Origin of the sequence: Flavobacterium sp., assembly GCF_031409475.1 — a bacterium.
Taxonomy (GTDB): domain Bacteria; phylum Bacteroidota; class Bacteroidia; order Flavobacteriales; family Flavobacteriaceae; genus Flavobacterium.
Genome location: NZ_JANNXH010000014.1, coordinates 1 through 112,618, shown reverse-complemented (window position 1 = coordinate 112,618; position 112,618 = coordinate 1). Strand labels below are relative to the sequence as shown.

92 protein-coding genes and 4 tRNA genes are annotated in these 112,618 nt (G+C 32.8%); 88 read left to right on the top strand and 8 right to left on the bottom strand.

Annotation, left to right across the window (positions count from 1 at the left end):
• The first annotated feature begins 421 nt into the window (after positions 1 to 421).
• Genes RMO53_RS02975 through hemL form a run of 3 tightly spaced genes read left to right on the top strand, consistent with a single transcriptional unit; the run spans position 422 to position 3,517 of the window.
• Entirely contained in the window at positions 422 to 1,327 is a 906-nt protein-coding gene (locus tag RMO53_RS02975) for a pyridoxal-phosphate dependent enzyme (RefSeq protein WP_310377906.1), read from the top strand.
• Positions 1,320 to 2,177 carry a glucosaminidase domain-containing protein gene (locus tag RMO53_RS02970; protein WP_310377903.1) on the top strand — a complete coding sequence of 286 codons (858 nt, stop codon included), beginning with the start codon at positions 1,320 to 1,322 and terminating at the stop codon, positions 2,175 to 2,177. Before RMO53_RS02975 ends, RMO53_RS02970 begins: the two co-directional genes overlap by 8 nt.
• A gap of 53 nt (positions 2,178 to 2,230) precedes the next feature.
• Positions 2,231 to 3,517, top strand: coding sequence for a glutamate-1-semialdehyde 2,1-aminomutase (gene hemL, locus RMO53_RS02965; protein WP_310377901.1), 1,287 nt, complete (start codon positions 2,231 to 2,233; stop codon positions 3,515 to 3,517).
• Between the two features lie 65 nt (positions 3,518 to 3,582).
• Here hemL and RMO53_RS02960 read toward each other — a convergent pair whose 3' ends face one another.
• The gene (locus RMO53_RS02960; RefSeq protein WP_310377899.1) at positions 3,583 to 3,993 is read right to left on the bottom strand and encodes a hypothetical protein; all 411 of its coding nucleotides are present in this window, start codon (positions 3,991 to 3,993) and stop codon (positions 3,583 to 3,585) included.
• A 132-nt stretch (positions 3,994 to 4,125) separates the two neighbouring features.
• Positions 4,126 to 5,832, bottom strand: coding sequence for a lysine--tRNA ligase (gene lysS, locus RMO53_RS02955; RefSeq protein WP_310377897.1), 1,707 nt, complete (start codon positions 5,830 to 5,832; stop codon positions 4,126 to 4,128).
• Between the two features lie 315 nt (positions 5,833 to 6,147).
• Here lysS and RMO53_RS02950 point away from each other — a divergent pair, with 315 nt between their 5' ends.
• Entirely contained in the window at positions 6,148 to 6,873 is a 726-nt protein-coding gene (locus RMO53_RS02950) for a hypothetical protein (RefSeq protein WP_310377896.1), read from the top strand.
• 69 nt (positions 6,874 to 6,942) lie between these two features.
• Complete coding sequence (gene lipB, locus RMO53_RS02945; protein ID WP_310377894.1) at positions 6,943 to 7,698, top strand: lipoyl(octanoyl) transferase LipB; 756 nt, start codon at positions 6,943 to 6,945, stop codon at positions 7,696 to 7,698.
• A gap of 310 nt (positions 7,699 to 8,008) precedes the next feature.
• On the opposite strand, the gene RMO53_RS02940 is transcribed toward lipB, so the two are convergent.
• Together RMO53_RS02940 and RMO53_RS02935 are read right to left on the bottom strand one after the other, a co-directional pair.
• On the bottom strand, positions 8,009 to 9,655 hold the full coding sequence (locus tag RMO53_RS02940) for a S8 family serine peptidase (protein ID WP_310377892.1): 1,647 nt from the start codon (positions 9,653 to 9,655) through the stop codon (positions 8,009 to 8,011).
• 165 nt (positions 9,656 to 9,820) lie between these two features.
• Entirely contained in the window at positions 9,821 to 10,480 is a 660-nt protein-coding gene (locus RMO53_RS02935) for a ribonuclease HII (protein ID WP_310377889.1), read from the bottom strand.
• Positions 10,481 to 10,650: 170 nt separating this feature from the next.
• Between RMO53_RS02935 and RMO53_RS02930 the strand changes: the two genes are divergently transcribed.
• The 9 genes from RMO53_RS02930 (at position 10,651) to RMO53_RS02890 (ending at position 25,268) form a co-directional block, all read left to right on the top strand.
• Positions 10,651 to 13,755 (top strand): SusC/RagA family TonB-linked outer membrane protein, encoded by a 3,105-nt coding sequence (locus tag RMO53_RS02930; RefSeq protein WP_310377887.1) that lies wholly within the window; start codon positions 10,651 to 10,653, stop codon positions 13,753 to 13,755.
• Between the two features lie 10 nt (positions 13,756 to 13,765).
• Positions 13,766 to 15,391 carry a RagB/SusD family nutrient uptake outer membrane protein gene (locus tag RMO53_RS02925; protein ID WP_310377885.1) on the top strand — a complete coding sequence of 542 codons (1,626 nt, stop codon included), beginning with the start codon at positions 13,766 to 13,768 and terminating at the stop codon, positions 15,389 to 15,391.
• A 218-nt stretch (positions 15,392 to 15,609) separates the two neighbouring features.
• Entirely contained in the window at positions 15,610 to 18,543 is a 2,934-nt protein-coding gene (locus tag RMO53_RS02920) for a M4 family metallopeptidase (protein WP_310377883.1), read from the top strand.
• 127 nt (positions 18,544 to 18,670) lie between these two features.
• Complete coding sequence (locus tag RMO53_RS02915) at positions 18,671 to 20,629, top strand: putative porin (RefSeq protein WP_310377881.1); 1,959 nt, start codon at positions 18,671 to 18,673, stop codon at positions 20,627 to 20,629.
• Between the two features lie 157 nt (positions 20,630 to 20,786).
• Positions 20,787 to 22,148: a pyridoxal-phosphate dependent enzyme gene (locus RMO53_RS02910; RefSeq protein ID WP_310377880.1), complete on the top strand. Its 1,362-nt coding sequence runs from the start codon at positions 20,787 to 20,789 to the stop codon at positions 22,146 to 22,148.
• 108 nt (positions 22,149 to 22,256) lie between these two features.
• Positions 22,257 to 23,027, top strand: a complete 771-nt coding sequence (locus tag RMO53_RS02905; protein ID WP_310377878.1) for a Fic family protein — start codon at positions 22,257 to 22,259, stop codon at positions 23,025 to 23,027.
• A gap of 83 nt (positions 23,028 to 23,110) precedes the next feature.
• Complete coding sequence (locus RMO53_RS02900; protein ID WP_310377877.1) at positions 23,111 to 23,593, top strand: 3'-5' exonuclease; 483 nt, start codon at positions 23,111 to 23,113, stop codon at positions 23,591 to 23,593.
• 140 nt (positions 23,594 to 23,733) lie between these two features.
• Positions 23,734 to 25,005 (top strand): DUF2851 family protein, encoded by a 1,272-nt coding sequence (locus tag RMO53_RS02895; RefSeq protein WP_310377875.1) that lies wholly within the window; start codon positions 23,734 to 23,736, stop codon positions 25,003 to 25,005.
• 44 nt (positions 25,006 to 25,049) lie between these two features.
• Complete coding sequence (locus RMO53_RS02890; RefSeq protein WP_310377874.1) at positions 25,050 to 25,268, top strand: PspC domain-containing protein; 219 nt, start codon at positions 25,050 to 25,052, stop codon at positions 25,266 to 25,268.
• Positions 25,269 to 25,352: 84 nt separating this feature from the next.
• On the opposite strand, the gene RMO53_RS02885 is transcribed toward RMO53_RS02890, so the two are convergent.
• Positions 25,353 to 26,816 carry an amino acid permease gene (locus RMO53_RS02885; protein WP_310377873.1) on the bottom strand — a complete coding sequence of 488 codons (1,464 nt, stop codon included), beginning with the start codon at positions 26,814 to 26,816 and terminating at the stop codon, positions 25,353 to 25,355.
• 108 nt (positions 26,817 to 26,924) lie between these two features.
• Here RMO53_RS02885 and RMO53_RS02880 point away from each other — a divergent pair, with 108 nt between their 5' ends.
• The 20 genes from RMO53_RS02880 to RMO53_RS02785 all read left to right on the top strand — a co-directional run bounded on the left by RMO53_RS02880 (position 26,925) and on the right by RMO53_RS02785 (position 45,240).
• Positions 26,925 to 27,809 carry a helix-hairpin-helix domain-containing protein gene (locus RMO53_RS02880; protein WP_310377872.1) on the top strand — a complete coding sequence of 295 codons (885 nt, stop codon included), beginning with the start codon at positions 26,925 to 26,927 and terminating at the stop codon, positions 27,807 to 27,809.
• Between the two features lie 17 nt (positions 27,810 to 27,826).
• A complete protein-coding gene (locus tag RMO53_RS02875; protein ID WP_310377871.1) occupies positions 27,827 to 28,969 on the top strand; it encodes an acyl-CoA dehydrogenase family protein in 1,143 nt (380 codons plus the stop codon).
• 202 nt (positions 28,970 to 29,171) lie between these two features.
• Positions 29,172 to 29,369, top strand: coding sequence for a 30S ribosomal protein S21 (gene rpsU / locus RMO53_RS02870; protein WP_073370216.1), 198 nt, complete (start codon positions 29,172 to 29,174; stop codon positions 29,367 to 29,369).
• Between the two features lie 69 nt (positions 29,370 to 29,438).
• Positions 29,439 to 30,332: a tyrosine-type recombinase/integrase gene (locus RMO53_RS02865; RefSeq protein ID WP_310377868.1), complete on the top strand. Its 894-nt coding sequence runs from the start codon at positions 29,439 to 29,441 to the stop codon at positions 30,330 to 30,332.
• A 37-nt stretch (positions 30,333 to 30,369) separates the two neighbouring features.
• Positions 30,370 to 30,672 carry a ribosome hibernation-promoting factor, HPF/YfiA family gene (hpf, locus tag RMO53_RS02860; RefSeq protein WP_310377866.1) on the top strand — a complete coding sequence of 101 codons (303 nt, stop codon included), beginning with the start codon at positions 30,370 to 30,372 and terminating at the stop codon, positions 30,670 to 30,672.
• A gap of 91 nt (positions 30,673 to 30,763) precedes the next feature.
• Positions 30,764 to 30,837 (top strand) — tRNA-Thr (locus RMO53_RS02855).
• Positions 30,838 to 30,885: 48 nt separating this feature from the next.
• Positions 30,886 to 30,966: transfer RNA gene (locus RMO53_RS02850), tRNA-Tyr, on the top strand.
• Positions 30,967 to 31,059: 93 nt separating this feature from the next.
• A tRNA-Thr gene (locus RMO53_RS02845) sits at positions 31,060 to 31,131 on the top strand.
• 54 nt (positions 31,132 to 31,185) lie between these two features.
• A complete protein-coding gene (tuf, locus tag RMO53_RS02840) occupies positions 31,186 to 32,373 on the top strand; it encodes an elongation factor Tu (protein ID WP_310377864.1) in 1,188 nt (395 codons plus the stop codon).
• A 60-nt stretch (positions 32,374 to 32,433) separates the two neighbouring features.
• Positions 32,434 to 32,507 (top strand) — tRNA-Trp (locus tag RMO53_RS02835).
• 15 nt (positions 32,508 to 32,522) lie between these two features.
• Positions 32,523 to 32,720: a preprotein translocase subunit SecE gene (secE, locus tag RMO53_RS02830; RefSeq protein ID WP_310377863.1), complete on the top strand. Its 198-nt coding sequence runs from the start codon at positions 32,523 to 32,525 to the stop codon at positions 32,718 to 32,720.
• A 10-nt stretch (positions 32,721 to 32,730) separates the two neighbouring features.
• Positions 32,731 to 33,282 (top strand): transcription termination/antitermination protein NusG, encoded by a 552-nt coding sequence (gene nusG, locus RMO53_RS02825; RefSeq protein ID WP_310377861.1) that lies wholly within the window; start codon positions 32,731 to 32,733, stop codon positions 33,280 to 33,282.
• A gap of 66 nt (positions 33,283 to 33,348) precedes the next feature.
• Positions 33,349 to 33,795 carry a 50S ribosomal protein L11 gene (gene rplK, locus RMO53_RS02820; protein WP_310377859.1) on the top strand — a complete coding sequence of 149 codons (447 nt, stop codon included), beginning with the start codon at positions 33,349 to 33,351 and terminating at the stop codon, positions 33,793 to 33,795.
• Between the two features lie 3 nt (positions 33,796 to 33,798).
• Complete coding sequence (rplA, locus tag RMO53_RS02815) at positions 33,799 to 34,488, top strand: 50S ribosomal protein L1 (RefSeq protein WP_310377857.1); 690 nt, start codon at positions 33,799 to 33,801, stop codon at positions 34,486 to 34,488.
• A gap of 22 nt (positions 34,489 to 34,510) precedes the next feature.
• Entirely contained in the window at positions 34,511 to 35,008 is a 498-nt protein-coding gene (rplJ, locus tag RMO53_RS02810; RefSeq protein WP_310377855.1) for a 50S ribosomal protein L10, read from the top strand.
• Positions 35,009 to 35,098: 90 nt separating this feature from the next.
• The gene (rplL, locus tag RMO53_RS02805; protein ID WP_310377853.1) at positions 35,099 to 35,467 is read left to right on the top strand and encodes a 50S ribosomal protein L7/L12; all 369 of its coding nucleotides are present in this window, start codon (positions 35,099 to 35,101) and stop codon (positions 35,465 to 35,467) included.
• A 276-nt stretch (positions 35,468 to 35,743) separates the two neighbouring features.
• Entirely contained in the window at positions 35,744 to 39,556 is a 3,813-nt protein-coding gene (rpoB, locus tag RMO53_RS02800; RefSeq protein WP_310377851.1) for a DNA-directed RNA polymerase subunit beta, read from the top strand.
• A gap of 271 nt (positions 39,557 to 39,827) precedes the next feature.
• Complete coding sequence (gene rpoC / locus RMO53_RS02795; protein WP_310377849.1) at positions 39,828 to 44,144, top strand: DNA-directed RNA polymerase subunit beta'; 4,317 nt, start codon at positions 39,828 to 39,830, stop codon at positions 44,142 to 44,144.
• 13 nt (positions 44,145 to 44,157) lie between these two features.
• Positions 44,158 to 44,463, top strand: coding sequence for a DUF3467 domain-containing protein (locus RMO53_RS02790; RefSeq protein WP_310377847.1), 306 nt, complete (start codon positions 44,158 to 44,160; stop codon positions 44,461 to 44,463).
• Between the two features lie 393 nt (positions 44,464 to 44,856).
• On the top strand, positions 44,857 to 45,240 hold the full coding sequence (locus RMO53_RS02785; RefSeq protein WP_310377845.1) for a hypothetical protein: 384 nt from the start codon (positions 44,857 to 44,859) through the stop codon (positions 45,238 to 45,240).
• Between the two features lie 87 nt (positions 45,241 to 45,327).
• Here RMO53_RS02785 and RMO53_RS02780 read toward each other — a convergent pair whose 3' ends face one another.
• Entirely contained in the window at positions 45,328 to 46,917 is a 1,590-nt protein-coding gene (locus tag RMO53_RS02780) for a peptide chain release factor 3 (RefSeq protein WP_310377844.1), read from the bottom strand.
• A 289-nt stretch (positions 46,918 to 47,206) separates the two neighbouring features.
• Here RMO53_RS02780 and eno point away from each other — a divergent pair, with 289 nt between their 5' ends.
• The 4 genes from eno (at position 47,207) to ctlX (ending at position 51,925) form a co-directional block, all read left to right on the top strand.
• The gene (eno, locus tag RMO53_RS02775; RefSeq protein ID WP_310377842.1) at positions 47,207 to 48,499 is read left to right on the top strand and encodes a phosphopyruvate hydratase; all 1,293 of its coding nucleotides are present in this window, start codon (positions 47,207 to 47,209) and stop codon (positions 48,497 to 48,499) included.
• A gap of 156 nt (positions 48,500 to 48,655) precedes the next feature.
• On the top strand, positions 48,656 to 49,939 hold the full coding sequence (locus tag RMO53_RS02770) for a citrate synthase (RefSeq protein WP_310377840.1): 1,284 nt from the start codon (positions 48,656 to 48,658) through the stop codon (positions 49,937 to 49,939).
• Between the two features lie 63 nt (positions 49,940 to 50,002).
• Positions 50,003 to 50,917, top strand: coding sequence for an arginine deiminase family protein (locus RMO53_RS02765; RefSeq protein WP_310377838.1), 915 nt, complete (start codon positions 50,003 to 50,005; stop codon positions 50,915 to 50,917).
• Between the two features lie 66 nt (positions 50,918 to 50,983).
• Positions 50,984 to 51,925: a citrulline utilization hydrolase CtlX gene (gene ctlX, locus RMO53_RS02760; RefSeq protein ID WP_310377835.1), complete on the top strand. Its 942-nt coding sequence runs from the start codon at positions 50,984 to 50,986 to the stop codon at positions 51,923 to 51,925.
• On the opposite strand, the gene RMO53_RS02755 is transcribed toward ctlX, so the two are convergent.
• The gene (locus RMO53_RS02755) at positions 51,926 to 52,549 is read right to left on the bottom strand and encodes a MarC family NAAT transporter (protein ID WP_310377833.1); all 624 of its coding nucleotides are present in this window, start codon (positions 52,547 to 52,549) and stop codon (positions 51,926 to 51,928) included.
• Between the two features lie 109 nt (positions 52,550 to 52,658).
• On the opposite strand from RMO53_RS02755, the gene RMO53_RS02750 reads away from it, so the two are divergent.
• From RMO53_RS02750 to RMO53_RS02530, 45 genes are all read left to right on the top strand, one after another.
• Positions 52,659 to 53,024, top strand: coding sequence for a CoA-binding protein (locus RMO53_RS02750; protein WP_310377831.1), 366 nt, complete (start codon positions 52,659 to 52,661; stop codon positions 53,022 to 53,024).
• Positions 53,025 to 53,065: 41 nt separating this feature from the next.
• Positions 53,066 to 53,686, top strand: a complete 621-nt coding sequence (gene recR, locus RMO53_RS02745) for a recombination mediator RecR (protein ID WP_310377830.1) — start codon at positions 53,066 to 53,068, stop codon at positions 53,684 to 53,686.
• Positions 53,687 to 53,756: 70 nt separating this feature from the next.
• Positions 53,757 to 54,545 carry a polysaccharide biosynthesis/export family protein gene (locus tag RMO53_RS02740; protein ID WP_310377828.1) on the top strand — a complete coding sequence of 263 codons (789 nt, stop codon included), beginning with the start codon at positions 53,757 to 53,759 and terminating at the stop codon, positions 54,543 to 54,545.
• Between the two features lie 13 nt (positions 54,546 to 54,558).
• Complete coding sequence (locus tag RMO53_RS02735) at positions 54,559 to 57,030, top strand: polysaccharide biosynthesis tyrosine autokinase (protein WP_310377827.1); 2,472 nt, start codon at positions 54,559 to 54,561, stop codon at positions 57,028 to 57,030.
• Between the two features lie 19 nt (positions 57,031 to 57,049).
• Positions 57,050 to 58,030: an SDR family oxidoreductase gene (locus RMO53_RS02730; RefSeq protein ID WP_310377826.1), complete on the top strand. Its 981-nt coding sequence runs from the start codon at positions 57,050 to 57,052 to the stop codon at positions 58,028 to 58,030.
• A gap of 205 nt (positions 58,031 to 58,235) precedes the next feature.
• Positions 58,236 to 59,627, top strand: a complete 1,392-nt coding sequence (locus tag RMO53_RS02725; RefSeq protein WP_310377825.1) for a UDP-glucose 6-dehydrogenase — start codon at positions 58,236 to 58,238, stop codon at positions 59,625 to 59,627.
• A gap of 39 nt (positions 59,628 to 59,666) precedes the next feature.
• The gene (locus RMO53_RS02720) at positions 59,667 to 60,944 is read left to right on the top strand and encodes a nucleotide sugar dehydrogenase (protein ID WP_310377823.1); all 1,278 of its coding nucleotides are present in this window, start codon (positions 59,667 to 59,669) and stop codon (positions 60,942 to 60,944) included.
• A 4-nt stretch (positions 60,945 to 60,948) separates the two neighbouring features.
• The gene (gene rfbB, locus RMO53_RS02715) at positions 60,949 to 61,995 is read left to right on the top strand and encodes a dTDP-glucose 4,6-dehydratase (RefSeq protein ID WP_310377822.1); all 1,047 of its coding nucleotides are present in this window, start codon (positions 60,949 to 60,951) and stop codon (positions 61,993 to 61,995) included.
• A 5-nt stretch (positions 61,996 to 62,000) separates the two neighbouring features.
• Positions 62,001 to 63,122 (top strand): dTDP-4-amino-4,6-dideoxygalactose transaminase, encoded by a 1,122-nt coding sequence (rffA, locus tag RMO53_RS02710; RefSeq protein WP_310377820.1) that lies wholly within the window; start codon positions 62,001 to 62,003, stop codon positions 63,120 to 63,122.
• Between the two features lie 30 nt (positions 63,123 to 63,152).
• Positions 63,153 to 64,190: a glycosyltransferase gene (locus tag RMO53_RS02705; protein ID WP_310377818.1), complete on the top strand. Its 1,038-nt coding sequence runs from the start codon at positions 63,153 to 63,155 to the stop codon at positions 64,188 to 64,190.
• Positions 64,191 to 64,200: 10 nt separating this feature from the next.
• The gene (locus tag RMO53_RS02700; RefSeq protein ID WP_310377816.1) at positions 64,201 to 65,364 is read left to right on the top strand and encodes a polysaccharide pyruvyl transferase family protein; all 1,164 of its coding nucleotides are present in this window, start codon (positions 64,201 to 64,203) and stop codon (positions 65,362 to 65,364) included.
• A gap of 42 nt (positions 65,365 to 65,406) precedes the next feature.
• Complete coding sequence (locus tag RMO53_RS02695) at positions 65,407 to 66,603, top strand: glycosyltransferase (protein WP_310377814.1); 1,197 nt, start codon at positions 65,407 to 65,409, stop codon at positions 66,601 to 66,603.
• A complete protein-coding gene (locus tag RMO53_RS02690) occupies positions 66,590 to 68,971 on the top strand; it encodes a glycosyltransferase (RefSeq protein ID WP_310377813.1) in 2,382 nt (793 codons plus the stop codon). The genes RMO53_RS02695 and RMO53_RS02690 overlap by 14 nt, the downstream gene beginning before the upstream one ends.
• Entirely contained in the window at positions 68,943 to 70,184 is a 1,242-nt protein-coding gene (locus RMO53_RS02685; protein ID WP_310377812.1) for a glycoside hydrolase family 88 protein, read from the top strand. The genes RMO53_RS02690 and RMO53_RS02685 overlap by 29 nt, the downstream gene beginning before the upstream one ends.
• Positions 70,185 to 70,234: 50 nt before the next feature.
• Complete coding sequence (locus RMO53_RS02680; RefSeq protein ID WP_310377811.1) at positions 70,235 to 70,879, top strand: class I SAM-dependent methyltransferase; 645 nt, start codon at positions 70,235 to 70,237, stop codon at positions 70,877 to 70,879.
• Between the two features lie 175 nt (positions 70,880 to 71,054).
• On the top strand, positions 71,055 to 72,611 hold the full coding sequence (locus RMO53_RS02675; protein WP_310377809.1) for an oligosaccharide flippase family protein: 1,557 nt from the start codon (positions 71,055 to 71,057) through the stop codon (positions 72,609 to 72,611).
• Positions 72,612 to 72,614: 3 nt separating this feature from the next.
• A complete protein-coding gene (locus RMO53_RS02670) occupies positions 72,615 to 73,391 on the top strand; it encodes a glycosyltransferase (protein WP_310377807.1) in 777 nt (258 codons plus the stop codon).
• The gene (locus RMO53_RS02665; protein WP_310377805.1) at positions 73,391 to 74,509 is read left to right on the top strand and encodes a glycosyltransferase; all 1,119 of its coding nucleotides are present in this window, start codon (positions 73,391 to 73,393) and stop codon (positions 74,507 to 74,509) included. Before RMO53_RS02670 ends, RMO53_RS02665 begins: the two co-directional genes overlap by 1 nt.
• Positions 74,510 to 74,511: 2 nt before the next feature.
• Positions 74,512 to 75,942, top strand: a complete 1,431-nt coding sequence (locus tag RMO53_RS02660) for an MBOAT family O-acyltransferase (RefSeq protein WP_310377804.1) — start codon at positions 74,512 to 74,514, stop codon at positions 75,940 to 75,942.
• Complete coding sequence (locus tag RMO53_RS02655) at positions 75,943 to 76,869, top strand: hypothetical protein (protein ID WP_310377803.1); 927 nt, start codon at positions 75,943 to 75,945, stop codon at positions 76,867 to 76,869.
• Between the two features lie 25 nt (positions 76,870 to 76,894).
• On the top strand, positions 76,895 to 77,989 hold the full coding sequence (locus tag RMO53_RS02650; protein WP_310377802.1) for an EpsG family protein: 1,095 nt from the start codon (positions 76,895 to 76,897) through the stop codon (positions 77,987 to 77,989).
• Positions 77,989 to 78,876, top strand: coding sequence for a glycosyltransferase family 2 protein (locus tag RMO53_RS02645; RefSeq protein ID WP_310377801.1), 888 nt, complete (start codon positions 77,989 to 77,991; stop codon positions 78,874 to 78,876). Before RMO53_RS02650 ends, RMO53_RS02645 begins: the two co-directional genes overlap by 1 nt.
• Positions 78,873 to 79,958 (top strand): glycosyltransferase, encoded by a 1,086-nt coding sequence (locus tag RMO53_RS02640; protein WP_310377800.1) that lies wholly within the window; start codon positions 78,873 to 78,875, stop codon positions 79,956 to 79,958. Before RMO53_RS02645 ends, RMO53_RS02640 begins: the two co-directional genes overlap by 4 nt.
• Positions 79,945 to 81,120: a glycosyltransferase family 4 protein gene (locus RMO53_RS02635; protein WP_310377799.1), complete on the top strand. Its 1,176-nt coding sequence runs from the start codon at positions 79,945 to 79,947 to the stop codon at positions 81,118 to 81,120. The genes RMO53_RS02640 and RMO53_RS02635 overlap by 14 nt, the downstream gene beginning before the upstream one ends.
• Before the next feature lie 120 nt (positions 81,121 to 81,240).
• Positions 81,241 to 81,843: a sugar transferase gene (locus tag RMO53_RS02630; RefSeq protein WP_310377798.1), complete on the top strand. Its 603-nt coding sequence runs from the start codon at positions 81,241 to 81,243 to the stop codon at positions 81,841 to 81,843.
• Positions 81,833 to 82,447: an acetyltransferase gene (locus tag RMO53_RS02625; RefSeq protein WP_310377797.1), complete on the top strand. Its 615-nt coding sequence runs from the start codon at positions 81,833 to 81,835 to the stop codon at positions 82,445 to 82,447. The genes RMO53_RS02630 and RMO53_RS02625 overlap by 11 nt, the downstream gene beginning before the upstream one ends.
• Positions 82,448 to 82,692: 245 nt before the next feature.
• Positions 82,693 to 85,092 carry an SLBB domain-containing protein gene (locus RMO53_RS02620; RefSeq protein ID WP_310377796.1) on the top strand — a complete coding sequence of 800 codons (2,400 nt, stop codon included), beginning with the start codon at positions 82,693 to 82,695 and terminating at the stop codon, positions 85,090 to 85,092.
• A 14-nt stretch (positions 85,093 to 85,106) separates the two neighbouring features.
• The gene (locus RMO53_RS02615; protein ID WP_310377795.1) at positions 85,107 to 86,174 is read left to right on the top strand and encodes a Wzz/FepE/Etk N-terminal domain-containing protein; all 1,068 of its coding nucleotides are present in this window, start codon (positions 85,107 to 85,109) and stop codon (positions 86,172 to 86,174) included.
• 26 nt (positions 86,175 to 86,200) lie between these two features.
• Complete coding sequence (locus tag RMO53_RS02610) at positions 86,201 to 87,526, top strand: hypothetical protein (RefSeq protein WP_310377794.1); 1,326 nt, start codon at positions 86,201 to 86,203, stop codon at positions 87,524 to 87,526.
• Entirely contained in the window at positions 87,507 to 88,790 is a 1,284-nt protein-coding gene (locus RMO53_RS02605; RefSeq protein WP_310377793.1) for an oligosaccharide flippase family protein, read from the top strand. The genes RMO53_RS02610 and RMO53_RS02605 overlap by 20 nt, the downstream gene beginning before the upstream one ends.
• Positions 88,791 to 88,856: 66 nt before the next feature.
• Positions 88,857 to 89,999, top strand: coding sequence for a glycosyltransferase (locus RMO53_RS02600; RefSeq protein WP_310377792.1), 1,143 nt, complete (start codon positions 88,857 to 88,859; stop codon positions 89,997 to 89,999).
• A 1,136-nt stretch (positions 90,000 to 91,135) separates the two neighbouring features.
• Positions 91,136 to 92,650, top strand: a complete 1,515-nt coding sequence (locus RMO53_RS02595; RefSeq protein WP_310377791.1) for an amino acid adenylation domain-containing protein — start codon at positions 91,136 to 91,138, stop codon at positions 92,648 to 92,650.
• Between the two features lie 59 nt (positions 92,651 to 92,709).
• Complete coding sequence (locus RMO53_RS02590) at positions 92,710 to 93,666, top strand: acyl carrier protein (RefSeq protein ID WP_310377790.1); 957 nt, start codon at positions 92,710 to 92,712, stop codon at positions 93,664 to 93,666.
• Positions 93,656 to 94,720 carry a ketoacyl-ACP synthase III gene (locus RMO53_RS02585; RefSeq protein ID WP_310377789.1) on the top strand — a complete coding sequence of 355 codons (1,065 nt, stop codon included), beginning with the start codon at positions 93,656 to 93,658 and terminating at the stop codon, positions 94,718 to 94,720. Before RMO53_RS02590 ends, RMO53_RS02585 begins: the two co-directional genes overlap by 11 nt.
• An 88-nt stretch (positions 94,721 to 94,808) precedes the next feature.
• Complete coding sequence (locus tag RMO53_RS02580; protein WP_310377788.1) at positions 94,809 to 95,465, top strand: serine acetyltransferase; 657 nt, start codon at positions 94,809 to 94,811, stop codon at positions 95,463 to 95,465.
• An 11-nt stretch (positions 95,466 to 95,476) separates the two neighbouring features.
• Positions 95,477 to 95,698 (top strand): acyl carrier protein, encoded by a 222-nt coding sequence (locus RMO53_RS02575; RefSeq protein ID WP_310377787.1) that lies wholly within the window; start codon positions 95,477 to 95,479, stop codon positions 95,696 to 95,698.
• A gap of 2 nt (positions 95,699 to 95,700) precedes the next feature.
• Entirely contained in the window at positions 95,701 to 96,759 is a 1,059-nt protein-coding gene (locus tag RMO53_RS02570) for a ketoacyl-ACP synthase III (protein WP_310377786.1), read from the top strand.
• Positions 96,749 to 97,504: an SDR family oxidoreductase gene (locus tag RMO53_RS02565; RefSeq protein WP_310377785.1), complete on the top strand. Its 756-nt coding sequence runs from the start codon at positions 96,749 to 96,751 to the stop codon at positions 97,502 to 97,504. The genes RMO53_RS02570 and RMO53_RS02565 overlap by 11 nt, the downstream gene beginning before the upstream one ends.
• Before the next feature lie 198 nt (positions 97,505 to 97,702).
• Entirely contained in the window at positions 97,703 to 98,308 is a 606-nt protein-coding gene (locus tag RMO53_RS02560) for an MBL fold metallo-hydrolase (RefSeq protein WP_310377784.1), read from the top strand.
• Positions 98,308 to 98,718, top strand: a complete 411-nt coding sequence (locus tag RMO53_RS02555) for a hypothetical protein (protein ID WP_310377783.1) — start codon at positions 98,308 to 98,310, stop codon at positions 98,716 to 98,718. The genes RMO53_RS02560 and RMO53_RS02555 overlap by 1 nt, the downstream gene beginning before the upstream one ends.
• Positions 98,719 to 98,855: 137 nt before the next feature.
• Positions 98,856 to 100,031 (top strand): DegT/DnrJ/EryC1/StrS family aminotransferase, encoded by a 1,176-nt coding sequence (locus RMO53_RS02550; protein ID WP_409024822.1) that lies wholly within the window; start codon positions 98,856 to 98,858, stop codon positions 100,029 to 100,031.
• Positions 100,032 to 100,044: 13 nt separating this feature from the next.
• On the top strand, positions 100,045 to 100,914 hold the full coding sequence (gene rfbA / locus RMO53_RS02545) for a glucose-1-phosphate thymidylyltransferase RfbA (RefSeq protein WP_310377782.1): 870 nt from the start codon (positions 100,045 to 100,047) through the stop codon (positions 100,912 to 100,914).
• Positions 100,915 to 101,072: 158 nt separating this feature from the next.
• Entirely contained in the window at positions 101,073 to 103,037 is a 1,965-nt protein-coding gene (locus RMO53_RS02540; protein WP_409024821.1) for a polysaccharide biosynthesis protein, read from the top strand.
• A 138-nt stretch (positions 103,038 to 103,175) separates the two neighbouring features.
• Positions 103,176 to 103,949: a polysaccharide biosynthesis/export family protein gene (locus RMO53_RS02535; RefSeq protein WP_310377781.1), complete on the top strand. Its 774-nt coding sequence runs from the start codon at positions 103,176 to 103,178 to the stop codon at positions 103,947 to 103,949.
• Positions 103,950 to 103,957: 8 nt separating this feature from the next.
• Positions 103,958 to 106,315 carry a polysaccharide biosynthesis tyrosine autokinase gene (locus RMO53_RS02530; protein ID WP_310377780.1) on the top strand — a complete coding sequence of 786 codons (2,358 nt, stop codon included), beginning with the start codon at positions 103,958 to 103,960 and terminating at the stop codon, positions 106,313 to 106,315.
• Positions 106,316 to 106,389: 74 nt separating this feature from the next.
• Here RMO53_RS02530 and RMO53_RS02525 read toward each other — a convergent pair whose 3' ends face one another.
• A complete protein-coding gene (locus RMO53_RS02525) occupies positions 106,390 to 107,130 on the bottom strand; it encodes a CpsB/CapC family capsule biosynthesis tyrosine phosphatase (RefSeq protein WP_310377779.1) in 741 nt (246 codons plus the stop codon).
• Between the two features lie 156 nt (positions 107,131 to 107,286).
• Here RMO53_RS02525 and gmd point away from each other — a divergent pair, with 156 nt between their 5' ends.
• From gmd to RMO53_RS02500, 5 genes are all read left to right on the top strand, one after another.
• Positions 107,287 to 108,375 carry a GDP-mannose 4,6-dehydratase gene (gene gmd, locus RMO53_RS02520; RefSeq protein ID WP_310377778.1) on the top strand — a complete coding sequence of 363 codons (1,089 nt, stop codon included), beginning with the start codon at positions 107,287 to 107,289 and terminating at the stop codon, positions 108,373 to 108,375.
• Positions 108,376 to 109,299 carry a GDP-L-fucose synthase gene (locus RMO53_RS02515; RefSeq protein WP_310377777.1) on the top strand — a complete coding sequence of 308 codons (924 nt, stop codon included), beginning with the start codon at positions 108,376 to 108,378 and terminating at the stop codon, positions 109,297 to 109,299.
• Positions 109,300 to 109,377: 78 nt separating this feature from the next.
• Positions 109,378 to 110,247: an ABC transporter permease gene (locus tag RMO53_RS02510; RefSeq protein ID WP_310377776.1), complete on the top strand. Its 870-nt coding sequence runs from the start codon at positions 109,378 to 109,380 to the stop codon at positions 110,245 to 110,247.
• A gap of 79 nt (positions 110,248 to 110,326) precedes the next feature.
• Entirely contained in the window at positions 110,327 to 111,280 is a 954-nt protein-coding gene (locus RMO53_RS02505) for an NAD-dependent epimerase/dehydratase family protein (protein WP_310377775.1), read from the top strand.
• Between the two features lie 72 nt (positions 111,281 to 111,352).
• The gene (locus RMO53_RS02500) at positions 111,353 to 112,237 is read left to right on the top strand and encodes an FkbM family methyltransferase (protein ID WP_310377774.1); all 885 of its coding nucleotides are present in this window, start codon (positions 111,353 to 111,355) and stop codon (positions 112,235 to 112,237) included.
• Positions 112,238 to 112,618 lie beyond the last annotated feature (381 nt).

Sequence of the window (112,618 nt, the reverse complement as noted above, 5' to 3'; positions counted from 1 at the left end):
GGTATGTTTTGGAGTATTTCGTTAAGTTGATGCGCTATAAAAATAGAAATTTGGCTTACAGAAACATCAGTTTTGAACGCGAAGCTTACGCCAATGAGCAAAACCTCGATTATCTAAAACATAAATCGTTGTGGAGATTTTTGGAGTATGTTTAAGGAAAAGTTGTTTCATTCATAAGGGTATTTTTTAATACTAACTAGCCGACTATTTGTCATTCTGACGTAGGAAGAATCTCAACAAACGGGGGAGTAATATATGAGATTCTTCCTGCGTCAGAATGACAAATAACTAGCTGGTTTTTGTTGCAATTTTTCTTGCGTCAGAATTGACAAAGTCCTAAAATTTTTTTAAATAAATTCAAAGTATAAACAGTTTACCACAACCCTTTTGTGTTGTATATTTGCAGCAAATTCTACTTGTTTTGAAGGAAATACTCACTCAAAAAATAAAATTGCAATCAGCCAGCATCTCTTTACATATAAGGCGTGAAGACTTGTTGCATCCCTTTGTATCGGGGAACAAGATTCGAAAGTTAAAATACAATTTGCTTCAAGTCAAGTTAGAAAACCAAGATACAATACTCACTTTTGGTGGAGCTTTCTCCAACCATATTGCAGCTGTAGCTTTTTCAGGAAAAGAGCAAGGATTCAAAACTATTGGAATTATTCGAGGAGATGAATTGAGTGATAAAATTTTGGAGAATCCAACTTTACAGTTTGCTCAAAACTGCGGCATGCAATTCGAATTTGTTTCTAGAGAAATTTATCGAATAAAAAGCGAAATTGCTTTTTTAGAAAGTTTAAAACAAAAATTTGGCTCATTTTATCTTATTCCCGAAGGAGGAACAAACGAGTTAGCCATAAAAGGTTGTCAAGAAATCCTCACTCAAACTGATGCTGAGTTTGATTATATTTGTTGCTCCGTTGGAACTGGCGGAACCATTTCGGGAATTATAAACAGCAGTTTGCCTCATCAAAAAATTTTAGGATTTCCAGCATTGAAAGGTGACTTTTTACAAAATGAAATTTGTAATTTTGCCCAAAATAACAATTGGGAATTAATAACCGACTATCATTTTGGCGGTTACGCAAAAGTAAATCAAGAATTAATCGCTTTTGTAAACCAGTTTTATAAAGAAAATGAAATTCCGTTAGACCCAATTTATACCGGTAAGATGGTTTTTGGCGTTATGGATTTAATAAACAAGAATTATTTTCCAGAGAATTCGAAAATTTTGCTCATTCACACCGGAGGAATACAAGGCATTCAGGGAATGAATAACAAACTAAAAAGCAGACAATTACCAACAATAGAGTTCCATGTTTAAAAAAATAGTTTTACTTTTTATAATCACAATTTTAGTGAGTTGTACAGCTTCAAAATCAGTTATCGTAACTAAAAAAAGCACAACAATCACACCGAATAAAACTGTGGTTACAACACCTAGAAAAACAAATACAACCAAACCAATAGTCAAAAAAACAACTACCGAAACAATTGAATCCACATCAAAAACTGTTGTCACCAGTGATTTTATTAACGGTTATATTTTTCATTATAAGGATATTGCCATGAGTAATATGAAAAATTATGGCATTCCAGCGAGTATTATTTTGGCACAAGGAATTCTGGAATCTGGTGCAGGAAATGGTGATTTGGCTTTGAGTGCCAACAATCATTTTGGAATAAAATGCTACAAAGACTGGACGGGAGAAACCGCATATCACGACGACGATGCCACTCAAGAATGCTTTAGAAAATATAATAATCCAGAAGAGTCTTTCCAAGATCATGCTAGAATATTAACCCAAAGACAAAGATATTCCAGTTTATTTTCCCTTCCAAAAGGCGACTATGTGGCTTGGGCAAATGGTTTAAAAGCAGCTGGTTATGCAACAGACCCGAAATATCCTGACAAATTAATATCCTATATTGAGCGCTACAATTTGGACCAATATGATGCGCAAGTTTTGGGAACAAAATATACGTCAATCGTAAAACAAAAATCGAATGGTGCGGTTTTTATTAACCCAAACCTATCCTTATATGAAGTACAAAAAAGTGATACTTTTTATTCTATTTCAAAAAAATTCAACCTCACAGTGGAGGAATTAAAGCTAAAAAATAATCTTATTGACAATACACTTTCTATAGGTCAAAAATTGATTATAAAATAAATGTACAGTGATTATCAAAATCCTAAATCAAATATCGTAAATCGTATATCAAAATGTTATATCAACGCAGTAGTCAGCTTTTTGCTGAAGCAGAAAAAGTAATTCCAGGTGGCGTAAATTCGCCAGTTCGTGCCTTCAAAGCAGTGGGCGGAACACCCATTTTTGTCAAAAGTGCCAGAGGTGCTTATTTGTATGACGAAGACGGAAATCGCTTAATAGATTATATCAATTCATGGGGACCAATGATTTTGGGACACGCATATCAGCCAGTTGTTGCTGCAGTTATCGAAAAAGCAAAACTAGGAACTTCGTTTGGAATGCCAACCGAATTAGAAACTCAAATAGCATCTTTGGCCGTTTCGATGGTGCCAAATATTGATAAAATACGATTTGTAAATTCAGGCACCGAAGCCTGTATGAGCGCCGTGAGACTCGCTCGTGGATTTACCAAAAAAGATAAAATCATCAAATTCGCAGGTTGTTATCACGGACATTCGGATTCGTTTTTGATACAAGCCGGTAGCGGTGCAATTACTTTTGGAACACCAAATAGTCCAGGCGTAACTGTAGGAACTGCCAAAGATACTTTGCTGGCTAAATACAATGATTTAGATAACGTTTCTGCTTTAATTGAAGCCAACAAAAACGAAATCGCAGCCATAATTGTAGAACCAGTTGCAGGAAATATGGGTTGCATTCCGCCCAATAAAGGATTTCTTGAAGGCTTGCGCCAAATGTGTTCGGACAACGGAATTTTGTTAATTTTTGATGAGGTGATGACGGGTTTTCGACTCGCTCTTGGTGGCGTTCAGGAATTGTTTAACATCAATGCAGACATTGTATGTTTTGGGAAAGTAATAGGTGGCGGTTTACCTGTTGGTGCTTTTGCAGCTCGTGCCGAAATCATGAATTACCTTGCACCACTTGGTCCTGTGTATCAAGCAGGAACATTATCAGGAAATCCATTAGCGATGGCAGCAGGTTTGGCGATGTTGCAAGCATTGGATTCTGACCGAGAAATTTTTAAAAGATTAGAAGATAAAACGGCTTATTTGGGAGCAGGAATAGAAAGGGTTTTAAATGCAAATAAGGTTGCTTTTACCATTAACAGAATTGGTTCTATGATTTCGGTACATTTTGATGAAAATCCTGTGTTTGATTTTCAAAGTGCTGCGAAAGGCGACAATGAAACGTTCAAAAAATTCTTTCATGGCTTGTTGCAAGAAGGAATTTATATTGCACCATCGGCTTATGAAACCTGGTTTATTACGGATGCTTTGACTTATGAGGATTTAGATTTTACCATAAATGCGATTGATAAAGTTTCAAAGACTTTTTAGAAAATAAAAATTTTAGCTTAAAAAAAACTTCCAGTCTTTTCATGGCTGGAAGCTTTTTATTAGAATTAACCTCTTTTATCGTGCATTTTCTCTTTGATTTTTGACCTCCTTTTTTCGTTGTTTGAACTCCATTTTTCAAATTGTTCTGGAGTTAAAATGGTTTTCATTTTTGCATCAGTAGCCGTTCTTTCCGCTTCCATTTTTGTTTTCATTGCCTCGTGTTCGGCTTTTTTTCCTGCTCTAAAAGCATCTCTTTTTGCGCCTTGTTCTGCAATGATTTTCCCAACTTGTTCTTGTTGTTTTTCATTCAAGTTCAAATCTGATGTCATTTTTTTTAAATGTTTTTCGGAGCGTTGTTCTGGAGTTAGTTTTTCTCTGGAAGTTTCGGAGTTGTCTCTGATTGGTCTTTCTTTTCTTTCTTGTGCGACAGTTGATAATCCAACAACTAATAATGCAGCAATAAATAATTTTTTCATCTCTAAAGTTTTTATGTTACAGCAATAAGATGAGGTAAACTAAAAAAGGTTTAAGCATTAACAAATAATTATAAAAAAAAGATTCGCTTTTGGCGAATCCTTTTTTATGATTTATAATTAGGGGTAAATTATTTACCCAACCAATTCTACAATTTTACTTTCGCCTTCAACCGCTACTTTTACCAATCCGTGTTTTGACAAGCCTTTCATGGCGGCATCCCATTTCTTGCCACTCAAATCTGATTTTACTTTTAATAAACCCAAATCCATTTTGTTCTCATTGGTTTTCAATAAATCTATAATTAGTTTTTCTTCGTCTAATAATTCCACTTGAACCTTTGATTTCTCTGGTCGCATTTGCGGAAAAAACAACACTTCTTGTATCGAAGAATTATTGGTCATTAACATCGCTAGTCTATCAATTCCGATTCCGATTCCTGATGTTGGTGGCATACCATATTCTAACGCACGTATAAAATCTTGGTCAATAAACATGGCTTCGTCATCTCCTTTTTCAGACAAACGCATTTGCTCTTCAAAGCGTTCGCGCTGGTCAATTGGGTCGTTTAATTCAGAATAAGCGTTGGCTAATTCTTTTCCGTTGACCATCAATTCAAAACGCTCTGTCAAATCGGGATTGTCGCGATGCTGTTTGCACAATGGAGACATTTCTTTGGGGTAATCAGTAATAAAAGTAGGTTGCACATACAAATGTTCGCATTTTTCACCAAAAATCTCGTCGATTAATTTCCCAACGCCCATTGTAGCGTCAACGTCGAGGTGCAATTTTTTAGCCACTTCCAGCAATTGCTCTTGGTTCATTCCAGCAACATCAAAACCGGTATGCTCTTTTATAGCTTGCAAAATGGGAACTCTAGGATAAGGCGCTTTGAAATCTATTTTTTTATCTCCCACAGTAACTTGTGAAACACCGTGAACATTGACTGCGATTTTTTCGAGCAATGCTTCGGTCGTGTTCATCATCCAATGGTAATCTTTATACGCCACATAAAATTCCAAAACGGTAAATTCTGGATTGTGCGTTCGATCCATTCCTTCATTTCTGAAATCTTTGGCAAACTCATAAACCCCATCAAAACCACCGACAATGAGCCGCTTTAGATACAATTCGTTTGCAATTCTCAAATACAAAGGAATATTCAACGCATTGTGATGGGAAACAAATGGTTTTGCCGAAGCACCACCGGGAATAGGTTGTAAAATGGGAGTTTCGACCTCTAAATAACCTTTTTCGTTCAAGAAAGTCCGAATCGTATTGGTGATTTTCGTTCTTTTTACAAAGGTATCTTTTACGTGATCGTTTACAATTAAATCCACATAACGGCGGCGGTATCTTTGTTCTGGATCCGAAAAGGCATCGTGTGTTTTTCCGTCAGCATCAGTTTTTACTACGGGAAGTGGTTTTAAGGCTTTCGCCAAAACCGTTAATCCATATACATGAACCGAAATTTCGCCCACTTGGGTTTTGAAAACCGTACCACGAATACCAATAAAATCGCCAATATCTAATAGTTTTTTGAAAACCACATTATACATTGTTTTTTCTTCATCTATAGAAATATCATCTCTAGAAACATAGATTTGAATGCGTCCTTCGGCATCTTTCAACTCGGCAAACGAGGCTTTCCCCATAATTCTTTTCCCCATCAAACGACCGGCAAGAACAACTTCTTTTCCTTCGTATTTCTCGAAATCGGATAGAATTTCGCTAGAATATGCGGTTGTGATAAATTCGGCTGCAGGATAAGGCTCAATGCCTAAATTGCGTAATTCGGTGAGTGCTTCTCTACGAAGGATTTCTTGTTCTGATAATGCCATTGTATGCTGATTTTAAGAGTGCAAAGATAACAAATAGATTGCAGATTTCAGTCCCGAAATTTAGGGAGCAGATTTTAGATCTTTTAGGAGCATAAATATTGGGTTCTTCATCACGACTCGTCCCGCTATTCGCTATATCTTGTTTACAGGCTTCCAGTTCGCCGCGGCAAACTGGAAGCCTGTAAACAAGGATGCCACTGCTATCGGGGCTAAGCGACACCTTTCGTTTTTCATAAAACCTTTCTCCAAAAAGCAATATAAATTCCGCACAAATTAATGTAACTTCGTTTTTAGAAACCTCAGCGTATTTAAAAAATGAAAAGAATCCTCCTCCTGTTATTAATTCTCCTAAATACAAGTTGTCAAGTATCAGAAACACTTCGTATCAATCCTGATGGAACCGGAACTATTGAAGTGAACGAAGTAAGAGAAGAAAATAGTTATATGCAACTAGCAAAAGATGAATATGCAAAGGAAGATAGCTACAGAGACACTACTTATGTGTTTTCAGATTATTTTAATAAATACGGGGAGACATTTGCAAGAACCTCAAAGGAAGATCAAAATGTGTATTTGAGATATTCAGACGTAAAAGTTCATATCAAGAAAAGCTCAATCGAAAAAGAATTCCGAACCCTAATTTCGCAACAATTCAAGAATGTGACTGATATTGTTGACCTTTATAAAGCGGAGAATTATGCCGATAACATTAAAAATAACTATGCATTGTCGGCCGAAGAGCATTATTACAAAGTGAGTTACACTTATGTTCGCAACCGTTTCAACAGAACCGTAAAAATCACCGACTCAATATTTCTAAAAAGAGAATTTGACCGATTAGAAAAATATAAAACCTATTACAAAGGGCTTAAGCTTGTTCAGAGTTATGTTTTAGACTATCATTTTTCTCAAAAAATCCAATCGGTGTCAAATCTGCAGGCCAAAATTAGCGTTGATCGTAAATCGCTAATTTTAGAGTTTCTTTTAACGGATTGTTTACAAAATCCCGAAATCACTAATCTCGAAGTGATTTTGGAGTAAACCTTTGTCAAAGTTCTAAACTTTGACAAAGGTTTACTTTGTACCTTTGCATTTTAGAACCCATTTTAAATGAACAAAATCATCCAACTTCAAGATCTAGGACTCAAAGATTATAAAGCCACTTGGGAATTACAAGAAGAATTATTCAAGGCAGTTGTTGATTTAAAAATCAAAAACCGAAATTCCAACTGTCATCCTGAGCTTGACGAAGGACAACTTCCAACTCCCAACTTCCTGCTTTTCGTAGTACATCCTCACGTTTACACTTTGGGAAAAAGCGGAGATTTAAAAAACTTGCTTTTATCCGAAAAACAACTTGAAGCCAAAGGTGCGACTTTCTACAAAATCAATCGCGGTGGTGACATTACCTATCACGGACCAGGCCAAATTGTGGGTTATCCAATTTTAGACTTGGAAAATTTCTTTACCGACATTCATAAATACCTGCGTTTTCTAGAAGAATCCATCATCTTGACTTTACAGGAATACGGACTTTCTTGCAGTCGAAGCGAAGGCGAAACGGGTGTTTGGCTCGGAGCTGGAACTCCGTTTGCGAGAAAAATTTGTGCGCTTGGCGTTCGTGCTTCTCGTTGGGTAACGATGCACGGTTTTGCATTGAACGTCAATGTTGATTTGGGTTATTTTGACAATATTATTCCGTGTGGCATTCGCGGTAAAGCAGTTACTTCTTTAAACGTGGAATTGGGAGTTGAAAAAGTAGATGAAGCAGAAGTGAAAGCAAAAATTCTAAAACATTTTGTGCAATTGTTTGAAGCGGAGTTTGTTGCCTTTAAATTAGCCACAGACCGGTGTGCCGACAGGTAGGTGAAACGCCCTTCGTCAAGCTCATGATGACAAAAACAGATTTTCACTAATTTTATCTTGTGAACTTTGTGCCTTCTTTGTGAACTTTGTGTTTAAACTTTAAATCTCCAGTTTTAACTGTTCCGGCAACAACCGAAACATCATTCAGTGTTATTTTGCGATTACGAGCAATCGAGTTATAACGCCTCGGCTACCAGTCGTTGCATGGTTTAGCACTTAACTTTGCAAGTACGTACCAAACTTAAAATTCTTGCGAATTTTAACAAGTAGGAGAGAACAAGCAATTACTTATATCCATTGTTGTAAACAGTTACTTTTTAAGTATTTTTTTTGAAATAATTATTTGTTTATTTTCATTTAAAATAGAAATCATATATAATCCGATTTCAAAATTAGAAAAGTCAAGGGTTAAAAAATTTAAATTTTCTATATTTTCTTTTTTATAAATTTCAGCTCCCAAAAGATTATGAATTATGATTGATTTAAAAGGGATCTTACTATTGATATTGATATCATTTGTAAAAGGATTCGGAAAAATATATAGATTCAAATTATCTGAATTAAGTAAATTAGTTGATAAAGAGCTTTGAAGGAGAGCTTGACGTGCATTTATTCTTCCATAGCCACTATAAATATCAAAGCCCACAATATCTTCCGAAGCTTTACCTACTTGATCTTGTGCGGTATTTTGAACGATATTCCGAATTTGATCAGGTGTTCTATTTGAATTTTGAGCTAATAATAATGAGCATAATCCTGTAACTGCTGGTGCAGCTTGTGAAGTTCCTGACCAATAAGAATTAAAATTTGTGTTTGAAAGATGGTATAATCCAAAAATGTAATTTCCGGGTGCTACTACATCTATATGGCTTCCGTAGTTACTTCCGCTTGTGGCACTCCAAGGAAATGGTGAAGATCGTTCATCGTTTGGATTAGTTGCCCCAACTGCAATCGTGTTTTGATAGCCTGCTGGATAATATGTTACGTTATTGTTAGTATTCATCATACAAGCAACAACAGTCACACCTTTATTGTATGCATAGTTTATTGCATTTTGCATAGTAGTTGAAAAACCTGAACCACCAACAGACATATTAATCACTTTTGCTCCATTATCAACAGCATAATAAATAGCTTCAGTCCAATTAGAGTATAACCCTGAATTGTTAGCGTCTAAAATTTTGCCAATCATTAGTTTGCAATTCCAATCAATTCCTGAATAGCCAATACCGTTATTTGCATTTGCCCCAACAATTCCTGCAATATTGGTTCCGTGACCGTGGTCATCGGTTGGATTATTCTCTTTGTTTACAAAATCCCACCCATTGATATCGTCAATGTAACCATTATTGTCATCGTCAATGTTATTTAAAGTCTCTTTAGAATTATTCCATATTCGCCCACTAAATTCAGGATGATCCATTTTTGCTCCTGAATCTAAAATAGCTACAATAACAGAGGAGTCGCCTTGTTCAATATCCCAGCCAAGTTCCATATCAATATCGGCATCATCTTTTGCTAGAGAATATGAAAATGTACCGTTATTAACTAGTCCATATTGTCTTGAAAAATAAGTGTCAATGGGTATAGTTTGTAATTTCACTAGATCTCCTCCTCCAGTGCCAATAAAATCGGATTCTACATATTCAAAAAGATTCGTGTTTTCGTAGGCTTTGATTAAATTAGTAATGTCTTGTTCAGATTCGAAAGTAAGTATATAGGTGTCTTTATTTTTTTTATTTCCTGATAGCTCAATAGATTGAACTTTGTTTTTTTTATTTAATTTATCTAATTCATTGTGCTTAAATTTTTGATCAATTGTAACTTTATTTAAATCAATATTTGATTTAGGTTTTAATTTTACTATTAAACGATTTTTAGAGCTATTTTCGGAAATTTGAGAAAATGTAATATTTGATATAAGTATAAATGTCATTAACAAAAGTAATTTGTTCATTTTATTGTTTTTAATTGTTTACAACTAGTTTATAGTGATAACAAAATCCTATAAAGCCAACCGATTTAAGGTAGATTAGGATTACAAACGTCTCACTTTATTTGTTTCTCAAATATATAAATAATTCTTTACAAATTATCAAAAGGACTTTTATTAAAAAACAATCTAAATCTCTAATTTCAACTGTTCCGGCAACAATCGAAACGTCAGTCGGTGGTATTTTGTAACACCATATTTTCGGATGGCTTCGCGGTGTTCTTTGGTAGGATATCCTTTGTTTTGTTTCCAATTGTACATTGGGAATTCCTCGTGAATCAGGTTCATATATTCATCACGATACGTTTTTGCTAATACCGAAGCTGCGGCAATACTCATAAATTTAGCATCGCCTTTTACAATACTTTGATTGGGAATCGATTTTAATAATTCGATTTCAGTTTTAGAAAATTGTTTACCAAAAGCACTTTTTAATCCCAGTTTTGCATTCAATTGTCGGTTACCATCTACAATAATAAATTCGGGTTTTGGGTTTAATTTCAAAATACATTCTTGCATGGCTTTCATCGAGGCATTTAGAATATTGATTTCATCAATTTCTTGAGGATGCAAATGCGTTACCGCAAACGAAATGGCTTGTTGCTCAATAATGGATTTTAATTTTTCTCTTGTTTTTTCTGACAATTTCTTGCTGTCATTGAGAATTTCATTTTCAAAATCAAAAGTCAGCAGCACCGCAGCAGCAGTTACAGGTCCGGCAAGACAGCCACGACCTGCTTCATCAGTTCCTGCTTCTTGGTTAAGAGTAAAATAATAATTTTTTAACAAGAAATATCTTTTTTTATAAAAGTAAAAATAATATTTTGGTTTTGATTTTAAAATAATTTAGCCTTTAAACAAATGTTAATGTAAAAAATAAATAAAAAATAAACCTCATAAGAGTTGCATTGTTAAGTTATTATTAACATTTTTGCAGTAACTAATTCAAAATAATTAATATGAAATCAAAATTCAAATGGATTTTCACGCTATTATTAGCGTTATCATTGCAGTTTTCTTTTGCTCAAGAGAAAACCGTAACCGGTGTTGTTTCGGATGCTACAGGACCTTTACCTGGAGCGAATGTTGTAGTTAAAGGAACTACAAGAGGAACACAAACCGATCTTGATGGAAAATATTCTATCAAAGCAAGTGTTGGTGAAGTTTTACTATTTTCTTATTTAGGTATGGAAAATATTTCAAAATCTGTAACTGCTTCAAATACATTAAGTGTTAAATTGCAGGACAGTGGAGTAAAATTGTCTGAAGTAGTAATTGAAGGTTATGGTAAAACATCTACAAAAGCCAAATCAATTGGAGCTACTCAAACCATTTCTTCAAAATCGATTGAAGGAAGACCAAATGTAAATGTTTTGCAATCTTTACAAGGTCAATTGGCAGGTGCTAATATAGCATTGTCATCAGGTCAGCCCGGGACAAATAAAATTGATGTTATTATTAGAGGTGCAAGTTCTTTGAGTGCGAGTTTAGATCCGTTATATGTTATCGACGGAGTGCCATTGACCCAAGCATTTTTTAGAAACTTAAACCAAAATGACATTGAAACTATTTCGGTATTGAAAGATGCTTCGGCTACTTCAGTTTATGGAAATAGAGGTTCTAATGGTGTAATCGTGATTACAACTAAAAAAGGGGATTATAAATCAGATTTAGCAGTAAGCTATTCTTCTGCTTATGGTATTTCTGAATTTAGAGGGGATGACTATGATTTAGTAAATGCAAAAGAACTTTTGAATATTCAAAAAGAATATCAAGATGGTCCAGGTTTTACTGGTTCAGCTCCGGGTATCGTTGTTGATCCAAATAACATCGATGCTTATGCAATTGATACAGATTGGAAAAAAGTATTTTTTAGAACGGGAACTACTTCTAGTCAGGATGTAAGCTTTACTATTGGTGGAGAGAATACAAAAAACTTTACTTCATTAAGTTATTTCCAACAAGATGGTATTGTACCTACTACAGACTTTAAGAGATTTACAATTAGATCTAACTTTTCTGGAAGATCAGCGAATACTAAATTCACTTATGGTGCTAATATAACTGCTGCTTTTTCTAAAAGGAGACAATTAGAGCAAGAAACCAGAGCAGGAATTAATACCAACGTATTGCAAAATCCTTTAACGGGTTATTTGGCTTCTGCACCGTATTTGAATCCTGATACGTATGTGAGTGGTGGTCAATTGTTTACTCAATTTGGTTCCCCTGCATTGGAAATCACTCCGTTTATGCTTCTAGATTTATTCAACGGGAATAATGCTCCTAGTTTTTTTGAAGAGTATAAAACGATCGTTTCTGGAAATCTAGGGTATAAATTAACTAAAGATTTAACATTTAGAACTACTGCGGGTGCTGATTATGCCGAAGACAAAAGAACTTTTGCAATTGGACCATTAGCCTATTTATCTGTAGCCAGAGCTGTTGGTGCAGGTCAACCTTTTCATGGTTTAGAAACACAAAGAAGTACAAGAGAGTTTACTTTTAATATTACCAATCAACTGAATTACAAAAAAGAATTTGGTGCGAAACATACCCTTGACGCTTCTATTTTTACAGAATATTTAAAAGCGCATAGAAGAGTATTCAATTACCAACAAATTGGTTTGAATCCATTGACTTGGTATCCCGGTGCAGGAACAGGTTATATAACCTATAGTACAGCATTACCTGCTACTTATGCGCCAACAGTTGGTGCAGCTAGAATTGATGCTGGATTGTTCTCCTATTTTGGGACTGCAGATTATGATTATGATTCAAAATACGGATTTGCTGCCTCTGTAAGACGTGATGCAAGTTATCGATTTATCAAGGACAACAAATGGGGTACTTTCTGGTCTGTTGCTGGTAGATGGAATATTTCTAAAGAAAGTTTCATGGGTAGTGGCGATTTCTTAAAAGAATTAAAATTAAGAGTGTCTTATGGTACAACCGGAAATCAAAACGTACTTGCAAGAGGTGAGGACAGTGATCAATCTACAATTTTTAACGCATCGCAAGCAGTAAGAGATTTAAACAGCGTACAACAAGGGTATGCCAATGTAGCTTCTTTTGGTGTAGCAAGTTTTGCAAACGAAAACTTAAAATGGGAAACCACTGCACAAGCTAATATTGGTTTAGATTTTAATATTAAAAGTAGATTGTCAGGTTCACTTGATTTTTACAGAAAAATAACAACTGAATTGTACATTAACATCCCAGTTTCATCATCAAACGGATTTACTGCTATATCTGGTAACAATGGTGCTTTGTTAAACGAAGGGATTGAACTTTCGCTTAAATACGATGTGTTGAAAAACACTGAATTTAAATTATCAGTTTATGCTAATGGAGCTTACAATCGTAATGAAATTGATGATTTAGGTTCATTAGAGAACGGTACAGGATTTCAAAGAATAGGTACTGATTATGCCAACAGAGTAGGTCATCCATTTTTTGAATATTATTTAGTTCCTTACGTAGGAGTAAATCCAGTAAATGGTAATTTATTATTCCTAGACAAAGATGGTGTTGAAACGGAAACTCCGGTAGATGCTGACAGAAGATTTTCGGATAAAAATTATCTGCCAGTTATTCAAGGTGGTTTTGGATTTAACGCAACTTACAAAGGTTTCTTTTTAGATGCAGCTTTTGCTTATACTGCTGATTTCTATAGAATAGATACGGATTTAATAGGATTGCTAGATGTAAGACAAGCCTATACTTTTCCAGTTTCTAGAGACCTTTTAGATGCTTGGACTCCAACAAACACAACAAGTAATGTTCCATCATGGGATGCTACAAATTTAGATGCTGGAGATATATCTGATCGATTTTTAAGAGATGCTTCCTATATACGTTTGAGAAATTTAAGTTTTGGATATGATGTTCCTGCTAAATTTTTAACTAAAACGTTTATGAAAAGTGTTCGTTTCAGATTACAAGGTGAAAATATTTTAACGTTCACTAAATGGAGAGGATTAGATCCTGAAAGTTTCAAACAAACTGCAACAGGTTTCTTCCCTACTCCAAAATTATACACTTTTGGACTTGATGTTAATTTTTAAAAATATAAAAATGAAAAAAAGAATAGTATTTTTTAGTCTTATCGCCATGTTGTTTTCATGCAACGACGCATTAGAAATAACTCAAAAAGGAGAGTTGAATGACGCTACCTTGTTTACCTCTGTAGGTAATATGCAATTATTTCTAAACGAAGTATACGATAGAGCGAATACTGAAAATCAAATTACAGTATCGTCTCTATTATCTGATGAGGTTGCTATGGGAGGTTCACAAGCTGTGAGTGATACTCAGAGATTTTTTGTAACAACTACAAACGGTTTTGCAGCTAATATCTGGAATAATCAGTATAATTTAATTAATTATTGTAATAGATTAATTCGTGGTGCGGCTTTGTTCACACCACCAGCAGCTGATTTACCTGCATACAACTCTATGTTGGCTCAAGCAAGAGCTTTAAGAGCTTTTGCTCACTTTGAATTATTGACTTATTTCTCAACTGATATGAGTAATGATGCAGCTCCAGGAGTTATGCTTGTTGATTTTGTTCCTACTATAGACCAAGATATTCCAAGATCTACTACTGGACAAGTATTCACTTTTATCGAAAGTGATTTGGCTTATGCAACTGCAAATTTAATTGCGCCAACTGGAACTAGTGCTTATAAAAGTGTAAATATGAATTTTATTAAAGCTTTTAAAGCTAGAATGTATTTGTATAGAAAAAATTATCCTCAAGCATTAGTTTTTGCTAACGATGTACTAGCTACATCTGGATTAACACTTTCTTCATGTACGCTTACAGTTTCTAACTTCCCTGCAACCTCTGCAGATGTTGTTCCTCAAGGAGCAGGAACAGGTAGTACAACTATAAATGTAGATCCAGGCGCAACTTTACCAATTCAAAGAGCTTTATATCAAGTGGATCAATGGGTATCAGCTGTAAGCCCAGTTTATAGAAAAATGTGGGTAGATGCTGCTCAAGGAGAAATTCTTTTTGGACTTGACCGAAACATTACTAGGATTAATTTTAGTAGCAGGTATAATACTAACGGTTCTTATCTTACTGGTGGTCCATTATTTGATATGGGTAGAAATCTTTTTGATTTGTACAGAACTAGTTTAGGTGGTGGCGCAGAAGATTATAGAAGATGGTGTTTTGTTGATCGTTCTTCTTCAATATCTACAACTCCAGCAACTGCTTCACGTACAGGAGAACAAATTGTTATTGATAAATATCCAGGTAAAAACGGTGGTCATACTGCAAATGATATGAAAGTATACCGTTTATCGGAAATTTATTTTATAAAAGCAGAATGTTTAGTAAGAGCCAATAACTTAACTGGTGCAGCTTTATTAATTCAACAAGTACGTCAAGCTAGAAGTTATACAGGTGGAGTTGTTCCATTACCAGTTTATGCTACCGCTATTGCTGCTTATGCCGATATACTATTAGAAAGAAGAAAAGAACTTGCTTTTGAAGGTCATAGATATATTGATTTAAAAAGATTAGGTGCTGATGCTGGTTTAACAGGAACAGATAGAACTGCTCAAGATGCAGTAAATTCATCTGCTACTAGTCCTGCGAATATATTATTTGGTGATTATAGATTTACTCTACCAATCCCACAGGCAGAAAGAAATGTTAATGATTTGCCACAAAATCCAGGGTATAATTAATATACAAAATTAATTTCTTACAAAAGAGCTGCATTTTGCAGCTCTTTTTTTATAAAATATACAAAGATTACTTTAATCATGTGTTTTTATCTAGTATATTTTAATGAACCTATCTCTATTTTTTTAACAAATTTTTATTGAATATTAATGGCGATATTTCATTTTATTTTCTTTCTTTACTAAATCCATTCAACAATTATAAATAATAATTTTTAAACATGAATAAACTTTTTAATTACTTAATCTTATTTATGACAATTACTTTGTCTGGGCAAAACAATATAGCAGTTAAAGGGAAAACCCAAAAAAAAATGACTTTTGACTCTCCTTTGTCAAAATCTAAAGCAATAGAAAGTTTTTCAAAAAATAATCAATTAGACAGTAATATTTCGTTTGTTTCAAAAGGATTGAAAACAGAGTATGAGGGATTGTTTCATGAAAGACATCAACAATTTTATAAAGGATTAAAAGTAGAGTTTGGAACATTAATTTCTCATAGTATAAATGACAAAGTAGAGTCAATAAATGCCGAAGTATATACTATTAAAAATTTTGATATTAATCCAAAATTAGATGCTAAATATTGTTTGGAACTCGCTTTAAAAAAGATTAATGCTGTTAAATATTTGTGGGAAGATGCTTCGCAATCTAAAATTGTTAAATATCAGAAGCCTAAAGGTGACCTTGTCCTATTCCCAATAGTAAAAACAGGAGAAATAACTTTAGCTTACAAATTTGATGTGTATGCTATTGAACCTGTTTCTAGGCAAGAAATTTATGTAGACGCTAATACGGGGAAAATTCTTTATTCTAATCCAATCATTAAACATATTAATCAGTTTAATTCTCAAAACGAAATAGAAAAGAATTTTAAAAAAGCAGAAAACCTATTAACCGGAAATGCTTCAACTAAATATAGCGGACTAAGAAATATAGAAACCGATTTTAATGCTACGGAAAACTTTATTTTAAATGACTTTACTCGTGGTAATGGAATCATCACTTACAATTGCGAGAGACTTCCAAACGGAGCTTATCAGGATGTAAACTTCAAGGATAATGATAATAATTGGACATCAGCGGAGCATGCAAATTCTTTTCAAGATGATGCTGCTTTAGACGCACATTGGGGAGCAGAAATGACCTATGATTTTTGGAAAAATGTTTTTGGCAGAAAAAGTTTTGATGACCAAGATGGGTTAGTGTTTAGTTACGTTCATTATAGAAAAACTATTACAGATTATGCAAATGCTTTCTGGAATGGAACATTTATGACTTACGGAGATGGAAGCGGGCAAACACCAAAAGCCTTTACCTCGATAGATATTTGTGGTCATGAAATAGGTCATGCTATATGTACTTATACAGCAAATTTAGCCTATCAAAATCAATCGGGTGCTTTAAATGAAGGTTTTTCTGATATTTGGGGTGCATGTATTGAGCATTATGGAAGAACGGGATCTATTTCTGGAACTATCGATGAAAATGTTTGGGTGATTGGTGAAGATATTCGAACTGGCGGTTTACGATCAATGAGTAATCCAATTTTAAATAATGATCCAGATACTTATTTAGGTATAAATTGGAAAGTAACTGGAGATGAAGGAACTTGTGTACCTAAAGGCGATACTTCTGGAAATGATTATTGTGGAGTACACAGTAATAGTGGTGTATTGAATCATTGGTTTTATATTTTAACCGCAGGAAAATCTGGAACAAATAATGCACCAGTACCAAGCGTTTATAATGTTTCAGGGATAGGAATGTTGAAATCGTCAAAAATCGCCTACCTTACAGAAAGGGATTATTTAACTCCTAATGCTACCTTCGACGATATGCGTGAGGCCAGTATTACAGTTGCAAAAAATTTATATTGTGCCAATAGTACAGAAACAATAGCGGTAACAAATGCTTGGGCTGCTGTAAATGTGGGTAGTCAGTACATTACAATTGCTAATGATGTTGCTCTAAACGCTATACCAAACAACCAATCGTTATCTTGTGCATCAACTAGTTTTAATCCAATTCTTACTTTTAAAAATGATGGAATTAATCCCATTACTACAGTAGCAATTACCTACTCTATTGACAATGGAGCATTACAAAGTTTTAATTGGTCTGGAAATTTAGCACCATGTGATGTTGGGAGCTTTCAATTGTTTATTAATACTCAAAATTTAAATTCAGAGATTCACTCATTAACAATTAATACTACAATTGCTAATGATGGCAATATTTTGAATAATTCAAAAAGCATTCCATTGTATAGCAATAAATTTAGTTCTAATAATACTGTGAATACTTTTGAGAGTAATTTAAACTCCTTCATTTCCTATAATAAACCACCATCTACGGCTACTGTTTGGGAACGCGGTTTTTCAAATAAGACGACTTTGACTAATGCTGTTGCGGGTAATTCAAATGTTTATGCTACAAATTTAGTTGGAACTTATCCTGCAAATACGGAGTCGTATCTTATTACCTCGTGTTATGATCTTTCAAATATTTCAAATCCTATACTTAAATTCGATATGGCATTTGATTTAGAAATAGATTTTGACGTAATTTACATGCAATATTCGGTGGATAATGGGCTTACTTGGAATGTTTTAGGCTCAAATTTAGATCCAAATTGGTATAACAGCGATAATAGCAGTTGTGCAAATTGTGTGGGCGCACAATGGACCGGAGAAGCAGAAAAAACTGATCCAAATGGAGGTGTCTTTGGAACTAAAAAACAATACAGGCAAAATTTATCACAATTTGGATCGGCTTCATTAACCCCACAAACAAATATTATTTTTAGATATGTATTTCGTTCTGATGAGTTCCTTAATGAGGATGGTGCAATTATTGATAATTTTGTAATTGAAGGAACCCTATCTAATAAAGAAAATACTTTTAACAAAATTACTGTTTATCCAAATCCTGTTGAAAACTTAATTAATGTTTCTTTAATTTCTGAATCGAACGATGTAATTATAATTTCACTTTTTGATTCACTTGGGCGATTAATTAAAAGAAAAGAATTTGAAACTACTGTTGCAGAGAGTACCAAAAATTTAGACGTTTCAATTATTCCAGCAGGAGTTTATTTTTTAAAAATTGAGCAAGGTTCTTTAATTTATAATTCTAAAATTATTAAAAAATAATATTTATACAAACGATAGTTTATAAAACATCCAGTTCGTATTGGATGTTTTTCATTTATACAATTATATCATTTATCTTTGCTTCAGTAAAATGGTATAATTCATTACCTAACTTTAGCTATATCAAATGAGGATTCTTTTTTTTCTATGTTTTATTGCTTTACCTACACTGTTGTTTTCTCAAAAGAAAATCAGCAAAAACTTTGAAAACATAAAATCCAACAACACTTACAAGCAACAATCGGATTCTACAAAAAATACAGACAATCAAAAAGTGGCAACTATTGACCAGTATCGGTTTATTTCTATTGAACAAGACACTACTTATATTGACACTTCGCTAACGATTCAAAAAGAATACAGTCACAATTATTTGCGAAAAGACACTTTCGGACTCTTGCCTTTTGCAAACGAAGGGCAAACCTACAATACCTTACAGTACAGCTTAAACACGTTTTCGCCCCATCCAGAATTTGGATTTAAGGCAAAGCATTTTAACTTTCTAGAAGCAAACCAAATTAGATATTCCTCTGTAGCTACTCCGGTTACAGAGCTGTATTTCAAATCTGTCATGGGGAAAGGGCAATCTGTAGATGCTTTTTTAACTTTAAACACTTCGCCAAGATTGAATTTTTCTATTTCATATAAAGGATTACGTTCGACCGGAAAATATATAAATCAACTTACCAGTACCGGGAATTTTAGATTTACGGTAAGTTATAATACTAAAAACCTGCGTTATTTTGCTAACGCTCATTTTACTTCTCAAGATATTTTGAATGAAGAAAATGGAGGAATCACAACCTTAGATGATTTTGAAAGTGAAAATCCAGATTTCAATAACCGACAAAGATTAGAGGTTTTCTTAACAGATGCAAAATCATTTTTGAAAGGAAAGAGAGTTTTCTTAGACCACATTTTTAGACTTAATAATATTAAAGGAAATAATAATTTATACTTTAGGCATGAATTCAATTATGAGAATAAATTTTTCGAATACAATCAAGCAACTTTAGAGTCTAATTTAGGGAATCAAACGGTTATACGGTTTGGTGATGCATACAAAACTAGTGCAATAAATGACCAAACACATTTCAATAAAATGTACAATAAATTAGCGGTTGTATACGAAAACACAACACTTGGTAAATTTCAATTTTTCGTGGATGATTTCAGGTCAAATTATTATTATAATCAAATATTAGTTTTAGACAGTGGTACTATTCCAAGTGCATTAAGTCAAAAAATAAACAGTGCAGGAGGACAATATGATTACCAAAAAAAGAACTTGAAAGGAAATTTTTTATACTCAAGATCCATCACAAATCAATCTCTTTCAAATCTTGAAGCTAAATTGCACTATGATTTAAATGACGAAATACAATTTTATTTTCAGTACCAAAACATAAATAAATTGCCCAACAATAATTATGAATTGTTTCAAAGTAGTTTTGTAAAGTACAATTGGTCAAATGATTTTAAGAACGAAAAAATTAATTCACTTTCAGCAAACGCAACAACTCCATGGGTAAATGCATCGCTACAGTTAACCACGCTTAACGATCATTTGTATTTTGACACGGATACTTCGGATGAAAACGTGCAATTAGTCACACCAAAACAATACAACGGAACAATTAATTACATTTCGGTTAAAGTGAGTAAAGAAATCACTTTTGGTAAATTTGCATTAGATAATACACTCTTATTTCAACAAGTTGATCAAGATGATAATGTTTTAAATGTTCCTCAAATCGTTACAAGAAATACGCTTTATTATTCGGGTAATTTTTTTAAAAAGGCTTTGTATTTACAAACAGGTGTCACTTTTAATTATTTCTCAAAGTATTATGCAAATGATTACAATCCATTAATTGGTGAATTTTTTGTTCAAGAAAAAAAAGAAATAGGTAATTTTCCAAATCTTGATTTTTTTATAAATGCCCGAATTCAGCGCACAAGAATTTACATAAAAGCGGAACATTTTAACTCCTCGCTTACGGGAAATAATTTCTATTCTTCCCCAAATAACCCTTATCGTGATTTTATGATTCGTTTTGGGTTAGTTTGGAACTTCTTCAACTAAAATTTGGATTTTTATTTTCATATTCATATTTGTTTTATCTAAAAACTAATATAATTGTCCAATGATAAGAGGTAAATTAACAACAAGATTACCATAGCCAGATTAATTAATTCCTATATTTGTAATTCAAAATCAGGAAAATAAATACTCCATTTAGATGAACTATTCAAAAGACATATTAGGCACAATAGGCAATACTCCATTAGTTAAATTAAACAAAATAACTAGCGAAGTTAAAGCTTTAGTACTTGCCAAAGTAGAAACTTTTAACCCAGGAAATTCTGTAAAAGACAGAATGGCCGTAAAAATGATAGAAGATGCCGAAGCCGACGGACGTTTAAAACCTGGAGGAACTATTGTCGAGGGAACATCAGGAAATACAGGAATGGGATTAGCCCTAGTTGCAATTATAAAAGGGTATAAATTAATTTGTGTCATTTCTGACAAACAATCCAAAGAAAAAATGGACATTCTTCGCGCAGTAGGCGCAAAAGTTGTGGTTTGTCCTACTGATGTTGAGCCCACAGATCCACGCTCTTATTATTCTGTTTCTAAACGATTAGCCTCAGAGACACCAAATTCTTGGTACGTGAATCAATATGATAATTTGTCCAATTCATTAGCGCATTATGAACAAACTGGACCCGAAATTTGGAATCAAACCGAAGGTAAAATTACGCATTTCGTTTCTGGGGTTGGAACTGGAGGCACAATTTCTGGAGTGGGGAAATATTTGAAAGAACAAAATCCAAATATTAAAATTTGGGGTATTGATACTTATGGTTCGGTTTTCAAAAAGTATCATGAAACTGGTATTTTTGACGAAAACGAAATCTATTCCTATATCACCGAAGGAATTGGAGAGGATATTTTACCTAAAAATGTTGATTTTTCTCTAATAGATGGTTTTACAAAAGTAACCGATAAAGATGCAGCCGTTTACACACGCAAAATCGCACTCGAAGAAGGTATTTTTGTGGGTAATTCAGCCGGTGCAGCTATAAAAGGATTGTTGCAACTCAAAGAGCATTTTAAACCAGATGATGTAGTTGTCGTTTTATTTCACGATTCAGGAAGTCGATATGTAGGCAAAATGTTCAATGACGATTGGATGCGTGAACGTGGATTTCTGGATGAAAAAATCACTAAAGCCGAAGATATTATCAAAGACAATCTCAACAAAACATTAATTGTCGTTCGTACCGAAGAACTAGTTTCGCATGCCATTGAGCGAATGCGTAAATATAAAATATCACAAATTCCGGTAATAGATACGACGGGTTTTGTTGGGTCGGTAGATGAAACAAATTTGTTCGAAAGTTATGTAAACGATAAAAATTCAGCCGAAAAACCCATTCGAGAAATCATGGGAAACCCATATCCAATTGTAAAATTAGGAACTACAATCGAAGAAGTTTCAAGGTTGTTTACAAAAGAAAACCAAGCAGTATTAGTCGATTTAGATAACGGACAACATCATATCATTACCAAGTCGGATATTATTGGATCGATAAAATGAGTCAATATTGTATTCCCGAGCGCAGCCGAATGATTTTAAAATACACCTGCACCGTTTTTTTAACCTCGTAGGTTTTTGTTTTATATTTGTAAAGTAACTCATTAATCAATGAAAATTATCCCCGAAATACTTTTAAGCGACTATAAAAAAAACTTCCCACAAGGGTTAGAAAAAAAATTTGAAGCATTGTGTGATGCCGATATTTCTAATGATTCTTTTAGTTTTTATACTTCGGTTGCGTCAGTGTTTTCAAGCAAAATTGAAGGGGAAGAAATAGAATTGGATTCCTATATTAAACATAAAAAATATGGAATTGCGTTTCTTCCAGATTACACCAAGAAAATTGACGATTTGTATGATGCCTATTGTTTTGCAAAGAAGAATACGTTAAATCAAAACAACATTTCCGAATCACACAAACTTTTAGGAAAGCATATAGTAGCGAAAAATCAGCAAGGAAAACATCGCGTCCAAAATATGTTTATTACAAATGATGAAGGGCGAATTGAATATGTAGCTGCTTTGCCACATCAATTAGAAAACCAAATGACCCAATTTTATGACGATATTGAATGGTTGTTGAAACAAAATTTAACTTTCGATGAAGTTTTTTATTTTGCCAGCATGATACATTTGGTTTTTGTAAAATTACATCCTTGGAATGACGGTAACGGTCGTACAGGAAGATTATTGGAAAAATGGTTTTTATTCGAAATATTGGGTGAAAAAGCTTGGTTTGTACAAAGTGAAAAAAACTATTATCAAAATCATCAATTGTATTACGATAATTTAAGAAGGTTGGGTTTTGAATACGAATCCTTAGATTATTCCAAAGCAACGCCTTTTCTTGAGATGTTGCCAAAATCGTTACTGTTATAATTTAAATCACTTAATTCTAACTTCTAACTTCTAACTTCCAACTTCCAACTTCCAACTTCCAACTTCCAACTTCTAACTTCACTATGACCTTCACCGCTATAGATTTTGAAACTGCTACAGCTTTCCATCCCTGTTCTGTGGGCATTGTTACTGTTGAGAACGGTGTAATTGTTGACGAATATGTGACTTTAATTAAGCCACCTAATAACGAATATTCGCCTTTTACAATACGAGTACACGGAATTTATCCGCGAGACACAATGAATTCAAAAACCTTTGCACAAGTGTATCCTGAAATTAAAAAAAGGCTTCAAAATCGTGTGGTTGTAGCTCATAACGAAAGCTTTGACCGGAATGTTCTAGCTAAATCAATGACGCTTTATGGATTCAATTATGAGGAGTTAAATATTGGATCAAGATGGGAATGCACCGTAAAAATCTACAAAGCAAAGGGTTTTAAACCTGCCAAATTGAGTGATTGTTGTCGTGAAATGAAAATTGCATTGAACCACCACGAAGCTTTATCTGATGCTCGAGCTTGCGCTAAATTGTATTTGTTACGCTAGTTATTGCGTGGGACGAAGCAATCTCATTTCGTGAACATTAATTAGATTTTACCTTTTTTTAAATGTAAAGTTATTTCTTTTTTAACTACTTTAGTATTTTAGGACGAGTCTTTGCTCTATTATCTATAATCTCAAAAAAAATGAAAGAAGACTTTCTCCATTACCTCTGGAAATTCAAAAAATTTAACACTTTGAACTTGAAAACTTTCAACGGAGAAGAAATCACGATTATGAATGTTGGACAATATCTTCAACTCGCTGGACCAGATTTTTTTAATGCCCAGATTGTTATAGGCATTCAAAAATGGGCAGGAAATGTAGAGATTCACTTAAAATCTTCGGATTGGTATGTACATCATCACGAACGAGATGCAGCTTATGAGAACGTAATTCTTCACGTAGTTTGGGAACACGATATCGAAATTTTTAGAAGCAATAACACTGAAATTCCTGTATTAGAACTTAAGAATTATGTTGATACAGCAGTAATTGCTAATTATCAAGCATTAGTAGCGCCAAAATCTTGGATTTTTTGTGAAAAACAATTAAAGGATATTGATGCGTTTATTGTTAAAAACTGGCAAGAACGCTTGTTTTTTGAGCGATTGGAGCGAAAGTCAAAACCAATAGTTGAGTTATTAGAAACTACAAGTAATGATTGGGAAGCCGTTTTATTTATGCTTCTAGCAAAAAATTTTGGACTGAATACCAATGGCGAAATTTTCATGAAAATTGCCAAATCCATACCTTTTTCGACTATTAGAAAGGAAAGTTTTGAAGTCGAAAATCTAGAAGCTTTAATTTTTGGAGCCGCTGGATTATTAGATTCCGAGAAAGAAGATAGCTATTTCAATGATTTGAAATTCAGGTATTATTATTTGTTACACAAATATCAAATCGAGAAAACAATTATTGAACCCGTTCAGTTTTTCAAACATCGCCCTGATAATTTTCCTACGATTCGGTTATCGCAATTGGCTAATTTATACCATAGTCAACTGAATTTATTTTCAAAAATCAGCAATCCAAATTCTGTTAAAAGCATTTATGAAACTTTCGAAATCTCGGCATCATCATATTGGTTAAACCATTATCAATTTGATAAGGAAAGCCCGAAAAAAAAGAAAAAATTATCTAAATCATTTATCGATTTGATAATAATAAATACAATTATACCACTTCAATTTGCTTATGCCAAAAGTCAAGGAAAAGAAATCTCGGAAGATTTAATACTTTTGTTAAATGAAGTTTCGGTCGAGAAAAATGCAATTTTAGATAAGTTTAGTAGCTTTGGTATAAAAGCTAAAAACGCTTTCGAAACACAATCTTTATTGCAACTCAAAAACGAGTATTGCAATAAAAGCCGTTGTTTAGAATGTGCAGTTGGAATGGAATTATTGAAAACAAATTAATATTAGAATCAGGAATTTCATAAATTTGTAAAAACGAACAAAAAATGAATAGACTTAAATTTTTTTTCGAAAAACATGGGTTCCATGTATCTTCTCGTTTAGCAGATAAGCTTGGAATGCGTGCCAGTAACGTTCGACTGTTTTTTATCTACTTATCTTTTGTAACCGCTGGTTTGTGGTTTGCCGTCTATTTAACATTGGCTTTTTGGATTAGATTAAAAGATTTAATTCGTGCAAAACGAACTTCGGTGTTTGATTTGTAACCACATTTTTTCGAAATTGTTAGCCAAAATAAAAAAGCCTCAAATTTTTTTTTGAGGCTTTTATTAATTGTATTTGTGAATTTTTTATTCTTCAGGATTATTAAGTTTAGATCTTTTTTTACTGTAAAGAAAATAAATTACTACACCAATAAGCAACCAACCAAGTGACAATGATTGTGCATCAGTACTTAAATTTATCATTAAATACGTGTTTATTGAAATCCCACAAATTGCTATTACAGGTAATGCAGGAACTTTGAAGGTTCGTGTTAAATTGGGTTGTTTTACTCTTAAGATCCAAACCGCTATACATACCATCGTAAAAGCAAATAAAGTTCCAAAACTGGTCATGTCTGCTAATTTGTTGATAGGAGTAAATGCAGCAACTGTTGCTATTATCCCACCAAGAATCAAAAGGTTTGTTTTAGGAGTTCCAGAAATTGGGTTTACATTAGAAAATACTTTAGGGATTAAACCGTCTTTAGACATACCCAAGAAGATTCTAGATTGTCCCATAATCATTACCATTAATACAGAAATCAAACCTACGGTTGCTGCAATAGTAATAATTAAACCAGCCCATCCTTGACCCGCAATATCAAATGCATAAGCTACAGGAGCTTTTATCGCATCAGGATATTTACCCAGTGGGTTAAAGTCTTGGTAATTCATCATTCCGGTTAATACAAGTGATACTAAAATATATAACGTTGTACATATTAATAAGGAAGCAATGATAGCAAAAGGCACATCTTTTTTAGGATTTATGGCTTCACCTGCTTGAGTTGATACAGCATCAAAACCTACATAAGCAAAGAAAATAGCTGCTGCTCCAGAGATAATACCCGAAAATCCATACGCATTATGAGTGGTGTCTTTTTCGATGATTTGAGTAGCTTCTGGAATAAACGGCGACCAGTTATCAGTATTAATAAAGAAAGCACCAGCGATTATCACAAAGATAATTGCAGAAACTTTCATGATTACAATCATATTATTTGCTTTAGCAGCACTTTTTGTTCCTTTTACTAAAATTGAAATTACAAATAATACAATTAAGAAAGCAGGAAGATTCATTGAAAACCCTTCGCCAGTATAACTAGCGGGATCGCTAGTCAGGTAATCTGGAAGTTCTATATGAAAAATTTTGAGTAATTTGTTAAAATATCCAGACCATGAAACAGCCACAGTCATGGAACCCATCGCATACTCCAGAATTAATCCCCAACCTATAATCCAAGCGAAAATCTCACCTATTGTTCCGTAGGCATAGGCATAAGCAGATCCTTCTACAGGTAATATTGAAGCAAATTCCGAATAACAAAGCGCAGCAAACACACACGCAATTCCAGCAACAATAAATGAAAGTGCCAATGCAGGACCAGCATGGTAATAAGCTCCAGTGCCCGTAAGAACGAAGATGCCACCGCCTATAATGGCTCCAACGCCAATAGCAGTTAAACTCCATTTACCTAAAACTTTTTTTAATGTACTTTTTTTCATATCAGCCTCAAATGCTGAAACAGGTTTAACTCTCCAAATTGACATATTTTTATGTTTTTTGTTATTATTAAGTTTCAAATATATTGTTTTTTTAAAAGAAAGCACAGTTTCATTAAATATTTTATATTTTTAGAGTTCAAATAAATATTTTTAATGAATTTCAAAAGTATAAAAAGTCTGTTTAATTTTTCAATTGCGCAGCGAACGGGCATTTTTTTATTGTTTACAATTATAATTGCATTACAAAGTTTTTATTATTTTATTGATTTTAGTCAGCCTCATGTAACTTCTTCAGAAAAAGAAAAATGGAGGTCTATTCAATATGAAATAGATGCTGCAAAAAAAGAAAAAGCCCATTATATTCCAAAAATTTATCCTTTCAATCCCAATTTTATTACAGATTATAAAGGGTACAAACTCGGAATGTCAGTTGCTGAAATCGACAGATTACTTGCTTTTAGAAAACAAAATAAATACGTGAATTCACCCAAAGAATTTCAAGCCGTTACAAAAGTTTCGGATTCCTTGTTGAATGCGATATCGCCTTATTTTAAATTTCCGGATTGGGTTAATAACAAAAAGGAATTTGTATCCTTTAAAAAATATCCCTATTCGGCTTTCGCCAAAAAAGAAAAAATTGTCGTGATTGATATTAATAAAGCTTCTCAAGAAGATTTAATCAAGATTTATGGAATAGGAGAAGCCATTTCACTACGAATTTTAAAATTCAAAGAAAGTCTGGGCGGTTTTGTTTCTATGGAACAAATGAATGATGTTTGGGGACTTTCTCCAGAAGTTATTGAAAATTTGAAGACTCATTTCAAAGTATTGGCACTTCCAAATCTTAAAAAAATTGACATTAATAATGCTTCTATGAAAGAACTTTCGTTGTTTCCGTATTTCAAATACCCGCTTTCGAAAAATATAGTTACCTATCGAAGTATGAATGGAGATATCAAAAATAGTGAAGATTTAACAAAAATTAAAGGATTGTCTACTGATAAAGCAAATATTATAGCCTTATATTTGAACTTTTAAAATAATACACTATTAAAATGAACTTCGATTACAGCGAAACGCAATCAATGATTGCACAATCAATCAAAGATTTTGCCGAAAAAAATATAAGACCTTACATAATGGAGTGGGATGAAGCTCAAATTTTTCCGATTCCTTTATTCAAAAAATTGGGTGAAATGGGTTTTATGGGCGTTTTAGTTCCCGAAGAACTCGGAGGATCAGGGTTAGGATATCATGAATATATTACAGTAATCGAAGAAATATCTAAAGTGGATCCATCGATAGGTTTATCAGTTGCTGCACATAATTCGTTATGTACCAATCATATTTTGACTTTTGGTAATGAAGAACAAAAGAAAAAATGGATTCCAAAACTAGCCACAGGCGAACACATCGGTGCTTGGGGATTGACAGAACATGGAACGGGTTCTGATGCTGGCGGAATGAATACTACTGCAGTAAAAGACGGAGATTTTTGGATTGTAAACGGGTCTAAAAATTTTATTACACATGGAATTTCAGGAGATATTGCTGTTGTTATAGTGCGTACCGGCGAAAAAGGTGATTCTAGAGGAATGACCGCTTTTGTTTTCGAAAATGGAATGCAAGGCTTTACATCAGGAAAAAAAGCAAATAAATTAGGAATGCGAGCTAGCGAAACTGCTGAATTATTTTTTGATGATTGTCGAATTCCAGATGCTAATAGACTAGGCGAAGTAGGTGAGGGATTTATACAATCTATGAAAATTTTAGATGGTGGTAGAATTTCCATTGGCGCTTTATCATTGGGGATTGCAAAAGGTGCTTATGAAGCGTCTTTAAAATATTCGAAAGAAAGATATCAGTTTGGCAAATCAATAAGCGAATTCCAAGCAATAGCTTTTAAATTAGCTGATATGGCTACTGAAATCGAGGCCTCGGAATTGTTATTGCACAAAGCGGCGTTCTTGAAAAATAATAATCGAAAGATGACCACGCTTGGTGCAATGAGCAAGATGTATTCCTCCGAAGTTTGTGTGAAAGTTTCGACTGATGCTATTCAAATTCACGGTGGTTATGGGTATACCAAAGATTACCCTGTGGAAAAATTCTTTAGAGACTCAAAGTTATGTACTATAGGCGAAGGAACTACCGAAATTCAAAAAGTGGTGATTTCAAGGAATATTTTGAAAGGATAAGAGAATATAGAAAATAGATTATAGAAAACAGAGCCAAGAAGCAAGAGATTGTAACTTGGCTTTTTCAATCCAATCTATCCTCTTTCTACTTTATTCTTTTTTCTTTATTCTTTTTTCTTCTTTAAAATAATTCACAATTTATAATTCATAATTGAAAAGTTTGATTACTTTTGCACCCTTAACGAGAGGAGGTGTCTATATTATGTTAATTATACCAATTAAAGACGGAGAAAATATCGATAGAGCATTAAAGCGCTACAAAAGAAAATTTGACAAAACAGGAACTGTTCGTCAACTAAGAGCACGTACTGCTTTTATAAAACCATCAGTTACCAATAGGGCAAAAATTCAAAAAGCGGCTTATATCCAGAATATGAGAGACAACATTGAGAATAGTTAATTATTTTCTGTTAGAATAAAGTACCGTTAGTCATTAAAGTTTAATACCTTTGATACTAACGGTTTTTTTATGGCTAACAACTTGCAATCATTTAGAGATTATCTGCAATTGGAGAAAAAATATTCTCCACATACCGTAAATGCGTATTTAAATGATATCAGTTTCTTCGAGTCATTCAATAAAAATCAATTCAACGAGGACAATATTGAGCAAGTAAATTACAGCCAAATCCGAAGTTGGATTGTTTCACTTGTAGATGATAATATATCAAATGTTTCTGTCAATAGAAAAATAGCATCATTAAAAGCATTTTATAAATTTCTATTAAAAACAAAACAAATAGAAGTCAGTCCGCTATTAAAACACAAAGCGTTGAAAACTCCAAAAACACTTCAAATTCCGTTTTCGGAGAAGGAAGTTACAGCCGTTTTGAGCCAAATACAAAACCCAGTAGGCTTTGAAGAAACAAGAAACAAACTCATAATCGATTTGTTTTACACCACAGGAATCAGAAGAACGGAGTTAATTCATTTAAAAATCAATAATTTCAATTTATTAAATTCAACCATAAAAGTTCTTGGCAAACGAAATAAAGAAAGAATTCTTCCAGTATTGCCAATTGTTTCCCAACAATTAATCTTGTATTTAAAGGAAAGAGCGCATTTAGATAATGTTAGAGATAATGATTTTTTTTTTCTCACAAAAAAAGGGTTAAAATTAAATGATTCTTTTGTGTATCGATTAATAAATAACTACTTTAGTACTGTCTCCGAAAAAGTAAAGAAAAGTCCACACATATTAAGACATACATTTGCGACCCATATATTGAATAACGGAGCCGATTTAAATTCAGTTAAAGAATTATTAGGACATTCTAGCTTGGCATCTACTCAAATTTATACAAACAGTAGTTTGACAGAATTAAAAAAAGTATACAAAGATGCACATCCCAGAAATCAATAATAATTTTCAAATAATTAACCCCTAAAAAAAATTGATTATGAAGGTAAATGTTCACGCAGTTAACTTTGCGGTTGACAAAAAGTTAGTAGAATTTGTTCAAGTTCGAATGGCTAAATTGGAAAAGTATTACGATAAAGTAATTTCATCAGACATTTTTTTGAAAGTAGAAAAGACAAGTGACAAAGAAAATAAAATTGTAGAACTGAAAATTATTGTTCCAGGAGATGATTTTTTAGTAAAAAAACAATGTAAAACTTTTGAAGAAGCAGTGGAGCTTTCAGCAGAATCCATAGAGCGTTTGTTAATAAAAAGAAAAGAAAAAATCAAAACACATATTTAGTGTAAATTTTCATTAAAAATATTTTGATTAAAAAACAAAAAGATATACATTTGCAGTCCGTTAGAAATAGCGGACTTTTTTTATTGATATTGCCAGCGTAGCTCAGTTGGCTAGAGCAGCTGATTTGTAATCAGCAGGTCGTGGGTTCGAGTCCCTCCGCCGGCTCTTATTTCCAATTTAATTTGGATAGTTCATATGGTATATTGATAAAAAGGGGAGATACTCAAGCGGCCAACGAGGGCAGACTGTAAATCTGCTGTGTGAACTTCGCAGGTTCGAATCCTGCTCTCCCCACTAGAAAGAATTTTAGAGTTTAGATTTTGGATTTCAGATTAACGACAGTTTGAAATCTAAATTCTAAAATCATAAATCTAAAATAAACTCTCTGCCGACTTAGCTCAGAGGTAGAGTGCTTCCTTGGTAAGGAAGAGGTCACGGGTTCAATTCCCGTAGTTGGCTCAAAAAATAATAAATTCGAACACTAATAAATAACTAAGATTAAAATTAAGTAAAATGGCAAAAGAAAATTTTAACCGGAACAAACCCCACTTAAACATAGGAACAATTGGGCACGTGGATCACGGAAAAACTACATTAACTGCTGCAATTACAAAAGTATTGTCAGATGCAGGTTATTGTCAAGCAAAATCGTTTGATCAAATCGATAACGCTCCAGAAGAAAAAGAAAGAGGTATTACAATTAATACATCACACGTTGAGTATGAGACTGCTAACCGTCATTACGCACACGTTGACTGTCCTGGTCACGCGGATTACGTAAAAAACATGGTTACTGGTGCTGCTCAAATGGATGGTGCAATTCTTGTTGTAGCTGCAACTGATGGGCCAATGCCACAAACACGTGAGCACATTCTTTTAGGTCGTCAAGTAGGTATTCCTAGAATGGTAGTATTCATGAACAAAGTGGATATGGTTGATGATGAGGAATTATTGGAACTTGTTGAAATGGAAATTAGAGACTTATTATCTTTCTACGAATATGATGGAGATAATGGTCCTGTAGTTCAAGGTTCAGCTTTGGGCGGATTGAATAACGATCCAGCTTGGGTACCAAAAATCATCGAATTGATGGCTGCTGTTGATTCTTGGATTGAAGAGCCAGTTAGAGACGTTGCAAAACCTTTCTTGATGCCTGTTGAAGATGTATTCTCAATCACTGGTCGTGGAACTGTAGCCACAGGTCGTATCGAAACTGGTGTTGCTAATACAGGAGATGCAGTTGAAATCATTGGTATGGGAGCTGAAAAATTAACTTCTACGATTACTGGAGTTGAGATGTTCCGTAAAATCCTTGATAGAGGTGAAGCTGGAGATAACGTAGGTATCCTTTTGAGAGGTATTCAAAAAGAAGACATCAAAAGAGGTATGGTTATCTGTAAGCCAGGTTCAGTAAAACCACACGCTACATTTAAAGCTGAGGTTTATATCTTGAAAAAAGAAGAAGGTGGTCGTCATACACCATTTCATAATAACTACCGTCCACAGTTTTACGTTCGTACAACTGATGTAACAGGTATCATTACTTTACCAACAGGTGTAGAAATGGTTATGCCTGGGGATAACTTAACTATTGATGTTGTATTGCTTAGTGCAATTGCATTAAGTGTTGGTTTACGTTTTGCTATCCGTGAAGGTGGCAGAACTGTAGGTGCTGGTCAGGTAACTGAGATAGTAGCATAATCCTAGTAAATAATTTATAAAGCCAGTATCGTCCAAAAACGATACTGGCTTTTAATACGAACGGGCGTAGTTCAAGGGTAGAATAGCGGTCTCCAAAACCGTTGATGGGGGTTCGAATCCCTCCGCCCGTGCCAATAAAAAATATCATAATGTCAAAAGTTGTTAATTACATATCAGAAGCATTTGAAGAATTAAAATCAAATGTAACTTGGCCAATCTGGGCTGAAGTACAACGTCTAACGATAGTTGTTGCTGTTTTCTCTGTATTATTTGCCTTGGCAACATGGGGAGTAGATGAAGTTTTTGCTAAAACATTGGCTAGTTTTTTTAATTGGATAAAAGCATAATTTTTTAGTTATGGCAGATATTAATTTGAAAAAGTGGTACGTTGTTCGTGCAGTAAGTGGGCAAGAAAATAAAGTGAAAGCCTATATCGAAACCGAAATCAATAGATTAGGGATGGGTGATTATGTTTCACAAGTTCTGGTTCCTACTGAGAAAATAGTTACCGTAAAAGAAGGAAAAAAAATAATCAAGGATAAAGTTTATTTTCCAGGTTATGTAATGATAGAAGCAAATCTCATAGGTGAAATACCTCATATTATCAAGTCAATTACAAGTGTTATTGGGTTTTTAGGTGAAATTAAAGGAGGCGAGCCAGTACCGTTAAGACTTTCTGAAGTAAACAGAATGTTAGGTAAAGTAGATGAGTTGGCTGTTAATACTGATACACGTTCCATTCCATTTAATTTGGGCGAAACAATAAAAGTAATAGACGGTCCTTTCAATGGTTTCAACGGAACAGTTGAGAAAATTAATGAAGATAAGCGTAAACTTGAAGTAATGGTGAAAATTTTCGGAAGAAAAACACCTTTAGAATTAGGGTTTATGCAAGTTGAAAAAGTATAATTTTTGTTACATATATAATAAGTCACATTTTCGCTTCCAAAGTTGATGTGTTAAATTTTAAAAAAAATGGCTAAAGAGATTAGTAAAGTAGTTAAACTACAAGTTAAGGGAGGTGCTGCGAATCCATCGCCACCGGTTGGACCTGCTTTAGGTGCTGCTGGTGTTAATATCATGGAATTCTGTAAGCAGTTTAATGCTAGAACCCAAGATAAATCAGGTAAAGTTTGCCCAGTGCAAATTACAGTGTATAAAGACAAATCTTTCGATTTTGTTGTAAAAACACCACCTGCTGCGGTTCAATTAATGGATGCGGCAAAGCTTAAATCTGGTTCAGGAGAACCAAATCGTAAGAAAGTAGCCAGCGTTACTTGGGATGTTATCAAAACAATCGCGGAAGACAAGATGGTGGATTTAAATGCATTCACAATCGAGTCTGCTATGAGTATGATCGCAGGAACGGCTAGATCTATGGGAATAACTGTAACTGGAGATTCTCCTCTAAAACAAGCGTAAGACATGGCAAAATTGACAAAAAAGCAAAAAGAGGCTGCTTCAAAAATTGAAAAGAACAAATTATACTCTTTAAAAGATGCTGCGGCATTGATAAAAGTAGTTGCTTCTGCAAAATTTGATGAGTCGGTTGATATCGCTGTACGTTTGGGTGTAGATCCAAGAAAAGCGAATCAAATGGTTAGAGGTGTAGTAACATTGCCTCACGGAACAGGTAAAGATGTTAAAGTATTGGCATTGGTTACTCCAGACAAAGAAGCGGAAGCTTTGGCAGCAGGAGCAGATTATGTAGGTCTTGACGATTATTTGCAAAAAATCAAAGACGGTTGGACAGATGTTGATGTAATTATTACAATGCCAGCAGTTATGGGTAAATTAGGTCCATTAGGTCGTATTTTAGGACCTAGAGGTTTAATGCCAAACCCCAAAACAGGTACAGTAACTATGGATGTTGCAAAAGCTGTTGCGGAGGTAAAAGCAGGTAAAATCGACTTTAAAGTTGATAAAACGGGTATCATACATGCAGGAATTGGAAGAATCTCTTTCGATTCAGATAAAATTGTAGATAACGCTCACGAAATTATTCAAACATTAATCAAACTTAAACCAACTGCGGCTAAAGGAACATACATCAAAAGTATTTTCCTAACTAGCACAATGAGTCCTGCGATTGCATTGGACCCAAAAGCAGTATAATTGTTAGTTAAAAATTTTTAGTATGACTAGAGAAGAAAAATCAATCGCGATTGAAGATTTAACTGCACAGTTAGCTGGTACAAATATTATTTATGTATCGGATATTTCTGGACTAAACGCAGAAACAACTTCAAACTTGAGAAGAGCTTGCTTTAAAGCAGGCATAAAATTAGAGGTTGTAAAAAACACCTTGCTTGCTAAAGCAATGGAAGCATCAGCTAATGACTATGGTGATTTACCGTCTGTATTGACTGGTAATAGCGCTATATTTATTTCAGATATTGCAAATGCACCTGGAAAAATAATTAAAGATTTCCGTAAAAAGAATGCAAAGCCCGTTTTAAAAGGAGCTTACATTAATGCAGAAATTTATATTGGAGATGATCAACTTGATGCTTTGGCAACTATCAAATCTAAGGAAGAACTTATCGGCGAACTTATTGGATTACTTCAATCACCAGCCCAAAGAGTTATTTCTGCTCTTCAAAATCAATTCGCCAAAATCGAAGAGGTTGCTTAATAATTGATAATTATTAATTATCAATTATTAATTTAAATTGCGCACAATAAACAATAATATTTTACAAATCATTTTAAAACGATAGAAAAAATGGCAGATTTGAAACAATTCGCAGAACAATTAGTTGGCTTAACAGTAAAAGAAGTTAACGAATTAGCAACAATATTAAAAGACGAGTATGGTATCGAACCAGCAGCTGCAGCAGTAGTTGTTTCAGGTGGTGGAGATGCTGTAGCTGAAGAAGTTCAAACTGAATTTACAGTTATTTTAAAAGCAGCAGGTGCTTCTAAATTAGCAGTTGTAAAATTAGTAAAAGAACTTACAGGTTTAGGTCTTAAAGAAGCTAAAGATGTAGTTGATAGCGCACCAAGTGCTGTTAAAGAAGGTGTCTCTAAAGAAGAAGCTGAAGGGCTTAAAAAATCTTTAGAAGAAGCCGGAGCAGAGGTTGAACTTAAATAGTTAAACTCGGTTTTGAGAACTCGGTTTAGGTCTTGGATATGCATTCAAAGACCTAAACCATTTTTCGTATAATAAAATTATTATAAGTTTTATTATAAAATAGTTTAAAATACCAAATGGTTTTTAAATCAATACGATGAAAAAAAATCTACGAAAAGAGTCCACTCTTGAGTTATTTTTAAAGAGGTATTGATTAAAAATTAAGTATTGATTGTTTTATATGATTCAGTGTTTTACACTAAAATTACTTTTTTTTAATCAAAATTTTGTCAATTGATGATATCAAATCAAACTGAAAGATTGAATTTTGCCTCTACCAAAAACATTCCTCAATATCCAGATTTTCTAGATGTTCAGGTTAAATCGTTTAAAGATTTCTTCCAATTGGAAACCAAATCTGACGAAAGAGGCGACGAAGGTTTATACAATACCTTCATGGAAAATTTTCCAATTACTGATACAAGAAATAACTTTGTATTGGAATTCCTAGATTACTTTGTAGATCCACCACGTTACACAATTCAAGAATGTATTGAAAGAGGGCTTACCTATAGTGTGCCTTTAAAAGCGAGGCTAAAACTATATTGTACAGATCCAGAGCACGAAGATTTTGAAACTATTGTTCAGGATGTATATCTTGGTACAATTCCTTATATGACTCCTTCTGGTACTTTTGTAATCAATGGCGCCGAGCGTGTTGTTGTTTCTCAATTGCACCGTTCTCCAGGTGTTTTCTTCGGACAATCATTCCATGCAAATGGAACAAAATTATATTCTGCCAGAGTAATTCCTTTCAAAGGTTCTTGGATAGAATTTTCAACCGATATCAACAGCGTAATGTATGCTTATATCGATAGAAAGAAAAAATTACCTGTAACCACTTTATTCCGTGCCATAGGTTTCGAAAGAGACAAGGATATCCTTGAGATTTTCGACCTAGCCGAAGAAATTAAAGTGTCTAAAACAGGTCTTAAAAAATATATAGGTAGAAAATTAGCGGCTCGTGTTTTGAACACCTGGCATGAAGATTTCGTGGATGAAGATACCGGCGAAGTTGTTTCTATCGAACGTAACGAAATAATCCTTGATAGAGATACCATTATCGACAAAGATAATGTAGAGGAGATCATCGATTCAAACGTTAAATCTATTTTGTTGCACAAAGAAGATAATAATGCAGTTGATTATTCTATCATTCATAACACGCTTCAAAAGGATCCAACCAATTCTGAAAAAGAAGCCGTTGAGCACATCTACAGACAATTGCGTAACGCTGAACCGCCTGATGAAGAAACTGCTCGTGGTATTATAGATAAATTATTCTTCTCTGACCAACGTTATAACTTAGGTGAAGTAGGTCGTTATAGAATAAACAAAAAACTAGGTCTTGATACTCCGATGGAAAAGCAAGTGCTTACCAAAGAGGATATCATTACCATAGTAAAATATTTGATTGAATTAATCAATGCGAAAGCAGATATTGATGATATCGATCACTTGTCAAACCGTCGTGTTAGAACTGTTGGAGAACAATTGTCACAACAATTTGGTGTAGGTTTGGCTCGTATGGCTAGAACCATTCGGGAGAGAATGAACGTTAGAGATAACGAGGTGTTTACACCTATCGATTTGATTAATGCCAAAACATTATCGTCTGTTATCAACTCTTTCTTTGGGACAAACCAGTTGTCTCAATTTATGGATCAAACGAATCCATTAGCTGAGATTACGCACAAAAGAAGATTATCTGCACTTGGACCAGGTGGACTTTCGAGAGAGAGAGCTGGATTTGAGGTTCGAGATGTTCACTATACGCATTACGGACGTTTATGTCCAATTGAAACTCCTGAGGGACCAAACATTGGTTTGATATCTTCTCTAGGTGTTTATGCTAAAGTAAACGGAATGGGTTTCATCGAAACACCATATCGTAAAGTAACTAAAGGAGTGGTAGATTTAGTTTCTACTCCAGTTTATTTGAGCGCAGAAGAAGAAGAAGGAATGATGATTTCTCAGGCAAACATTCAAATGGATGCTACAGGAAAAATCCTTGCTGATAACGTTATTGCACGTCAAGAAGGAGATTTTCCTGTAATTGATCCTTCAAAAGTCGATTATGCGGACGTTGCTCCAAACCAAATTGCTTCTATTTCAGCTTCATTAATTCCATTCTTGGAGCACGATGATGCGAATAGAGCCTTGATGGGATCTAACATGATGCGTCAAGCAGTACCATTGTTACGCCCTGAAGCTCCAATTGTTGGAACAGGTTTAGAGCGTCAAGTAGCTTCAGATTCTAGAGTATTAATTAATGCTGAAGGTCCTGGAGTTGTAGAATATGTTGATGCCAATATCATCACCATCAAATATGACCGTTCTGAAGAAGAAAGAATGGTAAGTTTTGAAGAAGATGAGAAAACATACAACCTAATTAAATTTAGAAAAACAAATCAAAGTACGAGTATCAACTTGAAACCTATCGTAAGAAAAGGGGACAGAGTTATTACAGGTCAAGTATTGTCAGAGGGATACGCTACTCAAAATGGTGAGTTAGCATTAGGTCGTAACTTGAAAGTGGCATTTATGCCATGGAAAGGATACAACTTCGAGGATGCGATTGTGATTTCTGAAAAAGTAGTTCGTGACGATATTTTTACCTCTATTCACGTTGATGATTATTCATTAGAAGTGAGAGATACTAAATTGGGTAACGAAGAATTAACGAATGATATTCCAAACGTTTCTGAAGAAGCTACTAAAGATTTAGATGAAAATGGTATGATTAGAATTGGTGCCGAGGTTAAACCTGGCGACATTCTTATCGGAAAAATTACGCCAAAAGGAGAGTCAGATCCTACTCCTGAAGAGAAATTGCTTCGTGCAATCTTCGGGGATAAAGCAGGTGATGTAAAAGATGCTTCATTGAAAGCGTCTCCATCTTTACACGGTGTTGTTTTGGATAAAAAATTGTTCGCAAGAGCGGTTAAAGATAAACGCAAACGTACCCAAGACAAAGATGCTTTAGGCGCTTTGGAAATGGAATTTGAAGTGAAATTTGTCGAATTAAAAGACAAATTAATTGAGAAATTGTTCTTAATTGTAAACGGTAAAACATCTCAAGGTGTAATGAATGACTTGGGTGAAGAAGTTTTACCAAAAGGTAAAAAATACACTCAAAAAATGTTGTATGCAGTTGAAGATTTTGCCCACTTAAGCAAAGGGCAATGGGTTGCAGATGATGCTACAAATACTATGGTTAATGATTTAATTCATAACTATAAAATTAAGTTGAACGATTTACAAGGTGCATTGCGTAGAGAGAAATTTACGATTACTGTTGGAGATGAATTGCCAGCAGGAATTTTGAAATTAGCTAAAGTATATGTTGCCAAAAAACGAAAATTAAAAGTGGGTGATAAAATGGCGGGACGTCACGGTAACAAAGGTATTGTTGCTCGTATTGTTCGTCATGAAGACATGCCTTTTCTTGAAGATGGAACACCTGTTGATATCGTGTTGAACCCACTTGGTGTACCTTCACGTATGAATATTGGTCAAATTTACGAAACAGTTTTAGGTTGGGCTGGGCAGAATTTGGGTAGAAAATTTGCTACACCAATTTTTGATGGTGCTACTTTAGACCAAATCAATGAATTGACTGACGAGGCTGGAGTACCACGTTTTGGGCACACTTACCTTTATGATGGTGGAACCGGAGAACGGTTCCATCAAGCAGCAACAGTTGGAGTTATCTACATGTTGAAATTGGGTCACATGGTTGACGACAAAATGCACGCACGTTCAATAGGACCATACTCATTAATTACGCAACAGCCTTTAGGTGGAAAAGCGCAATTTGGAGGGCAGCGTTTTGGAGAGATGGAGGTTTGGGCACTTGAAGCTTATGGAGCATCAAGTACACTTCGTGAAATATTGACAGTGAAATCTGATGATGTTATTGGTAGAGCCAAAACTTACGAAGCAATCGTTAAGGGAGAGTCTATGCCAGAGCCAGGATTGCCAGAATCATTCAATGTGTTAATGCATGAATTGAAAGGTCTTGGTCTTGACATTCGTTTAGAAGAATAAATATTTTTTTGTAGAGACGTTGCATTGCAACGTCTTTACAAAAAACCCATATTTATATGAGTTTTAGGATTTATACCCGTTACCCGTTCCGATTTTTTATATAACTATATAATTAGCACTTCAAAAATTTTGTTTGAAGTTTAGAGAAGTAATTCGAGGTGTTTTGTAGAGACGTTGCAGTGCAACATCGGTATCTTGTAGACGTTGCACTGCAACGTCTCTACAAAAATAAAATCAATTTTTAATTGCAAATAAATCAATAGTAAAGACTATGATGAATACTAGAAATAATAACAACAATAAAGATAAGAATCCTGTAAAAAGGTTCAACAAAATTTCGATAGGACTAGCTTCTCCTGAATCTATCTTGAAAGAATCAAGAGGTGAAGTTTTGAAACCAGAAACTATCAATTATAGAACACACAAACCAGAACGTGATGGTCTTTTCTGCGAAAGAATTTTCGGACCTGTAAAAGATTTCGAATGTGCTTGTGGTAAATATAAAAGAATTCGCTACAAAGGAATCATTTGTGACCGTTGTGGTGTTGAAGTTACTGAGAAAAAAGTACGTAGAGACAGAGTAGGACACATCAATCTTGTTGTGCCAATTGCCCACATCTGGTATTTCCGTTCTCTTCCAAATAAAATTGGTTACATATTAGGACTTCCGTCTAAGAAATTAGATATGATTATCTACTACGAAAGATATGTAGTAATCCAAGCTGGTATTGCTCATACTCCAGAAGGAGAACCAGTACAAAGATTAGATTTCTTGACAGAAGAAGAGTATTTGAACATTTTGGATACACTTCCTGCTGATAATCAATATTTAGATGATTTTGATCCAAATAAATTTGTTGCCAAAATGGGCGCAGAATGTATTATGGACTTGTTGGCTCGTATCGACTTAGATGCACTTTCTTATGAATTGCGTCACTCTGCGAACAACGAAACGTCTAAACAACGTAAAACAGAAGCCTTAAAAAGATTGCAAGTTGTAGAATCTTTCCGTGAGTCTAACTTGAACCGTGAGAATCGTCCGGAATGGATGATTATGAAAGTAGTTCCTGTAATCCCACCAGAATTGCGTCCGCTTGTGCCTCTTGATGGTGGTCGTTTTGCTACTTCAGATTTAAATGATTTGTACCGTCGTGTAATTATACGTAACAATCGTTTGAAAAGATTGATGGAGATTAAAGCTCCAGAAGTGATCTTAAGAAACGAAAAACGTATGTTGCAAGAATCAGTAGATTCACTTTTTGATAATACACGTAAAGCATCTGCAGTAAAAACAGAATCAAACCGTCCGTTGAAATCACTTTCGGATTCGCTTAAAGGAAAACAAGGTCGTTTCCGTCAAAATTTACTTGGAAAACGTGTGGATTATTCTGCTCGTTCAGTAATTGTTGTTGGGCCTGAATTGAAATTGTTCGAATGTGGTATCCCTAAAGATATGGCATCTGAATTATACAAACCTTTTGTTATCCGTAAATTGATAGAAAGAGGTATAGTAAAAACGGTTAAATCAGCTAAAAAAATAATTGACAAAAAAGAGCCAGTAGTTTGGGATATCCTTGAGAATGTTATCAAAGGTCACCCAATATTACTGAATCGTGCTCCTACTTTGCACAGACTAGGTATTCAAGCTTTCCAACCAAAATTAATTGAAGGAAAAGCAATCCAATTGCACCCTTTAGTGTGTACTGCATTTAATGCGGATTTTGATGGGGATCAAATGGCAGTTCACTTGCCACTTGGACCAGAAGCTATTCTTGAAGCACAATTGTTAATGTTGGCTTCTCACAATATTTTGAATCCAGCAAATGGCGCTCCAATTACGGTACCTTCTCAAGACATGGTATTGGGTCTATATTATATGACCAAAGAGCGTTTGTCTACTCCAGAAATGAAAATTTTAGGAGAAGGTTTAACTTTTTATTCTGCTGAAGAAACTAATATTGCCTTAAACGAAGGCCGTTTAGAATTGAATGCTCGAGTGAAAATTCGTGCCAAAGATTATAACGAAGCAGGTGAATTGGTTTACAAAATTATTCAAACAACAGCTGGTAGAGTTTTATTTAACGAAGTAGTTCCAGAAGCTGCAGGATATATCAATGATGTATTGACCAAGAAAAATTTGAGAGACATTATCGGACACGTTTTAAGCGTTACCAATGTACCTACAACGGCAGCCTTTTTGGATAATATGAAAGACATGGGATACAAATTTGCCTTTAAAGGTGGATTGTCATTCTCATTGGGAGATATTAGAATTCCGGATGAAAAACCAAAATTAATAGCAGATGCTAGAGAGCAAGTTGAAGGAATTTCTGCGAATTATAATATGGGTCTTATTACCAATAACGAACGTTACAACCAAGTTATTGATGTATGGACTTCAACAAATGCACAGCTTACAGAAACCGCAATGAAAAATATTAGAGAAGACCAACAAGGTTTTAACTCGGTATATATGATGCTTGATTCTGGTGCGCGTGGATCTAAAGAGCAAATTCGTCAGTTAACAGGTATGCGTGGTTTGATGGCTAAGCCAAAAAAATCTACTGCTGGTGGTGGTGAAATTATCGAAAACCCAATTCTTTCTAACTTTAAAGAAGGACTGTCGATTTTAGAATATTTCATTTCTACCCACGGTGCTCGTAAAGGTCTTGCAGATACGGCTTTGAAAACGGCTGATGCGGGTTACTTAACTCGTAGATTACATGATGTTTCTCAAGATGTTATTGTGAATACTGTTGATTGTGGAACTTTAAGAGGTGTTGAAGTTTCAGCATTGAAAAAGAATGAAGAAATTGTAGAAACTTTAGGTGAAAGAATTTTAGGACGTGTAACCTTGCAAGATGTTATCAATCCTTTGACAAATGAAGTTATCATTGAATCTGGGCAACAAATCACAGAAGCATACATGAAATTAATTGAGGCTTCTCCAATTGAAAAATTAGAGGTACGATCTCCGTTAACTTGTGAAGCCTTAAAAGGTATTTGTGCAAAATGTTACGGAAGAAACTTAGCAACAGGAAAAATGACCCAAAAAGGAGAAGCAGTTGGTGTAATTGCCGCTCAATCCATTGGAGAACCAGGAACACAGTTAACCCTTCGTACGTTCCACGTTGGTGGAGTTGCAGGAGGAATTTCTGAAGAGTCAAGTATTGTTACTCGTTTTGGAGGAAAATTAGAAATCGAAGATTTAAAAACGGTTAAAGGAGAAGATAATGATGGCAATGCAGTAGACATTGTAGTCTCACGATCTACCGAACTTAAATTAATTGATGGTAAAACAGGAATTCTATTGAGTACAAACAATATTCCTTATGGTTCAAGTATCTTTGTTAAAGACGGCGAAGTAGTTACAAAAGGAACAACTATCTGTAAATGGGATCCATATAATGGCGTAATTGTTTCTGAATTTACAGGAAAAATTGCTTACGAAGATTTAGAGCAAGGACAATCATTCATGGTTGAAATTGATGAGCAAACTGGTTTCCAAGAAAAAGTAATTTCGGAGTCTAGAGCCAAAAAATTAATCCCTACATTATTAGTTTACGGTAAAGATGGTGATTTAATCCGTTCTTATAACTTACCTGTTGGTGCTCACTTAATGGTAGAAAATGGTGAGAAGATTAAAGCAGGTAAAGTATTGGTTAAAATCCCACGTCGTTCTTCTAAATCAGGAGATATTACTGGAGGTTTACCAAGAATTACCGAATTGCTTGAAGCGCGTAACCCTTCGAACCCAGCAGTAGTTTCTGAAATTGATGGTGTGGTTTCTTTTGGAAAAATCAAAAGAGGAAACCGTGAGATCGTTATTGAATCTAAATTTGGTGAGGTTAAGAAATATTTAGTTAAACTTTCTAGCCAAATCTTGGTTCAAGAAAATGACTTCGTAAGAGCAGGTGTTCCATTGTCTGATGGTGCAATTACTCCAGAAGATATTTTGAGAATTCAAGGTCCAGCTGCTGTTCAACAGTATTTGGTAAATGAAATTCAAGAAGTATACCGTTTGCAAGGGGTAAAAATAAACGACAAACACTTTGAAGTAGTAATACGTCAGATGATGCGTAAAGTAAGAGTTCAAGATCCAGGAGACACTTTGTTCCTAGAAGAACAATTGATTCATACCAAAGATTTTATCCTTGAAAATGATAAATTATACGGAATGAAGGTAGTTGAAGATGCTGGTGATTCAAGTGCTTTAAAACCAGGTCAGATAATTACTCCACGCGAATTGCGTGATGAAAATTCGTTATTGAAACGTACAGATAGTAATCTAGTTGTGGCACGTGATGTTATTACTGCAACAGCAACTCCTGTATTGCAAGGTATTACGAGAGCTTCGCTTCAAACAAAATCGTTCATCTCGGCTGCATCGTTCCAAGAAACCACTAAAGTATTGAACGAAGCTGCAGTAGCAGGTAAAATTGATTACTTAGAAGGATTGAAAGAAAACGTAATTGTTGGTCATAGAATTCCTGCAGGAACGGGTATGAGAGAATATGATCATACTATTGTAGGTTCAAACGAAGACTATAATGAAATGATGGCTAACAAAGAAGAGTATATATACTAATTTATTTAAGGTTATGAGCAAACAACAAGAACAACAGATAGATATAGAGTTAGATGAGAAAACAGCCGAAGGAATTTATTCCAATTTAGCTATAATAAATCATTCTTCTTCAGAGTTTGTATTAGATTTTGTAAGTATCATGCCCGGTATTCCTAAAGCCAAAGTGAAATCAAGAATTGTCTTGACACCGCAACACGCCAAAAGGTTATTAAAAGCCATTGGAGAAAACATTCATCGTTTTGAAATCGCTCACGGCGAAATTAAAGACACCGAGCAACCTCCAATACCATTAAATTTTGGTCCCGCGGGACAAGCATAATTATAGAAAAGGCTCCAGAAATGGGGCCTTTTTATTTTGATTAAAAGCATTTTAAATAAATCGATTCCTTTATATTGAGTTCTATTACCGTTTTACTTTTGTTCCGAAGCGTCCGGATTACGGGAACAATTTTGTATAATTTGTCATTCTGACGCAGGAAGAATCTCAACAAAATTGGGCTACAAGATGAGATTTTTCCTGCGTCAGAATGACAAATTGCGGGTTAGTTTTTGTTGATAATTTCAAAACTAAAATGGTAAAAACATCTGTTTTTTGTAGTTTAAACGAGTTTTATGGTGCTTCATCGAAAATATTTTTTAGTAGAATGGTATTGATTTAGTTTTGACCTCAGATAAGAGATAAACAATTTATTTCTCTGTAAACAAAACAATTATGAATCATTTTTCTAAACAAAACGACACTAAAAAATTCACCACTATCTTTATAGTAATGGCATTTATAGTATTGTCAAACATGACTGCTTTTGGTCAGACTGTTTCAGAAAAAAATACAGATCAAAATGCTACAAGTTTAAAAAATGAGATTGTAAATAATACAGTTGAAATTAATACAACTAAACAACAAAATGCTACGACTGATTCAAATATGAATTTTGTATTATGGTTTATGGGTTCAAAACAAGATCCTAATACTACTATTTCTTCCGAAGCTACAAGTACAAAGAATAAAGTTAGAACTTCAGGTATTGCGCCAAATAGATTATTGATTAAAGCTTTTTTGAAAAAAGCTACAAACTTTGAAACTACAATAGTTTAATTTTAACAACCCAAATTTTTAATTCATAAAAAAAACGCTAATTTTAATTAGCGTTTTTTTGTATAGGAATAAATTATGCAATAAAGACTACTCAAACTCCGATGTGAAAAACAATTTTACACTTGGGTATTTATTTTGGGTCATTTGAATTGTAAAATCAGAATCAGCAAGAAAAACCAATTGATTGTATTTGTCGTGTGCCAAGAATTTTTGCTTTATACGTCTAAATTCTCTAAACTCATCATTTTTTGAATCATCAGGTTTTACCCAACATGCCTTGTGAACCGGAAAATTTTCATAAGTACATTTAGCACCGTATTCATGCTCCAAGCGGTATTGAATCACTTCATATTGAAGCGCACCTACGGTTCCAATAATTTTTCTATTATTCATTTCGAGTGTAAATAATTGCGCCACACCTTCATCCATCAATTGGTCAATTCCTTTGTCAAGCTGTTTGGCTTTCATTGGATCGGCATTATTGATGTACCTGAAATGTTCTGGCGAGAAACTAGGAATTCCTTTAAAACTCATAATTTCACCTTCGGTCAATGTGTCGCCAATTTTAAAATTCCCCGTATCATGTAATCCCACAATATCACCTGGATAGGAAATGTCAACAATTTCTTTCTTTTCGGCAAAAAAGGCATTTGGACTCGAAAATTTTAAATTCTTTTTCTGGCGTACGTGATAATAGGGTTTGTTTCTTTCAAACGTGCCAGAAACGATTTTTATAAAAGCCAATCTATCTCGATGTTTAGGATCCATATTGGCATGGATTTTAAAAACAAAGCCACTCATTTTTTCTTCTTTTGGGTCCACTAATCGTGTCTCCGAATCCTTAGGTCTAGGCGATGGTGCAATAGCAACAAAACAATCCAAGAGTTCACGAACACCAAAATTATTTAACGCCGAACCAAAAAATACGGGTTGTAATTTTCCATCTAAATAATCCTGACGGTCAAATTTTGGATAAACTTCGTCAATCAATTCTAATTCTTCCCTTAGTTTATCGGCTGGTTTTTCGCCAATTATTTTTTCGAGTTCCGGATTTTTAACATCCTGAAAAGCAATAGTTTCTTCAATATTTTTTCGACTATCACCACTAAACAAATTAATGTTTTGTTCCCATAAATTATAGATTCCTTTAAAATCATATCCCATTCCTATTGGAAAACTCAAAGGTGTAACGGTCAAACCCAGTTTTTGCTCCACTTCGTCCATCAAGTCAAAAGCATCTTTTCCTTCTCTATCCAATTTATTGATAAAAACGATGATAGGAATTTTTCGCATTCTGCACACAGCAACCAATTTTTCGGTTTGTTCCTCGACACCTTTGGCAACATCAATCACAACAATTACACTATCAACGGCTGTTAAAGTTCTAAAAGTGTCTTCGGCAAAATCCTTGTGTCCCGGAGTATCTAGAATGTTTATTTTTTTTTCTTGATAATTAAATGCCAAAACCGAAGTAGAAACCGATATTCCTCTTTGACGTTCGATTTCCATAAAATCACTCGTGGCTCCTTTTTTGATTTTGTTGCTTTTTACAGCACCAGCTTCTTGAATGGCACCACCAAAAAGGAGTAATTTTTCAGTTAGTGTTGTTTTTCCAGCATCAGGATGCGAGATTATCCCAAAAGTTCTTCTTCGTTGTATTTCTTTTAAAAAGCTCATATTTATTGTAAATAGTTTGCAAAAGTACTATTTATAAATACCAATTCAAAAAGCAAATATTTAACCATGAATGGCTTCGATTTTCATTTTCTTTCTTTGGATATAAACCACTAAATATTTAAAAAACAGGCTCAAGTTATTTGGTTTTAAAAGATTATATCGATTTCGTTAATAACATTCAATGTTTTTATTAAATCGTTAATTTTAGAAATAATATATTTGTCGTATATAAATTTATAATTTTTTTATCCGTTCGGATTCGCTCGGATCAACTTTTAAAACCATAAAAATGAGTATCATTATCAAAATTCACGCAAGACAAATTTTCGATTCAAGAGGAAACCCAACAATAGAAGTAGATGTAATTACAGAAAATGGTGTTTTAGGTAGAGCAGCAGTTCCATCTGGAGCTTCAACTGGAAAATTCGAAGCGGTAGAATTGCGTGACGGTGGAAAAGCTTTTCTTGGAAAAGGAGTTCTCAAAGCGGTTGAAAATGTGAATACTAAAATTGCTCAAGAATTATTAGGAATATCAATTTTTGAACAAAACTTGATTGACCAAACCATGATAGAATTAGACGGTACACCAAATAAAGCAAATCTTGGAGCCAATGCCATTCTTGGAGTTTCTCTAGCAGTAGCAAAAGCGGCTGCAAATGAATTAGGATTGCCTTTGTATCGCTATATTGGTGGAGTTTCGGCAAATACATTGCCTGTTCCTATGATGAATATTATCAATGGCGGTTCCCATTCTGATGCGCCAATTGCATTCCAAGAATTTATGATTTTTCCAGTAAAAGCAACCTCTTTTACACATGCAATGCAAATGGGAACTGAGATTTTTCATAATCTTAAAAAAGTTTTGCACGATAGAGGATTGAGTACTGCAGTAGGTGACGAAGGAGGTTTTGCTCCAAATTTAGCTGGAGGAACGGAAGATGCTTTAGACACCATTAAATTAGCTGTTGAAACTGCGGGATATAAATTTGGAGACGAAATTATGGTGGCGCTAGATTGTGCAGCATCTGAATTTTATGTAAACGGAAAATACGATTACTCTAAATTTGAAGGCCCAACAGGAAAAATCAGAACTTCGGCAGAACAAGTAGATTATTTAGCAGAATTAGCAGCTAAATACCCTATTATTTCTATAGAAGACGGAATGGATGAAAACGACTGGGACGGATGGAAGTTGCTTACTGAAAAAATTGGACATAAAACACAATTAGTGGGTGATGATTTATTTGTAACTAATGTTGAACGTTTATCAACCGGAATCGAGAAAGGAATTGCCAATTCTATTTTGGTAAAAGTAAATCAAATAGGAACATTGACCGAAACAATTGCAGCCGTAAACATGGCCAAAAATGCAGGATATACATCAGTTATGTCACATCGTTCTGGAGAGACTGAGGACAATACCATTGCAGATTTAGCAGTAGCATTAAACTGTGGTCAAATAAAAACAGGTTCTGCATCGCGTTCAGATCGTATGGCAAAATACAATCAGCTTTTAAGAATCGAGGAAGAACTCGGGAATACAGCATATTTTCCTGGTGTTGCCGCTTTTAAAATAAAATAATTATCTAAAATAATTTTTATTACAGCCATTCTCTTATCAGGAATGGCTGTTTTTTTATATTTAACAATTTCATTGTATTATTCTCTTTTTATTTAATATGAAATTCATTAAATTTGGTAAATTATTATAGTAATAGTTAAATTTTCAAAATATACAATGTCAAAAATAGCAACATTAGAAATAGACGGCAAAAAATATGAGTTTCCAATAATTGTTGGTAACGAAAATGAAGTTGCCATAGATATCAACAAATTACGTGATTTATCGGGCGCAATAACACTTGATCCGGGTTATAAAAATTCCGGTTCTTGTACTAGTAAAATTACCTTTCTGGATGGCGAAGATGGTATTTTGCGTTATAGAGGTTATGCAATTGAAGACTTAGCTGATGATGCTGATTTTCTTGAAGTTTCTTATCTTTTAATCTTTGGAGAATTACCTACTTCTAGTCAGCTGGCTCAATTTGAGACTGACATTAGAAAGTATACTTTGATTAATGAAGAAATGAAAAACATTATAGATGGTTTTCCAAAAACGGCTCATCCTATGGGCGTTTTATCTGCATTAACAAGTGCTTTAACCGCTTTTAATCCAAAATCAGTTAATCCTGATAATGAAAAAGAATTGTACGAAGCAGTGTGTAAAACAATGGGAAAATTTCTTGTTATTGCAACTTGGACATATAGAAAAAGCATGGGATATCCTTTAAATTATTATGATAATACCAAAGGATATGTCGAGAATTTTATGCGTTTAATGTTTGAATTGCCTACAGAGCCATACAAAGCAAACCCTATAATAATTGATGCATTAGATAAATTATTTATTCTTCATGGCGATCATGAGCAAAATTGTTCTACCTCGACCGTTCGTATGGTTGGCTCTTCACATGCAGGATTGTTTGCTTCAATATCTGCAGGAGTTTCAGCACTTTGGGGACCATTGCACGGTGGCGCAAATCAAGCTGTACTCGAAATGTTAGAAGAAATTCACGCAAACGGTGGCGATGCCGATAAGTACATGGCTAAAGCTAAAGACAAAGAAGATCCTTTTAGATTAATGGGTTTTGGTCATAGAGTGTATAAAAACTTTGACCCTAGAGCAAAAATTATTAAAAAAGCAGCTGATGAAGTTTTAAATACTTTAGGCGTAAATGATCCAATTTTAGCTATCGCAAAAAAACTAGAACAAGCAGCTCTTGTTGATGAATATTTTGTTTCCAGAAAATTATACCCCAACGTAGATTTCTATTCCGGAATTATATATCGTGCACTAGGAATTCCTACAGATATGTTTACTGTGTTATTTGCAATAGGTCGTCTTCCAGGTTGGATTGCACAATGGAAAGAAATGAGAGAAAATAAAGAACCTATAGGTCGCCCAAGGCAAATATATACAGGGTATGCTTTAAGAGATTTTAAAACAATCGATAAACGATAAATTCAATAATAAAGCCTCGCAATTAGCGAGGCTTTTTTTATCTTTGAAAAAAGTTAACATCAAATGCTTGAATTGAATATAAAGAATGAAACTGCTAGATTACGGGCTGTTATTTTAGGTTCGGCATTGCAAAACGGACCAACTCCAACGGTTGAAGAAGCTTACGATCCAAAATCTTTAGAACACATAATTGCTGGAACATATCCATTAGAGGAAGCTATGCTTCAAGAAATGGAAGCTTTCAACAAAGTGTTTCAAAAATATAATATAACAGTTTACCGACCAGAAATGATTGAAAACTACAATCAAATATTTGCTCGAGACATAGGTTTTGTAATTGATGATGTATTTATAAAATCGAACATTTTGCCTGATAGAGAGCGAGAATTAGAGGCGATTCAGTATATAATAGAACAATTTAACCCAATTAAAGTAGTTCGCCCACCAGAGCAAGTTCATATCGAAGGCGGTGATGTCATGTTGTGGAAGGACTATGTTTTTATTGGAACTTATAAAGGAAGTGATTATGCATCGTATATCACGGCAAGAACAAATATGCACGGAGTACAGTATATAAAAGATTTATTTCCGAATAAAATTGTTAAAGAATTTGATTTAGTAAAATCAAAAATCGAAGCGCGAGATAATGCCTTGCACTTAGATTGTTGTTTCCAACCCGTAGGTAATGATAAAGGAATAATTTATAAAAGAGGTTTTCGAGAAGAGGCCGATTATATGTTTCTCGTGAATCTTTTTGGTGAAGCAAATCTGTTTCATATTACTAGAAAAGAAATGTATCACATGAATTCTAATGTTTTTTCTATTGATACCAATGTAGTTGTTTCTGAGCGAAAATTCAAAAGACTCAATAAATGGTTGCGATCCAAAGGTATTGTAGTAGAGGAAATACCGTATGCCGAAATTGCAAAACAAGAAGGATTATTACGATGTTCTACGTTGCCGTTGATTAGGGAATAAAATAATTATAATCGTAGAGACGTTGCAATGCAACGTCTCTACTCTACAAAAAAAATATACAAAAAAATGAAACAAACCACCAATTCCATTTTAATGATTCGCCCAGTGGCGTTTAGAATGAACGAACAAACAGCAGTAAATAATTACTATCAAAAAGTACTCGACGGACTCTCGCCAGAGACTGTAAATGCTAGAGCACAAGAAGAGTTTGATACTTTTGTAAACAAACTCAAAATGGTTGGTATTGATGTTACTGTTGTTCAAGACACAGTAACGCCAGATACTCCAGACAGTATTTTTCCAAACAATTGGATTTCTTTTCACGAAAGTGGCGATGTGGTTTTATATCCTATGTTTGCAGAAAATAGGAGAGAAGAACGCAGAGAGGATATTTTAGAAATTCTTGAAGACAAAGGTTTCCTAATAAGTGATTTTATTACGGATTATACTGCAGCCGAAGAAGACGGTTTTTACCTTGAAGGCACTGGAAGTTTACTTTTAGATAGAGAAAATGGCAAAGCCTATTGTGCACTTTCTCCTCGAGCAGACGAAGAATTGTTTATAGAATTTTGTGAAGATTTTGAGTTTACACCCGTGATTTTCGAAGCTTTTCAAACCGTAAACGGAGAACGAAAACTAATTTATCATACCAATGTAATGATGTGTCTTGGCGCAACTTACGCTGTAATTTGTGCTGATTGTATTGATGACAAAAAAGAGCGTAAAATGGTTCTGGATAGTTTGAGAGGAGACGAAAAAGAGGTAATTCTTATTACTGAAGCACAAGTCAATAATTTTGCAGGAAACATGCTCGAATTAAAAGGAACAGACGACAGACGCTATTTAATAATGAGTAAATCGGCACATCAAAGTTTAACCAAAAAGCAAATTGCGCAACTCGAAGAGCATGTTACGATTTTGAGTTCGAGTTTAGATACTATTGAAGCATGTGGTGGCGGAAGCGCAAGGTGTATGATGGCGGAAATTTTCTTACCAAAAGAGGATTAGTTAAATACCTCTAATAATACTCAAAATAGCGCTAATAATATATTGAACACCAATTGCAATTGTTAGAAAACCAATAATTCTTGAAATTGCAACTATACCTGAGGTTCCAAGAATTTTAGAAAGGTAATGGGCGCTTTTTAGCATTAAATAAATTATTAATGATACGGCTAAAATTGCTAAACAGGATGCAATAATATCATTTGAAGAATGATGTTCTTGGTAAAAAGTTATCAATAATGATATTGAGCCCGGACCAGCGAGCATAGGCATTGCAAGCGGAGTGAGCGCAATATCATTCCGAACTTTTATTTCTTGCTCTACTTTTTTATTGATCCCTTTGTTTTTATTAAATTTACCATTAAGCAAAGAAAAACCGGAACTTGTAATAATAATTCCACCTGTAATTCTCAAGGCATTTATTGTAATTCCAAAAAATGAAAGTACATATTGACCGATAAAAAAAGAAATTATCAAAATTATAAAAACATTAATAGAAGTCCAAAGTGAAATTCGAGAACGTTCTGTTTTTGTGTCATTTTGAGTCAATCCAACAAAAATAGGAACTGTGCCTATTGGATTAAGAACAGAAAATAACGCTACAAAAAGATATATAAAAAGTTCCATAGTTTTTAGTGCAAATTTACCACCTATTGTGAGAGCAAAGTTAAACTTTAAAATAACGTATCGTTAAAATTTAAAAAAAAAATCAATCCAATTTTTGTACTTTTGCCAAATGAAAAATAAAAAAACTGTAGTGCTTGGAGCAAGCGTAAAACCAGATAAATATTCCCATTTAGCGATAACAATGTTAGTAGATAAAGGACATTCGGTACTTGCAATAGGTCAAAACACAGGCGAGGTTGCAGGTATAAAAATTAATACAAAAGCAATTCCGCTAAAAAACATTGATACTATTACATTATACTTAAACTCAGCACGGCAACGCGATTACTACAATTATATCGTAGAGGCAAAACCAAAACGAGTAATTTTCAATCCTGGAACCGAAAATCCTGAATTTTATCAATTGTTGCAGTTGAACAACATTAAGGTTGAGGTTGCATGTACGCTGGTTTTATTAACCACAAATCAGTATTAAATAAAGTTTTTTAAATTAATTTTAAATAAGTTTTACCCTTTATGGAATTTTCATCAAAACTATTAGAAAAAGCGGTAAACGAAATGGCACAACTGCCAGGAATTGGTAAACGAACCGCTTTGAGATTGGTCTTGCACTTGCTGAAACAACCCAAAGAAAGAACAAATTTTCTAGCCCAAGCTTTGACCACAATGCGAGATGAAGTAAAATTTTGTGAAAGTTGCCATAATATTTCTGATGTTGAAATTTGCGAAATCTGCTCCAATAATAAAAGAAATCACGCCGTTATTTGCGTCGTCGAGGATATTCGCGATGTTATGGCTATTGAAAACACGGGACAGTTCAGAGGGATTTATCACGTTCTTGGCGGAAAAATTTCGCCTATTGATGGTGTTGGCCCAAGCCAATTAAATATCAACTCATTAGTCAACAAGGTAAAATTAGGAAATGTGACCGAAATTATTTTTGCTTTAAGCTCCACAATGGAAGGAGACACAACAAATTTTTATATCTACAAACAAATTCAAGATTGCGATGTAATTACTTCAACTATTGCAAGAGGAATATCCGTTGGAGACGAATTAGAATATGCAGATGAAGTCACTCTTGGCAGAAGTATTTTGCAAAGAGTACCATTCGAAAAGTCATTAAAAAACAATTAATTTATTTTAATAAATAGCAATATTTTTAAAATAGTAAATGAAAAGCTATATTTGTTTCAAAAATATAAAAATGAGCAAGTTCAAACTCTATTTATGGTTGTTTAGTACACTTTTTTTGACTTCCTGTATCTCAAATAAAGATATTATTTATTTGCAGAAAAAGAATGATTCCCCAGCCGAAAGTACCATTTCTGCCTTTATATCAAAACCCTATCGATTGCAAACAAATGATGTTTTAAGTATTTCAATTAAAGCAAATGACCCCAAATTAGTTACCATTTTTAACACTACAAATCAAGGCGAAGCAGGAAAATCGGATTCAGGTTTATATTTTGATGGTTTTACTGTAGATGACCATGGGAATATTAGATTCCCTGTTTTGGGCGAAATAAACGTAATTGGTTTTACTCTTGACGAAGTTAGAATTAAAATAGAAAAGCAATTATTGGACGAATATTTTAATAAAGAAGCTAATATTTTTGTAATTGTAAAATTAGCAGGATTTAAATATACTATGAATGGTGAAATAGGAAGTCCAGGAACCAAAACCCTATTTCAGGATCATGTAAATATTTTGGAAGCTGTTGCAAATGCGGGTGATATAACTTTAACAGGAAATAGAAAAGCAGTAACAATAATTAGGCAATTATCTTCGGGAACTGAAATGCACGACATCGATCTTACTGATATTAATGTCATGAAATCACCTTATTTTTATTTGCAACCTAACGATTATATTTACATCAAACCACTCAAACAAAAATCTTGGGGAACAGGAAAAACGGGTATCGAGTCTATTGGAACCATAGTTACATTACTTTCGTTAGGCACAACAATTTTTTTATTATTAAAAAATTAAATAGAGTTCAAAAATGCTAGATATAAAAGATTTTTCGATTTTTGAAAGTCAAACAAGCTTCGATTTTAAGGGATTAATAAGAAAAATTGGAAGTTATTGGAGATGGTTTCTCTTAAGTCTTATTATTACCTTCACCATGGCTTATCAAGTCAACATACGTAAAGAAAAAATTTACGTTATGGAAACACTCATTTCTGTAAAGGAAGAAAGTAATCCTCTTTTTACATCCAGCACAAGTTTAGTTTTTAATTGGGGAGGAACATCAGATCAAGTTCAAACTATTTCAAATACTTTTCAATCTAGATCTCATAATGAGTTAGTGGTAGAAAAACTGCAATATTATATTAATTATTATGTTCAAGGAAAATACAAAATTGTTGATGCTTACGGTGCAGTACCATTTTATGTAAACATAGATAAATCTAAAGGACAACTTTCGGGAAACCTCATCAGCATTACCTTTTTGACTGAAAATGAATATGAAATAAAAATACCTTTTGGCAGTAGCAATGCTTCTTTAATAACCTATGCTAATAATACTTACAGCAATACAGCTGTTGAAATTGGGGATTTTGTCAAAAAATATAAAGTTGGTGAACAAGTTTCTTTGCCTTTTTTAAATTGGAAATTGCAAATAAAAGACAATCCAGGATTTTATAAAGGCAATCAATATTTTGTACAATTTGGTGATTTTGATGGAACCGTTTCTGCATACAGAGGCATAAATGTTAGATCAGATGATAAAGGAGGTTCTCTAATCACACTGGGAATGCAAGGAACTAACAAAGCCAGAATGGTCGAATATTTGAATGCGACTGTAAATGTACTCATCAAAAGACAACTAGACGATAAAAATAGATTTGCAACTAATACAATCGCTTTTATAGACAGTACACTTATTGATATGGAATCTAAACTCAAGCAAACTGGCGAAGAGTTAAAACTATTTAGAAAAGATAAAAACATATTTGATGTAGAAGATGGTGGCGCTAAATTTTCAGGTCAAATACTTGAGTTTGATATCAAGAAAGACGAAGTTATTCGAAAAGTAACCTATTACAATTCCTTAAAAACGTATTTAAAAAACAGCGTTGACTATGCAAAACTTCCAGCGCCATCTGTAGCCGGAATCGATGATCCAAATGTAGTTGCGAATGTTTCCAAATTAATATCATTATCTACACAAAGATCAGAAATGGCTTATGCTGTAAAAAGTGATAAGATTTTTAAGGATTTTGACAATCAAATGGAAGCAATAAAAAAAGTATTGCTAGAGAATATTGCCACTGCAAAAGCATCGTTACAATATGATTTAACGGTTGTAAACAGCAAAATTAATGAAACCGAAAGCACCATAAAACAACTTCCAGAAGACCAACAAGAGCTCATTAAAATAAAAAGAAAATACGATTTAAGCGATAATATTTACAGTACTTTTCTTCAAAAACGAAGTGAAGCTGATATTGTTAAAGCAGCAAACCTATCGGATATCCATTTTATAGACCCAGCAAAAGATATAGGTGGAGGACAAATTGGACCTAAAACAACCGTAAATTATGTACTCGCTTTATTTTTAGGAATACTAATACCGCTTCTAGCCGTTTTTGGGATTTTCCTTGTTAATAATGCGATTCTGAATACAGATGATATTAATAAATTAACTCATTTACCTTTAATTGGTGTTATAGGAATAAATCGGGAACCTACAAATTTGGCGGTTTTTGATAAACCTAAATCCGCTTTGTCTGAATCCTTCAGGGCAATTCGTTCCTCGCTTCAGTTTTTATACAAACAACAGCAGCATGAAGGAGCAAAAACCCTTATGATAACTTCATCCGTCAGTGGTGAGGGAAAAACATTTTGTTCTATTAATATTGCAACAATTTTTGCATTAAGTGGCAAAAAGACGGTTATCATTGGACTTGATTTGCGTAAACCAAAGTTGTTTGCAGAGTTTAATTTATCAAACGAAATAGGAATTGTGAATTATTTAATCAATCAAAAAAACGTTGATGAAATCATTCATCATACCAAAATCCCTAGTTTAGATATAATAGTTTCAGGTCCAGTTCCACCAAATCCGGCAGAGCTGATTATGAGTGATCGTATGAAAGTTTTAATAGACGAATTAAGTATGAAATACGATTATATCATACTTGATACACCACCGGTTGGTTTAGTTTCGGATGCATTAGAATTATCCCAGTATTGCGATGTTACACTTTATATCGTAAGGCAAAATTTCTCTAAAAAGGAAATGATAACACAGTTAAATAATAGGGTCAAGCGAGGGGAACTTAGCAATGTGAGCATCGTTCTGAATAGTTTTGAAAATAAAGCTAAATACGGAGCAAATTATGGCTATGGTTACGGTTATGGCTATGGTTACGGTACTTATTCAAATGGATACCATGACGAAGATGCACCAAGAAATATTTTCGAAAAAATAACTAAAAATCTAAAGAAAAAATTAAATCTGAAATAGGTTTGTTATCAAATAAACTATGAAAGCAGAACCATTAAAAACTATATTAATAACTGGTGGAGCAGGATTTATAGGTTCAAACCTCTGCGAATATTTTTTATCCAAAGAGTATAAAGTGGTTTGTTTAGATAATTTTGCCACGGGTTACCGACACAATCTCGACGATTTTATCTCTAATAACAACTTTCGTTTGATCGTGGGCGATATTCGGAATTTATCAGATTGTCAAAAAGCAGTTTCGGGCGTAGATTATGTTTTACATCAAGCCGCACTTGGCTCTGTGCCACGTTCTATTGTTGACCCAATTGCCACAAACGAAGTAAATGTTTCGGGTTTTTTGAATATGTTAGTGGCTTCACGCGATGCAAAAGTAAAACGATTTGTTTATGCAGCAAGTTCCTCAACCTATGGAGATTCACAAGATTTACCCAAGCTAGAAGACACCATTGGTAAACCACTTTCACCCTACGCCATCACAAAATATGTAAACGAATTGTATGCCGATATTTTCAGCAGAACTTATGGTTTAGAAACTATAGGTTTACGTTATTTCAATGTTTTTGGTCGGAAGCAAGATCCAAAAGGAGCTTATGCAGCTGTAATTCCAAAATTTGTAATGCAACTCATGCAGCTAGAAAGTCCCGTCATAAATGGCGACGGAAATTATTCACGTGATTTTACTTATATCGATAATGTAATTCAAATGAACGAATTGGCCATGATTTCACAAAATCCATCCGCAATTAATACCGTTTATAACACCGCTTTTGGAGACAGAAATACCTTGAATGAGTTAGTGGGTTTTTTAAAAGAATTTCTTGCCGAATATGATTCAAGAATTGCAGATGTTGCCATCGTTCATGGTAAAAATAGAGTAGGCGACATCCCACATTCGTTAGCCAGTATTGACAAAGCCAAAAAATTATTAAATTATAATCCAAAATATTCCATGCAAGAAGGATTGAAAGATGCCATAGATTGGTATTGGAAAAATATGTAGAGACGCGATTTATCGCGTCTACAAAATAATAGGTACAGACGCAATTAATCGCGTCTACAAAATAAAAGGTAGAGACGTGATCAATCGCGTCTACAAAATAATAGGTAGAGACGCGATTAATCGCGTCTATAAAATATTAGGTAGAGACGCGATTAATCGCGTCTGTACAGAAATTAAGTATATTTGCAATTTGAAAATAAAATAAATGAAAATTACAAAAATTTGTTGCATTGGTGCAGGATATGTTGGTGGTCCAACAATGGCGGTGATTGCACAAAAATGCCCACATATACAAGTAACCGTTGTTGATTTGAACAAAGAGCGAATCGATGCTTGGAATGACACAGACACCAATAATATTCCAATATACGAACCAGGATTAAGCACAATTGTAGCCGAAGCCAGAGGAAGAAATTTGTTTTTTTCGACCAATGTGGAACAAGCTATTGACGAAGCCCAAATTATTTTTATATCCGTAAATACACCCACAAAAACCTACGGAAAGGGAAAAGGCATGGCTGCTGATTTAAAATATATTGAATTGTGTGCCAGGCAAATTGCCAAAATTGCAAAAGACAACAAAATCGTAGTCGAAAAATCAACCTTGCCTGTTCGCACAGCCGAAGCCATAAAAAGTATTCTTGATAATACCGGAAATGGTGTCCAGTTCCAAATACTTTCAAACCCAGAATTTCTTGCCGAGGGAACAGCCGTTACAGATTTATTGAATCCAGATAGAATATTAATTGGTGGAGACGAATCTATTGAAGGTCAAAAAGCAATCACTTCACTTGTTGATGTGTATTCGAATTGGGTTTCCAAAGATAAAATATTGACTACAAATGTGTGGTCGTCTGAATTGTCAAAATTGACTGCCAATGCTTTTCTAGCACAACGAATATCCTCTATAAACGCCATGTCTGAACTTTGCGAAAAAACAGGTGCGAACATCACTGAAGTTGCTGACGCAATAGGCATGGATAGCAGGATAGGTTCAAAATTTCTTAAAGCCTCCGTTGGATTTGGAGGTTCTTGTTTTCAAAAGGATATTTTAAACTTAGTTTACATTGCTAAATCGTATGGATTGAATGAAGTAGCGGATTATTGGGAGCAAATAATTATTATGAACGACCATCAAAAAAAACGGTTTTCTAATAAAATAATTCAAACACTTTACAATACAGTAGCCGACAAAAAAATAACGTTTTTAGGTTGGGCTTTCAAGAAAGACACTAATGATACCAGAGAATCTGCGGCCATTTATGTTGCCAATGATTTGATAAGCGAACAAGCAAAAATTGCGGTTTATGACCCCAAAGTTTCCCTAAAAAAAATCCTTGCCGATTTAGATTATTTAGAAACAAGAACTTCCGTTGAAAACACAAACAGTCTAACTTCATTCGACAATCCCTATGAAGCCTGTAAAAACGCCCATGCAATAGCCATACTCACTGAGTGGGATGAATTTAAAGATTATGATTGGCAAAAAATATACGATTCCATGCAAAAACCAGCCTTTGTATTCGATGGACGAAACTTACTAAACAGTCAACAATTAAAAGCAATTGGCTTTGTTTATCAAGCGATTGGTTCTTAAAAATTAGCATGCTTTAAATAAATTAACTCAAAACTTACAATGAGCATTAAAATTGCAATAATCGGATTAGGATATGTAGGATTGCCATTGGCACGCCTTTTTGCTACAAAATATCCCGTAGTAGGATTTGATATTAATCAAAATAGAATCAGCGAACTTAAATCAGGTTTTGACAACACACTCGAACTTGATTCAGAAACGTTGCAAAAAGTCTTAATCGACAAGCCCAATACTATCAATGGGTTATTTTGCACTTCGGATTTAGACGAATTAGCGGATTGTAATTATTATATAGTAACCGTTCCAACACCTGTTGACGGTAATAAACGACCTGACCTAACTCCGCTATATAAATCAAGTGAAACCGTAGCCAAAGTATTAAAAAAAGGCGATATCGTAATTTATGAATCTACCGTTTATCCTGGCGTTACAGAGGACGAATGTGTACCTGTTTTAGAAAAAATATCGGGATTAAAATTTAATGTAGATTTCTATGCAGGATATTCTCCCGAGCGAATCAATCCCGGAGACAAAGAGCATACGGTTGATAAAATATTAAAAGTAACATCGGGTTCAACCCCCGAAATTGGACAAAAGGTTAATGACCTTTACAAAAGTGTCATTACAGCTGGAACCCATTTAGCACCAAGTATAAAAGTTGCCGAAGCGGCCAAAGTTATAGAAAACTCCCAGCGCGATATTAATATTGCTTTTGTTAACGAATTGGCCAAAATTTTTAATTTAATGCATATTGACACTCACTCCGTTTTAGAAGCAGCAGGAACCAAATGGAATTTTCTGCCTTTCAAACCCGGTTTAGTTGGTGGTCACTGCATAGGCGTTGATCCGTATTATTTGGCTCAAAAAGCGCAAGACTTGGGCTACAATCCCGAAATTATTTTGGCAGGAAGACGACTCAATGATAGTATGGGCGAATATGTAGCTTCGCAAGTAGTCAAACTCATGCTAAAAAAAGGAATCGCAGTAAATGGATCGAGTTTGTTGATGTTGGGTATTACTTTTAAAGAAAACTGTCCTGATGTTCGCAATACCAAAATTGTGGATGTAATCGCAGCTCTGGTAGATTATGGAATTAATGTTACTGTACATGATCCATGTGCAAATCCATCACAAGTGCAACACGAATACAATCTAGAAACAACCCAGGAATTACCCAATCAAAAATTTGATGCAGTAGTTTTAGGAGTGGCACACACACCATTTTTAGCTTTAGATTTGTCGCAATTGCAAAAAGCAAATTGCATTGTTTATGATGTAAAAGGAGTTTTAACAGAAAATGTGGACGGAAGATTATAAAAAAATGAAAAAAATACTAATAACAGGTGGAGCAGGATTTATAGGATCACACGTTGTGAGACGATTTGTAAAAAATTATCCTCAATATCACATCTATAATTTAGATTTATTGACTTATGCGGGCAATCTAGAAAACATTGCAGACATTCAAAACGAATCTAATTATACTTTTATAAAAGGAGACATTGTCGATGAAGTTTTTATCAACGCCTTGTTTCAAGAACATCAGTTTGATGGCGTCATTCATCTTGCTGCTGAATCTCATGTTGATCGTTCCATTACAAATCCAATCGCTTTTGTGAAAACAAATGTAATTGGAACCATGAATTTATTGCATGCAGCCAAAACCATTTGGGCAAATATTCCAGAGGACAAACGATTTTATCACATCAGTACGGATGAGGTTTACGGCAGTTTGGGCATGGATGGATTGTTTACAGAAACCACTGCTTACGACCCAAATTCACCCTATTCAGCATCAAAAGCCAGTTCAGATCATTTTGTTCGAGCTTATGGTGAAACATATAATTTGCCGTATGTAATTACAAATTGCTCTAATAATTATGGACCTAATCATTTTCCTGAAAAACTCATTCCTCTTTTTATAAATAACATCATCAACAATAAGCCTTTGCCTGTTTATGGCGACGGAAATTACACTCGTGATTGGTTGTTTGTTGAAGATCATGCACGTGCAATTGATTTGGTTTTTCATAAAGGGAAAAATCATGAAACGTATAATATTGGTGGTTTTAATGAATGGAAAAACATCGATTTAGTAAAATTATTATGCCAAATAATGGATCAAAAACTAGATAGGGTTTCGGGCACTTCTGAGAATTTAATTGCTTATGTCAAAGACAGACCAGGACATGACTTACGTTATGCCATTGACGCTTCAAAAATAAATCAAGAATTAGGCTGGAAACCATCAGTAACATTTGAACAAGGCTTAGAAATAACCATTGATTGGTATTTAAACAATGAAACGTGGTTAAAAAACGTCACTTCGGGAGCATATCAGAATTATTACGAAAAACAATACCATTAAAATTAATGATACCATTTAACAAAGTCTTTTTGACCGGAAAAGAGTCCCTTTATATTAATGACGTTTTGCAAAGCGGAAAAATTGCTGGCAATGGACATTATACTAAATTGTGCCAAACCTTTTTTGAAGAAAAATACGGATTCAAAAAAACATTACTAACCACATCATGTACTGATGCACTCGAAATGTGTGCCATGTTAGCCAATATTCAACACGATGACGAAGTTATTATACCGAGTTATACTTTTGTAACTACAGCATTGCCCTTTATTCGTCAAGGAGCAAAAATAGTTTTTGCAGATTCATATCCTGATAATCCAAACTTAGATTCTAATCTAGAAAGTCTTATAACAATGAAAACCAAAGTCATTGTTGTGGTGCATTATGCAGGTGTTTCTTGTGATATGGATGCGATAATGGCATTGGCTAAAAAATATAATTTATTGGTTGTTGAAGATGCAGCTCAAGCCATTGACAGTTTTTATACAGGCAAAGACGGAATCAAGAAACCACTAGGTTCCATAGGCCATTTAGCCGCTTTTTCGTTTCATGAGACCAAAAATATTGTTGCTGGAGAAGGTGGGTTATTAGTTGTAAACGAAGCACAATTTATACATCGTGCCGAAATTATTTGGGAAAAAGGAACCAATAGAGCCGAATTTTTTAGAGGTGAAGTCAATAAATATGGCTGGGTAGACACGGGTTCGTCCTTCTTGCCTTCAGAGATAATAGCTGCTTTTTTATGGGCTCAATTAGAAACTTTAGATAAAATTCAAGCCAAGAGAATTTTATTGTGGAACACCTATTATAATTTGTTGTCAAAAATAGATTTAAACGGAATTCAATTGCCTATACTACCAGATTATGCTACTAATAATGGACACCTATTTTATATTGTTACAAAAAACATAGCGCAACGAAATCAACTTATTGCTACTTTTAAATCTAATGAATCTCATGCTGTATTTCATTATCTCTCCCTTCATAACAGCACTTATTATCAAGATAAACACGATGGTAGAACACTCGAAAACAGTGACAAATTTACCGATTGTTTGCTACGATTGCCGTTATTTTATGATCTAGAAGTTGCTCAAATTGAGGAATTGGTGCAAAATTGTTTTTAAAGAATACACTTTACTATCAAAATACTAGCTATGCTTCAACCAAAAATTAGTATCATAATTCCTGTTTATAATGCAGCAGTTTATCTTGAAGAATGTATTGATTCTATCATCAATCAAACTTTTAAGGACTGCGAATTTATTTTTATTAACGACGGTTCTACGGATGAAAGTCTAGCTATTTTAGAAAAATTCAGTGCTATCGATACTCGAATTGTTTTATTGAATCAAGAAAACAAAGGCGTAAGTGTTGCTCGTAATAATGGTTTGGCTCTTGCCAAAGGTAACTATATAGGTTTTGTAGATGCAGATGATTGGGTAGAAAAGGACATGTTTCAAACCCTTTTTGATTCCATTGAAAATGCAAAATCCGATTTGGTTCTCACAAATATCAAAAGAAATTTCAACGGAAATGAGTTTATAACAAAATATGATTTCCCAACAGGAAAGGTTTTGGATTTGGAATACATTCAAGATGAAATTTTGCCGTATCTGATTAAAAAAGACGATTTATACTCGCTCTGGAATAAATTATATTGGACTAAAATCATCAAAGATAATGGGATTGAATTTCCGGTTGAAAATATATTAAGCGAAGACAATATTTTTAATATGTTTTATTTTAATAAAATAAAAAGTATAATTTATATTGATTATTCTGGTTATAATTACAGGGAAGTTGAAGGCAGTGCAACTCGAAACATTCGCAAAAACGATTATTTTCAGAATGTATTGAGCATTTATAATTTTGACTATCGTTTTTATATGGATTTAAAACAAACCGATCAAGAAATTCTAAAACTCAAATCCGAAAAGTTAATCAATAGTGTAGTGTCCTTAATTCATTTGTATTTTAGCACTTCAAAGCAACTGAATTTTGTCAAGAGATATTCTTACATCAAAGTCATGATTCAGGATAAAAAGGTGCAAGTCGCCATCAAAAATAATTGGAAAAGTCTTATTGAGGATAAAAGCAAATACGATAAATTCATCTTGCAATCTATAAAAAGTAAATCCATGCTAAAGTTATATTTAGCAACAACCTACAGTAATTTTAGAAATAAAAAATAAAAAGAATACCATGAAAATAATGATGTTTTTACATTCAGGAAGCAAAAATAGAGGTTGCGAAGCATTGGTACGAAGTTGCACTCAAATTGTTAAAAAAAGTAACCCAGATGCTACCTTATATCTAGCGTCGCATGATCCAAAATCCGATGCGCATTTGCAAGGATTGGAATATGTTTGTGATATGAACAGTTCTAAAATAAATAAATTTTCACCTGCTTATTTAATCGCCGCGATACAATTTAAGGTGTTTAAAAATGATAGTTATGCTTTACGAAAAATGAACCATAAAATCCTATCCGAAATTCCTAAAATGGATGTTTTTCTCTCTATTGGTGGTGATACGTATTGTTACGGCGAACAAGCAGAACGATATGAAATCAACAGATGCATCAAAAAAGCAGGAAAAAAACTGGTGCTTTGGGGTTGTTCTATTGGAGAAGAAGATCTTACGCCCAATAATTTAATCGATTTGAAAACTTTCGATTTAATTATTGCCAGAGAATCTTTGACCTACGCAATGCTAGTGAGCAAAGGAATTACCAATGTAAAACTGTGTGCAGATGGTGCTTTTTTACTCGAAAAAGAAGAATTACCCTTACCTCAAGGTTGGCAAGAAGGCAATACGATAGGCATAAATTATAGTCCGCTGGTGTATTCAAAAAACCCAAATTCATTTGCAGCGATTCAAAAATTAGTCGAGCATATTCTTGAAACTACAACAATGACGGTAGCTTTTACTCCACATGTTACTGAAAATCATACTAATGATTATGTGTTTTTGACCCAATTATTCGAACAATACAAACACACGGATAGAGTTTTGTTATTGCCCGATACCTTAAACGCAATTCAGTACAAAGGCTATATTGCTCGGATGCGATTTTTTATCGGAGCCAGAACGCATGCTACAATTGCAGCCTATTCTAATACTGTTCCAACACTGGTTTTAGGATATAGTGTGAAGTCAAAAGGAATTGCGAAAGATCTTTTTGGTGAAGAAAAATTGGTTTTATCAATTGATGAATTGTCAGATTCTCATAAGCTTATCGCCAAATTTGAAGAAATGAAATCCGAAGAGATCGCAATCAAATCTAGACTTGAAATAGGTGTTCCCAAAATGAAAATTCTAGCCCAAGAAGCGGGACAAATTCTTCAGGCTTTTCTAAAAAAATAATAGTATTATCCTTTACTTTACAAAGAATAAAAAAGCAACGTGATGAAGAAAAAACTCCTTTTTGTTATCCCTAGTTTAGATGCTGGCGGGGCAGAAAAAAGTTTGATTAACTTATTGATTCAATTTGATTTTCAAAAGTACGAGGTCGATTTGTTTTTATTTAAAAACTCGGGTTTGTTCCTGAATTCCTTGCCAAAGGAAGTAAAAATTATTTCGCATCAAGATTGCTCTGTTGATTTTCAACTAGGAATTTTAAAATCATGTTTACGGTATTTATCTAAATTTGATTTCAGACTTTTAAAGGCTAGAATCCAATTCTTTCTGGCCAACAGGTTTATAGCAAACAAAGCTGTTTCCGAACAAAAATCCTGGAAATACATTTGTAAATCAATTCCAACATTAGATACAAAATACGATTGTGCAATAAGTTATTTAGAAAAATCCTCTCTTTATTTTGTGGTTGATAAGGTCAATGCTTCAAATAAAATAGGTTGGATTCATACCAATTACGCAACATCAGGAATGAAACCAGAATTCGACGCACCTTATTTCAATAATTTAAATCACATTGTTACTATTTCTGAGGCTTGTGTTGCTTCTTTAGTACATTTTTTTCCAAGAATGGAACGCAAAATTTCACAAATAGAAAACATAGTTTCTCCGAAAATAATTCAAGATTTGGCCCAACTCGAAAACGATTTTAAATTTGATATTCAGGGTGTTAATATCCTAACAGTTGCCAGATTGAGTACTGAAAAAGGAATTGATTTAGCTGTTGAAACTTGTACGATTTTAGTAAAAAACAATCCCACAATAAAATGGTTTGTTATTGGCGATGGACCAGATCGATATAATTTAGAACAACAAATTAAAGTCAATAAACTTGAAAATAATTTCTTTTTATTTGGACTAAAAGCAAACCCTTATCCCTATATAAAAGCAGCAACAATTTATGTTCAGCCTTCACGATACGAAGGGAAATCGATTGCTGTTGATGAAGCAAAAATTCTCAAGAAACCCATTATAGTCACCAATTTTAGCACTGCTAAAGATCAAATCGAGTCTGGAGAAAACGGCATTATTACAGAGATGAATCCCAATGCTTTGGCCAATTCAATACTACAACTTATAGAAAATCGGGAACTAATGGATAAATTTAGTTTAAATTTGGGCCATGAAAAATTGGATAATGAAGACCAAATCTATAAACTCTACGATTTAATTGATGCCACAAAATAAAAAAAACATACTCTTTGTAATTAATAATTTGCGTTGTGGTGGTGCCGAAAAATCACTCATTTCGTTGCTTCAAACTATTGATTATCATAAGTATAATGTAGATTTACAATTGTTTTCAAACGAAGGGCTTTTCTTGAAGCAAGTACATCAAAACACTACTATTTTGCCACCGCTTGATGGCTATCAGTATTTTGATATGTCGATGTTCAAAGCAATTAGAGCATGTTTTTTTAAAGCCAGATTTGATGTTATTTATAATCGAATCATTGCAGGTTATATTTTTCAAACCGAAAAAAATAAATCCAGAAGAGAACAACGCGTTTGGAAATACATCAGTCGTAGTATCAAACCATCGGATAAGAAATACGATGCTGTTTTTGGATTTTTAGAAAAATCACCCATTTATTATTGTGTCGAAAAAGTAAATGCTTTGCATAAAATAGGTTTTATTCATAATGATTATGAAAAATTAGCCATGGATAAAACCATTGACGAACCTTATTTTGCTGCATTAGATTTTATAGTTACCGATTCTGAGGAATGTAAAAAGGTTTTGGTTAGAAATTTCCCCAACTGTGAATCAAAAATTAAAATAATATTCAACATCGTTTCGCCGGATTTAATCCATAAACTGGCAAAAGAGCCCATTGAAAAATTCCCAGAAGTAACAAATATTATTTCAATAGGAAGGTTTGATGTTCAAAAAGGGTATGATTTAGCCATTGATGCTTTAAAAATTGTAAAAGATTTGGGGATTCCTTTTCATTGGACTATTCTTGGAGAAGGTGTCGAAAAACCAAAATTGTTAAAACAAATTGCAGCACACAATTTAAAGTCTAATATCACTTTTTTAGGAATTAAAGAAAACCATTATCCTTACGTAAAACAAGCCGATATTTATCTTCAAACCTCAAGATTCGAAGGCAAATCTATCGCAATAGACGAAGCAAAAATTTTGCACAAACCCATTTTAGTCACAAATTTCAGTACGGTAAGCGATCAAATTACCAATGGTAAAACGGGAATAGTTACCGAGATGAATCCTGAAAGTATCGCCGATGGAATCATTGATCTGATTTCGAATATTGAGTTAAGAAAAAATTTAGCATCAAACTTAAAACTCGAAAATTTAAGTACCGAAAGCGAAATCGAAAAACTCTATGCCTTATTCGAAAATTCCTCTTCTAAAAAAGAGCTTCTTTTTATTATGAATAATTTAGGTTGTGGTGGCGCCGAAAAAGCATTGGTTTCATTGCTGCAAACCATAGATTACACTAAATATAATGTGGACTTATATCTTTTCAAAAAAGAAGGCATTTTTCTCAATCAAGTACCACAAGAAGTTACTATTCTGGAACATCCAGAAAATTATAAATTTTTTGACATGTCGTTTGTAAAGACTATCACGACCAATTTAAAGTCAGGTAATCTTAAAAATATTTGGTATCGAATTCTAGCGGATTTTGTTTTTATTTCTAAAAATGAAAAAGCTGTAAAAGAACAAAAAGTATGGAAATACCTCAAAGAAATGCTTTTGCCCCTGGATAAAAAACACGATGTAGCCATTGGTTTTCTCGAAAAAACTCCCAATTATTTTTGTGTGGACAAAGTCAATGCCAAAACGAAAATAGGCTATATAATGAACGATTATGAGCAATTAAAAATGGATCCCGCTATAGACATTCCTTATTTTTCTAAACTGGATTTTATAATATCAGATTCCGAAGAAAGTAAAGCAGTACTCGTCAGAAATTTTCCGCAGTTTGAAACAAAATTCAAAGTAATCAAAAATATTATTAATACTAGTATTATAAATCAATTAGCCAATGAGACAGTTCCTGATTTTCCTGATGGCTTTAAAGTGCTCTCGGTTGGGCGTTTAGTGCCACAAAAAGGCTACGATTTAGCTATTAATGCTTGTAGAATACTTGCAGATAAAGGGCATCATTTTAAATGGTACATATTAGGCGATGGCGAAGATAAAGAGCGGTTACTTGCAATGATTAAAAAAAATAAACTTGACGACTACTTTATCTTTTTAGGTATAAGAGAAAATCATTACAGCTACCTTAAAAAAGCCGATATATTTGTACATACTGCTCGTTTTGAAGGTTTTGGGATGGTCATCAACGAAGCTAAAATTCTGAATAAACCCATTTTATTGACTAATTTTAATGTAGCAAAATCACATATTCAAAGCAATTACAATGGTTTAATTTGTGAAATGACACCTGAGTCTATTGCTGAAAATCTCGAAAAATTGATAGTGGATAAAAAGTTAAGAGAGCAGTTTTCGACCAACCTTTCAAAAGAAAATTTTGGAACAGAAAAGGAGATACATGCTTTCTATAAAATTATTGAAAATTGAATTTAAAAACGGACTTAAAACAGAGATTATGTGGAGTTACAATACAGGTTTTTTACTAATTGCAGGTTTTCTATTAATTAGTAGTGTCCTAATTTTAGTGATTGATTTTTTGCCACAATTCAATACTTGGCAAAGTCGAATTCATATTGGTCGTTTTACAGAGGCCACAATTTGGAAACAAAAATTGTATCAAAAATCGAGTCTTTGGCTTAAAAAAACCCCTACTATTAAACTTACGGACAACAACAGATTGATTGTTATTGACATGATTAATGGAAACTATAAGCGCAACTCGATTCAACATTGGCAAGAAGCGGCATTGCTTTTAGGTTTAACGGAATATTTTTATAAAACAGGTGATGCAAATGCAAAACTGCAAATAGAAACTTTTGTAAATGCAAAAATTGATGCTACCGGAAATTGGAAAAGCACACCAAAAGAAATTGATGGAGTAATTTTTGCCTATGCGATTTTAAATATCAATTGGTTGGAACAGGATAAATATAAACCGGCTTATGATGCAATTTGGCACTTGATACAAGAATCAATTGGTGTGGATGGCACGGTTCAGTATCGAAGTCATGCTAGTGATTATCGATTTGTAGACACCATTGGATTTATTTGCCCGTTTTTAATTAAATATGGTTCTAGATTTAACTATCCACAAGCTATCAATCTAGGAATTCAACAAATAAAAGTTTTTACTACTTTTGGATTATTTCCTAACACATTTATTCCGTGCCATACCTACCATGTTGAGACTAAATTGCCCGAAGGATTATTTGGTTGGGGAAGAGGTTTGGGTTGGTATGCCATTGGGTTGATTGATGCTTGGAGTGCATTACCAGTACAAACAGACCAAAAAGAAGAACTTACAAAAATCGTAATTTCATTTGCTAAAATGGCATTGCAGTTTCAATCCAAAAACGGCAGCTGGAATTGGATTGTATCAAGTACAATGTCTCGTCCTGACTCTTCTGCGACAGCAACACTAGCTTGGTTTATGGCAAATGCAGCCCAGATTGAAGTTATCAAACAAGAATGTCAATTGTCAAAAGATAAGGCTTTACAGTATCTCATGGAAGTAACCCGTCGTGATGGAGCAATAGATTATTCTCAAGGAGATACAAAAGCAATTGGCGTATATTCGCAACATTTTGACATTTTACCTTTCACCCAAGGCTTTGCATTAAGAACAGTGAATCGAGTTTAAAATAAGTTTATGAAACCTTAAAATATTATTTTTAAAAATATAAAATTACTATGATTAAAAAATTTTATTACTTCGTTGTGAATCAAATTATGACTCTAATTTTAAAATCGAATATTTCTTTTTTAAGAAATTTTTATTGGAATTTAAGTGCCAAAATGATTGATGATAATTGGGGCAATAGCAAGAATGATTATGCTGTACTGGAATCCGTATTTAAAAAAGTAGCTCCAAAAAAAATTATAGATATAGGTTGCGGCAGTGGTAGAGCATTCCCTTTATACAAATCATTTAATGTGCCGGAAGTGTATGCACAAGATGTTTCAAAAATTGCCATTACGCTTTGCAAAGAGAAGCATCCAGAATTCAAATGCAATTATATTTTATCAGATATTGTAAACCTTAAATTTGAGGACGATACATTCGATTTAGCTTTATCAACACGAGTTTTGGCAGCAGTATTAGCAGAAAATATTGATGAGGTAATAAAAAAAATAACTAGTATTTCGAAATATGTTTATATCAATGAAATGTCCGAAACAGATTATCTTGGAGCGAGTTTATATTGGTTCAAACACGATTATGATGCACTTTTTGAAAAATACAATTTTAAAGTAGAAGACACAGGAATGATAGTAGTAGGTCAAGGCGACAAGCAACAAAATCAGACCTGGAAACTGTATAAAAAACAGTCATAGTTAAACTGCCTAGAGGCAAAACCTTGAGGTATTAGCAAATAGTAGCCACAGATTCACAGATTTTCAAAAATCTTTTTTAATCTGTGAATCTGTGGCAAAAAAAAATCGAAGCAAAGCTTCGAGTCCCGATTGCTATCGGGATAAACCTAAAGTGATTAAAAAAGAAACGTGAATAATGAATGAAAATTCCAGGATTGCAAATTCTATAAAAAACATTTCCTTTGGATTAGTGTCCCAACTTATTCAGATGATTCTGGGGTTTGTGAGCAGAACTATTTTTATTAAATTCCTCGCAGTTGAATACCTTGGAGTAAACGGACTTTTTACTAATATTTTATCCCTATTGTCTCTTGCAGAGTTGGGTATAGGTAGCGCCATGCTTTATGCTTTATACAAACCCATTGCGGAAAAAGACCATAGAAAAATGGCAGCTTTGATACGTTTGTACGGCAAAATTTATACAGTTATTGCTATAACTATTGCCTTTGCTGGATTGTTACTGATTCCTTTTTTGAGTACCATTGTACAAAATGCACCCGAAGCAATAGCAAGAAATTTGGTGATTATTTATTTGTTATTTCTTTTCAATACGGTATCGTCCTATTTTTTTAGTTATAAATTAAGTCTTTTTCAGGCAGATCAACGCAGTTATGTAATTTCTAAAACAAATACGGTTGTTTTTATTATTCAAAACCTCACCCAAATTCTGGTTTTGATTTGGTTCAGAAATTTTATTCTTTATCTCGTAGTGCAAACTTTTTTTCAGCTTATAGGGAATTTAATAATATCCTATTTAGTGCATAAATATTATCCCTTTCTCTCTCAATTTAAAAACGAAAAAGTAGATCAAATTACTAAGAAAGAAATTATTTCGAACATTAAATCTACTGCTTTAAACAAAGTGGGTGGGCTTATTGTGAACAACACAGACAATCTAATTCTGAATTATTTTTCTGGTTTAGTAATGGTTGGGTTGTTGTCTAATTATAATTTGTTAACGGGTTTAGTTTTGGGATTAATTATGCAGGTTTTCGCTGGTTTAACAGCCAGTATCGCAAATGTAAATGCAACAGAAAGTCACGAAAAAAAAATTGAAACCTTCAATGTCATTAATTTTGCTAATTTTTGGGTCTTTGGGTTAGCCTCAATTTTTATGATTGTTTTGCTTAATGATTTTATCGAACTGTGGATAGGAACCAAATTTGTTTTGTCCTTTTCGGTTTTGGTAGCATTAGTGTTCAATTTTTATATTTATGGAATGCAAAATGCAGTCTGGTCTTTTAAATCTACTTTGGGTTTGTTCAAACAAGGGCAATATTTAATACTATTAACAGCTCTTTTAAACTTAGTTTTATCCTTTATATTAGGCTCTTATTTTGGATTGTTAGGAATCTTAATTGCAACAGCAATAGCACGATTACTCACAAATGCTTGGTATGATCCCTATATAATTCATACTTTGGCATTGCAATTAAATCCTATAAAATATTTCAAAAAGTATCTTAAGTACTTGATTTTGTTATTAGTTTCATTAGTATTGATTTATTGTATTAGTTACTTTTTGCATTTTTCAATTATAATCAACATGATTCTCAAAGGATTATTATGTTTGATAATTCCCAATATAATTATCTATTTATTTTTCAAAAAAGATATTGAATTTCAGATATTGCTTAATTTTGCCTCAAGTTTTATCTTTAAATTCACTAAAAAAACAGTTCATAAACCCTAAGAAATGATTCCAAAAATAATTCATTATTGCTGGTTAAGTAACGATGCTTTTCCTAAAACTATTGAAAAGTGTATTGCCACTTGGAAAGAGAAACTTCCGGATTATGAGTTCATTCTTTGGGACACAAACCGTTTTAATTTGGAGCAAAACAGTTGGGTAAAACAGGCTTTTGAAACTAAAAAATATGCTTTTGCGGCTGATTATATTCGGCTTTATGCAGTATATAATTTTGGAGGAATTTATCTCGATACGGATATTGAAGTAGTAAAAAGCTTTGATGATTTGTTAGAACTACCTTATTTTATTGGTTCCGAAGGAAATCAAATTATTGAAGCAGGCGTTTTTGGTGCAGCTCAACATTGTGATTGGGTCGGCAAATGTTTAGACTATTATCAAGGAAAATCATTCATAAATCAAGATGCAACATTCAATACATTAACCTTACCCAGAATCATGATGTCACAAATTGAGCAATTTAAAACAATTGTTGAATTACCAAAGAGTGAAATTTTTAAACGTCATGCAAATGGGTTGGACACAAATAGTTTATTACTGTTTCCTCAAGATTATTTTTGTGCAAAAAATCAAGGAACAGGAATTATAAATGCTACACAAAACACCTATTCGATTCATCATTTTGCCATGTCTTGGGTTCCAAAAAGGGTGACTTTTTTGCCAAATATTAAACGAAAATTGATTTCATTTTTTGGTTTAAAAACAATAAATAGAGTTATTGATTTTTTTAATTTAAAATCAATTAAAGATAAACTGACGAAGTAATGAAAATTGTATTTTCAACAGATCAAATTTACCTTCACGGCGGACTCGAAAAAGTCATGGCAGAAAAAGCGAATTACTTTGTCACAGTATTTGGCTTCGAAGTAGTTATTTTGACCACGCAACAAGAAAATAAACCACCTTGTTATACCTTACACGAAAATATTAAGTTGATTGATATAGGCATTAATTACAATCGAAATTTATCCTATTTTCATATAAAAAACGTCTTGAAAATTCCTGATCATTTCTCAAAAATGAAATCAGTTCTCGACGCTATAAACCCAGATGTAATTATAATTTGCAACTACGCTTTTGATTTTTATTGGGCGCCTTTTATCAATGCAAAAGCACTAAAATTTAAAGAATATCATTCCTCTAGATATGATGAAAGTACAGCCAGAATAAAAAATAAGTCCTTTTTAAGAAAATTAGTTTACAATGCCAATGATTTTATTGAGTCAAAATACGATAAATTAATACTCCTCAATCCAGACGAAAAAGTTTTTTTTAAATCAACAAATTTAGTGGTTATACCAAACTCAATTTCAATTCAACAGCATCTAAAAGCTGGTTTAAACAGTAAGAATGTCATTGCAGCAGGAAGAATCGCTCTGGTTAAGGGTTTTGAAAACCTGATTAAGGCATGGGCATTAGTTGCAAAGCAAGAACCAGAAAGTCAACTGCACATTTACGGACAAGGTGAAAAAAAATACGTCGAAGAATTACAATTGTTAATCGATGAAAATAAACTAGAAAACACCATTTTTATAAAGGAGGCAACAAACAATTTGTTACAAATAATGACAGATTATTCACTTTATGTTTTGTCATCACATTCAGAATGTTTTCCAATGGTTTTATTAGAATCGCTTTCGATTGGGTTACCAATAGTCTCGTTTGACTGTCCAACAGGTCCAAAAAACATACTTTCAAACAACCAAGATGGTATTCTGGTTGCAAATGGTGACCACTATGAATTGGCCAATAAAATAGTATATTTGTTGCAAAACAAAGACATTAGAATTCAAATGGGCAAATTTGCAATCCAAAAAAGCAAACAATTTGCTACGCAAAACGTCATGAAGAACTGGTTTGAATTGTTTCAAAATTGTAAATAAATATGATTTTTAATTCTTTTGCTTTTTTAGCCTTTCTCCCAATAGTTTTTTTTGTGTATTGGTTTATTGCCAAAAATAACATCAAATATCAAAACATAGTTTTACTTGTTTCTAGCTATGTTTTTTATGCTTTTTGGGATTATAGATTTCTATTTTTGCTTGTTTTTTCGACACTCTTAGATTACTTCACTGGGATAAAAATGCACGAATCTAAAACTGTTAAAGCAAAGAAATTTTGGTTTTGGTTGAGTATTTCTGTAAATTTAGGATTTTTAGGCGTTTTCAAATATTATAATTTCTTTATAGATTCCTTTGCTGAATTACTCTTAGGTTTCGGGTTACAATCAAATTTTTGGACACTCAGTGTTATACTTCCTGTAGGAATTTCGTTTTATACTTTTCACGGATTGTCTTATGTAATTGATATTTACAAGGATAAAATAAAACCAGAAAAAAACTTTATTGATTACTCGGTTTTTGTTAGTTTCTTCCCTTTATTAGTTGCTGGACCTATAGAAAGAGCTACCCATTTATTGCCACAAATTCAAAATAAAAGAACCTTTAACTATGAAAAAGCAGTTGATGGTTTACGGCAAATATTGTGGGGTTTATTTATGAAAGTGGTTGTTGCAGATAATTGTGCTGCAGTTGTGAATCGTGTTTTTGAATATCAAGACCATTTTAATGCAACGACTTTATTGATTGGTGCCGTTTTCTTTGCATTTCAAATTTATGGTGATTTTTCAGGATATTCTAATATCGCACTTGGAACCGCACGATTATTTGGAATAGAATTATTACGAAATTTTAATTTCCCCTATTTTTCTAGAGATATTGCAGAGTTTTGGCGTAGATGGCATATTTCATTGTCCTCTTGGTTTCGAGATTATTTATATATTCCATTGGGTGGAAGCAATCGAGGTTTGTTAATTCAAATAAGGAATACCATAATCATATTTGTGGTCAGTGGATTTTGGCATGGCGCAAACTGGACTTTTATAATTTGGGGAGCATTAAACGCCTTGTTTATTTTGCCCTTGATTATTTTTAAATTAAATCGTAAAAACACAAATATAGTTGCCGAAAATTCATGGTTTCCGTCTGTAAAAGAGTTTTTTCAAATGGGAATTACATTTGCATTAACAACCGTTGCGTGGGTGTTTTTTCGCTCTGCAACTGTCAAAGGAGCTTTGGGCTATTTACACAAATTAGTTGATTATAAAAAATATGGTTACCCAGAAGTGGATTTAAAACCCTTTTTATTTATAGTCCTATTGCTAATTGTAGAATGGTTTCAACGCAAAGAAACGCATGGATTAGTTCTTTCGAATTGTAAAAAACGTTACATACGTTGGGCGATTTATCTTGCCGTTTTTATTTTGATAGTATTGTTTGGTGCGAGTTCAGATTCCTTTATTTATTTCCAATTTTAGATGAAAAAATTTATAATAAAACTGCTCTTATTTTCGATACTCATTTCAGGGATTGTACTTATTATGCTCTCTAGATATGGCGGTTATGTAGATTATTTCTACAACAAGGTTTCTTCTCCTAGACAAAGTGCATTGATTATTGGCGAATCTAGAAGTTTTCAAGGACTTCAACCTGCGGTAATTAACGAAAATTTGAAAGGTGATTTCGATTTGCCAATTTTTAATTATAGTTTTACACTTTCACAAGCCACGTATGGCGATGGTTTTTTGAAAAGTATAAAAGGAAAAGTAAAACAAACTACCAGAAATGGACTTTTTATTCTCTCTATACAACCTTGGCTCATGGCGGAACGGGAAGGTGATACTATTGAAAAGGGAATTTTCTTTGAAAAAGATTTGCCTCCACACAATATGAGTTTTTTTGCAATGAACCCTAATTTTGAATATTTTTTTAAAAATTACAGCTATTTTCATTTCAAAGCAATAATTAAAAGAACCTCAAAAGTTCATGATGATGGCTGGTTAGAAGAATCTAATATTCCAAAGGATACCATACTATTGAACCAATGGAAACAAGAACAAATAAAAATGTATAAAGGTTTTGCCGATCATTGGAAAAAATCAGCGTATCGATTTATGTATCTCGAAAAAACAATTGAATTTTTGAAACAACACGGTACAGTAGTACTTGTTAGAATACCTTGTAGCAAAGCGATTATTGCTATTGAAGAACAATTTTGGAATGGTTTTGATAACGACATGAATGCTTTGGCTCAAAAAAACCAAATTCAATATGTAAATTATACCTTGGTCGAAAATTCATATTATTCCTACGACGGAGTACATTTGGACAAAAATAGTGGTGCAGCTTTTTCAAAATCATTGTGTGATTCGATAAAAAGTTTCAATAAATTAAAAACGCAATAACCCATTTGGCTAAAATAGAATAAGAATGGATACAGGCATCATACCCATAGAAATTTATACCGCATTATATTATAATGTGATACTGGCTTTTATACTCATCACTTTTTTTCATTCCCAATTATTGAAGATTGATGATAAAAGAAACAAAGCATATATCCGAATCACTGGATTCATATTGTTTAGTTTTGTATTATTATATATGGGTTTAAGACCTATAAGTGGTTTTTTTGGTGATATGCTCGTTTATGATAATTATTTTAATATGTATCAAAATAATTATGAAATCACGGAGAAACACGATGTCCTCTTTCATCAATTTATGATGTTGTGTACAAAGTTCATGTCAGCAGAAAGTTTTTTCTTTTTATGTGCAGTTATATATATTGCTCCGCTATGGTATTTGTCAAAAAAATGGTTTGATAAACTCTGGTTTTATTCTTTTTTAATGTTAGTTGGTTCCTTTTCATTTTGGGTTTATGGAGTTAATGGTATCCGAAATGGAATAGCAACTTCATTAATGCTTATGGCATTTACTTTTATTGACAAAAAGATTATCATGTCAATTTTTATAGCACTTGCCTGTTGTTTTCATTCTACGATGCTTTTGCCGGCAGTTGCGCTAGGGCTCACATTTTTAAATAATAAACCAAAAATGTATATGGCTTTTTGGTTGATAACGATTCCGGCTTCACTAGTTTTAGGAGGTTTTTGGGAAAGTATGTTTGCAGGTTTAGGCTTTGCAGATGATAGAGTTTCAAATTTAACCTCCGGGAATGTCGAAGGAGATAATTTTAGCAGTACAGGATTTAGATGGGATTTTATTGTATACAGTTTTTCTGGAGTTTATACAGGTTGGTATTTTATTGTAAAACAAAAATTTGAGGATGTTTTGTACAGCAGGTTGTTGAATGTGTTTTTGTTTACAAATGGAATTTGGATATTAGTAATTCGTGCTAATTTCTCTAACCGTTTTGCTTATTTGTCTTGGTTTATGCTAGGAATAATTATAATTTATCCCTTTTTGAAACTGCGAAATATTAAACACATTAATATAATTATAAGTTTCGTTTTGTTGCTCTATTACATGTTTACCTATTTTATGAATTTTATAAAAAGTTAATGAAGTCTATAACCATTTTTACTCCTACATTTAATCGTGCCTATTGCTTGCACCAAGTCTATGAAAGTCTAGTGGGTCAAACTTCGCAGGATTTTATTTGGATGCTAATTGACGATGGATCTACGGACAATACTTATGAGCTAGTCAATTCTTGGATTACAGAAAATAAAATTGAAATTAGCTATATTTATCAAGAAAATCAAGGCATGCACGGCGCACACAATACCGCTTATAAAAACATTACAACACCATGGAACGTATGTATAGATTCAGATGATTTTATGCCAGATGATGCAGTAGCCATTATTTTGAACCATTTGTTAGCAATAGATACTACTATTTTTGCAGGAATTATAGCGCTAGATGCAGATAAAAAAGGCAAGTTAATAGGAACTGCTATTCCAGAACATTTGACTAAAGTAAAACTCAATGAACTCTATTTAAAACATGGAGTAAAAGGAGACAAAAAGTTAGTTTTATTCACAGAAATTGCAAAAAAAATACCAGAATATCCTTTGTTTAAAGATGAAAAATTCGTGCCTTTAGATTATAAATATGTTTTGATAGATCAAAAATACGATTACAAACCAGTAAACGAAGTAGTATGTATTGTCGAATATCAAGCAGACGGTTCATCAATGAATATTTTTAAACAGTATAAAAACAATCCAAAAGGATTTGCCTTTTCTAGAATTAGTAGAATAGATTACGGTTTGAATTTTAAAGAAAAAATTAAGAACAGCATTCATTTGGTTTCGAGTATACTTTTCTCTGGAGATTTTGCTTCACTTTTTAAAACAAAACATACAATTTTAGTTTTAGCGAGTGTTCCATTTGGATTACTCTTAAATGGCTATATTCGTTATAAAACAGCAATTACCTCATGAAAATATTACAGGTAATCAATAACTTAGCTACTGGTGGTGCCGAGAAATTGCTCTTGGAAACAATTCCGTTGTATCGTGAAAAAGGAATTGTTATGGATGTTCTCGTTTTAAATGGTACGAATTATCCTTTTCTGCAACAATTAAAAGATTTAGAGTGTTGTACAATATATTCGTTGGGGTTAAAATCTGTATACAATCCAATACATATTTTTAAAATCATTCCCTATTTAAAAAAGTATGATATCCTACATGTTCATTTATTTCCTGCTCAATATTGGGTTGTTTTGGCAAAGTTACTGTCTTTTTCTAAAACAAAACTCTTTTTTACGGAACATAATATTACCAATGTAAGAATCCAAAATAAGGTTTTCAAACTTTTAGAATGCTTCATTTATTGCTACTACCATAAAATAATTTGTATTACAAACGAAATAAAAATCGTTATGAAGCAACATACGAATTCAACAAGCGACAAATTTGTAGTTATCGAAAACGGAGTCAATCTTGCCGCTATTAGAGCATCTAAACCGTATCAAAAAATCCAAATTCACCCCAGCATAAATCAAGATACTATATTATTAATTCAAGTAGCAGGATTTAGAGAACAAAAAGACCAACCCACATTGATAAAAGCGTTAAGTCATTTGCCTATCGAATATAAGCTATTGCTTGTGGGCGATGGAGTTTTGCAATCGGACTGCGAAAAACTAGTGCAAGAACTTCAATTGAGCGAAAGGGTTTTATTTTTAGGACTTCGGGCAGATGTTCCCCAACTTCTCAAAACTGCTGATATTGTTGTGCTGTCGTCACATTACGAAGGCTTGTCGCTTTCTAGTATAGAAGGTATGGCTTCTGGAAAACCATTTGTAGCCTCTAAAGTTGCGGGTTTATCAGAGGTGGTTTCTGGCGTAGGAATTTTATTCGAACAAGGAAATGATAAAGCATTAGCTCAAGTGCTAGAAAATTTGATAGACAATCCGGACTATTATCTTGCAGTTGCAATTGCTTGCCAAGAAAAAGCAAATCAATACGACATTAGCACTATGGTTGATCAACACATTCACTTGTATGAAGCTATCTGAAAAACCTAAACTAATTCGCACCGCTACCATAGCACTATCCTTGGATTTTTTGCTCAAAGGACAATTATCTTTCTTGCAAAAACACTATGAAGTTATTGCAGTATCTGGAGAAGACAATCACTTAAAAGAAGTTGCCAATAGAGAGCAAGTTAGAACCATAAACCTATCGATGCAAAGGAATATTAGTCTTTTGAAAGATTTAGTTTCTTTATGGCAATTGTATGTTTTATTTAAAAATGAAAAACCACAAATCGTACATTCAATCACACCAAAAGCTGGTTTACTAAGCATGATTGCAGCCTATTTTGCTAGAGTTCCTATTAGAATACATACCTTTACGGGTTTAATTTTTCCTTCCAAAAAAGGGTTGTTGAAACTATTATTACTAAACATGGATCGGGTTTTATGTCTTTTTGCAACCCATATTTTCCCTGAAGGTCAAGGGGTAAAAAATGATTTAAAAAAGTATAGTATTACTAAAAAGCCATTAAAAGTTATTGCAAATGGCAACGTAAACGGAATCGATACCGCTTATTTTAATAGTGAGCATTTTTCAGAACAATCTAAACTCGATTTAAAAATAAAATTGGGGATTCCACTTAATGATTTTGTTTTTATTTTCGTAGGTCGATTAGTAAAGGACAAAGGAATAAACGAATTAGTTACTGCTTTTAAGCTTTTGCAAAAAGAAAAAAGCACGGTCAAATTAATATTAGTTGGTAATTACGAAAGTGATTTAGACCCATTAGAATCTAAAACTCTCGAAATTATTAACACTAATAAATCCATACTTTCAGTCGGTTTTCAGAATGAAGTCAGGACTTATTTTTCGATTGCTGATGCACTTGTTTTCCCGAGTTATCGTGAAGGTTTTCCGAATGTTGTGATGCAAGCAGGAGCAATGAATTTGCCCAGTATTGTTACAGATATAAACGGTTGTAACGAAATTATCCAAGAAAATAATAATGGGTTTATTATTCCTGTTAAAAACCAAAGTGCTATTTTTGATGCCATGAAAAAAATGATTGACAATCCTGTTTTACTTGATGAAATGAAACAACAAGCCCGAACCATGATAGTTTCTCGATATAAACAAGAAGTAGTTTGGAACGCTATTCAGCTCGAATATTCAAGGTGTAGCAATGAAATGTTAAACCAATAAAAATGAAATTTTCGAATTGGATGCTATAATGCGACATTTATTTCATAATAAAACACAATGAAGTAGTATTTTTAAAAAATATGCAATGATAATTTTGATGAATTTTTAGTATAATAAAACATGTATAAAACAATCTTAAAGCCAACATTCGATTTTTTAGCCTGCTTTTTTGGTTTGGTTATTTTGTCCCCGTTATTTATTGTTGTAACTGTTTTTTTATATTTTGCCAATGATGGATATCCCTTTTTTTTCCAAAATAGACCAGGCAAAAACGGAAAAATTTTCAAAATAATTAAGTTCAAGACTATGAACGAACGCAAAGATGAAAAGGGTAATTTGCTACCCGACGCGGATAGATTGACAAAAATAGGTAGTCTTGTACGCAAAACATCACTAGACGAAATGCCACAATTAATCAATGTGCTCAAAGGCGAAATGAGTCTTATTGGTCCAAGACCACTACTTCCAGACTACTTGCATTTATATTCTGATTTTCAAAACCGCCGTCACGAAGTAAAACCCGGAATTACAGGTTGGGCTCAAGTCAACGGGCGAAATGCCATTTCATGGGACAAGAAATTTCAATATGATGTTTGGTATGTAGACCATGTATCTTTCATAGTAGACTTTAAAATACTTTTTAAAACCATAATCAAAATTATAAAATCCGAAGGTATAAACGCTGCAAATGCAGCAACAATAGAACCGTTCCATGGAAACTAAACTTATATTATATGGTGCCAGTGGGCATTGTAAAGTTGTAATAGATATTTTGCAAAACAACAATACTAGAATAAGTTCAATTGTTGATGAAAACCCTAACGTAAAAAACATTTTAGGCAAAAAAGTCAAACTAGCCAGTCAATTTGATTTTAATTCGTTGAGTAATGTGATATTAACAATTGGAAATAACAAAGCCAGAAAGACATTAGCGACCAAACTAGTAGTTAATTATGCTACAGCTATACATTCAAAAGCGATAGTATCAAGTCATGCGGAAATTGAGCAAGGTACTGTTATTATGGCTGGTGCAATTATTAATCCAAAAGTAATAATAGGTAAACATTGCATAATAAATACAGCTGCTATTGTAGAACACGATTGTAAAATAGAAGATTTTGTACATATTTCACCTAGTGTCTCTTTAGCTGGCGGCATTCAAGTAGGTGAAGGAACACATATAGGAATTGGAGCAATAGTGATTCAAAAAATACAAATTGGAAAATGGGTTACTATTGGTGCAGGTGCTGTAATTATCAATGACATACCTGATTATGCAGTAGTAGTTGGAAATCCTGGTAAAATTATAAAATACAACACAGTATAGTTGAGACTTAAAATTGGAATCAAGGTATTATTTGTACTTTGATTCGATTTTTTTTTTTACTAATTTTACCAATCTTTTTTTTAACTAAAATTTAAAAACATTGAATGTTATATTGTTAATTATTAATAAATAACAAAATGGTTTATTTAAAATACAAGTATTTTAATGTAAAACAGACAATTTTTATGAATTTAAATTAGGAGATTATAAAAGTATTCATAAAATAAATATAATATAAAATTAACATGAAAAAAGTACTTACTGTTATTGTACTAATTGCAATTTTTTTTCAAACTACAACTGTCCAAGCCCAAGATTTATTAAAAGACAAAGACTTGACTACTATTAAAGTAGATAATTTATCCGAAGTAGATATTGCGAAAGTTAAGACTCAATTAGAGAGTGTTAATTTAAGTATAGAACAAGCAGAACCTATTTTGTTATCAAAAGGGATGTCTATTCAAGAATTAACTAAATTAAAAGCAAAGTTAAAAAATACTACAATAAGCAATACTATTGCTGCCGGAAATCTTGATTTAGGTCGTGGACAAGAAAAAGTGAGTAATAGAAAAGAAAAAGACCTAGAAAATAGTTTGGTTTTTGGCTCCGAATTATTTGATAATCCAACGCTTAATTTTGAACCTAATTTAAAACTAGCGACTCCAGTAAATTATATTTTAGGTCCAGGCGATGAACTTCAAATAAGTGTTTATGGAGTTCAGGTTTTTAATGCTACAATTCCTGTAACTGTTGAAGGCAGCATTGACATACAATTTGTAGGGCAAATAGCAGTAATAGGAATGACTATTGAAGCTGCAACCCAAAAAATACGCAGTGCAATTGCTAATGTTTACAGTACAGTTCGATCGGGACAATCACAAGTAAGTGTTAGTTTAAGCAAAGTTAGAACAATTAAAATCACAGTCATAGGAAGCAAACTTCCGGGAAATTATTCTGTGTCCTCATTAGCAACAGTATACAATGCACTATATTTAGCTGGCGGTCCAGGAAAAAACGGAAGTTATAGAAATATAGAATTACTACGCAATAACAAAGTCTTTAAAAATGTAGACATTTACCATTTTTTGGTCAATGGTGATCAATCTGATAATATTGGATTAAAAGATAATGATGTAATTCGCATTCCAGCCTATTCGCTGAGAGTGGCAGTCGAAGGAGAAGTAAAAAGGTCCGGTATTTTCGAATTAAAACCTAAAGAGACCTTTAAAGATTTGTTGTCTTTTGCCTCAGGATTTAATGAACTTGCCTACACGGCATCTATCAATATTACTCAAAAAACCGACAAGGAATTCAAAGTAAGAGATCTCAAGGCATCAGAGTTTGCTACTTACAAACCACAGTCTGGTGATGTATTCAAAGTAACTAGAATTTTAAATAGATTCGAAAATAGAATAAAAATAACTGGAGCTGTTTTTAGACCAGACACTTATTCCTTTTACGAAGGAATGAGAGTTTCTGATTTGGTAAAAAAAGCAGAAGGATTAAAAGAAGATGCTTATACCCAAAGAGCAAGAATTATAAGATTGAAAGATGATTTGACTGCCCAAATGCTGCAAATCAATCTTGTCAAAGCATTGGTTGGAGATGCAACAGCTAATCTTGTTTTACATAAAGAAGATGTGGTAAACATCTACTCTATTTTGGATTTTGAGCAAGAATATAAAATAACCATAGATGGAGAGATTAAAAAACCCGGAACCTATAAGTATCATGAAAATCTAACTTTGAATGATTTATTGATTGAAGCCGGAGGATTAATAGGTTCGTCTTCAAAGAAAGTTGAAATTGCCCGAATGATAAAATCAGAAGAAATAGACGATAATAGTCCTGTTAAAGCAGAATTATTTAATCTTGAGATTGATGTCAATAATAACGAACAAGCACAAAACTTTGATTTAAAACCATTTGATGTGATTACTATCCGTAGAATGGCTGTTTATGAAGAGCCTGAAATAGTAACCATTAAAGGAGCTGTGAATTATTCAGGAAAATATGTTTTGATTAATAAGAAAGAAAAAATATACGACTTAATTAAAAGAGCTGGTGGATTGACATCTGTTGCGAATTTAGATGGTGTAAAAATCAATCGACCAATTCTAAACAAGCAAGTCGAAGATTTACAAAGAGTGAATTTTAATTTGGGAAAAAATGACAGTATTCAAAATGTTTTAACCAATAAACTTTTAAATTTGAAATTTGCTACTATTCCCGTTGATTGGAAAAAAATTGTGCAAGATCCAAACAACAATACTAATGTAACGTTGTTTCCAGGTGATGAAATAGAAGTTGCTGTTTATAACGAAAACGTGAAAATATCAGGGAATGTAATATTGACATCAGAGATTCCTTACGAAAAAGGCAAAGCATTTGGGTATTATTTAGGCGCAGTTGGCGGCACGGATGCTAAAGCTTGGAAAAAGAAAGCATTTATCATTTATCCTAACGGTAAAACCGCAGTTTCCAGTTCCTTTTTCTTTGTAAGATCGTATCCAAAGGTTGCGCCAGGTTCGCAGATAGTTGTTCCAGAAAGACCAGAGAAAAAGACAAGAAGCACTGCTGAAATAATAAGTATAGGAAGTATTATTGCTACTTTGGGATTACTAATCATAACTACTTTCAAATAACATTAATTATTTTCATGGAGAATTTACAAAAACAAAATGACGAAATTACGTTAAAAGAATTACTGTATAAAGCGAAAGATTGGTATGCTTATTTGCTGACCCAATGGAAAATTATTGCATTGGCAATGGTAATAGGCGGTATTATAGGACTAGCTTATGCGCTTACTAAAAAACCTATTTATACAGCTACTTTAACCTTTGCTTTAGAAGATAAAAGTGCAGGTGGAAATAGTTCTCTAAGTATTGACAGTCCATTTGGAATTGATTTAGTTGGAGGAAGTAACGGAGGAGCTTTTTCGGGATCTAATTTGCCCGTACTTTTCCTTTCACGAAATATGGTTGAAAGAACGCTATTGTCTCCAATTATTTTTGAAAAGAAAAAAATATCATTGGCAGAAATGTATATTCAAAATAAGGGTTGGCGTAATAAATGGGAAGAGAATCAAAAACTTAAATCAATTCAGTTTTTGCCAAACTCATCTCGAATAGACTTTACTCGAGTACATGATAGTATTTTGGGAGTTATTTATGATGATCTTTCAATGGCCAATTTGACAGTATCTCAAAAAGATAAAAAAATAGGATTTATTGTTATTACTACAAAATCTAACAACGAATTGTTTGCTAAATATTTTACCGAAGCTATAGCAAAGCAAGTTTCTGATTTTTATATTGATTATAAAAGCAAAAAAGCTCGAGAGAATGTAAGTATTTTGATAAAACAAACTGATTCTATCCGTGCTGAATTGAATAGTGCTATCACAGGAGTTGCCATTTCTGTAGACAATACTTTCAATCTCAATCAAGCTTTAAATGTAAAAAAAACTCCCACAGCACGAAAACAAGTGGATGTTCAGGCAAATACTTTTATTTTAACTGAAATTATAAAACAAACTGAACTGGCTAAAGTGGCACTTCGCAAAGAAACTCCTTTAATTAAGGTGATAGATAGTCCTATTTTGCCCTTAAAAAAAGAAAAAATTGGTGTAGTATTTGGTGTGATTTTAGGAAGTGTTGTTGCTTTATTTATAGCATTACTTTTTTTAATGTTTAAAAATATTTTTAAACAATTAATGGAATAATTATACCTACAACTCAAAAAATAATAATGATAAATTTAAAATTAGCTGAAAGATTTTTTATAATCATACTTTTTTGTAGTTTGTTAACTTCTTTTTTATTTAAATCATTTATCAACAATGAATTATTATCCAATATACTCGTTGCTTTTAACTCATTAATGATCTTTTTTTTTATTTTCATTAGTATAAAAAATTATATAACAAAATTTCTCTTATTTATTTTTTTTCTTCTTAGGATATTTTTATTATACATAGATTATTACGGAAAAGCGTTAGTTAACGTATTTCATAGTGGTGGCGACTCTGAAAGGTTTTATATATGGGGAATTGATGTCTCAAAAGATTTGAGTATGATTAACGAGATTTCATATACAAGATATACAGAATTTTTGGGGGTTTTATATTGGATTATTGGTGACCAAAGACTGTTTTCACAATTTATTAATGTGATTTTAGGAATGTGGTCAATTTTTGTTTTTTACAAAATTCTTGATTTATTTAATTTTGATGACTCTAAAAAATTATTTTTTTTAGTTTTATATGGTTTGTTTCCTCAAAACATTATATTCTCTTCAATATTACTACGTGAAGCACTGATACAGTTCTTTTTTATTTATAGCATCTTTTTTTTCACAAAGTGGTTAATGACAAATAATAAGATCAATATATTTATAACGGTGCTTTTTGTTTTGTTAAGTTCACTATTTCATTCAGGGATGATAATTAGTTTGCTAGTTTATGGTTATATGTTTTTATTCTTAGAGGTAGAAAAATATAGATTTAAATATTCTTTCAAGAGATTAACTTTATTTTTTCTTTGTATTGGTTTTTCATACATTATTATTGCGAATGATTCATCAATTTTGAGCGGAAAATTTTCATTTTTGCAAGTAGATGAGAACAATTTAACTTTGTACGAAAAATATCAATCTAATAGTGAAGAAGGCGGTTCTACATACTTAAAAAATTATAAAATAAGTTCCGCAGTTGATTTTATAACTTTAGTACCCTTGAAATTAATTTATTTTATTTTTTCTCCAATGCCTTATGATGTAAGAGGCATAGGGGATTTGACTGCAATTTTAATAGATAGTTCATTTTACTATTTTTTAATTTACAAAACTATCAGGAGTAGAAAACTTATATGTAATAATTTTTTTAGAATATTTCCCAAAATATTTTTTATTTTATTTTTAATCGTTTCATTAGGTTTTGCTATTGGAACAGAAAATACTGGAACTGCAATGAGGCACAGAGCTAAAATATTCCCGGCTTTAATAATGGTAGTTGTTTTTATTGAAAGTATTAAACAGAACAAAAATTCTATCTGGAATGACAAAAAAATTATTTAAAAGTATTGCAGTTAAATACGGGGATGGAATTTTATCACTTACAGCTAATTTCATTCAAAAAGCGGCTTTTTTAATTGTAGCTTTATTATTAGCTCGTATTTTTGGACCAAATTTATTTGGAAAATATGCATTTTTAAAACAAGCTTACGATGTTTTAATTGTTTTTATTTTATTCGGTGGCGATAAATCTTTAATTTACTTTTCGGCAATTAATAAAAATGATGGTTTAAATAAGCTTTTAAGTGTCATTAAGTTCGTAATAATAATTGTTATTCTATTTTTTTTAGGAAGTATTTTTTTTAGAGATGAATTGTTAGAAAATTACGATTTTTCTTATAATCTATTTTTTATCTTAATTTTCGCTTCAACCCTTTTAATAAATTTAATTTTAACGTTTATCGAAAGTTATTTTATTGGAATTAAATCATTAAAAACTTATTTTAAGTCAGTGATTATTTCAGCGCTATTTTATATACCACTGTCTTATTTTTTTGGTTATAAATTTGGAATTATTGGTGTTTTTTTAGCATTTTTAGTTCATTATGTGGTACAGTTTTTTTATATTTATTTTAAAGAAGGTCATGCTTTCAATAAGCGAGGAGTGAATGATATTAAACATGATTTAAAACAACTATATGCGTTTTCTTTTCCTGTAGGTATTGGTGAATTACTCGTTATTCTCACCGCTTTTTATACTTCAATTATTTTAATTAAGAATGCTAGTTTTGAAGATTTAGGTTTATTTAATGTTGCCATGCGTATGGTTATGTTTATTGTTTTTATACCCAATTTGTTAAATAACATTTTATTGTCTTATTTATCTATTTCAAGCAACAAAGAAAAGTTACTGTTGAAAACAGTTTTTTTAAATTTGGTATTGTCCGGATTAGTTGGTCTGGTTTTTTATATTTTTTCAAAACAAATATTCTCATTATTTGGAGGTTATTCTGAAGAAAGTTTGAACGAAGTATTTATAAATTTAATTTTAGGAATTTTACCCTTCTGTTCTAGTTTGGTCTTGCTCCAGTATTTAATTTCTATTCAGAGAAGATGGAGTTACCTTTTTTTTAGATTCCTACGAGAAGGATTAACTATAGGAATCTTTATTTTTTATATTAACCTAAATTTTAAAGGCAATGCTTTACTGCTCTCAAAATGCTTTTTATTTTCAAACTATATTAGTCTAATCTTATTGACATTATTTATTGTTACTAATTATTTTTATGAAAGAAAAGAGCATAAAATCAATTCTTTAAAAAAATAGTTTCTTAATTTCAAATTTAGAATACGATTTCAAGTTCAAGTTAAAATAAAATAAATCATTATAATTATGAAAAGAAAAAAAATTTGTTTTGTGGTTCCTTCCTTAGGAACTGCAAGAGTATTTCTCAAGAATCATATCGAAGAGTTAAGTATTTATTTTGACATTTACTTGGTGGCTAATGTTCTAGAGGAAGAAATGATTTATTCTACGGACTTTCAAATAAAAGAATTAAAAAATATAAAAATAACAAGAGGTATCGCTTTAATAAACGATTTACGCACTTTATTATATTTATGTTCTTATTTCAAAACAATGAAGTTTGACGCTGTACACACAGTAACACCAAAAGCCGGTTTATTAGGCATTTTAGCCGCACGTTTGGTAGGTGTTTCTAATCGTATTCATATTTTTACGGGTCAGGTTTGGCACACAAAAAAAGGCGCTTATAAATATTTATTAATGTTTTTCGATCGTTTTACAGTTTGGAATTCAACCCATATTTTGGTAGATGGACAATCACAAAGACAATTCTTAATAAAAAATAAAATAGTTGCAGCAACTCATTCTTTTGTTTTAGGAAAAGGTTCTATTAGTGGAGTAGATACAAATAGGTTTATTCCAAATGCTATTGTTAAAAAAGGAGTAAGAGCTGAATTAGGGATTAAAGAAAACGATGTGGTTTATATGTTTTTAGGTCGAATGAATTCCGAAAAAGGTATAAATGAATTAGCCGAAGCTTTTAATCGTTTGCGTGAAAAACATGTAAATGTTCGCTTATTGCTTGTTGGTGGTGATGAAGAGAATATGACACTTATGGTAAAACAAAAAGTAAAAAATATTGAATCAGTTATATTTTATGGTGTAACTCCAACACCTGAACGCTTAATACAAGCTTGCGATATATATTGCATGCCTAGCTATAGAGAGGGTTTTGGATTAAGTGTAATAGAAGCTTCGTTATTAGAAAAGCCAATAATATGCAGTGATACTTATGGGCTCACAGAGAGTATCATTGAAAACAAAACGGGTATAAGGCATAAAGTGGCAAACGTAGATTCTCTTCATTTTGCTATGGAAAAATTATATAATGATCAAAATCTAGTTGAATCATTAGGTAAAGGTGGTAGAGTGTATGTATTGGAAAACTTTTCAGCAAAAACAATTTCTGAAAAATGGTTAGAATTTTATTTAAAAATGTTTAATGTGTAGGAAAAAATATTTTAAAATACTTTTGAGTTTACAATATAACATCAGTTTAATTTGAAGTTTCAAAATAATAGTTATAAAAATGTAGCTAAAATAAACGGTAACCCGTTGGGTATAATTATTGATTTTTTAGAAATAAATTTTATTAACGTACTTTGACCTAGCGCAGTACAGGTTCGAAACATAGAAAAAAGAACATTATAGACCAATTGCTTCGCCAGTTCGCTAACGCTTGGGTCTTGTTTTTTTCATTGCTATGTTTAGCTTTAAAAAAGTGAAACACCTTAAGAATAATTATAAAAACTATGTTCCTGCCTTTCTGTAGACAGTTCTATGTGTTTAAAATAAATACATTGAATTACACCCAACGGGTTAAACTGTAATTTTATCGGCCTTTACAGTGAGTGATTCACAGTCTTATTTCTGGTAAATTATACTGATTTTTTCTAAATTGAGTACATCAACAATCAGTGACAGTTACTCAAAAAAAACCTCTTTTAGACCTAAAACGGCTTAGCTATCACTTTTCTTTTTGTATAGATTTCATCAAAACAGGAAATAAAAAACCATACATCACCACAACATTACATATTTTAATCCTATAATTCTTTCTATTACGCAAAGTATAGGGCTAATAATTTGTCAATAAAAACAAGCTTTTTTTATGCTTTCCTAAAAAAAATAGGAATTTTTTTAAAGTGTATACTTTTTTTATGGGGTTTAATTACATTAATCTTATCCTAACTTTTTATTTTTACTTTCAAGAATTTTATTTTTTTAACAACATTTTGTCAATAGTACAGTTCATTTTTTTTTAATAACAAGCGCCATTTTTGTCAAGACAAACACAGTCGAGACGCAACATCATAATAAGTAAATAAAATAAAACTGTTAATTTTTTAAATGGAATAAAGTAACATTAGTGTTTATGTTTCGTAACATATTCAATAGTGCTAGTTTTAAAGATTATTTGAATGTCAACAAAAGTTTAAACAAACCTAATGAATACTACTAATTTCAAACTTTAAAGGTCATACAGACCTATTTATTGAACTAATTATACCAAATAAAGAATTATATAAAGACTATTTTTAGATGATATAATTAACTCAATAGAGTTTATAAACAATAAACACAACGTGAAAATAAATTTAATCGAATATTTAAAGGATACGGTAATTAAATTTCCGAATAAAACGGCTATTGATGACAATCATGCTCAAATTTCATTTTCAGAATTGGATGTGATTTCAAATAAAATCGCAGCAGCAATTGTTTCAAAGAACAACTCTTCACGACAGCCAATTGCCGTTTACTTGTCTAAAAATAGATGGTCTATATTGTCCTTCATTGGTATTTTTAAAAGTGGGAATTTTTATGTGCCGTTAGATGTTAAATCACCTGTTGATAGAGTTGCAAAAATTTTGGATAATTTAAATGCTGCTTTTGTAATCACAGATTCAGCGCACCAAGAAAAACTAATAGGACTTGGATATACAGGTCAAATTATTTTACTTGAAAATGTTTTAAGTGAGCCATTGACAAAGGAAAATGTTCATCAAATCGAACAAATTTCGCAGCAAATTATAGATTTAGATCCCATTTATGCCATTTACACCTCAGGTTCAACCGGAAATCCAAAAGGGGTTTTAATTTCCCACAAAGGAGTTATTGATTTTATAGAATGGGCAATTACAACCTATTCTATTACAGACACAGCTACAATTGGCAATCAAGTTCCTTTTTATTTTGATGTTTCTACTTTAGATATTTATTCCATGGTGGTTACGGGTGCAACCTTAAACATTATCCCCGAAGATCGATTTGCATTCCCCATAAAACTCATAGAATATGTTAATGAAAAAAAAATAAATACCGTATGTTGGGTTCCATCGGTTTTGAATAATGTTTCCAATTTTGATGCTTTTTCGACCTTAAAACCAACTTCATTAAATAAAATTTTATTTGCAGGTGAAGCAATGCCTAACAAACATTTGAATTATTGGCGAAAAAATTATCCAAGTGCATTGTACGCAAATTTATATGGTCCAACAGAGATTACGGTCATTTGTACCTACTACACCGTGGATAGAGAATTTAATGATGATGAGCCTTTGCCTATTGGTAAAGCTTGTAAAAACGCACATGTATTGATTGTTTCTGAAAACGGACTTCTTGCAAAAAAAGGTGATTTAGGTGAGTTGTGTGTAAGAGGTTCGTCATTGGCATTTGGTTATTATAATGATCCTGAAAAAACAAAATTGGCTTTTGTACAAAATCCGTTGCACAATTTATATCCAGATTTAGTTTACAAAACAGGTGATTTAGTCTATGAAAATGAATACGGAGAAATAATGTTTGTAGGTAGGAAAGATTCCCAAATCAAACACATGGGTTATCGTATCGAATTAGGTGAAATAGAAACCGCAATGTTAGGAGTCGAAGGGGTCAAAAACGCCTGCGTTTTATATGATGAATATAAAAAAGAAATAGCTGCTTTTTTTGTCGCACACAAATCAAATGTCGAGATTAGAAAAGATTTGATAAATACATTGCCCAAATATATGATTCCTACAATATGGATCGAAAAAGAAACTTTTGCCTTAAATGCAAATGGTAAAATAAATAGATTAGAACTTAAGGAGCAATTATAATGACGGATTTACAAATTTTATCGGAAATAAAAACAAAGCCGTTTGTTACAAATTGTTTCATGACCGAAAGAGATATTTTTGACAACAAAGATTCCTGTTTTTTTGACAATCAAACAGACGAGAATTTGTTTTGTTTTTATAAAAAATCAAACCATGATTTTAAGAATATGTTTTTTTATGCAAATAATACTGCATTACTTTCTCAAAATCCTATAGTATTACAAGAAGGTAATTATGTTACGGAAGTGATAGTTTTAGAAAATGAAGTTGAAAAATCATTGCAAATTAAAAATTGGTTAAACTCGCAGGGTAATTATCATTATCATACCGTTTTTAGAATGTACAGATTGCAAAAAGAACAGGAAGAGGATTTGAATTATTCCCTAATTCAAAATCCAGAGGAACATGATTTTGAAGCTTTATTGAATATTTTAGAGCAAAATTTCGACAAGTACACGGAAAGAATTCCTACACTAGAAAAATTGAAAGAATTGCAAAAAAGTATTCATTTGATAAAAGTAGATAACGAAATTGCCGCAATTTTTTTAACTGAAATAAAAGGGACTACAAAAAATTTACTTTTTTGGTTAGTGATTTCTAAATTTCGTGGAAAAGGATACGGGGAATTAATATTTAAATATTGTTTAAATTGTGATCCAGAAATCAAGCGTTACATCAGTTGGATCGATATAAGAAATGAATACTCTATAAAAAAACATATAGAATTTGGTTTTGTAAAAGACCGAATTTCAAACAGCATTTACCTCAATAAAAATATAATGAACGAAAAAATAATAAAAATTTTAGAAGACACACGACCAGAATTTGATTTTAATGATGAAAAAGCAAATTTTATCACAGCAGGATATTTAGACTCTTTTGATATAATAACTCTAGTGGTTGATATAGAGAACACATTCGAAGTCAAAATAATTGGTGCTTTAATTGTTCCAGAAAGTTTTTATAATGTAGCTTCTATTTTAAATTTAATCGAAGTGTCTAAAAATGCATCTTAAATTTAAAAATAAGAAAATAACAGGTATATTATCCGTTTTACCAAGTAATGAAATCCATTATTTAGACGAAATAGTAAACTATAACTTTTCGGAAAAACAAAGTATCAAGCTCGGGAAAATAATGGGTTATGGAACACAACGAATTGTAGATGATACCACTACGGTTTCTGATTTGTGTGTTTTTGGAATAAACCATTTAATTGATAATCAATTGCTTGATAAAAATTCTATTGGAGCCGTTGTTTTGTGTACTCAGTCTCCAGATTATTTTTTGCCAGCGACTTCTAATGTGATTTCCGGGCGACTCGCTTTGAGTCAAGATGTGATTTCGATGGATATAAATCAAGGTTGTGCCGGATTTGAAGTGGGCTTGATGCAAGCATTTATGCTATTGAACACAGGAAATATAAATAAAGTAGTGCTTTTGAACGCCGATGTTTTAAGTAAAAAAATTTCTAAAAAAGATAGAAATAGTCGACCGTTAGTTGGTGATGGTGCTACGATAACCATTATAGAAAATTCATTTGATGATGAGGAAATAGACCTGTTTATTAAAATGGATGGAACAAGTGCCTTGAGTTTGCAGATTCCTGCTGGTGGTTTTAAAACGCTTTCGACCGCTGAAACAGCAATACTAAGAGAGGATGCAGCTGGAAACTTTAGAGCATTAGACCACTTAGTGATGAAGGGAGACGAAGTGTTTAATTTTGTACAAACCAAAGTGCCAGAAATGATTCAGGAAATGTTTGACACCTTAAAAATAGACAAATCGTATTTTGATTATTACCTTTTTCATCAGCCTAACAAATTTATGTTGGAGAAATTGGCTGAAAAAATGAATATTCCGTACGAACAAATGCCTAACAATATTAGTCAAAAATATGGTAACGGAAGCAGCACTACTGTACCATTAAATGTTTGCGAAAATATTGGGGAAAAAGCATTATCTAGTTCATACAAGGTTTGTTTTGGTGGATTTGGTGTTGGTTTAACTTGGAGTATCATTAAATGGAAATTAGAAAATTTAGATTTCTGTAAAATAATAAATTATTAAATCACGAAACAAGCATGCTAATTTTTTATTACCTGAGGGAATTAATAGTAAACAGAAAGTGACCGTTAAAAAACAATAAATAAAAAACATGAAGGATTTATATATTATTGGTGCAGGTGGTTTCACAATGGAAGTCTTATTTTTGATTGATAGGTTTTACAAAAAAAAATGGAAAAATATTTATATCATTGATGATAATTCAGATAAAATTGGCTCAAAGATTAGAAATATTGACGTTGTTTCTAATGTTAATGATTTTATATTGAAATGCAAAAATGAAATACACACAGCACCAGATGTGATAATCGCAATCAATAATCCAGAAGCAAGGAATACTATTATTAATCTTTTTTTAGGAGAAAAAATTAAAATTAATTTTCCGAATTTAGTTGATGGAACTTTAATATTTGATGAAGAATACAGTAAAATGGGGAAAGGAAATATTATTATGGATTATGTAGGTATTACAGGAAATGTAAATATAGGTGACTTTAATATCATTGGAGCTAGAACCGGAATAGGACACGACTCATCAATAGGTAACTTTAACACTTTTTCACCTAGAGTTTCTATTTCAGGTAATGTAATGATTGGTAATGGTAATTCATTCGGTTTAAATTCTGCAATTTTACAAAACAAAAGTATTGGCGATAATAATAACATTTGGTCGTACACGATGATACTAAAAAACATTAAAAACAACTGTACCTATTTTGGTATGCCAGCAAAAAAAATACAAATTTAAACTTAATTATCATGGAAGAATTTATTGAAAATTTTTACGCAATTTTAGAAGACACTGAAAAAAACGAAATAAATCATAATACAGATTATAAAAGCCTTGATGAATGGGATTCTATGACTACACTTATGATAATTGCTATGGTAGACGAAAAATATGGTAAACAAATAATAGCTGTAGATTTTAAAGAAAGTTTGACTTTAGAAAATTTGTACACAAGAATACAATCTAAATAATTATGTCTGAGGGTATCTTAAATATATCTAATGTGCAAATATCGGGTTCAGTAAGTTGCGTTCCAAAAACTAAAATATTTAATTTAGAAAACACACTTTTTAACTCTCCTGACGAAGCCATAAAATTTGTTGAAATGACTGGTGTTGAAGAAAAAAGGCATTTGGAGGAAGGTGTTTTGGTATCTGATTTATGTTATCAAGCAGCAGAGTTATTAATTAAAAAATTAGAATGGGAAAAAGATGAAATAGGAGTATTAATTATGGTTACACAAACACCAGATTATTTAATTCCTAATACTGCAATAATTTTACAGAATCGTTTGGGTTTATCAAAAAATACTGCTTGTTTTGATATCCCACTGGGATGTAGCGGTTTTGTGTATGGCGCATCAGTAATTTCGGCAATGCTGGCTTCTCATAGTTTTAAAAAAGGTATTTTATTAGTAGGAGATTCATCAAGTCTACTTGCTCATAAAGCAGATAAAACAGCTGCACCATTATTTGGGGACGCAGGATGTGCTACCGCTTTTGAATTTAGGGAAGGAAAAAATTTTAATTTTAAACTTTGGTCGGATGGATCGGGTTTTAAATCGATAATTATTCCAGACGGAGGTTTTCGTAATAGATTTTCAGAAGAATCATTACATGTTTTGGAAGATTCCGATGGTAGTAAGAGAACAAGGGTAAATCCTAAAATGAACGGAACAGATGTTTTTTCTTTTGGGATAACACAAGTACCTCGTGAAATAAAATCGTTTCTGGAACTTATAAACAAAGAAGTTTCTGATATTGATTATTTTCTACTTCATCAAGCAAATAAGTTTATGTTAGAAATGATTAGAAAAAAATTAAAATTAGAAAGTGCTCAAGTACCTTATTCAATTATAAAATACGGTAATACAAGTTCAGCAAGTATTCCTTTAACCCTATCGCTTCTGGGTGCAGACGCAAGAAACAAAAAAATTGCGATGTGTGGTTTTGGTATTGGATTAAGCATTGGTAGTGCCTATTTTGAAATAGGAGACGAGTTTATAAATGAATTAATTGAATATGAAGGATAACAATTTTTCTTTAATTAGTAAAACAATTTTAGTAACAGGTGCTACATCTGGTATAGGCCTTGAAATTTGCAAACAAATAGCTATTGCTGGAGGTAATTTTATTGGTATTGGAAGAAATGTTGAAAAACTACAACATTACATAGAGGAGCATTCATTAGTAGGATCTAAAGTAGTTAAGTTTGATTTAGTTGAAATAGAAAATATTCATCTATTAGTGTCTGAGTTGCCTATAAAAATTGATGGTTTTGTTCATTCAGCTGGTATTGCACATGTAAGCCCAATGCATTTTTTTAATTATAATGATTATGAAAGCATTAGAAAAATAAATTTAGATAGTGTATTGGTTTTATTTTCTGAATTGTTAAAGAACAAGAAAATTAATAAAAATGCATCCGTTGTTTTTATAAGTTCAATATCTGCAATTAGAGGTGCTAAAGGAAATGGTCTATATGCTATTACAAAAGCTGCTTTGGATGGAATAAGCAAAGTGTATGCAAACGAACTATCTTCAAAACATATAAGAGTGAATTCAATTCAACCAGGTATGGTGGAAACGGATATGTCAAAACAAGCAGAGACTCTTTTGTCAAAAGAAATAATGGATATTGATCGATCTAAATATCCTTTAGGCTACGGAGAACCTAAAGATATTGCATTGCCAGTTGTTTTTTTACTTTCCAACGCTTCAAAATGGATAACAGGTCAGTCGATTGTTATTGATGGTGGTAGAACTTCATTTTTATGAATAAATTGTGTTTTATGATTTTTGGTAAAAGTCATTAACAAACCTCAATGTTTTTGAGATAATAGCACAAATAATTACAAATGATATAAGCAAATGCAAAATGTTAGTTGATATGAAAACAACAGCTGTGGAGCATATTTTTTAAGATTGAATATTTTTATACCATAAACGAAAGACTCGAATAAAAAAAAATAATCCATGGTGGAGCCACTGTTTTGTAATATCGACGACAAATCTACAGTATACAGGTTTGTATCTGATTTATTTCAGGTATGCACTTATTTTTTGATAGACCAAGACAAAGTAATTATCGTCGATCCCGGAAAATTAAATGAGCAGGTACATCAATGGCTGGAACAATTTAATGATATTGATAAATTAATATACATCACCCACGAACATTTTGACCATCACTTTGACGTTAATTTATTGTTGAATAATACTAGGACATCAATATATTTGCCTTGTGATAATTTAAAAAATGCCCTCAATAATAGCAGAACAAACATTTCTTTTTACTACAATATGCCCATTGAAACAAACTGTATTAATGTAAGTACATTAAATTATTTTAAAATTATTGCTACACCCGGACATAGTAATTATTCGTATTGTTTCAAATATAAAAATTTGCTTTTTGGCGGAGATACAGTGATAGAAAAAAAATATTTAGTTTTTAAATTACCCGGAGGCGATAAATCAAAATTTGAGCAATCTGTTATAAAATTGAATAATGAAACCGAATCAAATACCATTGTATTGCCCGGACATGGTGACTTGTTTTGTTTCAATAAATGGATCTAATGCAAAAAGTAATAATTATTGGAGCTGGAGCAAGAGCTGCAGAAATCGAAGAATATATTTTTGAGAATAATAAACTCAATCCAGCAATTGAGTTGTTCGGGTTTCTTGATGACTCCCGAGAAAATCATCAAAAACCACAGCTAAAACTCCCATTATTAGGCTCTATTTTTACTTATGATGTGCCAAAAAAAGTCGAATTGATTCTTGCAATTAATAATTTAACATTTAGTTCAAAAATAATAAATCATTTTAGTTTAAAAAACACGAAATTTACCAACTTTATACATCACAAATCACGAGTTTTTAAAACAGCAAAAATAGGAGTTGGTAATATTTTTTGCCCGTACACACAAATCGGATTCAATGTTGATGTACGAAATTTTAATGCATTTAATAATAAAACAAGTTGAAATCACGATTCTATAATAGGCGATAAAAATGTTATAGCACACAATATGGTAATTGAAAAAAATATTAAATCAGATTCAACCTACTTTCAAAGGTATAAAGAAGTCGTATTAGTAGTGCCAAAAAGTTAAAAAACACAATGATAAATAATTCAAAAATATGGCTTTCATCGCCACACATGGGCGGAAACGAACAAAAATTTGTTCAAGAAGCTTTTGATACGAATTGGGTTGCACCACTTGGACCAAATGTAACAGGACTAGAACAGGATATAGAAAAATACATTGGTAGCGAAGCGCATGTAGGTGTTTTAAGTTCCGGAACAGCAGCTATTCATTTAGGATTAATTATTTTAGGTGTTCAAGCTGGCGATGAAGTGATTTGTCAGAGCATGACTTTTTCCGCATCGGCTAATCCTATTTTATATCTTGGTGCAACACCCATTTTTATTGATAGTGAGGAACAAACGTGGAACTTATGTCCCATAGCACTGGAAGGAGCAATAGTGGATAGAATTTCTAAAGGCAAAAAACCAAAAGTCATCATTGCAGTACATTTATATGGAATTCCGTATCAAGTTGAAGCAATTAATGCGCTATCCGTGAAATACGGAATACCAATTTTAGAAGATAGTGCCGAAGCTTTAGGAAGCAGTTACAAAGGTCAAAAATGTGGTACTTTTGGTGATATTGGAGTATTATCATTTAATGGAAACAAGATTATAACCACATCTGGTGGTGGTGCAATTGTAACTCATACAAAAGAAATAAAAGAAAAAGCCATTTTCCTAGCCACACAAGCTAGAGATAAAGCGACTCATTATCAGCACAGTGAAATAGGGTATAATTACAGGATGAGCAATATTAGTGCGGGAATTGGTCGTGGTCAAATGGAAGTTTTAGATCAGCACGTAAATTTACGAAGAGCCATGCACGATTTTTACGAACAGATTTTCGATAATATTTCTGATGTAAAGGTTTTTTCAACTCCTAGCCCAGATTATTTTTCAAATTATTGGTTGAGTTCTGTAGTATTGAATTCCTTTGAAGATAGAGAAACAGTTCGTCTCGCATTCGAGGCGGTCAATATTGAATGTAGACCATTGTGGAAGCCCATGCATTTGCAGCCCATTTTTGAAAAATATCCCTATTATGGTAACAAAGTAGCCGAAGATTTATTCGAAAAAGGATTGTGTTTACCATCGGGTTCCAATCTTACAGATGACGATAGAAATCGAATCAAGCAAGTAGTAAATCAGTTATTCAAGAACCAATCCATAGACAATCAGAGTGCAGTCGAAGGGCATAACTCATAACTCATAATTCAATATGAAAGGAATAATTTTAGCTGGAGGTTCAGGCACAAGATTGCATCCGTTGACACTTGCGATGAGTAAACAAATGATGCCGGTGTATGATAAACCTATGATTTATTATCCGCTATCGACATTAATGTTAGCAGGAATCAATGAAATATTAATCATTTCGACACCACATGATTTGCCTAATTTCAAAAAATTATTAGGCGATGGCAGTGCATTAGGGTGTAAATTTAGTTATGAAGAACAAGTTGTTCCAAATGGTTTGGGTCAGGCTTTTGTAATTGGTGCAGACTTCATAGGAACAGATTCAGTTGCATTAGTCTTAGGAGATAATATTTTTTTTGGAGACAACATGCAGCATTTATTACAATCAAATGTTGAACCAAAAGGCGGCGTTGTATTTGCATACCATGTTTCTGACCCAGAACGCTATGGTGTTGTAGAATTTGATGATAATAATACAGCAATTTCTATCGAAGAGAAACCGCTCAAACCCAAATCAAATTATGCCGTTCCAGGATTGTATTTTTATGATAATAGTGTTGTGGATATTGCCAAAAAAATTCAGCCAAGTACAAGAGGTGAATATGAAATTACGGATATCAATAAAGTTTATTTAGCAAATGGCTTGCTAAAAGTAGGTGTTCTCGGTAGAGGAAACGCTTGGTTGGATACAGGAACTTTTGCCAGTTTAATGCAAGCTGGGCAATTTGTTCAAGTAATCGAAGAGCGACAAGGATTAAAAATAGGTTGTATCGAAGAGATAGCTTGGCGTCAAGGATTTATTGATGGCGAACAACTTAAAAAATTAGCAGAACCATTAGTCAAATCTGGTTATGGCACTTATTTACATCAATTGTTAAGAAATAAAAATTGAGCAGCGGTAAATTCCAATAACTAAAAATTGTAAATGTAAATCAACTCTTTTTTTGGTTATTAGTCAGATTAAAACAGTTTTAAACTTTAATAAATTTATAGCTGGGTATAATCTAAAGTATTTTTGTAAGTAGTAGATATAATTTAAAAACATCGATTTTGAGCATTAACAGTACTAAACAAGCGTCTTTTATTTCAAGATATTTCTCAGGTAAAAACCTGAGATTTAACATCCAGAATTTAAGATATTTACCTCGATGGATCATCGTTTTGATAGACATTACCGTTCTAGTATTGTCTATGTTTTTCACCTTTTTGATTTTTAAGGGTACAGGGATTAAGTATATAATTTCGGATCATCAAGCAGTTTTTATTAGTTTGTTTTTAGGAATTAATATTTTTTTCTTTTGGCTTTTTCGAACGTATTCAGGAATTATTCGCCACTCTTCCTATATTGATGCGGTTAAACTTTTATTTTCTCAATTTTCTGTATTGGTTTTTTTCCTAGTTTTCAATCTCATTTACGAGTTAATTTTCAAAGAAAAAGCCTTTTTAAACACAGGTCTTTTTATAAACATAGTGCTCTCTTTTTGTGGATTGTTTATCTATCGTGTATTTGTAAAACAAACTTTCGAACTTTATTTTTTAGAGAATAGTGACACAGTTGCCATCCCAGTTATTATTTACGGGACAGATGCAAATGCTTTGTCAGTGGCAAATGCATTAAAATTTGAAACACCTTTACGCTTTAAAATTTTAGGCTTTGTAGACAAAAATAACAAGAATGAATCCATGCGAATTTTAGATTTGCCTATATTAATCCAAAAAAAGAAATTGCCTATTTTGATGCGCTCAATTGGAGCTGAAGGAGTTATTATAGCTGATAAAAGCTTGACAAAAGAAAAAAAATTAAATATTATTGATCAATGTTTAGAGTTTAATTATAAAGTATACAGTGTGCCATCTATTTCTGATTGGGAAAATCATAAAGAAATTTCTCAAAAAGTAAAAAACGTTCAAATTGAAGATTTACTTGAAAGAAATCCTATTGTATTAGATAACAAATCAATAACGGAGCAACTCAAGGGTAAGACCATATTAATTTCGGGTGCAGCGGGATCAATAGGAAGTGAAATTGCAAGGCAAGTATTGAGTTTTTATCCAAGTAAAATAATTATTTTAGACCAGGCTGAGACTCCTTTGCATCATTTAAGATTAGAGATGGAAAGTCTAAATTCACATTCAATAATAAGAACTGTTATTGCCGATGTAAGGAATAAATCAGCAATGAGTAAAATATTTCAACTCTATAATCCACAAGTGATCTATCATGCTGCTGCTTACAAGCATGTTCCCATGATGGAAGAAAATCCATCACAAGCAATTCTTACAAATATCGAAGGAACAAAAATTCTAGCAGATTTAGCCTGTGAATATCAGGTAAATAAATTTGTAATGATTTCTACTGATAAAGCAGTCAATCCTAGTAATGTAATGGGAGCAAGCAAACGAATCGCCGAAAAATATGTTCAATCCTTACAACTAAAAGGAAAAGATAAAGCTTGTTTACATGATACAAAATTCATTACCACGCGATTTGGCAACGTTTTGGGTTCAAATGGTTCAGTAGTACCATTATTTACAAAACAAATTGCCGATGGTGGACCAGTAACCATAACTCACCCAAATATTATTAGGTATTTTATGACTATCCCCGAAGCCTGTCAACTCGTTTTAGAAGCTGGTGCTATGGGTAATGGAGGTGAGATTTATATTTTTGATATGGGCAAACCCGTAAAGATTATTGATCTCGCAAAAAAAATGATTAAACTAGCTGGATTTATACCAAATAAAGACATTCAAATAGAAATCGTAGGACTCAGACCCGGTGAAAAACTATATGAAGAACTGCTCAATGACACTTCAAAAACATTGTCTACCCATCATGATAAAATAATGATTGCAATTGAAATTCAAGAGGAGTATGAGGTATTGCATAATGATATTGACGAACTTATTGCAATTGCTAATTTATTTGACAACGATCATATCGTTTTAAAAATGAAAAAAATAGTTCCTGAATTTAAAAGCATGAACTCTGTTTTTGAAACATTAGATAAATAATGAATTTGAAACAGCATTTCAAGTTATAAGTTTTCTTATAAGGTAAATTTTTTCAAGTATAGTCATTAGATTTTTTTATTAATATTAAAGGAATTCCTATATTTGCCATCTTCAATGATAAATAATAACATGAGGAATATGAAAAATATATTATTTCTAAAAAAAACAATTCTTTTATTTCTTGTGATGCTATTTTTTTCCTGCGTGCCTAAAAAGGAAATAATATATTATCAAAACATAGACAGCATAAATCAAAAAGACCGGACGAATTCGTATGAAATAAAAATTCAGCCCGATGATTTGTTGAGTATAATTATTTCTGCGGATAATCCCGAAGCAGTAATTCCATTTAATTTAGGAGCAACTGAAGAAGATAGTTCAGGCAAACAATCCTCAGCATCTTATTTAGTTGATGTAAATGGGTTTGTTGATTTTCCTGTAATAGGAAAATTGAAAGTAAGTGGATTATCAAGAACCGAAACCCTAAAATTATTTCAAGATAAATTAGCTCCTTATATTAAAAATCCGGTAGTAATTATTCGTATTTTAAATTTTAAAATTTCAATACAAGGAGAAGTAACCGAGTCTGGAATTTATCCAATAAACACCGAAAGAGTAACCTTGATCGAAGCCTTAACTATGGCTAAGGATTTGACTATATACGGAAAAAGAGATAACATCTTAATAATTAGAGAAATAGATGGCGTTAAATCCTATAACAGGGTCAATATTACCAACGCAGATTTTATTAATTCTCCCTTTTATTATCTAGCTCAAAACGACGTTGTTTATGTTGAACCAAACAAAAACAAGGTTAATGGAGCAGGAGTTGGACCAAGTACCGGTTTAATATTTAGTATTACTTCTATTTTAATTACATTAGCGACTCTAGTAATTTCTACCTCAAAATAAAATAATTGATGGACAAAGATTTAGCAAACGAAAATTTCGAAAAAGATTTCGAATATAGAGCGATTTTAAATAAGTATCTATCCCACTGGAAATGGTTTTTATTAGCTATGATTATTAGCCTTTCACTGGCTTTTATAAAATTAAGGTATACAAAACCCTTATACAATGCATCGACCACAATATTGGTAAAAGATGACAAAAAGGGAGGAATGTTATCAGAACTTTCTGCTTTTTCAGATATAGGTGCTGGAAAGACTATAAAAAATAATTTAGATAACGAGGTTCAAATCTTAAGGTCAAGAACAATAGTTGAGAATATTGTAAGAAAATTAAATCTAAATATTTCACTAATCGTTAAAGGTAAAATATTAAGTAACGAACTTTTTAACGATGCTCCAATCGAAGTAAACGTTCTCAATAAAAATGCTGAGTTTTATAAAACCAGAAAGAACTATATATTTACTGAGGTGTCAAACGATGCGTTCACTTTAAAAAATCAATTAGGGGAGCATGTAAATAATAAAAGTCAATATAAATTTGGAGAAATAATAACCACAAGTTATGGTCAAATTTCTATTAATAAAACAAAAATACACCCAGTTTTATTGAATGCAAATGGTCCAATAACGATTGCTTTAAGTCCTTTAGATGATGTTGTAAACAGTTATCGTGGAAGATTAATTGTGGAACCCTTTAGTAAGAGTAGTAATATTGTTGATATTTCTATTATTGATCCGGTTAGAGAAAAAGCCGAATATTTTTTGAATAATTTAGTCCAAAATTATAATGCAGATGCTATTTCTGATAAAAATTTTATTTCAGAAAACACCGCAAAATTTATTCAGAACCGATTAATACTAATCACTGACGAATTGGATGGCGTAGAAAAAAATGCCGAAAGTTTCAAAAAATCAAATAATTTAACCGACATAGAATCCGAAGCAAAGCTTTTTGTTGAAGGCTCAGGTGAGTACAATAAAAAAATCGTAGAGTCAGAAGTTCAAATCAACATTGTTTCCTCAATGTTAGAGTTTATGAAAAAAACTACAAATTCTGATTTATTACCCAATAATATTGTAGCAACCGAAGGCGAAGCTTCAGAATCAATAAACTCCTACAATCAACTTGTTTTAAACAGAAATAGGATTTTAAAGTCTGCCAGTGTTTCAAACCCATCCGTGGTTAAAATAGACCAGCAAATTACCTCTCTAAAATCAAATGTAATCTCAAGTTTAATGCGATTACAAACCACTTTAGGAATTCAAAAAAGAGAATTGCAAAACTTTGAAGGAGTTTTAAACAATAAAGCAGGTAAAATACCTGGACAAGAACGTCAGTTTAGAGGCTTGGAACGCCAGCAAAAAGTAAAAGAAGAATTATACCTCTATTTATTACAAAAAAGAGAAGAAATAGCACTTACGCTTTTAGCAACAGAACCCAATGCTCGAGTAGTTGATGTAGCAAAAGCATCTCAAAGTCCAGTTTCTCCTAAAAGAAACTTTGTTTATCTCGCCGCTTTATTATTAGGCTTTATTATACCGTTTGGGGCAATATATTTATTAGATTTATTAGATACTAAAATAAAAAGCAGATTGGATATCGATGAGAAAATTCCAGTACCATTTATTGGAGATGTACCCACATCTGATACTCCTACAGAAATAATTATGACCGAAAGCCGCTCTAGTTCTGCCGAAGCATTGCGAATTATCAGGACAAATTTAGAGTTTATGGTTACTGGAGTTCCAGACGGAAAAGCAAAAACAATTTTTTTAACCTCTACTTTTCCTAAAGAAGGGAAAACATTCGTATCTGTAAATCTAGCCGCGACATTTGCACTTTCGGGCAAAAAAATATTATTAATCGGAATGGATTTAAGAAACCCTAGATTAGGAGATTATTTAAACTTACCAGACAAAGGAGTTACAAATTATTTATCCTCCAAAGATATAAATGTAGAAGATTTAATAGTAAAACAAACCGGTTACGAAGCCTTCTACATCTTACCTGCAGGAGTAATTCCACCAAATCCGGCTGAACTTTTGATGAGTACTAAAATTGATTTGTTATTCAAAAATTTAAAAACACAATACGATTATATCATTGTGGATACCGCTCCGGTAAGTGTTGTAACAGATACTTTATTGATTGCAAAACATGCAGACAGTTTTATTTACGTAATTCGAGCTAATTTCCTCGAAAAACGTATGCTTAATATTCCGTATACTTTATACAAAGAAAAAAAATTGCCTAATATGTGTATGCTTCTCAACGATACCGATTCTACAAAAGGCTATGGTTATGGCTACGGTTACGGAGTCAAGGAAGTGAAAATACCTTGGTATAAAAAAATATTAAAAAAATAATTACAACAATAACTTGAGTAAAAAAGGTATCGGGAAAAATTTTTCTGATGCCTTTTTTATTTTAATTATAAAATTTATTCAATTCTAAAAAAACTATTGCTAGCAATTATTTCTTTAAGTAGTACTAGGTCTTTCACTCTGACTTTTTGGTCAAAAGCAGCGATATGATTGTTGTGATGCACGTCTGAACCTACAAAATCATACATCCCTTTTTGAAGCAATTGATCAGCAATTTTAGTTATTTCCGGACCGTAATAACCTACGGTTGATAATAAATTTAATTGAAATAAACAGCCAGCTCTTTTTAGTTTTAAATATTCATTAAAATTATTTTGATAAAATAAATAACGCTCTGGGTGAGCTAATACCGGAATATATCCAGCAACCTGAAGGTCAAATAATATAGAATACAACTGGATTGGCGCATTAATATACGACATTTCAACTAAAACGTAATTGTCTTTAAGGGTCAGTAATTGACTTGATTTAAAAAGTCTTTCAAATTGATCGTCCATCAAGTATTCTGCAGCAGCTCGAAACGGAACGGTACTATTGTTTTTTTGTAATTCAACAACAGTAGCAGCTGCTTTTGCAGTAATTTGTTCCTTGTTATTATCCCAAACGTATTGAATAATATGAGGTGTAGTGATAAATTGTTTACAGCCAAAACCTTGTAGGGCTTTTATAAGTGTTAAAGTGTCCTCAAATGTTTTTGCACCATCATCAATTCCAGGCAACAAATGCGAATGGATATCAACGTAATTATCAGGAATTAAATCCTTTAGAATCACTTTAGCTTTAGTAAAAAAAAACAATAGGAGTTATTTTAAATTAATGTTACAAAGTAAACAATAATTTAGCAATTTGTACTCTAAAATGTAATTCAATACTAAATCGAAATTGCTATATTTGTTTTTAGCTTTAATAGTAATGAAAAGCATATTTAAAATAGCTAAACAAGGCGAATAGAAATGAAAACAGCATTAATTACAGGAGTAACAGGACAAGACGGCGCTTATTTAGCAGAGTTACTGCTTTCGAAAGGGTATAAAGTACACGGAATCAAACGCAGAAGCTCTTTGTTCAACACCCAGCGAATAGACCATTTGTACGAAGACGGTCATGTCGAAAACCAGCATTTCAAACTGCATTATGGGGATTTGAGCGATTCTTCAAATATTATTAGAATAATACAAGAAACCCAACCCGACGAGATTTATAATTTAGGAGCAATGAGTCATGTCAAAGTGAGTTTTGACATTCCAGAATACACAGGCGATGTTGATGCACTGGGAACATTACGACTTTTAGATGCCATTCGCTTATTGGGTTTAACCCAAAAAACCAAAATTTACCAAGCTTCCACATCTGAATTATATGGCAAAGTACAAGAAGTGCCACAGTCCGAAACCACACCTTTTTATCCACGATCGCCTTATGCAGTGGCCAAAATGTATGCTTTTTGGATCACCATAAATTATAGAGAAGCTTACGGAATGTATGCTTGTAATGGTATTTTATTCAACCACGAAAGTCCGCTACGAGGCGAAACATTTGTAACCCGAAAAATTACACGAGGCATAGCACAAATGGCTTATGGCATGGACAAAACTTTGTTTATGGGTAACATAGATGCACAACGGGATTGGGGTCACGCCAAAGATTATGTCGAAGCCATGTGGCTGATGTTGCAACAAGAACAACCCGAAGATTTTGTAATTTCAACAGGAGTTACCAACTCGGTTAGACATTTCATACAACTGGCATTTCAAGAAATAGGCGTAGCATTAGAATTCAAAGGTACAGGAGTTGACGAAGTGGGTATTGTAAAATCAAGCTCTAATCCAGAATACGCTTTTAAAATAGGACAAGAAGTGATTAAAATTGACCCTGCTTATTTTCGTCCTACCGAAGTCGATTTGTTGATTGGCGATAATAGCAAGGCAAAAAAACTATTGGGATGGAAACCAAAATATACTCTGGCCATGCTAGTCAAAGAAATGATGGAAGCTGATATGAAAGTTTTCAAACGAGAAAAAATCATTAAAAGCTTACAGTAAATGCAAAGCAATTCAAAAATATATGTGGCGGGACACAACGGAATGGTTGGTAGTGCTCTTGTCAAAAACTTGCAAAGCAAAGGATTTACAAATATCATCACCCGAACTTCTTCGGAATTGAATCTTATAGATCAAACGGCAGTGGCTGGTTTTTTTGAAATCGAAAAACCCGAATATGTTTTTTTGGCTGCAGCCAAAGTAGGAGGAATCGTTGCCAATAATACCTTTAGAGCCGATTTTCTCTATGAAAATATCATGATTCAAAGCAATGTGATTCATCACAGTTATAAAAATAAGGTCAAAAAATTACTTTTTTTAGGTTCCACTTGTATTTATCCAAAATTAGCTCCACAACCCTTAAATGAAGAGTCGCTTTTAACAGGATTGTTAGAGCCTACAAATGAGCCGTATGCGATTGCCAAAATTGCAGGGATCAAAATGTGTGATGCCTATCGGGATCAATACGGTTGCAACTTTATATCAGTAATGCCTACAAATTTATACGGACTCAACGACAACTACGACTTGCAAAACTCACATGTTTTGCCCGCATTGTTGCGCAAAATTCACGAAGCCAAAATAAATAATGAGCCTCAAGTTTCGGTTTGGGGAACAGGAACACCATTGCGAGAATTTTTGCATGCTACTGATATGGCGGATGCGTGTGTTTATTTAATGCAAAATTACAACGACAAAGGGTTTGTTAACATTGGTTCGGGGCAAGAAATATCCATTAGCGATTTAGCTTATTTGATAAAAAAAATCTTGGGTTACACAGGTAATCTCGTTTTTGATGTTTCAAAACCTGATGGAACACCCAGAAAAATTACCGATACTACAAAGCTGAACGCATTGGGTTGGAAATTTTCGATTGCATTAGAAGAAGGTATAAAACAAGTGTATCGCGATACTTTTGGAGTGTAATGTTTTTAAATAATTATATTTGCGAGAACAAGAAAGTTCTATTTTAAGTATTTAAACCAGAAGCATAAGATAAAAAAAATGAATACTACTGAAAATACAGATGCTGATTGGCTGTTTGAAATTACACCCAAAAATAAATTCTTCTCCTTGAATCTTAAGGAAGTATGGCAGTACCGAGATTTACTGATGCTTTTTGTAAAAAGAGATGTCGTAACTGTTTACAAACAAACTATTTTAGGACCATTATGGTACTTGATACAGCCTTTATTTACTTCAATTACTTTTACAATTATTTTCAATACCGTTGCAGGAATAGACACCGGAAGTACGCCACCTTTTTTATTCAACTTGGCAGGAATCACCGTTTGGAATTATTTTACCGCTTGCTTAAATGATACTTCGGATACATTCAAGAAAAACGCCGCTATATTTGGCAAAGTATATTTCCCCAGAGTGATAATGCCCATTTCTATTGTGATTTCTAACTTGCTTAAATTTGGCATTCAGTTTCTCATTTTTATTGCTTTTTATATTTTTTATTACCTAAATGGTGCGCCAATTAGTTTGAATGGGACGGTGTTATTTTTCCCTTTATTGGTGGCACTTATGGGCATTTTAGGACTTGGATTAGGCATGTTTATTTCGTCTTTGGTAACAAAATATAGGGATTTTAGTTACTTAATTGGTTTTGGTGTCCAACTGCTCATGTATTTGTCGGCGGTGATGTACCCAATGGCATTGATGAATGAAAAAATGCCCGATTATGCTTGGCTCGTACAATACAATCCGTTGGCTTATATTATAGAAGCTTCTCGATACATGTTGCTCAATGTAGGACAAATTTCAGTTTTTGGTTTAATTTATACGGTGAGTATTACAATAATTGTTTTTTTTGTAGGAGTTTTGATTTTTAATAAAACCGAGAAAAGTTTTATCGATACGGTTTAGAAAGAAGTTAGAATAAAGAATAAAGAAGAAAGAAGTTAGCTGATTAGATTTGGAAATGATTTACAAATAAAGTTATTATATGAATGTTTTAGTGACAGGTGGAGCAGGTTTTATAGGAAGTACTTTAATTGACAGGCTTTTGCTTGACAATCATACGGTTCTTTCTATTGACAATTACGACACTTTTTATGAAAAAAAGCTTAAAGTGTTAAACCAAAAAAAGCATTTTGAACATTCCAATTTTAGTTTTATTGAAGTAGATATTCGAGCCATTGACACTGTTAAAATGCCGTTTGCAATTGATTGTATCATTCATATTGCCGCAAAAGCGGGTGTCATTCAAAGTATAGCCAATGCTAAAGAATATTTTGATGTCAATGTAAATGGCACATTGGCCATGCTGGAGTTTGCTAAAAACCACAACATCAAACAATTTCTTTTTGCTTCATCGAGTAGTGTTTATGGTGTGAACAAAAATGTTCCTTGGACCGAAAGTGAGTTGGATTTACAACCCATAAGTCCTTATGCGTCTTCCAAATTAGCTTGCGAAAAAATAGGTTTTACTTACAGTCATTTGTATGGTATTCGGTTTTTAGCCTTACGCTTTTTTACGGTTTATGGACCACGGCAACGACCGGATTTAGCCATCAATAAATTTTTTAGAAACAGTATTGCTAATAAACCCATAGAAGTTTATGGTGATGGTACTACAAAACGTGATTATACCTATGTTGATGATATTGTAAACGGAATAATGGAAAGTATGTATTATGATAAAACTCAATTTGAAATCATCAATCTGGGTAATAATAATACCATACAATTAAAAGATTTAATTCATGAAATAGGCAAAATCACAAAAATTAATCCAACGCTAGTATACAAAGACGAACAACAAGGCGATGTGCCGCAGACTTTTGCCAATAGTGACAAAAGCAGTTTGCTTTTAAACTATAATCCTAGAACACTGCTCGCTGATGGGTTGCAAAAACAGTTTGATTGGATGAATATTAAGTTTAAAGTGGGAAGTTAGAAGTGGGAAGTTAGAAGATAGAAGTGAAGACTAGGAGTGAGAATGAAAAAATAATGATTTAACATTAAAATAATGAACAAACAAATTCACAGTCTATTACATAAATGGGGTTATAAAGTTACCAATATAGCCAAAAGGGAAAAAGAATTACACGATCTAGTTCAAGGTTTTGCTGTTCAAGACGATGTTCATAATTTAGTTTTTAGGTCGCGTCATGATTTGCTTACCCTCAAAAAACACTTTCCAGAACTTACTTTAGAACGATACAAAGAAGGTGTTTTAGCTCGTTTTAATAATCTGAAATTATACATCGAAAGTCCCGAAGAATTTTTTATTATTAAAGAAGTTTTTATCGAAAAAGACTATAATTTATTGTCCAAAGAAAAGTTCGTGGTTTTTGATATAGGAATGAATATCGGAATTAGTTCTTTGTTTTTTGGACTCCAAAAAAATGTAGAAAAAATATATTCTTTCGAACCTGTTTTGCCAACATACAATCAGGCGATTTGTAATTTAGAATTAAATAAAGAAGTTTCAACTAAAATCGAAGCCTTCAATTTTGGTTTAGGTGGAGCAACAAGAACCGAGAAAGTGTTGTATAATTCTCAAGCAAAAGGAAACTGTGGCATTCGTTTAGAATTGAGTCTGATAATACAAAAACACAACACACAAGAAATTGAAATCCTTATCCAAAGCATAGACACTATACTTCCGGGATTAATTGCCAAACATTCTGGTCTGAAAAAGGTTTTAAAAATTGACTGCGAAGGCGCCGAATATGAAATACTTCAAAAATTGAGTGATAGTAATTTACTCATTGATATAGATATTTTGTTAATCGAGTGGCATGACAAAGGTGCAGTAATTCTAGAAAATATTTTAATTAAAAATAATTTCAGCGTTGTTTCAAGATTTTTGACCTCAATTACTGGGATGATTTATGCTTTTAAACAATAAAACAACTAAAATTTTAGATGACTTTAGTCTCCATCATCGTTCCTTGCTACAACCAAGCCCAATACTTGGATGTAGTGCTATTGTAAATATGTTTTCTAAAATTACAAAAACAATAAAAAAACATCAATTCGTTGATATAAATTTATATAAAAAACATCAATGCGTTGATGTTTTTTGGATTAGTAAAAAAAGAGGATATATAAATACTTTGATCGAAATATTCCGTTGTGGTTGTTTGGGTTTTTATATTAAATATGCAAAATGGCGTTACACCGTAACGACAATTATAAACATACAAAATGCAGCCTGATAGAAAGTTAGAAAATAATATTTTAAACATGAAAAACCCTTTAGTCTCCATCATCGTTCCGTGTTACAACC

Coding starts and splice junctions, on each gene's coding strand:
- RMO53_RS02630 (WP_310377798.1), top strand. CDS start 81,241: ATGTATAAAACAATCTTAAAGCCAACATTCGATTTTTTAGCCTGCTTT.
- RMO53_RS02695 (WP_310377814.1), top strand. CDS start 65,407: ATGAAGAAAAAACTCCTTTTTGTTATCCCTAGTTTAGATGCTGGCGGG.
- RMO53_RS02880 (WP_310377872.1), top strand. CDS start 26,925: ATGAATTTCAAAAGTATAAAAAGTCTGTTTAATTTTTCAATTGCGCAG.
- RMO53_RS02635 (WP_310377799.1), top strand. CDS start 79,945: ATGAAGCTATCTGAAAAACCTAAACTAATTCGCACCGCTACCATAGCA.
- RMO53_RS02730 (WP_310377826.1), top strand. CDS start 57,050: ATGAAAGCAGAACCATTAAAAACTATATTAATAACTGGTGGAGCAGGA.
- ctlX (WP_310377835.1), top strand. CDS start 50,984: ATGAAACAAACCACCAATTCCATTTTAATGATTCGCCCAGTGGCGTTT.
- RMO53_RS02915 (WP_310377881.1), top strand. CDS start 18,671: ATGAGGATTCTTTTTTTTCTATGTTTTATTGCTTTACCTACACTGTTG.
- rffA (WP_310377820.1), top strand. CDS start 62,001: ATGATACCATTTAACAAAGTCTTTTTGACCGGAAAAGAGTCCCTTTAT.
- rfbA (WP_310377782.1), top strand. CDS start 100,045: ATGAAAGGAATAATTTTAGCTGGAGGTTCAGGCACAAGATTGCATCCG.
- RMO53_RS02970 (WP_310377903.1), top strand. CDS start 1,320: ATGTTTAAAAAAATAGTTTTACTTTTTATAATCACAATTTTAGTGAGT.
- RMO53_RS02505 (WP_310377775.1), top strand. CDS start 110,327: ATGAATGTTTTAGTGACAGGTGGAGCAGGTTTTATAGGAAGTACTTTA.
- RMO53_RS02575 (WP_310377787.1), top strand. CDS start 95,477: ATGGAAGAATTTATTGAAAATTTTTACGCAATTTTAGAAGACACTGAA.
- RMO53_RS02645 (WP_310377801.1), top strand. CDS start 77,989: ATGAAGTCTATAACCATTTTTACTCCTACATTTAATCGTGCCTATTGC.
- rfbB (WP_310377822.1), top strand. CDS start 60,949: ATGAAAAAAATACTAATAACAGGTGGAGCAGGATTTATAGGATCACAC.
- RMO53_RS02500 (WP_310377774.1), top strand. CDS start 111,353: ATGAACAAACAAATTCACAGTCTATTACATAAATGGGGTTATAAAGTT.
- RMO53_RS02705 (WP_310377818.1), top strand. CDS start 63,153: ATGCTTCAACCAAAAATTAGTATCATAATTCCTGTTTATAATGCAGCA.
- RMO53_RS02780 (WP_310377844.1), bottom strand. CDS start 46,917: ATGAGCTTTTTAAAAGAAATACAACGAAGAAGAACTTTTGGGATAATC.
- RMO53_RS02875 (WP_310377871.1), top strand. CDS start 27,827: ATGAACTTCGATTACAGCGAAACGCAATCAATGATTGCACAATCAATC.
- gmd (WP_310377778.1), top strand. CDS start 107,287: ATGAAAACAGCATTAATTACAGGAGTAACAGGACAAGACGGCGCTTAT.
- RMO53_RS02960 (WP_310377899.1), bottom strand. CDS start 3,993: ATGAAAAAATTATTTATTGCTGCATTATTAGTTGTTGGATTATCAACT.
- rpoC (WP_310377849.1), top strand. CDS start 39,828: ATGATGAATACTAGAAATAATAACAACAATAAAGATAAGAATCCTGTA.
- RMO53_RS02650 (WP_310377802.1), top strand. CDS start 76,895: ATGGATACAGGCATCATACCCATAGAAATTTATACCGCATTATATTAT.
- rpsU (WP_073370216.1), top strand. CDS start 29,172: ATGTTAATTATACCAATTAAAGACGGAGAAAATATCGATAGAGCATTA.
- hemL (WP_310377901.1), top strand. CDS start 2,231: ATGTTATATCAACGCAGTAGTCAGCTTTTTGCTGAAGCAGAAAAAGTA.
- RMO53_RS02910 (WP_310377880.1), top strand. CDS start 20,787: ATGAACTATTCAAAAGACATATTAGGCACAATAGGCAATACTCCATTA.
- RMO53_RS02600 (WP_310377792.1), top strand. CDS start 88,857: ATGAAAAGAAAAAAAATTTGTTTTGTGGTTCCTTCCTTAGGAACTGCA.
- RMO53_RS02655 (WP_310377803.1), top strand. CDS start 75,943: ATGAAAAAATTTATAATAAAACTGCTCTTATTTTCGATACTCATTTCA.
- RMO53_RS02555 (WP_310377783.1), top strand. CDS start 98,308: ATGCAAAAAGTAATAATTATTGGAGCTGGAGCAAGAGCTGCAGAAATC.
- RMO53_RS02905 (WP_310377878.1), top strand. CDS start 22,257: ATGAAAATTATCCCCGAAATACTTTTAAGCGACTATAAAAAAAACTTC.
- RMO53_RS02565 (WP_310377785.1), top strand. CDS start 96,749: ATGAAGGATAACAATTTTTCTTTAATTAGTAAAACAATTTTAGTAACA.
- RMO53_RS02640 (WP_310377800.1), top strand. CDS start 78,873: ATGAAAATATTACAGGTAATCAATAACTTAGCTACTGGTGGTGCCGAG.
- RMO53_RS02675 (WP_310377809.1), top strand. CDS start 71,055: ATGAATGAAAATTCCAGGATTGCAAATTCTATAAAAAACATTTCCTTT.
- RMO53_RS02570 (WP_310377786.1), top strand. CDS start 95,701: ATGTCTGAGGGTATCTTAAATATATCTAATGTGCAAATATCGGGTTCA.
- RMO53_RS02660 (WP_310377804.1), top strand. CDS start 74,512: ATGATTTTTAATTCTTTTGCTTTTTTAGCCTTTCTCCCAATAGTTTTT.
- RMO53_RS02580 (WP_310377788.1), top strand. CDS start 94,809: ATGAAGGATTTATATATTATTGGTGCAGGTGGTTTCACAATGGAAGTC.
- RMO53_RS02535 (WP_310377781.1), top strand. CDS start 103,176: ATGAAAAATATATTATTTCTAAAAAAAACAATTCTTTTATTTCTTGTG.
- RMO53_RS02670 (WP_310377807.1), top strand. CDS start 72,615: ATGATTCCAAAAATAATTCATTATTGCTGGTTAAGTAACGATGCTTTT.
- RMO53_RS02620 (WP_310377796.1), top strand. CDS start 82,693: ATGAAAAAAGTACTTACTGTTATTGTACTAATTGCAATTTTTTTTCAA.
- RMO53_RS02770 (WP_310377840.1), top strand. CDS start 48,656: ATGTCAAAAATAGCAACATTAGAAATAGACGGCAAAAAATATGAGTTT.
- RMO53_RS02700 (WP_310377816.1), top strand. CDS start 64,201: ATGAAAATAATGATGTTTTTACATTCAGGAAGCAAAAATAGAGGTTGC.
- rplJ (WP_310377855.1), top strand. CDS start 34,511: ATGACTAGAGAAGAAAAATCAATCGCGATTGAAGATTTAACTGCACAG.
- RMO53_RS02615 (WP_310377795.1), top strand. CDS start 85,107: ATGGAGAATTTACAAAAACAAAATGACGAAATTACGTTAAAAGAATTA.
- recR (WP_310377830.1), top strand. CDS start 53,066: ATGGAATTTTCATCAAAACTATTAGAAAAAGCGGTAAACGAAATGGCA.
- RMO53_RS02740 (WP_310377828.1), top strand. CDS start 53,757: ATGAGCAAGTTCAAACTCTATTTATGGTTGTTTAGTACACTTTTTTTG.
- RMO53_RS02725 (WP_310377825.1), top strand. CDS start 58,236: ATGAAAATTACAAAAATTTGTTGCATTGGTGCAGGATATGTTGGTGGT.
- RMO53_RS02790 (WP_310377847.1), top strand. CDS start 44,158: ATGAGCAAACAACAAGAACAACAGATAGATATAGAGTTAGATGAGAAA.
- RMO53_RS02665 (WP_310377805.1), top strand. CDS start 73,391: ATGAAAATTGTATTTTCAACAGATCAAATTTACCTTCACGGCGGACTC.
- lysS (WP_310377897.1), bottom strand. CDS start 5,832: ATGGCATTATCAGAACAAGAAATCCTTCGTAGAGAAGCACTCACCGAA.
- RMO53_RS02865 (WP_310377868.1), top strand. CDS start 29,439: ATGGCTAACAACTTGCAATCATTTAGAGATTATCTGCAATTGGAGAAA.
- RMO53_RS02925 (WP_310377885.1), top strand. CDS start 13,766: ATGAAAAAAAGAATAGTATTTTTTAGTCTTATCGCCATGTTGTTTTCA.
- RMO53_RS02735 (WP_310377827.1), top strand. CDS start 54,559: ATGCTAGATATAAAAGATTTTTCGATTTTTGAAAGTCAAACAAGCTTC.
- RMO53_RS02930 (WP_310377887.1), top strand. CDS start 10,651: ATGAAATCAAAATTCAAATGGATTTTCACGCTATTATTAGCGTTATCA.
- rplL (WP_310377853.1), top strand. CDS start 35,099: ATGGCAGATTTGAAACAATTCGCAGAACAATTAGTTGGCTTAACAGTA.
- RMO53_RS02890 (WP_310377874.1), top strand. CDS start 25,050: ATGAATAGACTTAAATTTTTTTTCGAAAAACATGGGTTCCATGTATCT.
- RMO53_RS02900 (WP_310377877.1), top strand. CDS start 23,111: ATGACCTTCACCGCTATAGATTTTGAAACTGCTACAGCTTTCCATCCC.
- RMO53_RS02765 (WP_310377838.1), top strand. CDS start 50,003: ATGCTTGAATTGAATATAAAGAATGAAACTGCTAGATTACGGGCTGTT.
- RMO53_RS02720 (WP_310377823.1), top strand. CDS start 59,667: ATGAGCATTAAAATTGCAATAATCGGATTAGGATATGTAGGATTGCCA.
- tuf (WP_310377864.1), top strand. CDS start 31,186: ATGGCAAAAGAAAATTTTAACCGGAACAAACCCCACTTAAACATAGGA.
- RMO53_RS02590 (WP_310377790.1), top strand. CDS start 92,710: ATGACCGAAAGAGATATTTTTGACAACAAAGATTCCTGTTTTTTTGAC.
- RMO53_RS02610 (WP_310377794.1), top strand. CDS start 86,201: ATGATAAATTTAAAATTAGCTGAAAGATTTTTTATAATCATACTTTTT.
- RMO53_RS02515 (WP_310377777.1), top strand. CDS start 108,376: ATGCAAAGCAATTCAAAAATATATGTGGCGGGACACAACGGAATGGTT.
- RMO53_RS02605 (WP_310377793.1), top strand. CDS start 87,507: ATGACAAAAAAATTATTTAAAAGTATTGCAGTTAAATACGGGGATGGA.
- nusG (WP_310377861.1), top strand. CDS start 32,731: ATGGCAGATATTAATTTGAAAAAGTGGTACGTTGTTCGTGCAGTAAGT.
- RMO53_RS02530 (WP_310377780.1), top strand. CDS start 103,958: ATGGACAAAGATTTAGCAAACGAAAATTTCGAAAAAGATTTCGAATAT.
- RMO53_RS02885 (WP_310377873.1), bottom strand. CDS start 26,816: ATGTCAATTTGGAGAGTTAAACCTGTTTCAGCATTTGAGGCTGATATG.
- hpf (WP_310377866.1), top strand. CDS start 30,370: ATGAAGGTAAATGTTCACGCAGTTAACTTTGCGGTTGACAAAAAGTTA.
- RMO53_RS02510 (WP_310377776.1), top strand. CDS start 109,378: ATGAATACTACTGAAAATACAGATGCTGATTGGCTGTTTGAAATTACA.
- RMO53_RS02550 (WP_409024822.1), top strand. CDS start 98,856: ATGATAAATAATTCAAAAATATGGCTTTCATCGCCACACATGGGCGGA.
- RMO53_RS02680 (WP_310377811.1), top strand. CDS start 70,235: ATGATTAAAAAATTTTATTACTTCGTTGTGAATCAAATTATGACTCTA.
- RMO53_RS02950 (WP_310377896.1), top strand. CDS start 6,148: ATGAAAAGAATCCTCCTCCTGTTATTAATTCTCCTAAATACAAGTTGT.
- RMO53_RS02785 (WP_310377845.1), top strand. CDS start 44,857: ATGAATCATTTTTCTAAACAAAACGACACTAAAAAATTCACCACTATC.
- rplA (WP_310377857.1), top strand. CDS start 33,799: ATGGCAAAATTGACAAAAAAGCAAAAAGAGGCTGCTTCAAAAATTGAA.
- secE (WP_310377863.1), top strand. CDS start 32,523: ATGTCAAAAGTTGTTAATTACATATCAGAAGCATTTGAAGAATTAAAA.
- RMO53_RS02560 (WP_310377784.1), top strand. CDS start 97,703: ATGGTGGAGCCACTGTTTTGTAATATCGACGACAAATCTACAGTATAC.
- RMO53_RS02920 (WP_310377883.1), top strand. CDS start 15,610: ATGAATAAACTTTTTAATTACTTAATCTTATTTATGACAATTACTTTG.
- RMO53_RS02755 (WP_310377833.1), bottom strand. CDS start 52,549: ATGGAACTTTTTATATATCTTTTTGTAGCGTTATTTTCTGTTCTTAAT.
- RMO53_RS02625 (WP_310377797.1), top strand. CDS start 81,833: ATGGAAACTAAACTTATATTATATGGTGCCAGTGGGCATTGTAAAGTT.
- RMO53_RS02585 (WP_310377789.1), top strand. CDS start 93,656: ATGCATCTTAAATTTAAAAATAAGAAAATAACAGGTATATTATCCGTT.
- rplK (WP_310377859.1), top strand. CDS start 33,349: ATGGCTAAAGAGATTAGTAAAGTAGTTAAACTACAAGTTAAGGGAGGT.
- rpoB (WP_310377851.1), top strand. CDS start 35,744: ATGATATCAAATCAAACTGAAAGATTGAATTTTGCCTCTACCAAAAAC.
- lipB (WP_310377894.1), top strand. CDS start 6,943: ATGAACAAAATCATCCAACTTCAAGATCTAGGACTCAAAGATTATAAA.
- RMO53_RS02685 (WP_310377812.1), top strand. CDS start 68,943: ATGCTTTCTATAAAATTATTGAAAATTGAATTTAAAAACGGACTTAAA.
- RMO53_RS02895 (WP_310377875.1), top strand. CDS start 23,734: ATGAAAGAAGACTTTCTCCATTACCTCTGGAAATTCAAAAAATTTAAC.
- RMO53_RS02690 (WP_310377813.1), top strand. CDS start 66,590: ATGCCACAAAATAAAAAAAACATACTCTTTGTAATTAATAATTTGCGT.
- RMO53_RS02940 (WP_310377892.1), bottom strand. CDS start 9,655: ATGAACAAATTACTTTTGTTAATGACATTTATACTTATATCAAATATT.
- RMO53_RS02750 (WP_310377831.1), top strand. CDS start 52,659: ATGAAAAATAAAAAAACTGTAGTGCTTGGAGCAAGCGTAAAACCAGAT.
- eno (WP_310377842.1), top strand. CDS start 47,207: ATGAGTATCATTATCAAAATTCACGCAAGACAAATTTTCGATTCAAGA.